Source organism: Pseudomonas sp. MPDS (genome assembly GCF_013283895.1).
Classification (GTDB): domain Bacteria; phylum Pseudomonadota; class Gammaproteobacteria; order Pseudomonadales; family Pseudomonadaceae; genus Aquipseudomonas; species Aquipseudomonas rhizophila.
The window spans coordinates 3,470,652-3,585,994 of record NZ_CP054128.1; the positions used below are offsets into that span (position 1 = coordinate 3,470,652).

General features: G+C 61.0%; 98 protein-coding genes and 1 pseudogene (2 of these 99 cut by a window edge). 56 read left to right on the top strand and 43 right to left on the bottom strand.

The window, feature by feature from the left end; all coding sequences use genetic code 11:
- Positions 1-1,308, top strand: the 3' portion of a protein-coding gene (locus tag HQ912_RS15260) for a heavy metal sensor histidine kinase (RefSeq protein ID WP_016487036.1). Its footprint begins 69 nt before the window's first position; the window shows 1,308 of its 1,377 coding nt (coding positions 70-1,377); its start codon lies beyond the left edge, outside the window; the stop codon is at positions 1,306-1,308.
- A gap of 35 nt (positions 1,309-1,343) precedes the next feature.
- On the opposite strand, the gene HQ912_RS27670 is transcribed toward HQ912_RS15260, so the two are convergent.
- Positions 1,344-1,958 (bottom strand): DUF6088 family protein, encoded by a 615-nt coding sequence (locus tag HQ912_RS27670; RefSeq protein WP_222129867.1) that lies wholly within the window; start codon positions 1,956-1,958, stop codon positions 1,344-1,346.
- Positions 1,959-2,273: 315 nt separating this feature from the next.
- Between HQ912_RS27670 and HQ912_RS15265 the strand changes: the two genes are divergently transcribed.
- Positions 2,274-2,561, top strand: coding sequence for a hypothetical protein (locus HQ912_RS15265; protein WP_016487034.1), 288 nt, complete (start codon positions 2,274-2,276; stop codon positions 2,559-2,561).
- A 28-nt stretch (positions 2,562-2,589) separates the two neighbouring features.
- Here HQ912_RS15265 and HQ912_RS15270 read toward each other — a convergent pair whose 3' ends face one another.
- Complete coding sequence (locus tag HQ912_RS15270; protein ID WP_039588648.1) at positions 2,590-3,549, bottom strand: site-specific integrase; 960 nt, start codon at positions 3,547-3,549, stop codon at positions 2,590-2,592.
- 182 nt (positions 3,550-3,731) lie between these two features.
- On the opposite strand from HQ912_RS15270, the gene HQ912_RS15275 reads away from it, so the two are divergent.
- The 7 genes and pseudogenes from HQ912_RS15275 to HQ912_RS15305 all read left to right on the top strand — a co-directional run bounded on the left by HQ912_RS15275 (position 3,732) and on the right by HQ912_RS15305 (position 10,438).
- Positions 3,732-4,730, top strand: a complete 999-nt coding sequence (locus HQ912_RS15275; protein ID WP_039588649.1) for a DNA-binding protein — start codon at positions 3,732-3,734, stop codon at positions 4,728-4,730.
- Positions 4,731-4,768: 38 nt separating this feature from the next.
- On the top strand, positions 4,769-5,413 hold the full coding sequence (locus HQ912_RS15280) for a DUF6036 family nucleotidyltransferase (RefSeq protein ID WP_039588650.1): 645 nt from the start codon (positions 4,769-4,771) through the stop codon (positions 5,411-5,413).
- Positions 5,394-5,873, top strand: coding sequence for a hypothetical protein (locus HQ912_RS15285; RefSeq protein ID WP_004374702.1), 480 nt, complete (start codon positions 5,394-5,396; stop codon positions 5,871-5,873). Before HQ912_RS15280 ends, HQ912_RS15285 begins: the two co-directional genes overlap by 20 nt.
- A gap of 571 nt (positions 5,874-6,444) precedes the next feature.
- A pseudogene (locus tag HQ912_RS15290) lies at positions 6,445-7,161 on the top strand (UDP-glucose dehydrogenase family protein); the annotation flags it as partial.
- Between the two features lie 173 nt (positions 7,162-7,334).
- Positions 7,335-8,042, top strand: coding sequence for an HPP family protein (locus HQ912_RS15295; RefSeq protein WP_076384904.1), 708 nt, complete (start codon positions 7,335-7,337; stop codon positions 8,040-8,042).
- 134 nt (positions 8,043-8,176) lie between these two features.
- Positions 8,177-9,283: an enoyl-CoA hydratase/isomerase family protein gene (locus HQ912_RS15300; RefSeq protein ID WP_173406982.1), complete on the top strand. Its 1,107-nt coding sequence runs from the start codon at positions 8,177-8,179 to the stop codon at positions 9,281-9,283.
- 3 nt (positions 9,284-9,286) lie between these two features.
- Positions 9,287-10,438 carry an acyl-CoA dehydrogenase family protein gene (locus tag HQ912_RS15305; RefSeq protein WP_160892689.1) on the top strand — a complete coding sequence of 384 codons (1,152 nt, stop codon included), beginning with the start codon at positions 9,287-9,289 and terminating at the stop codon, positions 10,436-10,438.
- A gap of 126 nt (positions 10,439-10,564) precedes the next feature.
- Here the strand turns inward: HQ912_RS15305 and HQ912_RS15310 are convergent, their stop codons facing one another.
- From HQ912_RS15310 to pssA, 7 genes are all read right to left on the bottom strand, one after another.
- Complete coding sequence (locus HQ912_RS15310) at positions 10,565-11,338, bottom strand: enoyl-CoA hydratase (protein ID WP_047226494.1); 774 nt, start codon at positions 11,336-11,338, stop codon at positions 10,565-10,567.
- 13 nt (positions 11,339-11,351) lie between these two features.
- Positions 11,352-12,479: an acyl-CoA dehydrogenase gene (locus tag HQ912_RS15315; RefSeq protein WP_047226495.1), complete on the bottom strand. Its 1,128-nt coding sequence runs from the start codon at positions 12,477-12,479 to the stop codon at positions 11,352-11,354.
- 9 nt (positions 12,480-12,488) lie between these two features.
- Positions 12,489-13,676, bottom strand: coding sequence for an acetyl-CoA C-acyltransferase (locus tag HQ912_RS15320; RefSeq protein WP_160892687.1), 1,188 nt, complete (start codon positions 13,674-13,676; stop codon positions 12,489-12,491).
- 11 nt (positions 13,677-13,687) lie between these two features.
- A complete protein-coding gene (locus HQ912_RS15325; protein ID WP_173406983.1) occupies positions 13,688-14,449 on the bottom strand; it encodes an SDR family NAD(P)-dependent oxidoreductase in 762 nt (253 codons plus the stop codon).
- Positions 14,450-14,465: 16 nt separating this feature from the next.
- A complete protein-coding gene (locus HQ912_RS15330; RefSeq protein WP_173406984.1) occupies positions 14,466-16,130 on the bottom strand; it encodes an AMP-binding protein in 1,665 nt (554 codons plus the stop codon).
- A 250-nt stretch (positions 16,131-16,380) separates the two neighbouring features.
- Positions 16,381-17,397, bottom strand: a complete 1,017-nt coding sequence (locus HQ912_RS15335) for an AraC family transcriptional regulator (RefSeq protein WP_076384912.1) — start codon at positions 17,395-17,397, stop codon at positions 16,381-16,383.
- Positions 17,398-17,408: 11 nt separating this feature from the next.
- The gene (gene pssA / locus HQ912_RS15340; protein WP_107322495.1) at positions 17,409-18,752 is read right to left on the bottom strand and encodes a CDP-diacylglycerol--serine O-phosphatidyltransferase; all 1,344 of its coding nucleotides are present in this window, start codon (positions 18,750-18,752) and stop codon (positions 17,409-17,411) included.
- A 122-nt stretch (positions 18,753-18,874) separates the two neighbouring features.
- Here pssA and HQ912_RS15345 point away from each other — a divergent pair, with 122 nt between their 5' ends.
- The 3 genes from HQ912_RS15345 (at position 18,875) to HQ912_RS15355 (ending at position 20,653) form a co-directional block, all read left to right on the top strand.
- Entirely contained in the window at positions 18,875-19,444 is a 570-nt protein-coding gene (locus HQ912_RS15345) for a TetR/AcrR family transcriptional regulator (RefSeq protein ID WP_160892677.1), read from the top strand.
- A 54-nt stretch (positions 19,445-19,498) separates the two neighbouring features.
- Complete coding sequence (locus tag HQ912_RS15350; RefSeq protein WP_047226502.1) at positions 19,499-19,978, top strand: DUF1348 family protein; 480 nt, start codon at positions 19,499-19,501, stop codon at positions 19,976-19,978.
- Positions 19,979-20,251: 273 nt separating this feature from the next.
- On the top strand, positions 20,252-20,653 hold the full coding sequence (locus tag HQ912_RS15355; protein ID WP_047226503.1) for a hypothetical protein: 402 nt from the start codon (positions 20,252-20,254) through the stop codon (positions 20,651-20,653).
- Between the two features lie 33 nt (positions 20,654-20,686).
- Here HQ912_RS15355 and HQ912_RS15360 read toward each other — a convergent pair whose 3' ends face one another.
- The 4 genes from HQ912_RS15360 to HQ912_RS15375 all read right to left on the bottom strand — a co-directional run bounded on the left by HQ912_RS15360 (position 20,687) and on the right by HQ912_RS15375 (position 25,338).
- Complete coding sequence (locus HQ912_RS15360) at positions 20,687-23,110, bottom strand: TonB-dependent receptor (RefSeq protein ID WP_173406985.1); 2,424 nt, start codon at positions 23,108-23,110, stop codon at positions 20,687-20,689.
- Between the two features lie 67 nt (positions 23,111-23,177).
- Complete coding sequence (locus HQ912_RS15365) at positions 23,178-24,122, bottom strand: FecR domain-containing protein (RefSeq protein ID WP_173406986.1); 945 nt, start codon at positions 24,120-24,122, stop codon at positions 23,178-23,180.
- The gene (locus tag HQ912_RS15370) at positions 24,122-24,631 is read right to left on the bottom strand and encodes a sigma-70 family RNA polymerase sigma factor (protein ID WP_076384924.1); all 510 of its coding nucleotides are present in this window, start codon (positions 24,629-24,631) and stop codon (positions 24,122-24,124) included. The genes HQ912_RS15365 and HQ912_RS15370 overlap by 1 nt, the downstream gene beginning before the upstream one ends.
- A gap of 185 nt (positions 24,632-24,816) precedes the next feature.
- Positions 24,817-25,338: an SgcJ/EcaC family oxidoreductase gene (locus tag HQ912_RS15375; RefSeq protein ID WP_047226507.1), complete on the bottom strand. Its 522-nt coding sequence runs from the start codon at positions 25,336-25,338 to the stop codon at positions 24,817-24,819.
- 167 nt (positions 25,339-25,505) lie between these two features.
- Here HQ912_RS15375 and HQ912_RS15380 point away from each other — a divergent pair, with 167 nt between their 5' ends.
- Genes HQ912_RS15380 through HQ912_RS15395 form a run of 4 tightly spaced genes read left to right on the top strand, consistent with a single transcriptional unit; the run spans position 25,506 to position 30,128 of the window.
- On the top strand, positions 25,506-26,690 hold the full coding sequence (locus HQ912_RS15380) for a sensor histidine kinase (RefSeq protein WP_173406987.1): 1,185 nt from the start codon (positions 25,506-25,508) through the stop codon (positions 26,688-26,690).
- Positions 26,687-27,355, top strand: a complete 669-nt coding sequence (locus HQ912_RS15385) for a response regulator (RefSeq protein ID WP_047226509.1) — start codon at positions 26,687-26,689, stop codon at positions 27,353-27,355. The genes HQ912_RS15380 and HQ912_RS15385 overlap by 4 nt, the downstream gene beginning before the upstream one ends.
- Positions 27,352-29,664, top strand: coding sequence for an ATP-binding protein (locus HQ912_RS15390; protein ID WP_047226510.1), 2,313 nt, complete (start codon positions 27,352-27,354; stop codon positions 29,662-29,664). The genes HQ912_RS15385 and HQ912_RS15390 overlap by 4 nt, the downstream gene beginning before the upstream one ends.
- Positions 29,661-30,128: a response regulator gene (locus HQ912_RS15395; protein WP_160892673.1), complete on the top strand. Its 468-nt coding sequence runs from the start codon at positions 29,661-29,663 to the stop codon at positions 30,126-30,128. Before HQ912_RS15390 ends, HQ912_RS15395 begins: the two co-directional genes overlap by 4 nt.
- Positions 30,129-30,160: 32 nt before the next feature.
- Here the strand turns inward: HQ912_RS15395 and HQ912_RS15400 are convergent, their stop codons facing one another.
- From HQ912_RS15400 to HQ912_RS15420, 5 genes are all read right to left on the bottom strand, one after another.
- The gene (locus HQ912_RS15400) at positions 30,161-30,994 is read right to left on the bottom strand and encodes an energy transducer TonB (RefSeq protein ID WP_047226512.1); all 834 of its coding nucleotides are present in this window, start codon (positions 30,992-30,994) and stop codon (positions 30,161-30,163) included.
- Positions 30,991-31,437 carry a protein TolR gene (gene tolR / locus HQ912_RS15405; protein WP_047226513.1) on the bottom strand — a complete coding sequence of 149 codons (447 nt, stop codon included), beginning with the start codon at positions 31,435-31,437 and terminating at the stop codon, positions 30,991-30,993. Before tolR ends, HQ912_RS15400 begins: the two co-directional genes overlap by 4 nt.
- A 13-nt stretch (positions 31,438-31,450) precedes the next feature.
- Entirely contained in the window at positions 31,451-32,158 is a 708-nt protein-coding gene (tolQ, locus tag HQ912_RS15410; RefSeq protein ID WP_047226514.1) for a protein TolQ, read from the bottom strand.
- A gap of 64 nt (positions 32,159-32,222) precedes the next feature.
- Positions 32,223-34,100, bottom strand: coding sequence for a phytase (locus HQ912_RS15415; RefSeq protein ID WP_260990090.1), 1,878 nt, complete (start codon positions 34,098-34,100; stop codon positions 32,223-32,225).
- A gap of 142 nt (positions 34,101-34,242) precedes the next feature.
- Complete coding sequence (locus HQ912_RS15420; protein WP_047226516.1) at positions 34,243-36,765, bottom strand: TonB-dependent receptor; 2,523 nt, start codon at positions 36,763-36,765, stop codon at positions 34,243-34,245.
- A gap of 476 nt (positions 36,766-37,241) precedes the next feature.
- Between HQ912_RS15420 and HQ912_RS15425 the strand changes: the two genes are divergently transcribed.
- Positions 37,242-38,153 (top strand): GGDEF domain-containing protein, encoded by a 912-nt coding sequence (locus HQ912_RS15425; protein ID WP_173406989.1) that lies wholly within the window; start codon positions 37,242-37,244, stop codon positions 38,151-38,153.
- A 9-nt stretch (positions 38,154-38,162) separates the two neighbouring features.
- Positions 38,163-39,200: an AraC family transcriptional regulator gene (locus HQ912_RS15430; RefSeq protein WP_047226519.1), complete on the top strand. Its 1,038-nt coding sequence runs from the start codon at positions 38,163-38,165 to the stop codon at positions 39,198-39,200.
- A 69-nt stretch (positions 39,201-39,269) separates the two neighbouring features.
- On the opposite strand, the gene HQ912_RS15435 is transcribed toward HQ912_RS15430, so the two are convergent.
- The 4 genes from HQ912_RS15435 to HQ912_RS15450 all read right to left on the bottom strand — a co-directional run bounded on the left by HQ912_RS15435 (position 39,270) and on the right by HQ912_RS15450 (position 43,865).
- The gene (locus HQ912_RS15435; RefSeq protein ID WP_047226520.1) at positions 39,270-39,710 is read right to left on the bottom strand and encodes a CBS domain-containing protein; all 441 of its coding nucleotides are present in this window, start codon (positions 39,708-39,710) and stop codon (positions 39,270-39,272) included.
- Positions 39,711-39,791: 81 nt separating this feature from the next.
- Positions 39,792-40,178: a nitrite reductase small subunit NirD gene (nirD, locus tag HQ912_RS15440; protein WP_047226521.1), complete on the bottom strand. Its 387-nt coding sequence runs from the start codon at positions 40,176-40,178 to the stop codon at positions 39,792-39,794.
- Positions 40,178-42,739 carry a nitrite reductase large subunit NirB gene (gene nirB, locus HQ912_RS15445; RefSeq protein ID WP_047226522.1) on the bottom strand — a complete coding sequence of 854 codons (2,562 nt, stop codon included), beginning with the start codon at positions 42,737-42,739 and terminating at the stop codon, positions 40,178-40,180. Before nirB ends, nirD begins: the two co-directional genes overlap by 1 nt.
- A gap of 496 nt (positions 42,740-43,235) precedes the next feature.
- The gene (locus HQ912_RS15450; protein WP_173406990.1) at positions 43,236-43,865 is read right to left on the bottom strand and encodes a TetR/AcrR family transcriptional regulator; all 630 of its coding nucleotides are present in this window, start codon (positions 43,863-43,865) and stop codon (positions 43,236-43,238) included.
- Positions 43,866-43,951: 86 nt separating this feature from the next.
- Here HQ912_RS15450 and HQ912_RS15455 point away from each other — a divergent pair, with 86 nt between their 5' ends.
- Positions 43,952-44,584 carry an NAD(P)H-dependent oxidoreductase gene (locus HQ912_RS15455; RefSeq protein WP_173406991.1) on the top strand — a complete coding sequence of 211 codons (633 nt, stop codon included), beginning with the start codon at positions 43,952-43,954 and terminating at the stop codon, positions 44,582-44,584.
- Between the two features lie 6 nt (positions 44,585-44,590).
- Here HQ912_RS15455 and HQ912_RS15460 read toward each other — a convergent pair whose 3' ends face one another.
- Entirely contained in the window at positions 44,591-46,153 is a 1,563-nt protein-coding gene (locus tag HQ912_RS15460; protein WP_173406992.1) for a murein L,D-transpeptidase, read from the bottom strand.
- A 180-nt stretch (positions 46,154-46,333) separates the two neighbouring features.
- Between HQ912_RS15460 and HQ912_RS15465 the strand changes: the two genes are divergently transcribed.
- Positions 46,334-46,996 carry a murein L,D-transpeptidase catalytic domain family protein gene (locus HQ912_RS15465; protein WP_047226636.1) on the top strand — a complete coding sequence of 221 codons (663 nt, stop codon included), beginning with the start codon at positions 46,334-46,336 and terminating at the stop codon, positions 46,994-46,996.
- 196 nt (positions 46,997-47,192) lie between these two features.
- Positions 47,193-48,146: a class I SAM-dependent methyltransferase gene (locus tag HQ912_RS15470; RefSeq protein ID WP_173406993.1), complete on the top strand. Its 954-nt coding sequence runs from the start codon at positions 47,193-47,195 to the stop codon at positions 48,144-48,146.
- 88 nt (positions 48,147-48,234) lie between these two features.
- Here the strand turns inward: HQ912_RS15470 and HQ912_RS15475 are convergent, their stop codons facing one another.
- From HQ912_RS15475 to HQ912_RS15485, 3 genes are all read right to left on the bottom strand, one after another.
- A complete protein-coding gene (locus tag HQ912_RS15475) occupies positions 48,235-53,337 on the bottom strand; it encodes a dermonecrotic toxin domain-containing protein (RefSeq protein ID WP_173406994.1) in 5,103 nt (1,700 codons plus the stop codon).
- Positions 53,338-53,517: 180 nt separating this feature from the next.
- Positions 53,518-54,120: a LysE family translocator gene (locus HQ912_RS15480; RefSeq protein ID WP_139050347.1), complete on the bottom strand. Its 603-nt coding sequence runs from the start codon at positions 54,118-54,120 to the stop codon at positions 53,518-53,520.
- A gap of 53 nt (positions 54,121-54,173) precedes the next feature.
- Positions 54,174-55,010 (bottom strand): AraC family transcriptional regulator, encoded by an 837-nt coding sequence (locus HQ912_RS15485; RefSeq protein ID WP_076384954.1) that lies wholly within the window; start codon positions 55,008-55,010, stop codon positions 54,174-54,176.
- A 216-nt stretch (positions 55,011-55,226) separates the two neighbouring features.
- Here HQ912_RS15485 and HQ912_RS15490 point away from each other — a divergent pair, with 216 nt between their 5' ends.
- Both HQ912_RS15490 and HQ912_RS15495 read left to right on the top strand, forming a co-directional pair.
- Positions 55,227-56,303, top strand: a complete 1,077-nt coding sequence (locus tag HQ912_RS15490) for an aromatic ring-hydroxylating oxygenase subunit alpha (protein ID WP_047226530.1) — start codon at positions 55,227-55,229, stop codon at positions 56,301-56,303.
- A complete protein-coding gene (locus HQ912_RS15495; protein ID WP_076384957.1) occupies positions 56,300-57,250 on the top strand; it encodes a PDR/VanB family oxidoreductase in 951 nt (316 codons plus the stop codon). The genes HQ912_RS15490 and HQ912_RS15495 overlap by 4 nt, the downstream gene beginning before the upstream one ends.
- 127 nt (positions 57,251-57,377) lie before the next feature.
- On the opposite strand, the gene HQ912_RS15500 is transcribed toward HQ912_RS15495, so the two are convergent.
- From HQ912_RS15500 to HQ912_RS15515, 4 genes are all read right to left on the bottom strand, one after another.
- Positions 57,378-58,091, bottom strand: coding sequence for a GntR family transcriptional regulator (locus HQ912_RS15500; RefSeq protein WP_160892651.1), 714 nt, complete (start codon positions 58,089-58,091; stop codon positions 57,378-57,380).
- Between the two features lie 256 nt (positions 58,092-58,347).
- Positions 58,348-60,216 carry a feruloyl-CoA synthase gene (locus tag HQ912_RS15505; protein WP_047226637.1) on the bottom strand — a complete coding sequence of 623 codons (1,869 nt, stop codon included), beginning with the start codon at positions 60,214-60,216 and terminating at the stop codon, positions 58,348-58,350.
- Positions 60,217-60,359: 143 nt separating this feature from the next.
- Positions 60,360-61,808, bottom strand: coding sequence for an aldehyde dehydrogenase (locus HQ912_RS15510; protein WP_173406995.1), 1,449 nt, complete (start codon positions 61,806-61,808; stop codon positions 60,360-60,362).
- A gap of 106 nt (positions 61,809-61,914) precedes the next feature.
- Positions 61,915-62,745, bottom strand: a complete 831-nt coding sequence (locus HQ912_RS15515; protein WP_003202420.1) for a p-hydroxycinnamoyl CoA hydratase/lyase — start codon at positions 62,743-62,745, stop codon at positions 61,915-61,917.
- 216 nt (positions 62,746-62,961) lie between these two features.
- Between HQ912_RS15515 and HQ912_RS15520 the strand changes: the two genes are divergently transcribed.
- The 9 genes from HQ912_RS15520 (at position 62,962) to HQ912_RS15560 (ending at position 69,837) form a co-directional block, all read left to right on the top strand.
- A complete protein-coding gene (locus tag HQ912_RS15520; RefSeq protein WP_047226534.1) occupies positions 62,962-63,450 on the top strand; it encodes a MarR family winged helix-turn-helix transcriptional regulator in 489 nt (162 codons plus the stop codon).
- Between the two features lie 57 nt (positions 63,451-63,507).
- A complete protein-coding gene (gene pnuC, locus HQ912_RS15525; RefSeq protein WP_047226535.1) occupies positions 63,508-64,071 on the top strand; it encodes a nicotinamide riboside transporter PnuC in 564 nt (187 codons plus the stop codon).
- Positions 64,068-64,592 carry an AAA family ATPase gene (locus HQ912_RS15530; protein WP_047226536.1) on the top strand — a complete coding sequence of 175 codons (525 nt, stop codon included), beginning with the start codon at positions 64,068-64,070 and terminating at the stop codon, positions 64,590-64,592. Before pnuC ends, HQ912_RS15530 begins: the two co-directional genes overlap by 4 nt.
- A gap of 320 nt (positions 64,593-64,912) precedes the next feature.
- Positions 64,913-65,362, top strand: a complete 450-nt coding sequence (locus HQ912_RS15535) for a hypothetical protein (RefSeq protein WP_047226537.1) — start codon at positions 64,913-64,915, stop codon at positions 65,360-65,362.
- A gap of 1 nt (position 65,363) precedes the next feature.
- On the top strand, positions 65,364-65,942 hold the full coding sequence (locus tag HQ912_RS15540) for an adhesin (protein WP_173406996.1): 579 nt from the start codon (positions 65,364-65,366) through the stop codon (positions 65,940-65,942).
- 63 nt (positions 65,943-66,005) lie between these two features.
- Positions 66,006-66,977, top strand: coding sequence for a hypothetical protein (locus HQ912_RS15545; RefSeq protein WP_047226539.1), 972 nt, complete (start codon positions 66,006-66,008; stop codon positions 66,975-66,977).
- Positions 66,978-67,042: 65 nt separating this feature from the next.
- Complete coding sequence (locus HQ912_RS15550) at positions 67,043-67,723, top strand: C39 family peptidase (protein ID WP_092397940.1); 681 nt, start codon at positions 67,043-67,045, stop codon at positions 67,721-67,723.
- A 58-nt stretch (positions 67,724-67,781) separates the two neighbouring features.
- Positions 67,782-68,528 carry a hypothetical protein gene (locus HQ912_RS15555; protein WP_076384967.1) on the top strand — a complete coding sequence of 249 codons (747 nt, stop codon included), beginning with the start codon at positions 67,782-67,784 and terminating at the stop codon, positions 68,526-68,528.
- A 46-nt stretch (positions 68,529-68,574) separates the two neighbouring features.
- Positions 68,575-69,837, top strand: coding sequence for a transporter (locus tag HQ912_RS15560; RefSeq protein WP_076384969.1), 1,263 nt, complete (start codon positions 68,575-68,577; stop codon positions 69,835-69,837).
- Positions 69,838-69,956: 119 nt separating this feature from the next.
- On the opposite strand, the gene HQ912_RS15565 is transcribed toward HQ912_RS15560, so the two are convergent.
- The gene (locus tag HQ912_RS15565; protein ID WP_047226543.1) at positions 69,957-71,282 is read right to left on the bottom strand and encodes a sigma-54 dependent transcriptional regulator; all 1,326 of its coding nucleotides are present in this window, start codon (positions 71,280-71,282) and stop codon (positions 69,957-69,959) included.
- Positions 71,283-71,622: 340 nt separating this feature from the next.
- Between HQ912_RS15565 and HQ912_RS15570 the strand changes: the two genes are divergently transcribed.
- Together HQ912_RS15570 and HQ912_RS15575 are read left to right on the top strand one after the other, a co-directional pair.
- The gene (locus HQ912_RS15570; protein WP_047226544.1) at positions 71,623-71,889 is read left to right on the top strand and encodes a hypothetical protein; all 267 of its coding nucleotides are present in this window, start codon (positions 71,623-71,625) and stop codon (positions 71,887-71,889) included.
- A 187-nt stretch (positions 71,890-72,076) separates the two neighbouring features.
- On the top strand, positions 72,077-73,366 hold the full coding sequence (locus HQ912_RS15575) for a hypothetical protein (RefSeq protein WP_173406997.1): 1,290 nt from the start codon (positions 72,077-72,079) through the stop codon (positions 73,364-73,366).
- A 13-nt stretch (positions 73,367-73,379) separates the two neighbouring features.
- On the opposite strand, the gene HQ912_RS15580 is transcribed toward HQ912_RS15575, so the two are convergent.
- From HQ912_RS15580 to gnd, 3 genes are read right to left on the bottom strand one after another with little or no spacing between them, the layout of a single operon-like run.
- Positions 73,380-74,201 (bottom strand): HAD family hydrolase, encoded by an 822-nt coding sequence (locus HQ912_RS15580; protein WP_047226638.1) that lies wholly within the window; start codon positions 74,199-74,201, stop codon positions 73,380-73,382.
- Complete coding sequence (zwf, locus tag HQ912_RS15585; RefSeq protein WP_173406998.1) at positions 74,194-75,717, bottom strand: glucose-6-phosphate dehydrogenase; 1,524 nt, start codon at positions 75,715-75,717, stop codon at positions 74,194-74,196. Before zwf ends, HQ912_RS15580 begins: the two co-directional genes overlap by 8 nt.
- Entirely contained in the window at positions 75,714-76,718 is a 1,005-nt protein-coding gene (gene gnd / locus HQ912_RS15590; RefSeq protein WP_260990091.1) for a phosphogluconate dehydrogenase (NAD(+)-dependent, decarboxylating), read from the bottom strand. The genes zwf and gnd overlap by 4 nt, the downstream gene beginning before the upstream one ends.
- Positions 76,719-76,968: 250 nt before the next feature.
- Here gnd and HQ912_RS15595 point away from each other — a divergent pair, with 250 nt between their 5' ends.
- Together HQ912_RS15595 and HQ912_RS15600 are read left to right on the top strand one after the other, a co-directional pair.
- On the top strand, positions 76,969-77,142 hold the full coding sequence (locus tag HQ912_RS15595) for a DUF6026 family protein (RefSeq protein ID WP_171061379.1): 174 nt from the start codon (positions 76,969-76,971) through the stop codon (positions 77,140-77,142).
- Between the two features lie 348 nt (positions 77,143-77,490).
- Complete coding sequence (locus HQ912_RS15600; protein ID WP_107322513.1) at positions 77,491-79,230, top strand: phosphoethanolamine transferase CptA; 1,740 nt, start codon at positions 77,491-77,493, stop codon at positions 79,228-79,230.
- Between the two features lie 36 nt (positions 79,231-79,266).
- Here the strand turns inward: HQ912_RS15600 and HQ912_RS15605 are convergent, their stop codons facing one another.
- The 4 genes from HQ912_RS15605 to HQ912_RS15620 all read right to left on the bottom strand — a co-directional run bounded on the left by HQ912_RS15605 (position 79,267) and on the right by HQ912_RS15620 (position 82,201).
- Positions 79,267-79,761: a GNAT family N-acetyltransferase gene (locus tag HQ912_RS15605; RefSeq protein ID WP_047226549.1), complete on the bottom strand. Its 495-nt coding sequence runs from the start codon at positions 79,759-79,761 to the stop codon at positions 79,267-79,269.
- 57 nt (positions 79,762-79,818) lie between these two features.
- Positions 79,819-80,940, bottom strand: a complete 1,122-nt coding sequence (gene zapE, locus HQ912_RS15610) for a cell division protein ZapE (protein ID WP_107322514.1) — start codon at positions 80,938-80,940, stop codon at positions 79,819-79,821.
- A 151-nt stretch (positions 80,941-81,091) separates the two neighbouring features.
- Positions 81,092-81,433 carry a nuclear transport factor 2 family protein gene (locus tag HQ912_RS15615; RefSeq protein WP_047226551.1) on the bottom strand — a complete coding sequence of 114 codons (342 nt, stop codon included), beginning with the start codon at positions 81,431-81,433 and terminating at the stop codon, positions 81,092-81,094.
- A gap of 51 nt (positions 81,434-81,484) precedes the next feature.
- The gene (locus HQ912_RS15620) at positions 81,485-82,201 is read right to left on the bottom strand and encodes a helix-turn-helix transcriptional regulator (RefSeq protein ID WP_047226552.1); all 717 of its coding nucleotides are present in this window, start codon (positions 82,199-82,201) and stop codon (positions 81,485-81,487) included.
- A 191-nt stretch (positions 82,202-82,392) separates the two neighbouring features.
- Here HQ912_RS15620 and HQ912_RS15625 point away from each other — a divergent pair, with 191 nt between their 5' ends.
- Complete coding sequence (locus HQ912_RS15625; protein WP_047226553.1) at positions 82,393-82,863, top strand: LEA type 2 family protein; 471 nt, start codon at positions 82,393-82,395, stop codon at positions 82,861-82,863.
- Between the two features lies 1 nt (position 82,864).
- Here HQ912_RS15625 and HQ912_RS15630 read toward each other — a convergent pair whose 3' ends face one another.
- Positions 82,865-83,788, bottom strand: a complete 924-nt coding sequence (locus HQ912_RS15630; RefSeq protein WP_107323276.1) for a carbon-nitrogen hydrolase family protein — start codon at positions 83,786-83,788, stop codon at positions 82,865-82,867.
- Between the two features lie 94 nt (positions 83,789-83,882).
- On the opposite strand from HQ912_RS15630, the gene HQ912_RS15635 reads away from it, so the two are divergent.
- The gene (locus HQ912_RS15635) at positions 83,883-84,782 is read left to right on the top strand and encodes a LysR family transcriptional regulator (RefSeq protein WP_173406999.1); all 900 of its coding nucleotides are present in this window, start codon (positions 83,883-83,885) and stop codon (positions 84,780-84,782) included.
- Between the two features lie 3 nt (positions 84,783-84,785).
- Here HQ912_RS15635 and HQ912_RS15640 read toward each other — a convergent pair whose 3' ends face one another.
- The gene (locus tag HQ912_RS15640) at positions 84,786-85,040 is read right to left on the bottom strand and encodes a hypothetical protein (RefSeq protein ID WP_076384979.1); all 255 of its coding nucleotides are present in this window, start codon (positions 85,038-85,040) and stop codon (positions 84,786-84,788) included.
- 160 nt (positions 85,041-85,200) lie between these two features.
- Between HQ912_RS15640 and HQ912_RS15645 the strand changes: the two genes are divergently transcribed.
- Positions 85,201-85,518 carry a YqjD family protein gene (locus HQ912_RS15645; protein ID WP_047226556.1) on the top strand — a complete coding sequence of 106 codons (318 nt, stop codon included), beginning with the start codon at positions 85,201-85,203 and terminating at the stop codon, positions 85,516-85,518.
- Between the two features lie 104 nt (positions 85,519-85,622).
- On the opposite strand, the gene HQ912_RS15650 is transcribed toward HQ912_RS15645, so the two are convergent.
- Positions 85,623-86,654, bottom strand: a complete 1,032-nt coding sequence (locus HQ912_RS15650) for an Ldh family oxidoreductase (RefSeq protein ID WP_076384981.1) — start codon at positions 86,652-86,654, stop codon at positions 85,623-85,625.
- Between the two features lie 385 nt (positions 86,655-87,039).
- On the opposite strand from HQ912_RS15650, the gene HQ912_RS15655 reads away from it, so the two are divergent.
- Together HQ912_RS15655 and HQ912_RS15660 are read left to right on the top strand one after the other, a co-directional pair.
- Positions 87,040-91,719, top strand: a complete 4,680-nt coding sequence (locus tag HQ912_RS15655) for a dermonecrotic toxin domain-containing protein (RefSeq protein ID WP_260990033.1) — start codon at positions 87,040-87,042, stop codon at positions 91,717-91,719.
- 196 nt (positions 91,720-91,915) lie between these two features.
- On the top strand, positions 91,916-92,917 hold the full coding sequence (locus HQ912_RS15660) for a FecR family protein (RefSeq protein ID WP_173407001.1): 1,002 nt from the start codon (positions 91,916-91,918) through the stop codon (positions 92,915-92,917).
- A 49-nt stretch (positions 92,918-92,966) separates the two neighbouring features.
- On the opposite strand, the gene HQ912_RS15665 is transcribed toward HQ912_RS15660, so the two are convergent.
- The gene (locus HQ912_RS15665; protein WP_160892640.1) at positions 92,967-95,315 is read right to left on the bottom strand and encodes an acylase; all 2,349 of its coding nucleotides are present in this window, start codon (positions 95,313-95,315) and stop codon (positions 92,967-92,969) included.
- Between the two features lie 267 nt (positions 95,316-95,582).
- On the opposite strand from HQ912_RS15665, the gene HQ912_RS15670 reads away from it, so the two are divergent.
- Positions 95,583-95,963 carry a fe2+ zn2+ uptake regulation protein gene (locus HQ912_RS15670; protein WP_047226560.1) on the top strand — a complete coding sequence of 127 codons (381 nt, stop codon included), beginning with the start codon at positions 95,583-95,585 and terminating at the stop codon, positions 95,961-95,963.
- Between the two features lie 9 nt (positions 95,964-95,972).
- Here the strand turns inward: HQ912_RS15670 and HQ912_RS15675 are convergent, their stop codons facing one another.
- On the bottom strand, positions 95,973-96,161 hold the full coding sequence (locus HQ912_RS15675) for a hypothetical protein (RefSeq protein WP_047226561.1): 189 nt from the start codon (positions 96,159-96,161) through the stop codon (positions 95,973-95,975).
- A gap of 308 nt (positions 96,162-96,469) precedes the next feature.
- On the opposite strand from HQ912_RS15675, the gene HQ912_RS15680 reads away from it, so the two are divergent.
- The 14 genes from HQ912_RS15680 to HQ912_RS15745 form a co-directional block, all read left to right on the top strand.
- On the top strand, positions 96,470-97,705 hold the full coding sequence (locus HQ912_RS15680) for an MFS transporter (RefSeq protein ID WP_160892638.1): 1,236 nt from the start codon (positions 96,470-96,472) through the stop codon (positions 97,703-97,705).
- Between the two features lie 27 nt (positions 97,706-97,732).
- On the top strand, positions 97,733-98,860 hold the full coding sequence (locus HQ912_RS15685) for an acyl-protein synthase (protein WP_107322519.1): 1,128 nt from the start codon (positions 97,733-97,735) through the stop codon (positions 98,858-98,860).
- A 1-nt stretch (position 98,861) separates the two neighbouring features.
- The gene (locus HQ912_RS15690) at positions 98,862-101,273 is read left to right on the top strand and encodes an acyl-CoA reductase (RefSeq protein ID WP_047226564.1); all 2,412 of its coding nucleotides are present in this window, start codon (positions 98,862-98,864) and stop codon (positions 101,271-101,273) included.
- A 52-nt stretch (positions 101,274-101,325) separates the two neighbouring features.
- Complete coding sequence (locus HQ912_RS15695) at positions 101,326-102,600, top strand: phenylacetate--CoA ligase family protein (RefSeq protein ID WP_047226565.1); 1,275 nt, start codon at positions 101,326-101,328, stop codon at positions 102,598-102,600.
- Complete coding sequence (locus HQ912_RS15700) at positions 102,597-103,541, top strand: GNAT family N-acetyltransferase (RefSeq protein WP_047226566.1); 945 nt, start codon at positions 102,597-102,599, stop codon at positions 103,539-103,541. Before HQ912_RS15695 ends, HQ912_RS15700 begins: the two co-directional genes overlap by 4 nt.
- A 202-nt stretch (positions 103,542-103,743) precedes the next feature.
- Positions 103,744-105,738 carry a methyl-accepting chemotaxis protein gene (locus tag HQ912_RS15705; protein ID WP_047226567.1) on the top strand — a complete coding sequence of 665 codons (1,995 nt, stop codon included), beginning with the start codon at positions 103,744-103,746 and terminating at the stop codon, positions 105,736-105,738.
- A 269-nt stretch (positions 105,739-106,007) separates the two neighbouring features.
- Positions 106,008-106,454, top strand: coding sequence for a DUF411 domain-containing protein (locus tag HQ912_RS15710; protein ID WP_047226568.1), 447 nt, complete (start codon positions 106,008-106,010; stop codon positions 106,452-106,454).
- Positions 106,454-106,888, top strand: a complete 435-nt coding sequence (locus HQ912_RS15715) for a YqaA family protein (protein ID WP_047226569.1) — start codon at positions 106,454-106,456, stop codon at positions 106,886-106,888. The genes HQ912_RS15710 and HQ912_RS15715 overlap by 1 nt, the downstream gene beginning before the upstream one ends.
- 86 nt (positions 106,889-106,974) lie before the next feature.
- The gene (locus HQ912_RS15720; protein WP_047226570.1) at positions 106,975-108,006 is read left to right on the top strand and encodes an alpha/beta fold hydrolase; all 1,032 of its coding nucleotides are present in this window, start codon (positions 106,975-106,977) and stop codon (positions 108,004-108,006) included.
- Positions 108,007-108,017: 11 nt separating this feature from the next.
- On the top strand, positions 108,018-108,983 hold the full coding sequence (locus HQ912_RS15725; protein WP_107322524.1) for a D-2-hydroxyacid dehydrogenase family protein: 966 nt from the start codon (positions 108,018-108,020) through the stop codon (positions 108,981-108,983).
- Positions 108,984-109,542: 559 nt separating this feature from the next.
- Complete coding sequence (gene glgA, locus HQ912_RS15730; protein ID WP_047226572.1) at positions 109,543-111,114, top strand: glycogen synthase GlgA; 1,572 nt, start codon at positions 109,543-109,545, stop codon at positions 111,112-111,114.
- A 7-nt stretch (positions 111,115-111,121) separates the two neighbouring features.
- Positions 111,122-112,924: a malto-oligosyltrehalose trehalohydrolase gene (gene treZ, locus HQ912_RS15735; protein WP_173407002.1), complete on the top strand. Its 1,803-nt coding sequence runs from the start codon at positions 111,122-111,124 to the stop codon at positions 112,922-112,924.
- Positions 112,921-114,999: a 4-alpha-glucanotransferase gene (gene malQ, locus HQ912_RS15740; protein WP_173407003.1), complete on the top strand. Its 2,079-nt coding sequence runs from the start codon at positions 112,921-112,923 to the stop codon at positions 114,997-114,999. Before treZ ends, malQ begins: the two co-directional genes overlap by 4 nt.
- Positions 114,996-115,343, top strand: partial view of a malto-oligosyltrehalose synthase gene (locus tag HQ912_RS15745; protein WP_173407004.1) — the 5' end (the start) only. 2,439 nt of this gene lie beyond the right edge of the window; 348 of the gene's 2,787 nt are visible here — the first part of the coding sequence; it begins with the start codon at positions 114,996-114,998; the stop codon falls past the right edge of the window. Before malQ ends, HQ912_RS15745 begins: the two co-directional genes overlap by 4 nt.

The following is a 115,343-nucleotide window of genomic DNA, read 5'->3' on the forward strand; positions in this document are numbered from 1 at the left end:
GTAGCAGGGCTGAGTTTCAATATGCTCAGCCAGCACCACTTCAAGATGCTGGATCGGCAGGCCCTGGTGGAGAAACTCGAATCCGCCAAACATATCCTCAACAATGCTCGCGGTGAAGCGAGCCTTTCGGAAGAATTACCGCAGTTGCGAGCCTTGCTGGGAGCCCATCAGGATCTGGCGGCCACTATCCTGGCCAGTGACGGTTCTGTACTGTTCTCCGACCCCAGAGCAGTCGAAGTACCAGAGCGTTTCAGACGTGAAAATGAGCAGAGCATGTGGGAGTGGCAGAACGGCCAACACATGTACCGCGGCATGACGGCGCAAATCTCGGTAGCCGATCAGGCTGAGCCGCTCACAGCTTTGCTGATTCTTGACGTCACCAATCACACACACTTTTTCGACACGCTGCAACGATGGTTCTGGATTGGATTGGTCATCAGTGCCCTGTTCAGTGCCGCGCTCGGCTGGGTGGTTGCTCGCAGCGGCCTTAGGCCTCTGCGGCAAGTCACTCATGTGGCCTCCGGGATGTCCGCTCGCTCGTTACAGGAACGAATCCCTCTCGAACCAGTGCCGCGGGAACTTCAGCAACTGGTTCTATCCTTCAATGCGATGTTGGCTCGGCTAGAGGATGCCTTCGTTAGGCTCTCCAATTTTTCGGCCGACATTGCCCACGAGCTACGCACGCCCGTTAGCAACCTGATGACCCACACCGAGGTCGTGCTGAGCAAGAAACGCGATATCAATGCCTATGAAGAGAATCTCTACTCCAACCTGGAGGACTTGAAGCGCATGTCTCGGATGATTGATGACATGCTTTTCTTGGCCAAGGCTGATAATGGCCTGATCATCCCCGAGCAGGCCAGGATCGAACTGGCTGACGTAGTCTTCAAGCTGTTTGACTACTACCACCTTCTGGCCGAAGAGCATGGCATTGAACTATCGCTCACAGGCACAGGCCAAGTGCTGGGAGATCGGCTGATGCTTGATCGTGCACTTTCCAACTTGCTGTCCAATGCACTGCGCTACACGCCGGTGGGACATACAATTTCGGTTTTGATCCGCGAGACAGCGGACTCCACAACCTTCAGCATCGAGAACCCAGGGGACACAATTAGCTCAGAGCATTTAGAGAAGCTCTTCGACCGCTTTTACCGGGTCGACCCCGCTCGGCGGGAGGGAAGCCCGAGCAACGCCGGGCTCGGACTTGCCATCACCCGATCCATCATTGAGGCTCACAAAGGCCGCATCTGGTGCACCTCAGCCGCCGGCCTCACGGGCTTTCACATCGAATTGCCCCATTCCAGATGATGCCGATCTGGCGGTAAGTAGGCTACAGCTAACCGCTAGCCCAACTTGACAGGGTGGGTGCAACTCGACTGAGCGCAGATTGCATTCGCCATCCAGATAGGTAACGAGCGGTGAGCTGACACCAGATCACCCCATTCGCTCTCGGGTAGTAGTTTATGAAGTTTGAAAACGGCATACCCCACGCTTGCCTCGCCAATCCAATCCAATGCTCGAATGGCTTCCCCCGCTCCAGTAGCGCCTAGAGCCATCAACCATCGAGGCGCATACCGAATCGACACGGTGGTCTTGCCTACCTGAAGCTCCCTAGAGCGTCCGTCGGTTAGAAAGACATACCGAACTGGAACCTGCGTTGTCAGCCCCCATTTGTTTGCGACGCTAGCCCCAGTGGCGACTATCAGCTCACGCTGCACGTTTGCCAATGAGCGGGCGACCTTCTCAGGTGCCGGTGCGCGCAAGCCGAACCGAGTTTCGACTGCTGCAACATAAAGACCCCGAGCAACGCGAAACAGCTTTCCACCCTCGACCAGTCGAGAGAGCCCTCGCTGCACAGCATGGCGAGAACCATGATGCAGGAATCTGCTAGGTGTCAGAACCTCACCTTCTGGAAGCTGTTGAATGATGTCCAGGATTTTCTCGGGAAGAGCCTTCATTGTCCTGTCAAACCTCGTGAGTGGCCCTGCCAAGAACCACCAGAGGTGGCGACCATCTCATGCGGGACACATCATCGAACAATAGACCTGGTGCTTGGCTCCGTCCTGTGAGTACAGGCAATCTCTGTGCGAGTAGGTCTGGCCTGATGCCGTTTTGAAGTCGTAGCCCAAGACTCGTTCGTCCCGGTCATAGACCCTTATCAGCTCGGTCAGCTTCTCCATCGTCCAGTCATTGGATCCATTCAGCCTCGCAGGCAGTACAACCTGGACTGCCTCGACCAGCGTTCCCTCAGCGCGTCTTTGTAGCATGAACACTTGACCATTTCACTCAACGCGGGCGAATGGGAAGAGAAAAAACTAACGCCTTACCAGGTGGTCGTCCTTTGGAGCGAGTGGTCAGCAGCTGCCCGCGGGCGACTGAAAAATGAGCTGGAAATAGCCCGGCAAGAGAACATAAAAGCCAAAAAAGACAAGCAGGCATCCCGCAGTTACCTCTTCTTTGTGGGTGCCCAGGATGCCAAGAACCCTGCAATTTTCCATGTGCTGGATCATCGACTCATTTGCACCGCACATGACGAGCTGGTGTTCCCAGTGCGCAGCTAGGTGCAGATCGGGGCAGCGGAGGGCGGTCTTATGGCAATCCCTCGGGCCAGTTTGAGATGTGTTGTAGCGCACTCAGCTGCCCAGGGAACACTCCTGTGCTCTCGACATAACGCAATGCAGATTGACCATCGCTCCAGCCTACGTACTGCATCAGCGCTTTGAGATCCCAGCCGCTGCGGGTGGCCCAGGTGGCAAAACCGCGGCGCAGCGAGTGGCTACTGTACAGCTCAGCAGGCAGCCCTGCCGCCTGCAGGACAGCGCGCATGAGTGGGACAACGCTATTTGGGTGCAAACCCTGCTCACTTAAGTGCCCCCAGCGATCAACTCCACGGAAGACCGGACCACGCGCAATGCTCGCCAGGCTAATCCAGTCGACGTAGGCCTGTACCGGGCACAGCCTGGCCAACGCCGGTGCGCTAAAGGTCTGGCCTTGGTTGTCCCGGTCACCTTTGCTCCAGGGTAGGAACAGTTGCATGCCCTCCCCGGGCCTTACCTGGATGTGCTCGACCTGCAGGCGGCACAACTCATCACTGCGGAACGCCCGCCAGAAGCCAATCAGGACCAGTGCACGGTCGCGGCAACAGCGCAGCAACCGCGGCCAGTCGTCCTCCGCTCGTGCTCTCCCCTCGGCCTGCTCCAACCACAGCACGCACTGCTCGAGCTGGCGCAGCTGCAAGGGTTCGGCCTGCTTCTCCTGACGCGGATGCAGCGTACGGATGCCTTTGAGGACCTGACGGACCAGTGGGGTCTTGGTTGGATCCGGAAAACCCTGGCTGACATGCCACTGCGCCAGGGCTGCCAGGCGCAGCTTGAGCGTGTTGCTGGACAGCGTGGCGGCGTGGTCGACCAGGTAGCGCACGATGGCATCACTGGTCGCCGGCAAGAAGCCACCCCAAGTCACCTCGAAGTGCTCGAGCGCCTGCTGGTAGCTGCGCCGCGTGTTGGCGCGGGTGCCGGCCTGCAGGTACCGCTCGATGTCCTGGCTCATCTGGGCCTATCCCCCTGGTGTACCGGTGAGCGACTGGCAAACGACGAAAAAGCCGCTTCACCTTGGATAATTCGTGATTACCCAATTCTAGAATACGAAGAGAATAGATAGGAAATTTTTGATAAAGTGCTATGTATTTACATGGTACGTACCACAGAACGAAATCGTCAGGAGTCCCACTTATGGCCCGCGGTGGCATCAACAAAGCTGTCGTGCAGAAAGCCAGGAATGCCCTCCTCGCCCGCGGCATTCACCCCAGTATTGATGCGGTGCGCATCGAGCTGGGCAATACCGGTTCAAAGACCACCATTCACCGCTACCTGAAAGAGCTTGAAGACGCCGAGCGCGGCCGGGATGCGGCCGTGATCCCGCTCAGCGAACAGTTGGCCAATCTGGTCAGCCAACTGGCAGATCAGCTTGAGGAGGAGACGCAGGCCGCCGTGGCCCAGGAGCGCGAACAACTGGCCCGCGAACGGCTCGATTTCCAGCATCGGTTTCGACAGGCCGAAAGCCGCATCCAACAACTGGAAGGCCAGACCGCGCTCGACGCGGAACGACTTCAGGCCACTCATCACGAGTTGCAGCAGGCACGCGAGCAACGGCAACAGGCCGAGATCGAGAACGCCCGCCTACAGCAGGCTAATCGTGACCTCGAGGAGCGGCACAAGGATCGCGACGCACAGATCCACTCGCTGGAGGAAAAACACCGACATGCGCGCGACACCCTGGAGCACTACCGACAGGCCAGCAAGGAACAGCGTGAGCAGGAACAACGCCGACACGAGTCGCAGGTACAACAACTGCAACTAGAACTGCGGCAACTGCAGCAGACCTTGATAATCAAGCAGGACGAACTGACGCAACTGAACCGCGACAATGCACGCTTGCTCACCGAGGCGCGGCAGTTGCAAAAAGAGCGACATGCACAGCAACAGCTAGTGGCGCAGAAAACTCAGACCCTGGAGGCCCTGCAGAGCACGCTGGCCGGCTCCGAACGCACGAATAAAGCCCTTGATCAGCGTTGTCGCACATTGCAGGAGGAGGTGTCCCGGCTGAGCGAAGCCTCCGCGCTTCAGGCGCAGCAGGCGCAGGGCCTGCAGGAGCGCTTGGTCGAAGCCACTACACAGCTGAAGCTACTCGGGGCGCCGCTTGCGAACAGCGATGGCGCATGTAACACATGAACCGGCACACTGAGCCTAAGCGCTGAGCGGAGGTGAAGATGACACTACTTGAGACTGCCAATGAGGGGGCTGCTGAACCTGTCCGGCTGACTACGCCACTGGGCCAGGCCATTGGTAATCTGTTCGCCCGGGCCTTGCCGCTACTGGATGGCAATCCGCCAGGCTCGCTCAAAGTCTTAATCTTCGGCGGCTGCGCGGTGCACCTGCTCACCCATGCGCGTGGTAGTGCGGACGTCGATGCGGAGATCGAGGCGGCCCGTGTGCTGCGTAAGGACGAGATCATGGCCGTCTACACACCGCCAGAGGGTTATGAGGACAGCGACGGCCGCGACTTGCAGGTGTACCTGGACCAGAACTACACCAATGCCCTCGGGCCACTGCACGAGGACTACCGCGAGCGCGCCATCCCCATGGAGGGTTTCGAGGGTGAGCAGCCGCTGCATATCTTCGTTGCCGCCGGCGTGGATCTGGCCATCTCCAAGCTTGGCCGCTTTACGCAAAACGATCAATCTGATATCGAACAGCTCATCGAATGTGGCCGTGTCGATGTCGGCCAGTTTGTTACACTGGCAACAGAGGCAATCGATTATGCCGTGGGCAACCGAAGCGCAATGCTAAGCTGCCTGAAACTGGTCACAGCGAAGTACCTGGAGGATGGGCGAGATGCCACGTCTGGATCGTAAACAAAGCTTTGGCACGCTTCTGGAGACTGTCACCCAGCAGCGTCTTAGCCAAGTTGCGTCCGATGCTCTTGTGGAGCTCGCCAAGCAGTTGTGGTACGAAGAGCGCGACCTCGTGCCAGTACTGCAGCGTGAAGTGGCAGGCAAGCTGCGCGAGCCTGAACAGAAGCTGCGTGCCCTCTATCTCGTCGACCTGCTGCGTCGCTTTCCCTGTGTATCAACGGACAAAGCCGCGCGCCTAAAAGGCTTTGTCAGCAGTTGGTCAAACCTGAAACCAGCAGAGCGCTCACCGCGTGCGACCCAGCTTGTCTCTCGCTACCAACTCGACAAGCTGGCCTATGAATGGGGGCTTGAAGAGGACGTCAGCAAGCAGATGCAGGATGTCCTGGCTTTCCAAACCCGCCATTACGCGGCCACCCAGGGCGTGAAGACGGGCTATTCAGAGCCAACGCCCGTCAGCTAGCAGCAGAGCACGGCAAAATGGACGGGGAATGGCCAATTCAATAAATCACGACCAACGACTCGCTGATCTAACACGCGAGGCATTGGCCGACGTGAGCGAGGGTTTGGTGATCGATCACGCATTGGTCGAGACTTGGGCTCAGAGCCTTGATACCGACACCCCAGTACCTTTGCCAACTCCAGATCGGCCTACTTAATTCGCAGCAGGCCGAACTGATCCTCAGCGGTATCTGGCTGAAGCCATTACGCTAAGCGCGCCTTCGCTTGAGCAGGATTTCCAATCTGTTCGTTTAAGTGCGGCAAGTTACAGAGCGAATGCCCTAATTTTTGCCTTATCTCGGCACGCCCTCTTGTCGAAATAAACTCATTAATAACAATGAGTTACAGGACAAATGAGTGAATTTCCCCCTTGCCTCGGCATAACCTCAATCAGGCGTTCAGAGCCGTTTCTATAATTGACTATAAAAGCCTATAAAGCCCACCCTGAGCAGCTCAGCGACGCTAGAAAAATATTTAAATACAATCAGTTGCAGCGCGTATGTCCTAATTTTCCTTTATCTCGGCATGACCCCAGCTTCATCAACCAGATCGCGGAGCTGGCGGAACACCTGGGCGCTGACATCGAAGCCGTGCGCCTGGGCATCGGCGCGGACTCGCGCATCGGTTATCACTTCATTTACCCGGGCTGCGGCTACGGTGGCTCGTGTTTTCCCAAAGACATGCGCGCGCTGATCCACACGGCCGAGCAAGCCCACTGCTCCAGCGATCTGTTGCAAGCGGTGGAAACCATCAACCAGCGGCAGAAACACAAGCTGTTCGAACGCATCCAGGCGTTCTACAAAGGCGATTTGCGCGGTAGAACCTTCGCGGTGTGGGGCTTGGCCTTCAAGCCCAACACTGACGACATGCGCGACGCACCGAGTCGTACCCTGCTGGAGGCGTTGTGGGGTGCCGGTGCCAGTGTCCGCGCCTTTGACCCCGAGGCCATGCAGCAGACCCAGCAGCTGTATCCCGACGAATCGAAGCTGATGTTGATGGGCACGCCGGAATCGGTTTTGCCGGGGGCCGATGCACTGGTGATCTGCACTGAATGGCAACCGTTCAAGGCGCCGGATTTCGACCTGATCCAGCAACGGCTCAAGGCTGCGGTGATTTTCGATGGCCGCAACCTGTATGACCCGGACCGCATGGCAGACAAGGGCTTTACCTATTTCCCCATAGGGCGCGGGCAATCGTGCAACCTGCCTATCGCTCAGCAAACCTGGTTTCAAGCGTCCAGAAGCGCATGATCTTCTTTACCTCAAAATAAGTGCACTCAAACAGCATTAATATGAATTTGTAAGCAAGGGCCGCGAACGGCACACTGTGCATCGTTCCTCCCCCAACTGTTGGAACACTTAAAGGGCTTTCAGGGATTCTCCCGTAAGCCCCTTTTTTTGTTCGTTTTTTGGATTTTCGCTTAATGCTTTCTCGCTGGTTCCCCGCTGCTATCAATACCCGCCCCACCGAATGGAGCCGGGCCGCCATCGGTATGGCCCTGGGTACGATGTTCAGTGTCTGGCTGTGTGGCCAGGTTTTTGGCCTTGAGGTAGCGCAACACCTGATTGGCCCGCTCGGCGCCTCGGCCGTGCTGTTGTTTGCCGTCTCTTCGGGTGCCCTCGCCCAGCCCTGGTCGATCTTCGGCGGTTACTTGTGCGCCTCGGTCGTGGCATTGCTGGTGGCCCATGTCCTGGGCCGTACCCTGGGAAGCGCCTGTCTGGCGGCCGGCATGGCGCTGGTGTTGATGTGCTGGCTGCGTTGCCTGCACCCTCCGGCGGGCGCCCTGGCGGCGACGATGGTATTGGCCGATCCGTCGATCATCGCCCTGGACTGGCAGGCCGTCGGTGCCGCGATGCTGGCCGGTTCCACCCTGCTCTTGAGTGCATTGGCCTATAACAACCTGACGCGCGTGCGCTACCCCAAACGCGCCAGCGAGCCGACGCCGGTCATTCCCGCCGACCATTCGCCCATCGACCGTCAGGCCATTACGGCTGAGGACTTGAAGCTCGCTCTTGAGCAAATGGAAGCATTCTTTGACGTAACCCCCGAAGATCTCGAGCAATTGATCCACGCCAGCGAACGCAATGCCAGGCGTCGCAGCATCACGGAAGTCCTCTCGGGTCGCGGCTGAGCCTGAGGCTGCTATAAATATGCAGACAGGACCTGCACGTATCCCGGTTGTGCAAGGCAAATTTGCACTGGTACGATCCTGACCGGGTACGCGCGACACAATTCATAAAGAACAATAAAAGCAGGGAGTTAGCGATGACAGCTCAGGTTTCATCACAAGCCTCGGGACCCATCGGAGCCGTGGCTCATGAAGTGCTGGTCGAAGTACGCAACCATATCGGCCACTTGACCCTGAACCGCCCCGCCGGCCTCAATGCCCTGACGCTGGACATGGTGCGCAGCTTGCAACAACAGCTCGATACCTGGGCTATGGACCCACAGATCCGCGCCGTGGTACTGCGTGGTGCCGGCGAGAAAGCGTTTTGCGCCGGCGGCGATATCCGCTCGCTGTACGACAGCCACAAGCAGGGCGACAACCTGCACCAATACTTTTTCGTCGAGGAATACGCCCTCGACCTGACGATTCATCACTACCGCAAACCCATCCTCGCCTTGATGGACGGTTTCGTCCTGGGCGGCGGCATGGGCTTGGCGCAAGGTGCCGACCTGCGGGTGGTGACCGAACGCAGCCGCCTGGGCATGCCGGAAGTCGCCATCGGTTATTTCCCCGACGTCGGGGGCAGCTATTTCCTGCCGCGCATTTCTGGCGAACTGGGCATCTACCTGGGAGTCAGTGGCGTACAGATCCGTGCTGCCGACGCGCTGTATTGCGGGCTGGCCGACTGGTATCTGGACAGCGACAAGCTCGATCGGCTCGATGAACGTCTCGACCGCCTGGAATGGCACGACACGCCCCTCAAGGACCTGCAAGGCCTGCTGGCGAAACTCGGCATGCAGCAGTTGCCTGCCCCGCCTCTGGCCGACCTGCGCCCGGCCATCGATCACTTCTTTGCCCTTGCGGACGTGCCCAGCATGGTCGAGCAGTTGCGTCAGGTCACCGTCGCCAACAGCCATGAGTGGGCGCTGAAAACCGCCGACCTGCTGGAGACCCGCTCGCCCCTGGCCATGGCCGTAACCCTGGAAATGCTGCGTCGCGGCCGGCATTTGAGCCTGGAAGACTGTTTTGCCCTGGAACTGCACCTGGACCGTCAATGGTTCGAGCGCGGCGACCTGATCGAAGGCGTGCGCGCCTTGCTCATCGACAAAGACAAGAACCCGCAGTGGAACCCGCCGACCCTGGAGGCGCTGGACAAGCGCCACGTGGCGAGTTTCTTCGACGGCTTCGACGACCACGGGAACTGAACCATGCACGACCTTGAGCTGACCGAAGAGCAAGTAATGATCCGCGACATGGCCCGGGATTTTGCCCGCGGCGAGATCGCCCCTCATGCCCAGGCCTGGGAAAAAGCCGGCTGGATCGACGACGCCCTGGTGGCGAAGATGGGTGAGTTGGGCCTGCTGGGCATGGTGGTGCCCGAGGAATGGGGCGGTACCTACGTCGATTACGTGGCCTATGCCCTCGCGGTGGAAGAAATCTCCGCGGGCGATGGCGCCACCGGGGCGCTGATGAGCATTCACAACTCGGTGGGTTGCGGGCCGGTCCTCAATTTCGGCACCGACGAACAGAAACAGACCTGGCTGGCCGATCTGGCCAGCGGCCAGGCCATTGGCTGCTTCTGCCTCACCGAACCCCAAGCCGGGTCCGAAGCCCACAACCTGCGCACCCGCGCCGAACTGCGGGACGGCCATTGGGTGATCAATGGCGCCAAGCAATTCGTCAGCAACGGTAAGCGGGCGAAACTGGCGATTGTTTTTGCGGTGACGGATCCTGAGCTGGGCAAGAAAGGCATTTCGGCGTTTCTGGTGCCGACCGACACGCCGGGCTTCATCGTCGATCGCACGGAACACAAGATGGGTATCCGCGCTTCGGATACCTGCGCCGTGACCTTGAACAACTGCACCATCCCCGAAGCCAACCTGTTGGGGGCTCGCGGCAAAGGCCTGGCGATTGCCCTCTCCAACCTGGAAGGCGGCCGCATCGGCATCGCGGCGCAGGCCTTGGGCATCGCCCGTGCAGCGTTTGAAGCGGCCTTGGCTTACGCGCGGGACCGGGTGCAGTTCGACAAGCCGATCATCGAGCACCAGAGCATCGCCAACCTGCTGGCCGACATGCACACCCGCCTGAACGCCGCCCGCCTGCTGATCCTCCACGCCGCCCGCCTGCGCAGCGCCGGCAAGCCATGCCTGTCGGAAGCCTCCCAGGCCAAGCTGTTCGCCTCGGAAATAGCCGAAAAAGTCTGCTCCTCGGCCATGCAGATTCATGGCGGGTATGGGTATCTCGAGGATTATCCGGTGGAGCGCTACTACCGCGATGCGCGGATTACCCAGATCTATGAAGGGTCGAGCGAGATACAGCGGATGGTGATTGCCCGGGAGTTAAAGAACTACCTGGTGTGATGGCTGAAAAAGCATCGCGAGCAGGCTCGCTCCCACATGGGATCTTTGGTGTACGCAATCTCTGTGTACACCTCCGAACCCTGTGGGAGCGAGCCTGCTCGCGATGGCGTCAGTCAGGACGCCGCATTACTTGTCCTGAAACTCCGCCGCCCGCTTGGCCACGAACGCCGCCATGCCTTCCTTCTGATCCTGCGTGGCAAATGCCGCATGGAAGACCCGGCGCTCGAAACGCACACCTTCGGACAGGCTGACTTCAAAGGCGCGGTTGACGCTTTCCTTGACCATCATGCTGATAGGCACTGACTTGGAGGCGATCAGAGCGGCGGTTTTCAGCGCGTCGTCGAGCAATTCATCAGCCGGCACGATGCGCGCAACGATGCCGCAACGCTCCGCTTCCACTGCATCGATGAAACGGCCGGTCAGGCACATTTCCATGGCCTTGGCCTTGCCCACTGCGCGAGTCAGCCGCTGGGTGCCGCCCATGCCCGGCAGTACGCCCAGGTTGATCTCCGGCTGACCGAACTTGGCATTGTCACCGGCCAGGATAAAGTCGCACATCAACGCCAGCTCGCAACCACCGCCCAAGGCAAACCCGTTCACCGCCGCGATGATCGGCTTGCGCCGGTTGGCCACGCGGTCGCTGTCGCTGAACAAGTCATCGAGGTAAATCTGCGGGTAGGTCAGCTCGGCCATTTCCTTGATGTCGGCACCGGCGGCAAAGGCTTTTTTCGAGCCGGTCAGCACGATGCAGCCAATCTTTGGATCAGCCTCCAATGCATCCAGCGCCTGGTTCAGCTCGCTGACGATCTGCGCGTTCAAGGCGTTCAACGCCTGGGGACGGTTGAGGGTGATCAGGCCAACGCGGTCCTTGATCTCCAATAAAATCGTTTCGTAGCTCATGCAGGACTCCTGTTCAAAGATTGCGCGAAATGACCATGCGCTGAATGTCGCTGGTGCCTTCGTAGATCTGGCAGACGCGCACGTCGCGGTAGATGCGCTCCAGCGGAAAATCGTTGAGGTAACCGTAACCGCCCAGGGTTTGCAACGCCATGGAGCAGACTTTTTCGGCCATTTCCGAGGCGAACAGCTTGGCCATGGACGCTTGCACCAACGCCGGCTGGCCGTTGTCGCGCAAAGCAGCGGCGTAATGGACCATTTGCCGCGCCACGGCGATCTGGGTGGCCATGTCAGCCAGACGGAACGCCACGGCTTGGTGTTCGATAATCGGCTTGCCGAAACTTTGCCGCTCGCGAGCATAGTCGCGGGCCGCTTCGAACGCCGCGCGGGCCATGCCCACGGACTGCGCCGCGATACCGACCCGTCCGCCTTCCAGGTTCGCCAGGGCGATCTTGTAGCCCTCGCCCTCCTCCCCCAAACGGTTGCCCACCGGAACACGGACATCCTCGAACAGGATCTGGCAGGTGTCGGAGGCGTGCTGGCCCAGTTTGTCTTCGACCCGCGCCACGCTGTAGCCCGGCGAATCGGTGGGCACGATGAACGCACTGATGCCACGCTTGCCGGCGCTCGGATCGGTCACCGCAAACACAATCACCACCCCGGCGTTCTGCCCGGAGGTGATGAACTGCTTGCAACCATTGAGCACGTAGTGATCGCCCTCCAACCGTGCCCGGGTCTTGAGGCTACTGGCGTCCGAACCGGCCTGGGGCTCGGTCAATGCAAAGGCACCGAGCATCGCACCGCTGGCCAGGGGGGTGAGGAATTTGGCCTTCTGTTCATCGCTGCCGAACTTGAGGATCGGCACGCAGCCCACCGAGTTGTGCACGCTCATGATGGTCGAGCACGCCCCATCGCCGGCGGCGATCTCTTCCAGGGCCATGGCATAAGTCAGGTAACCGGTGTCGCAACCGCCCCACTGCTCCGGCACGAGCATGCCGAAGAAACCCAGTTCGGCCATTGCAGCAATGGCTTCCTTAGGGAAGCGGTGCTCGCGGTCCCACTCAGCGGCGAACGGTTTCAAGCGCTCCTGAGCGAACTGCCGGGCCACGTCGCTGATTTGAGTCTGTTCTTCAGTCGGGAGCATGGTGATTCCTTAATACAGGCATTCAACGGCCATGGCCGTGGCTTCGCCGCCACCGATGCAGATGGCCGCGACGCCACGCTTGAGGCCTTTCTGGCGCAGGGCCGAAAGCAGCGTCACCAGGATCCGCGCGCCCGACGCACCGATGGGGTGGCCCAGCGCGCAGGCGCCGCCATGGACGTTGACCTTGTCGTGGGGGATCTCCAGCGCGCCCATGGTCGCCAACGCCACCACTGCGAAAGCCTCGTTGATTTCAAACAGCTCCACGTCGTCGAGCGACCAACCGGTTTTGTCCATCAGTTTCTTCACCGCGCCGATGGGGGCGGTGGGGAACAGGCTCGGCGTGTCGGCAAAAGCGGCGTGGCCGTGAATCACCGCCAACGGCTTCAGGCCTCGCTCCCGGGCCTGGCTCTGGCGCATCAACACCAGCGCTGCGGCACCGTCAGAGATGGAGCTGGCATTGGCTGCAGTGACCGTTCCGCCCTCACGGAACGCCGGTTTGAGCGAGGCGATCTTGTCCAGACGAGCCTTGGGCGGCTGCTCATCGTGGCGCACGGTGACCTGTTCCTTGCCGACCATGACCTGCAACGGCACGATCTCGGCGTCGAAGCTGCCGTCCTTGATCGCCTGTTGGGCTCGGGTGGTGGAAGCGATGGCGAAAGCATCCTGGGCTTCGCGGCTGAAACCATTGGCTTCAGCGCAATCTTCGGCAAAGGTGCCCATCAGGCGGCCCTTGTCGTAGGCATCTTCCAGGCCATCGAGGAACATATGGTCGAGCACCTTGCCGTGGCCCATGCGCAAACCGCTGCGGGCGCGGTCGAGCAGATACGGGGCGTTGGACATGCTTTCCATGCCGCCAGCCACCACCACCTCGGCGCTGCCGGCGATCAGCATGTCATGGGCAAGAATTGCCGCCTCCATGCCCGAACCACACATCTTGTTGAGCGTGGTGCAGCGGGTCGATTTATCGAGCCCGGCCCCCAGTGCGGCCTGGCGCGCCGGAGCCTGGCCCTGGCCTGCCGCGAGCACACAGCCAAACAGCACTTCTTCAACCGCATCAGGGGCAATGCCGGCCCGCTCCACGGCAGCTTTAATGGCGGCGGCTCCCAGTTGCGGAGCGCTGAGGCTTTTCAGTTCACCTTGAAAGCCGCCCATGGGGGTGCGGACGGCGCTGACGATAACAATCGGATCGTTGGACATGACAATTGCTCCTACTTGGCAGCCATACGCAAGGCGCCGTCGAGACGGATCACCTCACCGTTGAGCATGGTGTTTTCAATGATATGCCTGACCAGCGCCGCGTACTCGGCCGGTTTGCCCAGGCGCGGTGGAAAAGGCACGCCAGCGGCCAGGGAGTCGCGTACTTCGGGTGTCATGCCGGCCATCATCGGCGTTTCGAAAATGCCCGGGGCGATGGTCATCACACGGATGCCGAAGCGCGCCAGTTCCCGGGCGGCCGGCAGGGTCAGGCTGACGATGGCGCCTTTGGAGGCCGCGTAGGCTGCCTGGCCGATCTGGCCGTCGAAAGCCGCCACCGAAGCGGTATTGATGATCACGCCACGCTCACCCTCGGCATCGGCCTCGGTTTCACTGATGGCGGCGGCGGCCAGACGCAACAGATTGAAGCTACCGATCAAGTTGACGTTGATCACCTGGCTGAAGCTGGCCAGCGCGTGCGGGCCGTTCTTGCCGAGGATCTTCTCGCCGCGCACGATGCCGGCGCAGTTCACCAGGCCATTGAGGCCACCGAACGCCGCCAAGGTGGCCTTGACCGCCGCGTCTGCCGCCGCTTCGTTGCTGATGTCCGCCACCACGCTCTGGCAGCCCAGCATCTGCGCCTGGGCAGCCACGGCTTCGGCGTTGAGGTCCACCAGCATCACCTTGGCACCGGCCTTGACCAGCATCTCGCCGGTGGCCGCGCCGAGGCCGGACGCGCCGCCGCTGACGAGGAAAATCTTGTTGTCGATCTGCATCATGGTTTCCTTGGATTCAAGCTGAAACGTTAGGCGCCGCGGCCTCTTGAGCCTTGGCGATCTCCTGGTTGCGCAAGATAAAGCGCTGCAACTTGCCGCTTGGGGTTTTCGGCAAATCACTGACAAATTCGATTTCACGGGGATAGGCGTGAGCGGCCAAGCGCTTACGCACGTGCTGGCGCAACTCTTCGGCCAGCTCTGGCGCGGCGCGGTATTGGGCGCTGAGCACCACGAAGGCTTTCACCAGTTCGGTGCGTTCGGGATCGGGCTTGCCGACCACCGCAGCCTCGACGACGGCGGGGTGTTCGATCAGTGCGCTTTCCACGTCGAACGGGCCGACGCGATAGCCGGAGGTGGTAATCACGTCGTCGCTGCGGCCGACGAAGCTGATGCTGCCATCGGGGTTGAACTCAACGGTGTCGCCGCTCAGGTAATAATCGCCGACGAAAGCCTTGGTTGGCCCGCCCTCGTAACCGGCGAACCAGCACATCGGTGACTGGCTGCGGTCGACAGCGAGAATGCCCGGCTGGCCCACGCCCAATTCACGGTTATTTTCATCCAGCACCACGATCCGGTGGCCCGGCGAGGCGAAACCAGCCGCGCCCATGTGCACCGGATGCTCCAGCCCGTGGTGATTGCACAGCACCATGCCCAGTTCGGTCTGGCCGTAGTGATCGTGGATCACCACATTCAGGTTGTCGGCAAACCAGCGGATGACCTCCGGGTTCAGCGGCTCTCCGGCGCTGCTGACCGCGCGCAGCGTGCCCTTGATCGAGCGGGCGAACTGATCGCCCCCGGCGATCAACAAACGATAGGCAGTGGGTGAACCGGCGAGGTTGGTGATGCCGTACTTGTTGATGACTCGGCAAGTGCTTTCCAGGGTGAACGGCCCATCGTAGAACGTGATGGGATGCCCCATGGCCAGAGGGCCGGTCACACCGAAGTAGATGCCGTAGGCCCAGCCCGGGTCAGCGACGTTCCAGAAGGCGTCTTCGGGACGCAGGTCCACGGCGTCACGCATGTAGCTCTGGAATGCGACGATGGCCTTGAGCGGCACCGACAGCGCCTTGGCCGGCCCAGTGGTGCCGGAGGTAAACATCAACAGGAACGGGTCTTCGCCACTGAGCATCACCGGTTCGCACTGGTTTGCATGGTTCGCCACTTCTGCCCAGAAACTGTAATCGCCGCGAACGATGCCCTGGCCTTTTGCGCCGCCGACCGTGACCACTGTGGGGCAACCGGCTACATCGTTGAGTTTGGGGCGATTGACCGCGTCGGTGACCACAACACGCGCACCGGAGCTGCCCAGACGGTGTTCGATGGCCTTGGGGCCGAACGCGGTGAACAACGGCTGATACACCGCGCCGATGCGCCACGTGGCGAGTACCACGATCAGCAATTCAGCGGTACGTGGCAGCAGGCCGGCCACCTTGTCACCCTTGCCCACGCCTTGGGCCAGGAGGAAATTGGCAAAACGTGCGGCGTTGTCCTGCAGGTCACGGTAAGTCCAGGTCGCGTCGCTGCCGTCGCGACCCTCCCAGAACAAGGCAATACGCCCCGGCAACGCATGCCGGTCGCAACACTCGACACAGGCGTTCAATGCCTTGAGCGAGCCGTGCAGTGCGGTGTTGACGGTGTGCAGGTAATCGAACTGTGACGTGGCGGACGAGTAATCGCGCATGACCAGAATCCCTCTGTACTTTTTATTGGTTGGGGGAACCGTAAACAGCAGGGAAATACTCGCGCCGAAGGGCTTGGGCGGCAATGGTCAAAGCCATCAAGTTGCTTGACTGGTTTGGCCATGGTTGGGTGATGTGGCGTCTGGGAGGCCGTTATCGCGAGCAGGCTCGCTCCCACCGGGGCAATGCGAACCTTATGTGGGAGCAAGGCTTGCCCGCGATAGCGCAAGCCCACTCAACCCACATCCCGGATCAGCCAGGATCGTTGAGAATCAGGCTGCGATAATGTCCCGGATTGGACCCGGACCACTTGCGAAACGCCTTGTAGAAGGAGCTGGCATCGGCAAACCCCAGGCGTGCGGCGATTTCCACGAAACTGATGGAAGGTTCGGCCAGCCAGTTGATGGCCAACTCTTTGCGCACACTGTCCTTGAGCCCTTGATACGTCTGGCCCTCCTCCGCCAAGCGGCGGCGCAGGGTCGACGCCGAAACGCACAACTGCTGGGCCAGAGCCTCGGTCTCCGGCCACTGCTCGGGTGGCAATTGGCGCAGGTCGTGTCTGATGCGGCTGGCGAGGCTTTGCGGGTCGCGATATTTGACCAGGATGTTGGCCGGTGCCTGGGCCAGAAAGCGGTTGAGTTCCTCGGTGCTGCGTCGGATGGGCAGGTCCAGGCATTCGGCGGAGAAGATCATCCGGGTGCGGGGCCGGTCAAAGCGTAGGTTCCGGGAGAACATCACACGATAGTCGTCGCAGAAATCCGGTTCCGGGCAACGCAACTCAATGGAAAGAATCGGAATACGCCGCCCGGCCAGCCAACAGGCCACGCCATGAACAATCATCCAGTAGGTGAAATAGGTGAAGGCCCGGCGCGGCTCCTGATCGTCCTCCAGCAGGACGATTTCCGCCAGGCTCTGCTGGCGGACCCATTGGGCCGGCAACTGTTCGAACATCAGCGAGAGGAACCCCAGCCCCGCCGTCAGGCCGCTCGCCAGCGTGGGTTGGGCCATGGCGCACTGGCAGAGAAACGCCAGGCTACCCGACTTGAGCTTGCGCGGGTCCATGCCAAAAAACTCGTCATCCAGGCGTCGGGCGAGCAAACGCCAGAGCCGCGCATAAGCATGGGCCGGGACCCGCGCCTGGGAGTCGTCGAGCAACGCAGGGTCTATGCCGACCTTGCTCAGAACCTCATCGGTGGCCGCTCCGGGAGCGCAGCTTTGCAGCAGCGCCTCACGTACCAACTGGATGGAGATGGTGTCTTTTTCCGACATGGCACGAGCTTTCACAGGATCCGGTAAAGCAGCCGCTCGATCCGCACCCGGCTGACCCGTTTCAGAAACCTGGCGACTGCGGCGGGATAGTCCGGCAGGGTTTCCAGGTCCAGATATCGATTGATGCGCCGGGTGTGCTGGTAAATCTGCTCAAGCTCGGCCTGACGCGGCCCCAGCAGTTCGCCCTTGGGGTCATCCAGCAACAAAGCGTTTTCCAGGTCCAGGCGAAACGCCCGTGGATTGAGGTTATTGCCGGTCAGCAAGGTGTAGCGCTCGTCGATCCACATGCCCTTGAGGTGATAGGTATTGTCACCGTCACGCCACAGGTGCAGGTTCAGTTGGCCGCTGTCGATGTAACGCTGATGCCGCTTGGCGAAGCGGCGCAGGCTGATTTCGTAGAGATAGGGCAGCGCGGCGATGATCTTGAACGGCTCGCTGGGCGGCATGTAGAAGTCGTTGGCGGTTTTGTCGCCGACGATAATGTCGATCCTGACCCCGCGAGCCAGCGCGCGATTGATTTCCCGGGTCACCCCCAGGGGCAGATTGAAATACGGCGTGCAGATGGTCAGTTGCCGGCGACTGCTGGCAATCAATTCTCCGATCACCCGGCTCAACGGATTGTTCTTGCCCACGCCCAGCAACGGGCTCACCGACAGGCCGCTCTTGTCGAGGTTGCCGGCCTGCGTGTCATACGCGGCGTACTTGAGCCGGCTGCGCAGATCGCCGATGTCCTTGCGCAGGCTGCGAGTGCTGGGCAGGTTCGGCAAATCCAGGCGATGCACGGCGCTGGAGGCAATCAAGCCATGCTGTACCAGGTGCTGCATCGAGTCGGCCAGAGCCTCGTTGCGCAACAGGTGGTAGCGGTCGTAGCGGTATTTGTCGAATTTGTGCAGGTAGACGTTATTGAGGCTGGCACCGCTGTAAAGCACGCAGTCGTCGATCACGAAGCCTTTGAGGTGCAGCACGCCGAACAACTCGCGGGTCTGCACCGGCACGCCGTAGATCGGCACTTCGCTGGCGTGAGTGCGGGTCTGCTCCTGATACCACGCCGAATTGCCCGGCTGCTTCTTGGCGCCGATCAGCCCGCGCTGGGCCCGCAGCCAATCCACCACCACGACCACGTCCAGTTCCGGACGCTTGGCCTTGGCGGCGTGCAAGGCATCGAGGATTTCCTGCCCGGCCTCGTCCTCTTGCAGGTACAGGGCGACGATGTAGATGCGCTGGGTGGCCTGGGCGATTTGCTCCAGCAGGCAACGGCGGAACTCGGCGGCGCCATCGAGGATGGTCACGGCATCGGCGGTCAGTGCAAAGCTGCGCAGCTTAGGCAGCAAGGGGCGTTTGAAAAGCGACGGCATAGGGCTCGCAAAAGGTCGAATCCGAAGAGTGGTTGAGCTTACACCATCGATGGGTTCGGGTCTTCAGGGCGTCATGAAAAAACAATTTGACCAAGGAGAACGATCGTTCTACTGTTAGTGACATGAACGAAATCAATAGCAATGAGACCCGAGACATTATTCTCGATGTCGCCGAAAAGTTGATCTATAAAAGTGGCATCGCGGCCACCGGCATGGATCGGCTGGTGAAAACCGCCGGCGTCTCCAGAAAGAGCATTTATCGCTACTTTGCCAACAAGGACGATCTGATCGTGGCCGCACTCCAGCGGCGCGACGAACGCTGGATGCACTGGTTCAGCAGTGAGGTCGACAAGGCCCCTACTCCGCGCGCCCGGCTGCTCAACCTGTTTACCGTGCTCAAAACCTGGTTCGACAGCGAAGGTTTCCGTGGCTGTGCGTTCATCAACACCAGTGGCGAAACCGGCGACCCACAGAACCCGGTCCGCCAAGTCGCCAAACTGCATAAACAGAAGTTGCTCGACTATGTAACCCGGCTGTGCACAGAACAAGGCGTCGAGAGCCCGGATGCCTTGGCCCGGCAGTTACTGATCCTGATCGATGGCGCCATTACCGTCGCACTGGTCATGGGCGATCACAGCGCCGCCGACCAGGCCCAAAACATACTGAAGTCCTTATTGGCTGAAACTGAATAACCCGTTCCCGTAAACCGCTGTGCCACTTGCTCGATCACTCACTGGAGATCTGCCATGTCATCCACTGCTGAAGTTCGTCCGCCGCTGCCGCCTTTCACCCGTGAATCGGCCATTGAAAAAGTCCGCCTGGCCGAAGACGGCTGGAACTCCCGCGACCCACAACGGGTGTCCCTGGCCTATACGCTGGACACTCAATGGCGCAACCGTGCCGAATTCGCCCATAACCGCGAAGAGGCCAAGGCCTTCCTGACCCGTAAATGGGCCAAGGAACTGGACTACCGGCTGATCAAAGAACTGTGGGCCTTCACCGGTAACCGTATCGCCGTGCGCTACGCCTACGAATGGCACGACGATTCGGGCAACTGGTTCCGTTCCTACGGCAATGAAAACTGGGAGTTTGACGAGCAAGGGTTGATGTCCAACCGCTACGCCTGCATCAACGACATGCCGATCCAGGAAAGCGAACGTAAATTCCATTGGCCGCTGGGTCGCCGGCCGGATGATCATCCGGGGCTGTCTGACTTGGGGCTGTAGGCGCACGGCATTTGTATAAGCAACAGAAACCTTGTGGGATCAAGCTTGCTCGCGAAGGCGGTGCGTCAGCAGGTAGCAATGCTGGACGAACAACCGTCTTCGCGAGCAAGCCCGCTCCCACATTGCTACTGCGGGCTCGGCCCAGCGCCCGCTCACAACGGCGCTAGACAAGCGGCCACTCGCCAGGGTTGACCGGCATGCCGCCAGGCATCACATTGCCTGGACCGCCGATACACTCAGAGGCGATTTGCTCGTTGCTGACCTGTGGAGCCCATGACCGCGTCGATTCCGATCCGTCCCCCCTGCCCGCCTGGTGTCTGTGACTGCGGGCGTGATGCGTTGCTGCAAACCCCGGGCAGTGACCTGCGCATTCTTTGCTTGAACCGTCAGGAAGAAAAACGCCTGCTCGAACGGCTGGAAAATATCCAGAGCCTGGACGAACTCCAACGGTTGCAGCAGCGTATGTACGAGAACCTCGGAATCCGCCTGAGCGTCGAACCCGGCTACAACGAAGTACGCACCATGCGCGGCATCGCCATTGAGTTCCAGGAGCAGCCCGGCCTGTGCCGCAAGATTCGCCAGTCGATCCCCACCGCCATTCGACGCGGGTTGGAAAAACGTCCCGAAATCGCCTGGCGCTTGCTGGATGCCCACGACCTGTTCCGTGACGCCTGAGAAACAGCTTCATCCCTGAAGCTGCACATCGGTCTAGAAGTCCACGGTGGCCGAAAGCAGGTAAGTGCGCGGCGTTGCCAGGGTCAAGCCTGCCTCACTGTCATCCGAGGCGCCGGCTGAACTCCAGTAGCGCTTGTCCGCGACGTTCTCGACATTGGCACGCAGGGTGATGTTCTTCTGGTCCACCTTGAACGCGTAGCGCGCGCCCACATCCACACGCTCCCAGGAATCGATTTCCTTGGTGTTGGACTGGTCCAGGTACTGCGAACTGGAGTGGATGGCGCGGCTGGTCAGGGTCAGGCCCTGCACGGTCGGCACATCCCACTCGGCGCCCAGGTTGACATTGTATTTGGGCGTGGCCGGCGCCCGATTACCATCAAAGGCGCCATCGGTGGTATCGGTCAACTCGCTGTCGATATACATGACCCCGCCGAGCAAACGCAAACCCTTGAGCGGCTCACCGAACACGCTCAACTCAACCCCGGTGTTCTCGCGTTTGCCGTTCGGGCCGAAGACACGGGTCGTGGCATCGGTGGCGTAGGCAGGCTGCTTGATCCGGAAGACGGCGGCGGTGACGGCGAGCGCACCCGCGTCATATTTGGCTCCCACCTCGACCTGACGACTGATGAACGGCGGGAATATTTCGTCCTCGTTGATCGAGGTCGATGGCGCGATCTTGCCCTGGCTCAAACCTTCCATGTAGTTGGCATACAACGACAGCTTATCGGTTGCCTTGAACAGGATTCCGCCCGACGGCGACATCTTTTCCTCGTCGTACGCGGTGGCGCCTTTGACGTTATCCGTCCAGTCGTCAACCTTGATCCGCTGCCAGCGGGTGCCGAGGGTCAGCAGCAGTCGATCATCGAAGAAACCCAGGGTGTCGGACAACGCCACGCCGGTGGAGCGGTTTTCGGTATAGACCTTGCTGTCCTGGCGCGTGGGGTCGCTCGGAGTCGGCGTTTGCACCGGGTCATACAGGTTGCTCGGGGACGAAGCATAACGAGCGCCGCCGTTGGTGAAATCCATGTAGAAGTAGCTGGCGGCCAGGTTGATCTCATGGCTCACCGGGCCGGTATGGAACCAGTTGCGCACCCCGGCCGTGGCCGTGCGGACATTTTCATCGCGGGTAAAGTCGCGGGGTTGAACGCTGAAATCGCCAGCGTCGTTGCTAACCGAAACGTTGTGCCGCAGGAAGTCATGATCACTTTTGCGCGCCCCTGCACTGCCGTACAGCATCACGGAATCGTTGACATCGTATTGCGCGTTCACCGCGCCGAAAGTGTCCTTGGTGCGCGCCTTGCTCCAGCGCTGAGCGTAGTTGCGGCGCACATCGCTGGCGTGCGGGACCTGTGCGTTGGCCCCTACCAGCACGCGCTCCTGCGGCGCGTCGGTATCGCGCTCGGTGCGCCCGATATCCGTCGAGAGGCGTAGACGCTCGCCACGAAAATCCAGGCCCAGCACGGCCATGTCACGGTCGACACTCTGGTGATCCCATTCGGTGTCGCCGGACTGCTTCACGCCGTTGAAACGAACGCCGAACTGGTTATCTTCACCAAAACGCCGGGCGACATCCACGGCGCCGCCGAGCTGGTTGTTGGAGGCGTAGCTGCCCGTGAACGAAGTGATGGGTTTGTCGGTGGCCCGCTTGGGCACCACATTGATCCCGCCACCCACGCTACCACGTGGCGAGACGCCGTTGATAAGCTGGGTCGGGCCCTTGATGATGTCGACGCGGTCGGCCATCTCCATGTCGATCGAATAGGTCGGCAGGATGCCGTAGAGACCGTTGTAGGCGACATCACTGTTGAACAGACTGAAACCGCGAATGGTGAACTGCTCGAAACGCCCGCCTGCCGGATTGGTGGCGCGAACCGAAGGGTCGCTGGCAATCAAGTCGCCCAGGGTCCGAGCCTGCTGGTTCTTGACCACTTCGCTGGTATAGGTGGTCATGCTGAACGGGGTTTCCATGAAGTCCCGCGACCCGAGCAAGCCTTGCGAGCCGCGGCGCGCGACCTGGCCACCGGCATAGGGCTCGCCCTGCGCCAGGCTCGTGGCCCCCATGATCGAGGTGGGAGCCAGTTGCAAGCTGCTGCCTTCCGGCGCCGGGGTCAGGATGTAAGCCTGCTCGCCCACCGGCTGCAGTTGCAGACCCGAGCCCTGTAACAGTCGGGCAAAGCCCTCCTCCACGGCATACTCCCCCGACAGACCGGGGCTGTTATGCCCGCTCACCAGGGCCGGGTCGACCGACAGGTTGACCCCCGCCAGGCCGGCGAACCGGGTCAGCGCGGCGCCGAGGCTGCCAGCCGGCACCTGATAGCTGCGTCGGGCAGCTTCTTCGGCCTGGCTGGAGGACATGAACAATGGACTGGCGCTCAGACTTAGCACGAGACTCAGGTTCAACAGCGGACGCCAGCCGGCAAGGGCTGGGCGAAAACGCAAAGGTACTACTGCGGACATTGGTGGGAGCTCTCGTTTTTGTTCAGTTGCCTTGAATGACAAGCGAGACAAAAAAAGGGGACAGGCGTCAGACAGTATTTTTGCGCAGCGTCAATGTGACCCAGTATCGGGTGCGCGTTTGCACGTGCACCGGCAGGCTGGCCGAGAGCAACGCGAGGATTCGATCGGTGTTTTCCAGACGGAAGCTGCCGGTCACCCGCAGCGACTCCAGGGCGGGGTCCCAACGCAATAAACCTGGGCGATATCGGCCCAGCTCACGGAGAAAATCCCCCAGCGGCTGGTTCTGCGCCACAAGTACACCGTCACGCCAACCCAACTGCGCTACGTCGAACGCCCCCACCGGTCCAGCGCCCGAGGCCAAGAGGTTGACCTGCTCGCCTTCCTTCAGTGTCAGCATTGGCCCGCGCAACGGTTGCAGTTGCACCGAACCACTGAGGACCGACACCCGGCAACTGCGCTCATTCAGGCGTACGCAGACCTCGCTACGGCTGACGGAGATCAGGCCGAACGGTGCCTGAATGGCCAATGGCGCAGGCCCCTGGACATTGAGGGCCATCTCCCCTTGCACCAGCACCAGGCGTCGAGCCTTGAGGTCCAGGTCCAGGGCGCTGTCGGTATTCAACTGCAAGGCGCTGCCGTCGGCCAGCGACCAGCGCCGCTGTTCGCCCGTGGCCGTGTGCAGGTCGGCGCGCCAGACCTCCAGCGGCAGCTCTCGCCCCAGCCACCAGGCCGTGGGCACCAACGCGGCGACGCCGAGCGCACGCTTGAGCACCGCCCGACGGGGCAATGCCGGGCGATCCAGGGTCGCCATACCCAATGAAGGCGGCACCCCGGCGAAACGCTGGCGCAATCGCTGGGCTTTTTGCCAGGCGGCCTCGTGGTGGGCGCTGCTGTCGCGCCAACGTTGCAGCGCGGCGCAATCGAAGTCATCCCCGCCAGACTCCATCATGGCCAGCCAGCGAGCCGCCGCCCGGGCGACTTCGCGAGCTTCCGGCGAAGGGGCCTGGCGCATCAAAACTCCACCAACAGGCAATGCTCATAAGCCTGGGCCATATAGCGCTTGATGGTGCGCTCCGACACCTGCATGCGCTCGGCGATTTCACGGTAGCCCAGGCCTTCGAGCTGGCTCCACAAAAAAGCCCGCCGCACCAGAGCCGGCAGGCCATCGAGCAATTCATCCAGGGCTTGCAACGTTTCCAGCAACAGCCAACGCTGCTCCGGGGACGGTACGCACGCTGGGGGCAAGCTCGCCAAGGCGTCGAGGTAAGCCTGCTCCAGGTTGCGGCGCGCGTAAAAGTTGCTCAACAGACGCTTGCCGACTGTCAGCAGATAAGCGCGGGGTTCGTGCAGATCGGCCAATGGCTGAGCGCTGGACAGGACCCGCAGGAACGTGTCCTGGCGCAGGTCCGCGGCATCCCAGGCATTGCCCATGCGTCGTCTCAACCAGCCTTCCAGCCAGCCACCGTGGTCTCGGTACAGCGCGTGCAAGGAACGCTCCGTTGGCGTAGCTGCATCAGACATGTCAAGAAGCCTTGTGCAAGGAATACATTAAATGAGAGTGATTCTAATTAATGTTCCCGCACGAATCCAACTTCTTTATCGAACCGCTCTGTTAATGACACTGGCCTATCGTTTTTTGCCAGCCTGCCAAACGGGTGGTTCGCCCCCCAACGCAGCCAGGGACGAACTCATTTGTTCAAACGGCCTCAGTGGCTGGCATGCAGTTGCTTCTGGACTTGCGGCATGGCCGAGGAGTGGTGGTTAAGGATCTTCCACTGACCGTCAATGCGTTCATAGATAAAGGTGTAGCGCGCCTGAACCTCGCGCTTGGAGCCGTCGGCGTTGGTCAGGGCAAAGGTATAGACACCACTGTCCATCGCCGCGTCAGGTCCCAGGTGACGGATTTCCCGGTAGTTGATCTGCCCCACCGGCTTGCCGGCCAGGAAGTGTTCAAAGTAATCCTGAATCAGTGCCGCCGTGTTGCGCACCTGGTTGGATACGGTGGGCTGCAATATCGCATCCGGCGCATACAGGCTGGTTACTGCAGCAGCGTTGCCGGTTTTGAGGGCCGCGTTCCAGCGGTCGAACAATGCGGCGATTTCACGGTCATTCTGATTCTGTGGCTGCTCGGCTACGGTGCGATAAACGTATGGCGTTGTTTCAAGTGCCAGGGCCAAGGGTGTGGTCAGCATGAAAAAAGCGGCAGCGGCGAAGGTTTTCAGTTTCATCGTAACGTTCCTGTGGGTTTCAATGAGCCGACTTTGCAGGGCCTGACGGCCTTCGCCATCGGCCAACCGGTGCCGATTGCCTATGCCGTTCGGCAGATAGGCCCGGTGCTGATGACACGCTCTAATACCGCCACGCCGACCGGTCCCATCCACGCTGGAGCCCTATCATGCAAAGCCCACCCCATGACCCCGGCAGTGCCCTGGCCATCCGAACCCAATATCGCCAGTCGCAAAGTCGTGCCGCACGCCTGCGCCTGCTGTTGGGCACCGGCCATGAACTGACGCAATTGCCCCTGTCGGCGATGCGCCAGCGCGCAGTGCAACGAGCGTGCGCATTCATGGCCATGGATCATGGCCTGCTGCTGGAGTGGGCAGCGGACACCACGTTTCGCACCATCGCCAGCCATGGCAGCCAAGAACGGCTCGATCTGCTTGCCAACCTGGCTCAGCCGCCGTCAGCCGAGCCACAATGGCTGGAGTACCCTGGCAGCGCCCTGCCCCAGGTCTTGCGCGTTCCGTTGCGTGGCTCCGACGGTGTGGTGTTCGGGGCTTTATTGCTGGGCAACGGCGTAGCCCTGGGCACGCCGGACAACGAGGATATTGAGTCACTGCAATTGCTGGCGACCCTGCTGGCTGCCCATCTGGAAAACAGTCGTCTGCTCGAAGCGTTGCAGGCCCGCGAACGCACCATGTCCGAGCTGGTCCATCGACTGTTCAGCGTCCAGGAAGACGAACGCAAGCGTGTGGCCTACGACCTGCATGATGGCCTGGCACAGAACCTGGCCGGCTTGCATCAGCGCCTGCAGGGGTTCGCCGGTCGCTGCCCGCCTCTGCCGCCGGCCCTGGCGAACGACTTGCAGGCCATCCTCGATCTCGCCCGGGGTTGTGTCGGCGAAGGCCGGCAGTTGATCGGCGGTCTGCGTCCCCATGCGCTGGATGACTTCGGTCTGTACAAAGCCGTCGACAAGGAAGCCGACCGCCTGCGGGATGCAGGCCTGTCGGTGGACTGGGCCGAGCACAGCGCCGCTCGCCTGCCGGGGAACACCGAAATCGCCTTGTTCCGCATTGCCCAGGAAGGCATCAACAACATTCTCAAGCACGCCCGGGCCAGCCATGTACGCCTGGGATTGATGGTGAGCGACGACCGGGCCTCGCTGCGGGTCGAAGACAATGGCCGTGGTTTTGCTCTGGAACAACCCATCGAGACCAATGGCACCTGCCATCTGGGCCTGGCGGCCATGCAGGAACGAGCCAGCCTGCTGGGCGGCCACCTGAGCTGTTTCAGCCAGCCCGATGGTGGCACCCGTTTGCTGGCCAGCGTCCCCCTACCCACCCACGGAACACACTCATGACGTCCCCTTTACGCCTGCTTTTGGCCGATGATCACGAAGTGACCCGCACCGGTTTTATCAGCATGCTGGCCGGCAGCCCGGGGTTCGAAGTCGTCGGCCAGGCCAGCGACGGCCAGGAAGCCCTCGATCTGTGCGAGCGGCTGCAACCGGACATCGCCATTCTCGACATTCGCATGCCGGTGCTCAATGGTCTGGGGGCGGCGCGTATCCTGCAGCAGCGCCAGCCGGGGATCAAAGTGGTGATCTTCACCATGGACGACAGCCCTGATCACCTTGAAGCCGCCATCGGCGCGGGCGCGGTCGGTTATCTGCTCAAGGATGCCAGCCGCGATGAAGTGCTGGACGCCCTCAAACGGGTCGCCCAGGGCGAAGAGGCCCTGAACAGTTCGGTCAGTGCGCGCCTGCTGCGGCGCATGGCCGAGCGCGGTGCCAGTGGCGCTACCCCGGTCCAGGCCCTGACAGCCCGCGAGCGCCAGGTGTTGGGGCTGGTGGCCGGCGGCTTCAGCAACCGTGAAATCGGCGAAAAACTCGGCATCGCCCCCGGCACCGCCAAGGCCCACGTGGAGCGCGTCATCGGCAAGTTGGGAGCCGCCGATCGAACCCAGGCCGCCGTGCGCGGTGTTGCCCTGGGGTTGGTGGCACAACCCAGCGGGCAATGGCCATGAGATTCCTCGCCGCCCGCCGCTGGGCCAACCTGCCATTGCGGGGCAAGGCATTGGTGGTCATTTCCCTGCCCCTGGTGGTGCTGTTGCTGTCGCTGGTGCTGATCTACATCACCGAACGCCAGACCGCCCGGGCCGAAGAAGACGTGCGCCGGGTGCTGCTGGTCCAGGGCGATATCCAGACGGTGCATACCCTGCTGGCCGAAGCCGCAGCCAGCGTGCGCGGTTACCTGCTGACCCGGCGCGAAGACTTCCTGCCCAGCTACGAACAGGCCACGCCGCTGATCAAGGCCGCGTTGCAACGGTTGGACCACAACATCCGCGACGCCCGGATGCGCGAGCGCCTCAAGACCATCACCCCACTGATCGCAGAAAAACTCGATGGGCTGGATGCCTTGCGCAACGGCAAGGCCGATGACACAGCGGCCATCACGACGATTCTGATCGAAAACAAACACGTCCTGGACGTGCTGCGCGAGCAGATCAACGCCATGCGTATACGTGAGGACGCCCTGCTCGCCGACCGCAGTGCCGCCGCCTCGGCCACGCGCATGCGCCTGTTGTTCGCCACGCTACTGGCGGCGCTGTGCGGGCTGCTTGGCGCCATCGTGGCGGTGCTGTTCCTGTCCAAGGGCATTGTCGCCCGCGTGCAACAGGTCCAAGGCAACGCTCAGCGCCTGGCCTTGGGTCAACCGTTGTTGCCGCAACCGCCGGAGCAGGACGAAATCGGCCAGTTGGGCACCCGTCTGGTAGAGGCCGGGCAGTTGCTTGCCGAACGCGAGCGGGCTCTGCGGGATAACGAAGAACGCTTGCGACTGATCATCGATGGGGTGAAGGACTACGGCATCTTTGCGCTGGACGCCCAAGGCCATGTCATTACCTGGAACGCCGGCGCCGAACGGATCAAGGGTTACACCGAACAGGAAATCCTCGGCCGGCATTTTTCGTTGTTCTATCTGAGCGAAGAATGCCCGGCGCACCCGGACATGGCGCTGCACGAAGCGGCCCGTGACGGTCATTACATGGAAGAAGGCTGGCGCTGTCGCAAGGACGGCAGCCGCTTCTGGGCCAGTGTGGTCATCACTGCCCAGTACGACAGTACCGGCACCCTGCGCGGGTTTTCCAAGATCACCCGCGACATCACTGACCGCCGCGCCGCCGAGATCGCCCTGCGCACCGCCCGTGAAGAAGCCGAAAGCGCCAGCCGCGCCAAGAGCGAATTTCTTTCGCGCATGAGCCACGAACTGCGCACACCCCTGAACGCCATACTCGGCTTCGCGCAACTGCTGGACATGGACTCCAGCGCCGGCCAGCGCCCACAGGTCAGTCACATCCTGCGCGCCGGTCAGCATCTGCTGGCGTTGATCAACGAGGTGCTGGACATTGCCCGGATCGAGGCCGGTCGTCTGCCGCTGAACATTGAGCCGATTGCCTTGACGACGGTGTTGCATGAAGCCCTGACGCTGGTTTCCCCCATGGCGGCCGACGCCGGGATTCAGTTGGCCGAGCTGGCGCCGCTACCCGACAGCAGCGGTGTGCTGGCCGACCGTCAACGCCTGGTGCAGGTGCTGCTCAATCTATTGTCCAACGCCATCAAGTACAACCGGCCCGGCGGTGAAGTGCGCATTGAGGTGACCACCCAGGGGCCGCGAGTCAGCATTGCTGTCAGCGACACCGGGCATGGCATTGCCCCTGAGCAGCTTGACCGGTTGTTCAAGCCGTTCGAGCGCCTGGGTGCCGATCCACAGGTCGAGGGCACCGGTCTTGGGCTGTCCTTGAGCAAGAGCCTGCTGGAAATGATGCAAGGCAGCCTGCAGGTCCACAGCGAGCCGGGGCAAGGTTGTTGTTTTACCCTGCAATTGCCCGGTGCCCGGGTGGAACACGCCCGCTTGCCCCCCATCGTCGCGCTTAAGGCACCGCGTCCGTCAGTCGAATATCACGGCAAGATACTGTGCATCGAAGACAACCTGTCGAGCCTGGCGCTGATCGAGACCCTGATGCAGCGACGTCCGGGTATTCAACTGCTGTCGAGCATGCAAGGCCAGTTGGGCCTGGACCTGGCTCGCCAGCACGCCCCGCAGTTGATCCTGCTGGACGTGACCCTGCCGGACCTGACAGGCCTGGAGGTGCTGCGCCGCTTGCGGCAATCGGCGGCTACGGCGTCCACACCGGTACTGATGATCACCGCCGATGCCAGCGACCTGACCCACCGTGCCCTGCACGAAGCCGGGGCCACAGCGATCCTGACCAAACCCATTCATATCCAGGCCTTTCTCGGCCACCTTGAACGTTATTTACCGGAGCCCGCATGAATCGCGATTTGCGCATCCTGATCGTTGACGATCAGCGCCCCAACCTGGACCTGATGGAGCAGTTGCTGGCTCGCGAAGGGCTGCACAACGTACTGAGCAGCACCGAGCCTTTGCGCACCCTCGACCTGTTCAACAGTTTTGAGCCTGACCTGGTGATCCTGGACCTGCACATGCCGGCATTCGATGGCTTCGCCGTGCTGGAGCAGCTCAACCGGCGCATCCCGGCAAACGACTACCTGCCGATCCTGGTGCTGACCGCCGACGCCACCCGCGACACCCGCCTGCGCGCCCTGGCGCTGGGCGCCCGGGACTTCATCAGCAAACCCCTGGATGCGCTGGAAACCATGCTGCGCATCTGGAATCTGCTGGAAACACGGGCGCTCTATAAGGCGTTGCGCGAGCTGGTTCCATCGCAGCAGATCGAACTGTTGCGCCAGCACCGGCAGGCCGCCGGCGCGGTTTAGTCCGATTAAGCCGGCCGCAACAGGCTCGGGTTCTATTCGATGCGGTAGTGAAAGGTATTGCGCACCGCCGGCACTGTCACGGCCTGGCCGTCGACGATCCGCGGCTGATAACGGAAGGTCTGGGCCGCAGTCAGCGAGGGTCGGATGAACAACGGGTGGCAGCCGTCCAACACCTTGGGGTTGTCGATTCGCCCGTCCGGCTTGACGCTGTACTCCACCGTGCAATCGCCTTCCAACCCTTTGTCCAAAGCCCGTTGCGGATAATCCGGAGCCTCTTTGCTCAGGGGTTGATAGTGGCGACTGTCGGCGGCGGCCAGGCGCGCCTGTTCGGCTTGGCGTTGCCGGGCGAGCGCCTGGGCCTGTTGAGCCGCTTGGCGCTGTCGTTCGGCGGCCTGTTGCTCGGCTTCCTGCTGACGTCGCTGGTTCTCCTGACGCTCGCGCTGCTGCTGGGCCTGTTGCTCGGCCTGCTGCTCGCGCTTTTGCTCCTCGACCCGTTTGCGCGCCAGGGTTGCCTGCTCCAGTTTCTGCGCTTGGAGCCTTGGATCAACCGCAGGTTTGCTCGGCGCCGGGCGTGGCGCTTGCACTGGAGCCGGCGTGGCTTCGACCGGTTCTGGGGCGACCTCTGCCACGGCGGTCGGCGCAGGCGCTTCAGGCACCGGCAGCGGTGGCAACATCACCAATTGCGTGCGCAGCACCCGGGGCGCTTCGACGGTCGGTTTCTCTACGGTCCAGCCCAGCACCAGCAATGCCGCGACAACCGCGTGCAAGGCCACGGCGAGTCCCGCTGCCAGGCTGTTCCTCCAGAAACCACTGCCGGACACCGTGGGTAAACCCAAGGATGGACTGTGCATGATCATCGCCGTCATCGGGGTGCCTCGGTCACCAGGCCAAGGTTGCTCACTCCGCCCTGCTGCAAGGCGGCCATGGCGGCCACGACACGACCGTAGTCGGCGTGGTCGTCGGCACGGATATACACCTGGGTATCGCTGCGCTCGGCGACAACCTGGGCCACTTTGGCGCGCATCTGATCCAGGTCCACGGCGCTGTCGGTCTGGCTTTGGGTGTCCAGTTCAGCACCCAGGTTCCAGTAGTAACCGCCCTCGGCCTTAACAGACAGGGTCAGGATCTGTTGGCGGCTATCGTTGGCCAATGCCTGGCTGGCGACCTTGGGCAGCTCGATTTTCACGCCTTGGGTCAGCATGGGTGCCGTGACCATGAAGATCACCAGCAGCACCAGCATCACATCGATGTAAGGCACCACGTTCATTTCGGCCTTGGGCCCGTGCTTGCGTTGCGGCTTGACTAGCATCTGCCCTCTCCTCTCAAGCGGCCGCGGCCAGGTTCACCGGGGCGCCGTGCAGCTTGCGATGCAGGCGTGCCTGCAACTCGTTGCCAAACGCGTAGTAGCGTGTCAGCAAGGTCTGGCCGCGGGCGGAGAAGCGGTTGTAGGCGATCACCGCGGGAATCGCCGCGAACAAGCCGATGGCGGTGGCGATCAACGCCTCGGCGATGCCCGGCGCCACGGTGGAGAGGCTGGCCTGTTGCACCTGGGACAACCCCAGGAAGGCATTCATGATCCCCCAGACCGTGCCGAACAAACCGATGTAAGGGCTGACCGAACCGACCGTGGCGAGAAACTGCAAGCCTTTCTCCAACTGCACCTCCTGCTCGCTGATTGCCACTTGCAGCGAACGCTCCACCCCTTCAAGCACCACCTGTGGGCTGCCGGAGGGTACGTTGAGCTGGGTGAAAGCCTGGAAGCCGGCGTGAAAGATCGGCTCCACGCCGCCCTCTTCCTCGCGCACCTGGGCGGTCTCGCGCAACAGCGCTGGCAAATCGCTGGTGCTGCGAAAACGCTGCATGAAACCCTTGAACTGGCGCTCGGTGCGGCGCAGCACGGCGCTGCGCTGGATGATCAGGTACCAGCTCAGCAGCGAGGCCAGCAGCAGTGTGAGCATAACGGCCTTGACCAGAAGACTCGCATCGCTGATCAGGCCCCAGATTGTCATATGTTCCAGCGTGGCTTGCATGGGTAGAGCTCCTGTCTGGCTGCTATTCGATGAAATGTTCATGACCGGTTGATGACAGCGCCGCTCAAGGCAGGCGCAAGGCTTTCGCGACTTCGTTCCAGGGCACGAACTTGAAGTTCTGGGTCTGCTCGGGCATCCGTTTGCGGCCGTCCTGGACCACCAGCATGCCGTCGCTCCAGGGACCGCCAAGGTTGGCCGAAGTGACTTCCAGGCCATCGGTTTCCGAGGCGCCGTCGATGCCCGCGGCGCCGTTCAGGCCGACACGGAACGAACCGCCCACGGCATATGGCGGTTCGGCATCAAGTAGCACATAGCTGTCGTTGCCCTGGCTTGAGATCACCAGGTAATCGTGGCCGGCGCCTTGGTACAGGGCGATGCCCTCGACGTCGGCATGCAACTGAGGTCCGACCTTGATCACGTTGTCCAATGTCGCCGGTCGGTCGGCCCGGGCATCCACCGCCCAGACTCCGACGTCTTCTTCACCGAGAAACAGCCGCTGGCGCCGGTCATCGGCGACGCAACCTTCAGGCTGGCTGTCGACGCTGAACTGGCGCACCAACTCACCTTTCACCACACCGTCCGGAGCGCTGAGGCGGTACTGCAAATAGCGCCCGTCCTTGCCATTGGCGAAGGCATACAGTTCGCCCTCAACCGGCTGGAACAGGCAGATGCCGTAGATTTCCTTGAGTGGCGTGGGGATCTCGCCGGCCTCGCGCAGTTCGCCGCTGACCCGGTCGATGCTGAACAGGCTGAGACTGTTGCGGTCGCGGTTGCTGGCGACTGCCAGATCGACGGTTTGCGTGCCCAGCTTGAAGTTGCCGCGCACATCGACGTTGTTGAGGCGGCCCACCGCCAGCTCCTGCAGCAGCTTGCCGTGCAGGTCATACGTCAGCAGGCCTTGCTTCTTGTTGGTGCCCAGCACCCGGCTCAAGGCAGGTGTGGTGGGATGAACCCAGATCGCCGGATCATCCGCCGCGTCGCCCTGGCGCGCCACCGGCTCGCTCTGGCCAATGGCAGCCACTGTAGGCAGCACCGGCGGCAGGGACACAGGGGTGGGTTGCCAATTGATTTGGCCCTGATACAGGCGTGCGCTGTCATCGTCGCGCAACAACAGTTCAAGGCCGTTTTTCGTCGCCCGTACCGCCAGATTTTCCGGCTCGTTCAGGCCGGGCAGCGCCAGACGGGCTATTGAGGTCCAGCCCTGGCCGTCTTGCTGATACAGATGCAGCTGTCGCGCTTGTGGGTCCAGGCCCAGCAACCCGCCTGGTAATGCCGCCAGGTCTCCAGCGGCCTGCTGGATGTCACCGAACGGTGTGCGCATCGCCACGGGTACACGCACGGCATCGGCCTCGGAGGATGCCGGGTAGGCCCACCAGCCGACTTGTTCCTCGTTGACGAACAGTTGATTGGCGCTGTCTTGCACCTGACAGGTCTGGGCATCGGGCGGCAGTGGCAAGCCGCGTACGCGCTGTGCACTGGCGCTCAGGTGCTCGCCGTTGCCCACCAGCCATTGCTCCCCCTTGCCTTCTTCACCCACCAGAAACACAAACAGGTTGCTCGCTTCATCGCGGTACAGGCACAGCCCGTTCACCGGGAAATCTCGCGCAGGAAGGTACAGCGGCGTCCCCCACTGACGTTTATCCGGATCGAGGCTGACCAACAGTGCTTGCTGACGAGTGCTGTCGAGGCTGGCCACCAGAACGTTCGCCCCGAGGGCCCGGCTGTCGAGACCTTCGAAGGAGCCCTCCAGGCGTGACAGTTCGCGGCCTTGGGCGTCCAGCAACAGCAAGCCTTCACGGGCGCTGGCCAGTCGTTCGGTCGTCGAATGGCCGGGCACGAATCCCAGGGCATTGATCGAGCGTTCCTGTGCCTGAGGCCAGGGTTGCAGCTTCAGGGTTGGGGAAGCCGCCAACGCTGGAACGCTTGCCAGGCTGATGAGCATTGCCAACAGGTACTGCTTGGGTAAAAACAAAGCTGTGTTCAACGGAAAAATCCTTGTCATTGAGCCGGGTTCAAACGGGTCTTTTGTCCACCTGCAGGGCGATGGGATTTTTCCCCTCGCCCTGACGGATCGGCGTCGCGATCTAGAAATGGGTGAAGGTCAGCCCCAGCTTGTAGGTCGGGCCGTATTCTTCGTACTGACCGTTGTAGGCGCGGTGGCCGGTGTAGACGAAATACGACTCGTCGGTGAGGTTCTGGGCTTCCAGGCTCACTTGCAGGTTTTTGGTCAGGGAGTAGCGGGCGCTGAAGTCGACAAAGGTCTGGGCGTCAACGTGCAGGTCATGGTCGCGGTCGCTGATGGACGCCAGCTCATACAGGTAGGCCGACTTGTAATTGGCCGACAGACGCAGGCTCAGCTTGTCGTTTTCCCAACCCAGCATCAGGTTACCCACGGTGTCCGACTGGTTCGGCAGGTCGATGCTGCGCTTGCGTTGTGTTCCGCTGGCCTGATCGAACCCTTCGATCTCGGCGTCCGAGCGACTGAAGGTGGTGTTGGCCCCCAGAAGCAATCCATTCCAGGGGGCTGGCAGCCAGTCGAATTTTTGTGAGTAGGCCAGTTCCAGGCCATAGAGCTTGGCGCTGTCACCATTGGCAAAGCTATGGGCTTCGGAGAAGTCGGCCCAGGCGCCCGTGCCCGCCAGGTCGGTGTTGTAGACGAAGTTCTTGATGTCTTTGTAGAACACGAAAGCCGACACAGTGCCGGCCCGGCCCATGAAATGTTCAATGCCCAGGTCCAGGTTGCTCGACTCCAGGGGTTTGAGGTCCGGGTTGCCGAAGGTCGCCTCGTCATCGTCAATGACAAAACCCGGGGCCAGTTGCCCGAAGGTCGGACGCACCACGGACTTGGTCCAGGCCGCACGCACCTGGGTGTTCTTGTCCAACTGGTAACGCGCGTGCAGGCCCGGCAGCCAGTGGTGATATTTGCGCCGGGTTTGGGTGTCGGTGAACACGCCGTCGGTAACGCCGCTGCCTTTGGCTTCGAACTCCGTGCCTTCATAACGCATGCCGGCGATCAAGCGCCAATCATCGATGTCCACCGTGTTCATCAGGTAGGCGGCGTTGATGTCTTCGCTCATCTGGAAGTCATTGACCCGCGACTCTTGCGCATCAAAGAAGGCGTCGCGGTCCAGACCACCCAACAATTGTTCGATGGCTCCGGCACTGATGCCTGGACCGTAACGGCCGAGACTGTAATCCACGTTGCCCTTCTGGAATTGTCCGAGGTTCAACTGCTCGTCGGTGAACCCCAGATCGTCGAAATCCTCATAGACCCAGGCGTCGAGATCGTTGTCCTTGTCGCGGCGGCTGACTTTGCCGCCGAATTTGACCTGGGAGGCGTAGCCACTGACGTCATAGTCTCTGGCCAGGTCCAGGCGCAGGTTTTTCTCGGTGTCGGTGGTGTTCTGCTGTTCCCAGTCCACCTTGTCCAGGCTGAAGTTGGCCGGATCATAGAACCCCGAACCAATGATCGGCCGCGGTTTGTCGTTGCCGTAGAAGCCCCCCTCGAAACTGTCGATGCCTTCGAATGTGGCACCGGCGATATGACCGGGGCTGTCTTCGCTGGACTTGCTGTAGCCGCCCTGGCCGCTGAGGGTCCAGAGACCGAACATGCGCTCCCCGCCCAGTACATAGGATTGGATCTCCTGGGTTTCTTCGCGCTGCTTGATCTTGCGCTCGCCTTCTGCGGCACCCAGCTCGCCGGCCGCTTGTGGATCCTCGAAAGCCAGGCTGGCGGCATTGCGGGTTTCACTGTCTTTGTAACGACTGTAAAGCGTGCGTAGGTAGTAGCTGCTCAGATCATCAGGCTTGTAGTCGAAGTTCAGCCCGCCGCCGGCGCGCTCCCGACGGATGTCATAGTCGCGTTGTTCGAACTCTTCCAGTCGTGAGCCTTGCTCGAAATCCCAGGCGCCGCCGGTTTCAACGTTGTCCGAGCCAAAATCGCGCTTCTGCCAGCTCAGCGCTGCTGCAACGCCGAAGTTATCGATGCCGTCGCCCAGGCTGAAACGGTCGCTGATAGCGCCAGAGAATTTCGGACTCGTCTGGCCGGTATTCTTGTCGTAGCTGGCTTCGCTGCTGCCGGTGTAGAACAAGCCCTTGTGGTCGAACGCCGAGAGGCTTTTCACGTCGACCGTGCCGCCCAGTGAGTTGGCGTCCATATCCGGCGTCAGGGTCTTGATCACCGACAGCGACTGCACCAGCTCCGCGGGTAGCACGTCCAGGGCAACGGCCCGGCGCTCGCTTTCCGGTGCCGGCACCAGCGTGCCGTTGATGGTCACGCTGTTGAGGTCTGGCCCCAGGCCCCGCACGCTGACAAAACGACCTTCGCCCTGGTCACGTTCGACGCTGATGCCCGGCAGGCGCTGCACGGCTTCGGCGACGTTTTCATCCGGCAACTGCGCCACGCCGTCGGCATGCACCACGCTCTTGATGCTGTCGGCGCTGCGCTGCTCCTTCAGGGCCTGATCGATGCTGGCCGCCTGACCGACCACTTGGACGTGTTCAGTGGTCGTCTGCTCGGCAGCGCTCAGCCGTTCACTGGCAATGGCCATCGCCAACGCGGTGAACGTAAAACCGACGAGCCCGGCAGTGCTTGTGCGGTGATGCATGGTGATCTCCCCCAGGAATCCGAAAATCCGCCAGGCAACGGCCCGGCAACTGGGAGGGCACGCTAGGGGTGGGGGGTGACGGTTCTGTGACAGCGTTTGCCCGCAGGGCCTAAAACACACTGATGTGAGGGGGTTGGCGGACCAGAATGAGCTGAAATGACCTGTTTCCGAGCCGCATAGGCCTTCAGCAGCCGATCACTTTTAGCGAAACGTCGCTCCACACCGCTGTGGGAGCAAAGCTTGCTCGCGATGCAGGCGCCTCGATCCCCTGAAAAACCGCGTCGTCTTCGTCGCGAGCAAGCTTTGCTCCCACAAAATCCCCTCGCCACAATGAGATAAGGGCGATCTCATGCATAAAAATCCGGACAACCAATGAGCTGATTCGACCTCCCCCACCCATTCACCCACCGTCACCGCACTGTCACATCCATCTGCTGTGCTGAGCCGCATTCCGCTTCTGGCAAAGGATTTCGGCCATGTTCTCCGTGCTGCGCCCGCACCGCCTCAAACTCGCCCTGCTTCTGCTGGCGGCCAACCTCGGGCTGATGCTCCACCTGGCCAACGGTGAGCTCAAACCGCTGAGTGAGTGGGTCTGGCTGGATATCCTTGGCGAAGGCGGCTCGGCCTTGCTGGCGCTGGTCTGGCTCGGCCTGGTGCTCAAGAGTCGCCCGGCCGGTCGGGTCACCAACTACCTCGTATGGGGCTTGGGTTGCATCTTTTTTTCCTGGTGGATCGACAGCCTCGACGAGTTCATCCGTTTGCCCGACAGCATCACCTGGGACCACTGGCTGGAGTCCGGGCCGATGCCGGTGGGCATGATTCTGCTGACCCTCGGCATCTATCACTGGCACCGGGAACAACTGGCGATCAACGGACAAATGGAAAAGCGTGAACGGTTGTTCCGCGAGCACCGCCTGTTCGACAAACTCACGCCGCTGGGAGGCGCGGACTTTTTCAGACATGAACTGACGAGCAGCCTGGAGGACAGCCGACGCCGCCAGCAGCCCTTGTCATTGCTGGCCCTGGACCTGGACAACTTCACCGCCATCAATCAGCGCTTCGGTCACGGCGAGGGCGATGCGGTGCTGCAAGCCGTCAGCCAGTTGCTGGTGCTGAACCTGCGCCGTCAGGATCTGCTTTGTCGCCTGGCCGGTGATCGCTTTGTGATCCTGCTGCCCGACACTGGCGAGAGCCAGGCCCGATATCTGGCCGCAGAACTGGCCCACGCGGTTGGCAGCCTGGCCCACAAGACCCGGCAACACGGCGAGCGCTTGCAACTGGCCGCCAGCACCGCCGTGGTGATGGCATTTGACGAGTCGCCGGAGGCCTTGCTCAAACGCCTCAACCTGACGCTGGCCCGATCCCGTTCCACGTTGAAAAGCGCCTGAGGCCGGCCCATGACCCTCAAGACCTGCTGGTATGAAACCGACAGCCGCTTCATTCCGGGGCACTATCAGCCTGCCGCGCTGATCGATCTGGCACTGTCGCGTGACATCGATAGCCACCGCCTGCTGCGTGGCACAGGGCTGTTCCACGACGATATCCTCGCTGGCCAGAGCCGCATCAGCCCGCAACAGTTTCTTGGCCTGATCGACAACAGCCGACGCCTGCTCGATGCCAGTGACAGCAGTTTCCTGTTTGGCCAGCGGCTGCTGCCGGGACATTACGGGCCAGCCAGTCATGCGCTACGCCACGCGCAGAATCTGCATCAGGCCCTGGAAACCCTGATTGACCAGCAAGCACTGCTCAGCCCCCTGGCCGCGCCGCGCCTGTTGTTGGACGAGCACTATGCCTACATCCATTGGCTGGACAGTTGCGGTGCGGATGAACAATGGCGCTTCATACTGGAAGCCAGCATGACTTCGATGGTTGCCATGAGTGCATGGCTGAGCGGCGAACGCCTGCCTTGGCAATGCAGCTTCCGCCATGAGGAGCCGCGTTACGTCGAACAGTACTGGGTGCACCTGGGTGAGCAGACGCAATTCAATCGGCCGCTGGACCTGATGCGCCTGCCCCGCCACTGCCTGGCCCAGCCCTGGCCCAACGTGTCGGCCACCGCCGGCCAGGTGGCGCGGATCGAAGCCCGAGACCAACTCGATCAACTGGGTTTCGCGGCAAGCTTTCTGGACTGCGTCTACGACTACCTGCACAGCCATGTGCAGCAGACGCCCAGCCTGGAACAGATCGCCCAGGCTTTCGCCATGAGCCCGGCGACGCTCAAGCGCAAGCTGCACAAGCACCATACCGGGTTCCAGCAACAGGTGGACCGGGTGCACACCCATGTGGCGTTGTACTTGTACCAGGTCAAGGGGTTCAGCAACGAGGAAGTGGCGCAGTACCTGAACTTCAACGACACGGCGAATTTTCGCCGCTCGTTCAAGCGCTGGACCGGCAGTACGCCGAATCTGATCCGGCAGTTGCTGATGTTGGGGTGAGGAAATTTAGCGAAACTTCGCACCATTGTGGGAGCAAGGTTTGCTCCCACAGATAAATTCCCTGTGGGTTCAGTGCCCGCGAATGTAATGCTCCAGCTGCCGGATCAAATCCGCCTGCTCGACAATCGCCTCCTTCACCAGATCGCCAATGGACAACAACCCCATCAACTGGCCGTTATCCAGCACCGGCAAGTGCCGCAGGTGGCTGTCGGTCATGACTTCCATGCAGCGGTCGATGCTCTGCTGGCTATCGGCGGTGACCACGGGAGCACTCATGACGGTGCGTACCGAAGTGCCCACCGAGGAGCGTCCTTGCAACACCAGCTTGCGCGCATAGTCGCGCTCGCTGAACACGCCAACCACCTGACCGTGTTCGATCACCGGCAACGCGCCGACGTTTTTCTCGGCCATGATCTGCAGCGCTTCGAGCACGGTCTGCTCCGGCGCGATGCTGTGAACCTGCTGGTTCTGCACACTCTTGAGTCTTACCAGTTGAGCGGCTGTTTTCATTGTTGATTCCCAACTTCAGTTAAAGGCAAGCCAATGCACTTAAATTGCCTGATTCATTGTGGCGCCCCGGTCAGAGGCGGATCAGTCTTCGCCAATCTCCACCACATCACCATTCAGGCGCACCGGCCACACCCGCAGACGCTGCTCCGGGTATTCCAGGCAATGGCCGTCTTCCAGGCGGAAATGCTGTTTGTAGAGGGGCGATGCGATCACCAGTTCACCCTTGATGCTGCCCAACAGCCCCCGACCGATCACGTTCGCCCCGGACTTGGGGTCGCGATTGTCGATGGCGTACAACGGTTTGTCCTGCTGTTCGGGCAGGTACAACAGCGCCACCTGGCGGCCGTCATGCCAGGCGACCACGCCGGAGTTGGGCACCAGATCCTCGCGGCTGCACAGGGTACGCCATTGCACGGGACTTTGGGCCGCGTTGCGGGTGGGGATACGAACGACGTTTGACTGGCTCATCAGAGCACCTCCTCGGTGACGGGAATCAGGTGAAGCTCGTGGGCGTGAACCGGCCGGCGCTGGCCGCGTTCCCTGACGAAATGAACATCCGGATCACCGCGACCGTCGTTGACGAAGGTGCGGAAGCGCTTGAGCTTGTCCGGGTCTTTGAGGGCGTTGGCCCACTCGCATTCATAACGATCGACCACCAGTTGCATCTGGGCTTCGAGTTCGGCCCCCAGGCCCAGGCTGTCGTCGATGATGACGTCCTTGAGATAGTCCAGGCCGCCTTCCAGGCTTTCGCGCCAGACCGACGTGCGCTGCAACTTGTCGGCGGTGCGGATGTAGAACATCAGGAAGCGGTCGATGTAGCGGATCAGGGTCGCGTCATCCAGGTCGGTGGCGAACAGCTCGGCGTGACGCGGGCGCATGCCACCGTTACCGGCCACGTAGAGGTTCCAGCCCTTCTCGGTGGCGATCACGCCGACGTCCTTGCTCTGGGCCTCGGCGCACTCGCGGGTGCAACCGGACACCGCGAACTTGAGCTTATGGGGCGAACGCAAACCCTTGTAGCGATCCTCAATGGTCAGGGCCATTTGCACACTGTCCTGCACGCCGTAGCGGCACCAGGTGCTGCCCACGCAGGACTTCACCGTGCGGGTCGACTTGCCGTAGGCGTGCCCGGTTTCGAAACCCGCTTCGATCAGTTCGGCCCAGATATCCGGCAACTGGTGTAACTGGGCGCCGAACAGGTCGATACGCTGGCCGCCGGTGATCTTGGTGTAGAGGTCGTATTTCTTGGCGACCACGCCGATGGCAATCAGCTTGTCGGCGGTGATTTCGCCCCCGGCGATGCGTGGCACCACCGAATAGGTGCCGTTTTTCTGCATGTTGGCCATGAAGGTGTCGTTGGTGTCCTGCAACGGCACCAGGGACGGGTCCATGATCGGCTGGTTCCAGCACGACGCCAGGATCGAGCCCACCGCCGGTTTGCACAAGTCGCAACCGGTGTGCCCGCGGCCGTGCTTGGCCAGTAGCTCGTCGAAGCTGATGATGCCTTCAACCCGCACCAAGGCATAAAGCTCCTGGCGGGTATAGGCGAAGTGTTCGCACAGGCTCTTGTCGACACTGACGCCGCGAGCAATCAGTTCGTGCTCGAACACCTGCTTGACCAGGGCGGCGCAACCCCCGCAACCGGTGCCGGCCTTGGTATCGCATTTCAGTTGCCCAAGGTCGGTGCAGCCGCTGTCGATGGCCGCACAGATCGAGCCTTTGGTGACGTTGTGACACGAGCAGATGGTCGCCGCCGCAGGCAGTGCTGCCGGGCCCAACGTGGGTGCACCTTCGGAACTCGGCAGGATCAGGCCGGCAGCCTCCTTGGGCAACGCGATGCCGTTCTGCATGTATTGCAGCAGGGTGTCGTAGTAGCTGTTGTCGCCCACCAGGACCGCGCCGATCACTCGTTTGCCATCGGCGTCCACCACCAGTCTCCGGTAGCTGGCGCTGGTTTGATCGATGAACTGGAAGCTGCGCGAACCCGGTGTATTGCCGTGGGCATCGCCGATGGAACCTACGTCCACCCCCAGCAACTTGAGCTTGGTGGACATGTCCGCGCCAGTGAACGGCTCGGCGCTTTCACCGCACAAGCGAGCCGCGACGTTGCGGGCCATCTGGTAACCCGGAGCGACCAGGCCGAAGATGCTGCCGTTCCAGGCTGCGCATTCGCCGATGGCGTAGATGTCCGGGTCACTGCTCAGGCAATGGTCATCGATCACCACGCCACCGCGCGGACCGATCTGCAGAGCGCACTGGCGAGCGAGGGCATCCTGGGCGCGAATGCCGGCAGAAAATACGATCAGGTCGGTTTCCAGGAAATCGTCATCGCCGAAATTCATCCGATAACGGTACTGCTCACCGGCGCTGATGGACTGAGTGCCCTTGGACAGATGCACGCCGACGCCCAGTTTTTCGATGCGCGCCTTGAGGGCCAGACCGCCCTGCTCATCCAGTTGTACCGGCATCAATCGTGGGGCGAATTCCACCACATGGGCTTCCAGGCCGAGGGTCTTGAGGGCATTGGCCGCTTCCAGGCCCAGCAGACCACCACCGACCACCACACCCCGGCGGGCGTTGCTTGCAGCGGCACGAATGGCGTCCAGGTCTTGCAGGGTGCGATAGACCAGGCAGGAATCGCCTTCGGCGCCCTGGATCGGTGGCACGAACGGGTAAGAGCCGGTAGCGAGCACCAGTTTGTCGTAGCTGATGCGAGCCTGGGCAGTGACCACCTGGCGCGCCTCGCGATCAATTTCCAGCACCGGCACGCCCAGGTGCAGCGTGACGCCAGGGGTCTGGTACAACGAGGCTTGCCCAAGCGCCAGGGACTCGGCGTCACGGCCAGAGAAATACTCCGACAGATGCACGCGATCATAGGCGCGCATCGGTTCTTCGCTGAACACATGCAGGTGGTAATGATTGAGGGCACCGCGCTCGATCAGTTGCTCGACGCAGTGATGGCCGACCATGCCATTGCCGATCACGATCAGTGTTTGCAGCTTGTTCAGGGAAGCAACGTTGGAATTCATAAAAGCACCCGACAAAAGCCCATCACGGTTTTGAAAGCAAAAAAAAAGACGCCTGAAACCTTGCGGTTCCAGGCGTCTTTGCCTGTTCTGTGCGGTATCGATCCGGCGACTGCGCCCCGATCTACCGTTACCCCCGGCCTGCTGGCTCTCGATCTTCGTTGACCGACAGGGTTGCCCACTTGAATGTATTTACAGTGGGCCTGAACAGCCTCTTGCAGCGAGCGTGCCAAGCCTTTGTCTGCCTCCCTGAAGTCATAGACCCAACGCTGCTTGCAACCCTCGAAAATCCCTGTGGGCGCGGGCTTGCCCGTGAAAAAGGCCGTCCAGTCACCTCATGCTTATAAGCGCTCGCCTGACGCCTCCATGCGCGGACGATTGCCTTGCCATGGTGCGACCCATCGCCTGCGGCTTCATAAAAGTGCAGTGACTGGGCTGACGCTATCGCGAGCAGGCTCGCTCCCACAGGGGGGCTCGGGCCATTCGCGATGGGGAAGGTTCAGGTTGCGCCGATGCGGGTGGCTCTATCCACCATCGCCACGATGGTCACAAAGAGCTCTTGCTTGGCCTCGGCGGCGCTGACTTCCCCGGTGGCAGCGGCATTGGACAGGGCCTCTGCCGCACCCAGCATCGCCCGCAGACTCGCCTGGGTGATGGCCCGTGTACCGGCGAACGGTTCCAGGACGGTTCGGCACTTGTCCAGGAAAATCGCCTCATATTCGCGCTTGATGCGCTCCAGTTCTGGCGAACTGGTCAGCGCCGCAATCACCCCCGGGATCTCCCGGCCTTGCAGCAGGACGCATTCGACAAACGAAGCAGCAATCACCTCCGCGCGGCTTTGCAGTGTCGGTTCGCTCGCTTCCAGGGCGGCGTCCATGAGCGCCGTCTGACGGGCATCGAAATCCTGATAGAGCGCCGCCAGCAGCCCGGACCGAGTGGTGAAGTGGTCATACACGATGGGTTTGGTTACCCCCGCCTGTTCGGCGAGGCGGGCCAGGGTCAGCGCTTCGCTGCCCTCCTCTCGCACCAGCCGCCAGGCGACATCCAACAGCTGCCGTTGCCGATCCTCGCGAGACAAGCGTCGACGGGGAGCAGCTGTAGATCGCGAATTTTCATCAAGGCTTGACATGCTAACTTTACCAACCGTAACTTACTAAAGGTAACTTAACCAAGCATACCTGCTTGATACCGGTCATTGCCATGAGGAGTTTTGCCATGCACGCACTCATCGTTGTCGCTCATCACGATCCCCACTCCCTTACCCACGGCCTCGCGAAAAAAATCGCCCAAGGCCTGACCCAGGCCAATCCCGCCGATACGTTCGAGATCGCCGACCTGGCCGCCGAAGGCTTCGATCCGCGGTTCAGTTTCGCCGATCACGCGGTACACCACCGCGAGGCCTCACCGCCCATGGACGTTTTGGCCGAACAAGCCAGAATCGACCGCGCAGATGCGCTGGTGCTGGTGTATCCCATTTACTGGTGGTCGATGCCAGCATTGCTCAAAGGGTGGATCGACCGGGTGTTTTCCAACGGCTGGGCGTTCGATTTCAGCCTCGATAAACCCTTTATCAAAAAACTGCAGCGTTTGCAGGTGCATCTGGTGGCCCTGGGCGGGGCTGATGAGGGTACGTTCCTGCGCCACGGTTATGGCCAGGCGATGACCGCGCAAATCGACCACGGCATCTTTGATTACTGCGGCGCCCGGGTGGTCAGTTCCCAACGTTTGCTCGACTCGGAAACCCTCGAACCGGCGCTTCACCTGGCCACTGCCTATGACCTTGGCCGGCGGCTGTTCCCGCAGTGCGAGAAGACTGCACAGGTTCAAGCCAGCAGCGAGTGCGCCTGACCGCCATCAGAGCACGCTGCCCTTGGCGGCAGCGAGGACCTGATCACGCTTGTAGATATCCGGGATGTACACCGCCTGCCCCTGGCTGTCGGCTTGCACTGTCCAGTAGCCCAACAGAATCGGCACCGGCCTGGCCAGCCTGAACTCATGAGTCAGCCCGCTGGCCAGCAGCGTGTCGGTGCGCAGACGTTCAGCCGGGCTCACCAACCAGTCGCGCAACTGCATGGCCTGTTCGACTCGCACACACCCCGAACTGAACGCCCGCGGTTCCTTGCTGAACAGTGACTGGCTGGGCGTGTCATGCAGGTACACGGAAAACGGATTGGGGAAGCGGATCGCCATTTTACCCAGTGGGTTTTGCGGACCGGGGTCCTGGCGCAGCATGAGGCCGCCGGGATGCTCCCAATCGATGTCCTGGGCCAGTAACGGCAAGCCATCGCGATCGATCACCCTCAGGTTGTGTCGACTCAAGAACTCTGGGTCGCGACGAATCTCAGGCAGTTTGTCTTCACGCATGATAGTCGGGGGGATGGTCCAGGTCGGGTTAAGTGTCAGTCGTGTCACTCGGGACTTGAGCAATGGGGTTTCCCGGTCCGCGCGGCCCACTTGGGTGCGGGTTTGCCAGACCGCTGCGCCGTCCTGGTAGACCGTCAACCGGGCCGCCGCCACATTGACCAGTACGCTGTCCGGCTCCAGGTCCCGGGCCAGCCAGCGCATGCGCTCCAGATTGACGCGCAACTGCTCGCGCCGCATGAACGGGCTGATGTTCAGCTCCGTCACCGTCCATGGCCCCACTACCCCATCGGCTTGCAGCGAATGGTGAAGCTGGAAGCTTTTCATCGCCGCCACCAAGTCGGGGTTGTAGTGATCGTCGACGATCACGGGGGGTGCGCTGAAATAGCCTTCGCTGAACAATCGCTGGGCCAGGGCCGGTACGCGGGCGTCCCGCTTGTCCGGGTGCAACAACGGGCCGCCGGGCACCGGTTGCCATTCGGGCAAGGGCTGTTGCCGTTGCCGGGCGTAAAGTTCACGCAAGTTGCGATACAGCGCCAGGCTCGGCCGGGCCTGCTCAAAGGCCTCGTCCAAGTCGTGCAGGCCCGACCCGGCAATGGCCAACACCTCGACCTGACGATCCTGCGGCAGCGGGTCGGCCTTCCACACCGGCTCCAGGCGGTCCTGAGGCAGGTATCCGAAACGCAGCTCATACAGCGCTTGCAAGTAGCGCTGACTGATGGCGATGTCTACACAATGGGGGTTTTGGGCGGTTCCTTCTGCGGGCAAGCTGTAGCGTGCCGGGTCCAGTCCGTCGTCGGCCAGTTGCTGCAACTGTGCCTGCAACGCCATCCGTCGCTCATCGTCCGACCAGACGTCCTGGCCTGCGTTTTGCTCGTAGAACGCCTGCAAACTCATCATCGTCGGAAAGTCGACGCCTGCGGCCAGCTCGGGACAGTTGACCGACAGCTGGGCCAAGGTGGTTTGCACCAATGCCGGATCGCTTTGCTCGGCTGTTGCGACCCATGGCGCAGTGAGCAATAAAACGCTCAGGTAACATGCGGACTTTTTGAACAACTGCTTTACTCCAATCCATGGCCGTCCCGTTGACGGTCAACTTTGCGACAGGTACGACCCGCCATCATGCAAACAAACCAAATCGGACGGGATGCCGCAAACAAACACCACCGTGGGAATTTTCCATCTTCAGCAAGCCTCTTGCGCCGACTCTGCCTGGTCATCACCGGCCTTGGCGTGATGTGCAGCCCGGCGCTGGCCGACAAAGGAAATTCTCAGCCGCTTTACAACAGCCTCACCCACGCGGCGCCGGAACTCAATCCCCAAGCGCTCAAAAGTGCCTTGAGCGCCATGCAATGCGCTGTCGCCAACGGCGCTCGCCCAGCCCGCCACCTGGCGGTCATCGACTACTCGCAACCTTCCACGGCCCGTCGCCTGTGGATCTTCGACCTGCGCCAGAAGAAGCTGGTATTGCGCGATCTGGTGGCCCACGGGCAAAAATCCGGGGAAAACTTCGCCACGCAGTTCTCCAATCGCCTGGGCAGTTTCCAGTCGAGCCTGGGACTGTTTCGCACTCAGGAAAGTTATCAGGGCGCCCATGGATACTCGTTGCGCATGGACGGTCTGGAGCCGGGCTTCAATGACCTGGCCCGCGACCGCGCGATCGTGATCCACGCCGCCGATTATGTGAACCCGTTGTGGAGCGTGCGTCAGGGGCGCATCGGCCGCAGCCTGGGCTGCCCTGCCGTCCGCCCGCAGGTGGCGCGCAAGGTGATCGACAAACTTAAAGACGGGCAATTCATGTTTTCCTGGTACCCGGACCCGAGCTGGCTCAAGCGTTCGGCCTACCTCAACTGCCAGCCGCAACAGGTTGCGAGCATTTTGGCTACTAGCGGCAGTTAGGTAGCACCTTTGTGGCGAGGGGATTTAGCGAAACGTCGCACCGCCCCGCTGGGCTGCGAAACAGCCCCAATGCAGCAGACTCCATCTTCCTGGCACACCGAGTTGGCAGCCAGCGGGGATAAATCCCCTCGCCACAGATTGCACCTGCTGAAAGGCTGGTTAAAATGCCGGCCTTTCGCATTGCTGGCCTTGTCCGATGAACCCTGAAGCTCTTCAAACCCTGCAGACCCATTTACTGACGGCCCTGACCTCGGTGCCGGAAGAAACCCGGCGCCTGTTCCATGGCCGCGGTCGCTGCTGGCCGGGGTTGGAGCAGATCACCGTCGACTGGCTACAAGGGGTGATGCTGGTTTCGTTGTTCAAACAGCCTGAGCCGACGCAGTTGGACAATCTGATGTCCATGCTGCTCGCCCTCACCGTTACCCCGGCCTGGCAACAGAGCAAGGCCCATACGCTGGCCGTGCAACACCGTTACCTTCCCGACAGCCTTACCCAGTGGCTGGTGGGTGAGGCTCTGGACGAATGGACCTTGGTCGAAGGCGGCTTGCGCTATCGGATCGACCTGGGCAAGAAGCAGAACAACGGTCTTTTCCTCGACATGCGCTACGGCCGCGACTGGGTTCGCGCCAACGCCAGCGGCAAGCGAGTGTTGAATCTGTTTGCCTACACCTGCGGTTTTTCCGTGGCAGCCATCGCCGGCGGTGCACAGCATGTGGTCAACCTGGACATGTCGCGCGCGGCCTTGAGTCGTGGCCGCGACAACCATCGCCTGAACGGCCATGACCTGAGCCAGGTGAGTTTTCTTGGCCACGACTTGTTCAAGTCATGGGGCAAGGTGATCAACAGCGGCCCTTATGACCTGGTCATCATCGATCCCCCCACCTTTCAGAAAGGCAGCTTCCTGCTGACCAAGGACTATCAGCGAGTCCTGCGGCGCTTGCCGGAACTGTTGTGCGCCACTGGCACGGTCCTGGCCTGCAGCAACGACCCGGCCACCGGCCCGGACTTCCTCATCGACGGCGTCACCCGCGAAGCGCCTGGCCTGAAGTTCGTGGAACGCCTGGCCAATCCCCCGGAGTTTCCCGACGCGGATATGGAGTGCGGCTTGAAGGCATTGGTGTTCACCCGCGACGATGGCTGCGCCGTGTAACGATGCCTGATGCGCCCCTTTGCAAGGGCGCTGTGGCGAGGGGATTTACGCCCTCGCCACAGCTTCGCGGCAGGTGTGCCGGCACAGGTTATTGCGGTCGCAGCGACCACCAAGGGGTGACCAGGCCAGTGGTTATCCGATGCACCATGGCCTCGACTTCCCGGCTCTTGACCGAACGGTAGATCGCCATGGTGCGCCGAAACTGGTCTTCGGTGAGCATCACCGGCTCGCCTGCGGCCCAGTTCACATCCGCTACGGCCTCGAGCCTCACCCGATACCACATCGTCCCTGTGGGCTGGGTGATTGACTCCAGGGCGCTGGGCAGGTCGGCGTCCGGTTGCGCCAGGTTATCCAGCAATACCTGCGGCCAATGGGAGGGATCCACCGGCTCGCTGAAGGCATCCACCAGGTTTTCCTCCACCGTGTCCCAGATGGCCAGGCCGTCGAGCCAATCGCGAGACATCAACCCCAGATACGGGCGCCAGGCCAGTTCCCCTACGCGGGGCGTTTGATCATTGCTGTTGAATGTGTCCTGTGCGTCACTGAGCCAGTTGATGAAACCCTCACGGGTCATCGCGGCCCGGTGTTGCACAAGCTCGGGATATCGGCCGCTTAACACCTGGCCCCAATAGTCATAATGGTTGGTCAGGAACCTCGCAAAGTGTATGCCCTGGGGTTCGAGGCGGGCACGCTGAACCGAACCGAACATGAGGAAATGCAGCTCCAGCTCGGCAACGTCTGGTGTTTGCCTGTCCAGAACCCGTGCTTGCAAGCGGGTACGCAGTTGGGCCAATTGCTGGTCGAAATCTGCGATACGCCCCGACAGCTCGGTATAAAGGTCGGGGTAGCCAGTGTAGTACTGCAGGATACCGGCAGCCCTCTGACGCTCTCCCAGGGCCAGGCCGCCTGGTTGATCGGCGTCTGCGTCACGGATGGCGCCGCAGAACCAATCGATGAAGCGTCGCCCTCCGGCATCGTCGCGAGCCACTTCCAATGCACTCTTGAGGTCGGGGAAGTCACGGAGCCAGTCATCGACGGTGTAGCGAAAGGCCTCGGGGTCCAATGCGCGAAGGGCGCGGATCTGGGCGCTGGGCAGTGGATTATCTTCGAGCCAGAGCCCAAGGGTGTTCGTCTTCGGCATGTTGCCAAGGGCAGGAATCAGATCATCCTGGATGTTGCTGATGCGATTGCCCTTGAGGTCGAGGAAGATCGGATCGGATGAAGGCCTGGCCAACAGCGCCAGGGCCAATGCCGGTACCCGATCGAGCCCCGCGTTGGCCAGTTCCAGCTCCTTGAGGTGCGCAAGCTCCGGCAGATCGGGTAATTCCCGACAGTTGTTACCGCTCAAGCGCAGGTCCTCCAGGGCCGTGGCGGCACGCAAGAATGCACTGCCCTGTTCATCCAGGCGAAGGCCACAACGAACCAGGTCCAGCGCTTGCAATCCTGGTAAAGCGGTGATGGCCTCCAGCTCCTGGGGGGTGAAATGCAAGTTGTCGGACCAGACCAGTTCACGCAGGGACGGCAACTCAGCCAGGCGGCCGATGGCCGCGACCATATTGGCACTGGCCACGGGGTCCGAGCCACTGCTCACCTCGGACAGCTGCAGCTCTCGCAAACCAGTAGCACGGTCGGCGCCGATCAAGGGGGCAAAGGTGTCCGCATTCATATTGAGCGGATTTCTGCCCAATGACAGCTCCTCCAGAGAGCGAAACTCACCCGCCGCTACCGGCACGGCGGTGAGCTCATTGCCATGCAGGCGCAGCGTGTCGATATTGGGAAACAACCTCAGGAAATTCGAAGGGTCTTCGCTCAGCCCCAGATGAGCCAACGTCAGCTCTTCAATATGCTCGAAACGTGCGCTGATGGGAGGAAGCCGGCCGATGTTCAACCCCGACAGACGTAGAGTCAGCTCGCTATCCTCCCTGAGCGGATCCGGCTCACGGCGCCAGGCGCGACGGATCTCCTGCGCCACCTCCCTGCGCATGGCGATGGTATCTGCACGGGTATATTCGCTCTCGACGGGGTGATGAACCCCCTCATGGACCTCCCACTGACGCAGGCCTTCGTCCAGCGTTGCCCAATCGTTGCTCAACCGGGTCACCAGGGTGTCCAGGCTGATGCCTTCGCGCCTGGCCTGATCGGCCAGGCTACGCTGAAGCCTGGCCAGCGATTCCCCGGCATAGTAGGGAAACAGGCGTTCAAGACGCCCTTCCACACGGTGGCGCCAGCCCTGCAAAGGAAGTTTCCCGCGCCCACTGAGCGGATAACCCAGGCGTCCGTTCTGCCATTGCAGGGCAGCTGCGTCGTTGCCCGTGCGTTTGAGCGACAGGTACGTACGCAGCCTCTGGCGATCGCCAAGGGCTTGCTCCACCAGCACCTTGCGAAGGTTGGTCGACGCCCAGATGTTCAAGCCGAGCGCATTGCGGGCCTCATCCGGCATGGCTCTGAGCAGCGCCTCTTCGAGGCTCGAATCCCCAGCCAGCTCATTTCCCCTTTCGTCGAAGGGATGGTATTTCCCGCCGTCCTGGCGGATGACTTTCAAGGGGCCGTTCTCTCCCACCTCGAGCGGAGCCAACAACTTGTCCGACAACAGCCGCAGGTGCAACCGGCCTTGCAGTTGCGGCGCATTGCCAAGCAGGCCTATGACAATGCGGTCCCGGTCCGCGCTGCTTTCACCCCGCTCAAGATCGCGCAAGGCTCGAGTCAGGCGCAGCTCAGTCAGGGCTTCTACGCATTGTTTACCCAGGCGTCCCGTCACCCGGCCTGCTTGCAGCCGCACCCGGTCCTGGCCCTGAGACTGCCGGGCAAGCTCGTTGGCGATGGATTCAGGCAGCCCGGAAAAAGCCCGAACTATCGGAGCGGCCAACGGATCGAGCCGGGTGGACGAGGCCATGCCAGCAGTCACCTGCGTAACATTGCGCTCAAGATAATCGGCCCAGCGGCTGGCCAACAACCGACTGCTTTCCACCGGGCGCAGGCCGATAGAACTCTGCCCCAGCAGCACGCGCTGTTCGTCCGCGCGAAGGCCGGCCAGGATACGCTCCGCCCAGGCATGATGCTCCAGGTCCGCTTTGTCCAGATCGAGAAAACGCGTGGTGGCCCTGTCGCCCACGGAGTGAACCTGCTCGCCATCGTGCAAGCGCAGCGTCATGTCCGCAGGCCAACCGGGCAAATCCACAAGGGTTTGCGTGACTTGAATGTGCGCGCTCCCGGGTGCTTCACCCGCGCGCAAGCGTCCAACGGTCTGCTGCACCCATTGCCAGTTGCGTGCCTCAGCGAGGGCATCGGCGAATATGGCCGGCATTGGCTGCCCGCCTACTTGCAGGTAGCGCAGATGCGCCTCGCTGATACCGACCTGCTGCTGTACGGCCAGGAGCATAGCGTCGTCCAGCTCGGCGGGCGTCTCGGCAAAGTTGCGCAGCAACTCCAGATTGCTTCGCTGCAAGGGATTGCGGTGTGCCCATTGCCAGCCGCGCGCGCGGCTCCACTCCAGAGGCGGGGTCACGCCTCGGTGACCGGCAGGCAGGCGCAGCCCCAGGGCCTCGCCGGTGCCTTGCACCTCGAAATAACGACCATCGATCCGCACCCATGCCTCGTCTGGCGTACGCCAGACACCCCAGGCGTCCTGCTCGGCCTCCACAGGCGGCAAGCGCCGCGCCTGGAAGGGCGTGACATCGCCATTCCACAGCCGCGTCGTGCCGTCATGCACGGGCATGGGTTCAACAGCTCCGCCGATGAAACCCAGATAGGCACCTTGGGCGACCCCGAACAGCACGTTGAAGATGTGATTGATGCCTTCTTGCGCGTGGCCTTCGTTGAGCGCCTGGATACCTTCAAAGAACTCATACACCAGGCGCACCCCGCCCACCGCCGCCGCAGCCATCCCCATGGGAGCGCAGAACGGAATGAAGCTGACAGCCAGCATCAATGAACGCTCGGCAAGGCCTTCCCAATACTCCAGGCGTGCCAGCAATGCCTGCCAGTCCTGGTCCCGGGTCGAGATCATCAGCGCCGAGGCATTGCTCAGGGTGTGGGTGCGCCATTCGTGATAGCGATCATTCCAGTGATCCTCGCGAACATCGCTAAGGGTCCAGGGGACGTGGGGAACAGGCACGCGAATGCGCCGGGGATTACCCTCCTCGCCAAGCTCGCCTTCACGCCAACCCACAATACGCGCGTGGATTTCCTGGAAAAGGTTGAGGTTGTCTTTTATCTCCCACTCCACTTGGTCATGCAGGGCCTCACCTAAGCGGGCCTGCAAGCGTACCGGCAGGTAACGCATCAGGCTCTGGCGGTAACTGCGTTTGCGCACCAGTTCGGTCAGCTTTGCGGCCATGGCCTGCAGGCTGGGAAATTGCCTGATCGGGGCCACTACGTCATAGGGCAGGTGCAAGACGACCGGGCGAACGCCTTTTGCGTCCCCTTTCAGCCCCCAATACACCCGTGCGCCGAACAACGGCGCAGACAGCACCTCCAGGCCCTTGACCTCACACGCCAGGGAAGCCACCGGACGATCTTCGAGGCGCACCCCGACATAGGCCAACAGTCGCTCGCCAGTCTCGTCCAGGCGTCCATCCAGCTTCGCCTCGTACGCGTCATAGGCGAGCAGACTGCGCGCGTAGGCCATATAGGCGTCAGCCACGACAGGAACCTCGTCGCCGATAGGCGGCAGGCGTTGCTTGAGCAGACGCTGGTAGGCACCGCCCACATCCACCTGCCGACAGACTCGGGCAAAACTGGCAGGGGTCGTGGGCAATGCCGTGGTGTCTGACGGCGCGCCCCAACGGTAAAACTCTCCAGGCTTGCCCTTGATGAAAAGCTCGCCGGTTTTATCGAAAGAACTGCCGGTGGCCGCATCAGCAGGAGGAAAGTTGCGCATGGCGGCCTCCACCACCGACAGAGAGGGGCCGAAGTGCTCGCGCCTGACCCTTGCCCGCCGGACTGCGTCGCAAACACTGCCGCGGCCATTGATCGGGCGCCAGGCCTGCATGGGTGGCTGAGCCTGTAGCAAATCGAGTGTGAAGGGTTCCGGCGCTGGCAGGTCGATAAGCAGTGCGTTCAGCGCATCGCTGTCGCGCTGCAATTGCTGGGCAAGGACCTTGAAACGCTCTTGGCGGTGGCGCGAAGCTTGTTTCAACCAGGCCGGTAGCCTGGCCTGGATGAAATCGATATGGGAATCGACAGTGGACATGATGGACCTCCTTCCTTGGGGTCGATTAAGCATCTGAAATTTTGAAATACGCTAAGCCGGGGCGTGGGCGATCCTCTCCAAAATGAGCTTGTTTTTAAACCGCCCAACCGTTGCAAGGGTTTGCAGGTTCCATGGCCAGTCGCTGACAGGTCTGCATCAGATGCTTGCGTCTGATCAGGATCACACCACCAACGTCAACCACGCCGACATCAGCAACAACACCGCCATGATCCGATTGAACCGCCCCATGGCCACGGTGGATCGGCAGAATCTGGCGGCGCCGAGGCCCAGATACGCCCAGGCGGTCATGCATGGGATCGAAATCGCGAAGAACGCCAGGGACAGCCAGAGCACCCGCACGGTGCGGTCGGCCTCGGTGCCGGCGAAGACGCTGACCACCGCCAATGCCATCATCCAGGTCTTGGGATTGACCAACTGCAAACCGGCCGCCCCCGCCAACCCAAGACGCGGACCCTCAATGGGTCGTTCAGGGTCGATGGCCTGGACTGGCGTGCTGAATATTTGCCAGGCCATCCAGCTCAACCAGGCAATTCCGGCCCATGACAGCAAAGTCTGGAGCGTTGCATGACGGGCCAGCACATCGCCCAATCCGGTGCCCACCAACAACACCAACAAGGCTGCGGCGGCGCAGGCGCCGAGGATGATTGGCAAGGTGGTCGCCAGGCCAAAGCGCGAGCTGTGGCTCAGCACCAGGATATTGGTCGGGCCCGGGGTGATGGAGGCAACAAAGGCGAACAAGGCGAACGGCAGCAACTGGTCCATGGAGCAACATCTCGGTGAATGATCGTAGCCTGATCATCCCCACCCAACCGCGCTCAGTCTGGAACGTTTGAGCAACGCTTGCGGTAGTCCGCCGGGCTCAGGCGATAGGCGCGCTGGAACCAGCGACCCAAATGACTCTGGTCGGCAAAACCGAGTATCGCCGCCACCGCCACCGCGCTTTCGCCACGGGCCAGCAAGCGCCGGGCCCGGGCCAGGCGTAACTGGATCAGATAGGCATGGGGGGCGAGACCGAACGCGGCCTTGAAGGCCCGGGTCAGGCGAAAACGGTCCACCCCGGTGACCCGTGCCAGGTCATCCAGCCCGATGTCTTCACTCAGATGACTGTGCAGATAATCACGGGCCTGCTGCGCCACCAATGGCAGGCGCGGATCGGGATTGATCCGCGCACGCCAGTGCAGGTGCTGGGTCAGGTTGGCCAGCAAGGTGTCGAGGGCCGTCTGGCGCACGATGCGCATCTCCTGCTGATGCAAACTCTGGAACGCCATGGCCGTGGCGCTCGCCAGCCGCGCATCGTCGGCCAGGGTGGCGGCAAATCCCAGCTGTGCATTATCCGGAGCCACGTCGAACAACGACCGCAGTTCGCGCTCCAGCCACTGTGGCTCGAGGTACAACGTGCGATAGGTGAAACCGCTGGCGTGGGGCGCGTTGCCGTCATGCAACTCCCCAGGCTCGAGCAGAAACACCTTGCCCGGCGTGCTGTTGTGCTGCTGGCGGCGACAATGGAACTGCTGCACGCCCTGTTCGGTCACGCCCACCAGATAGGCGTCGTGCCAATGGGGATCGTAGGCATGTCCCTCGAAATGCGCGCGCACGGTCTCGATGCCGGACGTGGGGTCCTGCTTGAGATCGATCCAGTTGCGCGTTGTCATGGGCAGTCTCGTTTTTGTGTATCAGCACGAGCAGGTTAACCGCTGGCGGCGAGGGTGTCTGGAAGATTTGTGCAGTTTTGTTTTCGCCGAAACGAAGCAAATGGATCCATTAAAGACTGCCAACCGTCTACCAGGACACCAAAAATATTGACAACCGAATTAGTTAAGAGAGTTAATGGATCCATAAGCACAACAACATCCGCCCGGAGATCCGTCATGTATCCCAAGAACACCTGGTACGTTGCCTGCACCCCCGATGAAATCGCTGACAAACCTCTGGGCCGCCAGATCTGCGGCGAGAAGATGGTTTTCTACCGTGGGCATGAAGGCAAGGTCGCGGCTGTCGAGGACTTCTGCCCCCATCGCGGCGCCCCGCTCTCTTTGGGTTATGTCGAAAACGGTAACCTGGTGTGCGGCTATCACGGGCTGGTGATGGGGTGCGACGGCAAGACCGTCGAAATGCCCGGGCAACGGGTCCGGGGGTTCCCTTGCAACAAGACGTTTGCGGTGCAGGAGCGTCATGGGTTTATCTGGGTCTGGCCCGGTGACCAGGCCTTGGCTGACCCGACGCTGATCCATCATCTTGAATGGGCCGAAAGTGACGAGTGGGCTTACGGCGGCGGTCTGTTCCATATCCAGTGCGATTACCGCCTGATGATCGACAACCTGATGGACCTGACCCACGAAACCTACGTGCACGCCTCCAGCATCGGCCAGAAGGAAATCGACGAGGCGCCGCCGGTGACCACGGTCGAAGGTGACGAAGTGGTCACCGCCCGGCACATGGAAAACATCATGGCCCCGCCCTTCTGGCGCATGGCCTTGCGCGGCAACAACCTGGCCGACGACGTGCCGGTGGACCGCTGGCAGATCTGCCGTTTCACCCCGCCCAGCCACGTCCTGATCGAAGTCGGCGTGGCCCATGCCGGCAACGGCGGGTATCACGCCGCGCCGCAGTTCAAGGCGTCCAGCATCGTGGTGGACTTCATCACCCCGGAAACCGAGACATCCATCTGGTACTTCTGGGGCATGGCCCGGCACTTCCAGCCCCAGGACGAAGCGCTGACCGCCAGCATTCGCGAAGGCCAGGGCAAGATTTTCAGCGAAGACCTGGAAATGCTCGAACGCCAGCAGCGCAACCTGCTGGATCACCCGCAACGCAGCCTGCTCAAGCTCAATATCGATGCCGGCGGCGTGCAGTCGCGTCGAGTGCTGGATCGTTGGATTGCCCGTGAGCGCGAGCCACAAGCGGGATTGATTGCCAGCACCCATCAGGGAGAGCAGCGAGCATGATTGAAGTCCAGGTCACGGCGCGACACAACGAAGCCCAGGACATTTGCAGCTACGAGCTGACGAGTGTCGACGGCCAGCCTTTACCGGCGTTCACCGCCGGTGCCCATATCGACGTACACCTGCCCAACGGCATGATTCGTCAGTATTCGCTGTGCAATCATCCCGAGGAACGGCATCGCTACCTCATCGGGGTGCTCAAGGATGCCGCGTCCCGAGGCGGTTCGCGCAATTTGCATGAACAGATTCTGCCAGGCGCGCGCTTGCTGATCAGCGAACCGCGCAACCTGTTCCCCCTCGCCCCCGAGGCTCGACGTAGCCTGCTGTTTGCCGGCGGTATCGGTATTACGCCGATCCTGTGCATGGCCGAACACCTGGCCCAGAGCGGTGCGGCGTTCGAACTGCATTACTGTGCCAGGTCCAGGGAGCGTGCAGCCTTTATCGAACGCTTGCGCCAATCGCCTTATGCCGACCGGGTGTTTCTGCACTTCGATGAAGAGCCTGCAACCATGCTGGACGCTGCCAGGGTCCTGGCCGCCCCCAGTGAGGATCTGCACCTCTATGTGTGCGGTCCCGGTGGCTTCATGCAGCATGTCCTCGACACCGCCAAGGTTCAGGGCTGGCGGGAAAGCTGTGTGCACCGCGAGTACTTTGCCGCTGCGCCCACCGACACCCGCGCGGACGGCAGCTTCTCGGTGAAAGTCGCCAGCAGCGGTCAGGTCTTCGAAGTACCCGCCGACCGAAGCGTGGTCCAGGTGCTGGAAAGCCATGGCATCGAGATTCCGATCTCCTGCGAACAGGGCGTGTGCGGCACCTGCCTGACGCGTGTGCTGGAAGGTGTGCCGGAGCACCGGGACATGTTTTTGACCGAGGCCGAACAGGCTTGCAACGACCAGTTCACGCCGTGCTGCTCCCGCTCGAAGACGCCACTTTTGGTGTTGGATATCTGACCAATACCCTGTGGGAGAGCTTTGTGGGAGCAAAGCTTGCTCGCGATGGCGGCGACTCAGTCAGCATTGCTATCGGCTGACAGACGGCTATCGCAAGCAAGCTTAGCTCCCCCAGCCGTATGCGCGCTCACTGCGACCGAACAATCACCTTCACCCGCTCATCAGCCAACGTCGAGCCGAACACCTCGGCATAACGCAAAGTCGCATTGGCATGTTCGCGCATGATTGCCTCGGCGCGGGCTCCCTGGCGATGGATCAGCGCATCGAACACCGAGTGGTGCTGCATGTGGGCGTAGTTGAAGCGGCGAAATTCGCCGGCCATGTTCTGACGATCCACCGCCAGGGCGGTGACTGAGGCAAATGGCAGGTGATCGTTGCGAGCCAGGGCATCGGCAATCGCCGGGTTATGGCTGCCCTCGACGATCACCTGATGAAAGCGCATGTTCAAGTCGTGATAGACCTCAAGGTCATCCTCGGTCACATAGCCCTTGGCAAACAGTTCGTCGCCCTGCACCAGGCATTGTTCAAGTGCCGCTCGCCCCTCTTCGGATAAGCCACGCTCGGCCGTTTGCCGCGCGGCCAGGCCTTCGAGCACACCACGCACCTCCACGGCCCCGGCGATTTCCTCGGCACTGACCGAGCGCACCTGGAATCCGCGACCACCGAAGCGCACCAGCAGCCCTTCCTGCTCCAGGGTACGAAACGCCATGCGCACCGGCATTCGCGAAACACCGAACAACTCAGCCGTGGGAATTTCCATCAAGCGCTCACCGCCCGCCAGCTCGCCTGAGGCGATCATCCTGCGCAATGCGACCAGCACCGTTTGGCCGGGCTTACTCATCCAGGTTCTTCCAGAGAAAACAGAGTCGCCATAGTAGAAGGCTTGGGACGGTGTGTCACGGCGGGGGTATGGAGCGAACGCAAGAGCAATCGAACGCAGGAAAATCAGCGGGGCAGGCAGACCGCCATCGCGAGCAGGCTCGCTCCCACAATGGGTCCGCCATAGATCCTTGTGGGAGCGAGCCTGCTCGCGATGGCGGCAGACCAGACAACATTGATGGCAAGCCTTGCTGTCACGGATTTTGGGTCTGGACCGACTAGTTCGCCCGCAGGATCGACAGATCTTCGCCGCAATACAGCGCCTCGACTTTCGCCGCGCGCCATTGCAACACCGCCCGTTGGTTGATCGAGCCCTTGTCGGTGATTTCACCACGATCGATGGAGGGCGGCTCATCGAGCAAGGCAATCCACTCTACGCGGCTGGCGTTGCCGCTCGCCTCGCGGTTAAGACGTTGCAGCCAATCGGCAAACCACTGGCGTACCGGTGGGCTGGCCAAGACCTCGGCATCGCTGGCGCTCGGGGACAGGCCTGACAAGCGTCGGCATTCAGCCAGCCGTGGGAACACCAGCGCGCCCAGGCACTCGCGATCCGGCGCGGTCACCACCAGGTCCTGGACATACGGGGTCCCCTCCAGCACCGCTCGGTTGCGCAGCGGCCCGACACTGACGAACACCCCGGAGGACAGCTTGAAGTCCTCGGCTATCCGTCCGTCAAACATCAGGCCCAATTGCGGGTCATGGGGATCGGCCAACTTGATCGCATCGCCCGAACAGTAAAAACCGTCTTCGTCGAACACCTCAGCGGTCTGCTGCGGCGAGCGCCAGTAGCCGGGCATGATGTGCGGTCCGCGGAAGCGCCCTTCGAACTTGCCGTCCACCGGCACCAGCCGTACCTCGCAGCCGGGTGCCGGCAAGCCGATGTAACCGGCCATGGACAACGGCCCGGTGGTAAAAGTGCAGGACGGCGACGCCTCCGTCATGCCCAGCCCGGCCATCATGCGAATGCGTTCGCCGCAATGCTGTTCGGCGACCTTGTCGAGCCGATCCCAAGTACTTTGGGACAGACCCGCTGCCGCAAAAAAGAACAGACTGATGCGCTCGAAGAACCGCTCGCGCAACTCGCCGTCCTGCTCCAGGGCACTGACCAACTCTTCCCAACCTTTGGGCACGGTCAGGTACGCAGTGGGAGAAATCTCCTTGAGGTTGCGCAAAGTTTCGGCGAAGCCCTGGGCGGTGGGCTTGCCGTCGTCCAGGTAAAACGTGCCGCCGTTGTACAACACGATGCCGACGTTGTGACTGCCACCGAATGTGTGGTTCCACGGCAACCAATCCACCAATACCGGCGGCGCTTCACCGAACACCGGAAAGGTCTGCAACAGCATTTGCTGATTGGCGCAGAGCATGCGTTGGGTAGTGATCACAGCCTTGGGCAGCTTGGTGGAGCCCGAGGTGAAGAGAAACTTGGCAATGCTGTCCGGTCCGGTGGCGGCAAAGGCCCGCTCGGCCTCAATACCACCGGGTTGCGCCAGCAGGCTGGCAAAGCTTGCCCTGGACCTTGCGGCCATTTCCCCGCGCACTGTGATCAAGGGGATGTCCGCCGGCAGCACCGCATTGATCGCCCGCTCAAACGGCGCGGCCTCGCTGACAAACACCAGCCCCGGCTGCAACAAATCGCAAACGTGCCGCAGCTTGGCGAAATCCTGGGACAGCAACGAATAGGCCGGCGACACCGGGCAATAGGGAATCCCAGCGTACATCGCGCCAAGGGCCATTTGCAGGTGCTCGATGTCATTACCCGATAGCAGCGCCAGGGGCTTTTCGGCTGACAGGCCATAGCTCAACAAACCTTGAGCGATGGCCCGCACGCTGTCGAGCATCTGGGCATAGCTGACTCGACGCCAGTCCCCGCCCGCCTGGCGGGCTGCAATAAAGGTCTGTTGCGGGCGCACCTCGGCCCAATGCACCAGGCGATCAAGCAAGCGCGTCGGCAACGCAGCCAACGGCTCCAGGGAGCGCATGTGCAGGATGCCCTGCTCTTCTCTGACTTCAACGGCTGGATGACCAATCGACACCTGGCGATAGCGCCCGGGGCCGGCTCGGGAGGACGATCTGAACTCAACACTCACGTACATTTCCTCCATCAAGGCACGCCGAACCCGCGCGAAGCGAGCGGAGCGTGGCAGCATCTGGCTACGGCCTTGTTATTGTTATGTCTGGCCTGCATCGGGCCGGCGATGTCCACGCGCCGCCGCCCGCAATGCGACGGATATCAGATCGGGTAATGCCGGGCGCCGTTCTGCATCGTCACCCAGCGCAACTGGGTGAAATGCTCGATGGACGCCTTGCCGCCAAAACTGCCGTAACCGCTGGACTTGACTCCACCGAAGGGCATCTGCGCCTCGTCGTGCACGGTCGGACCATTGATGTGGCAGATGCCCGACTCGACCCGTTGGGCCAAAGCCAACGCCCGAGTGGTATCGCGGCTGAAAATGGCTGCCGAAAGGCCGAACTCGGAGTCGTTGGCCAGGCGCAACAAGGCTTCGTCGCCTTCACCACGCAGCAACACGGCCACCGGACCGAAAGACTCTTCGCGGTACAGGCGCATGTCTGGAGTGACGCCGTCGAGCAAGGTCGGCTGCAGAATGCTGCCGTCCAGTTGCCCTCCCGCCACCAGCGTCGCGCCTTTGGCCAAGGCATCGTCGATCAACCCCTTGATACGCTGGCCGGCACTGACGTCTACCAGCGAACCCAATACCGAATCACCGGCCGCAGGATCACCGGCACGCAAGGTGGCGATCTTGGCGCTCAGCCGGGAAACAAAGGCATCGGCCACGCTGGCATCGACGATCAGCCGCTCGGTGGACATGCAAATCTGCCCCTGATTGAAGTACGCCCCGAAGGCGGCTGCTTCTACCGCTGCATCCAAGTCAGCGTCATCCAGCACCAGCAACGGCGCCTTGCCGCCCAGTTCCAGTAATGCCGGCTTGAGGTGGCGCGCCGATAGTTCGCCAACGATGCGCCCGACATGGGTCGAGCCGGTGAAATTGACCCGGCGTACCGCCGGGTTGGCGATCAGCCGCGCGACAATGGCCGGCGCATCTGCCGGGGCATTGCAGATGACATTGACCACGCCATCGCCCAGTCCGGCGTCCTGCAATACCTGGCCAATCAAGCGGTGCACCGCCGGGCTGATTTCAGAAGCCTTGAGCACCACGGTGTTGCCGCAGGCCAGCGGCATGGCGATGGCGCGGGTGGCGAGAATCACCGGGGCATTCCACGGCGCGATACCCAGCACCACGCCGCAAGGCTGACGCAGGGCCATGGCAAAACTGCCGGGCACATCCGAAGGAATGATTTCGCCGTTGATCTGGGTGGTCATGGACGCGGCTTCGCGCAGCATATTCGCCGCCAGATGCACGTTGAAACCGTACCAGTTGGCCATGGCGCCCGTCTCGCCGGCAGCGGCGATGAACTCGCCAGTGCGCGCCTGCAATTGCTCGGCGGCACGTAGCAGACGCGTGCGTCGCTCATTGGGCGCCAGCGCTGCCCAGGCGGGAAACGTAGCTTGCGCGGCGGCCACGGCGGCGTCGGCATCCTCCAGCGTGGCAGCCGCCACACGGGAGACCACTTCACCGGTTACCGGATTGCAACGCTCGAAAGTCCGACCGTCACGGGCGGGGCACGACTGGCCGCCGATCAACAGGGGCACGTCCAGCATGGTGATTCCTCTTTATTGTCTTTATGGGGAACACATTCACAGTAGCGCCAAGGGCTTTTGAACAACAGCCTGCGGGCGCAGGATAGGCACCCGCCGCGCCGTCGTCTCAGCGCTTGTAGGTCTGCAACCCCGGCTTGATGCTCTTGTCGTCGAGGAACTGCTTCATCCCCTGCTCGCGACCACCCTCGGTGTCGAGCAGGCGCGACTGATCAAGCTTGGCGTACAGGTAATCCTCATTCTGCTCCCAGGTCAGTTCGCGGCAGCGTTTGAACCCGTGCTTGGCTGCTCGCAACACCACCGGGTTTTTCTCCAGCAGGTTACGCGCCAGCTCAACGGTGACTTCGCGCAGTTGCGCCAGGGGCACGCTTTCGTTGACCAGTCCCATCTCGGCGGCTTTCTGCCCGCCAAAGGTCTTGCCGGTCATGATGTAGTACAGCGACTGGCGATGGCCCACGGTATCAGCCATGGCCTTGCTGACCAGATTACCGGGCGGGATGCCCCAGTTGATTTCCGAAAGGCCGAAGGTCGCCTCGTCAGCGCAGATCGCCAGGTCACACGCCACCAGCGGGCTGAAGCCGCCACCGAAGCACCAGCCATTGACCATCGCAATGGTCGGCTTGGCGTACATGCGGAGCAGTTTCCATTGCCACTGGGAGGCTTCGCGACGGATTTTTTCTTGCAGGATTTCAGGCCCGGCATCCACTTCGCGGAAATACTCCTTGAGGTCCATGCCGGCCGTCCAGGCATCACCGGCCCCGGTCAGCACCAGTACACCGGCGGCCGGGTCCTGCTCCAGGGTTTCCAGCACGTCGATCATCTCGCGATTGAGCGTCGGACTCATGGCGTTGCGTTTTTCCGGACGATTGAGGGTGACCCAGGCAATGCCTTCCTCGATATCGACCTTGACCGTTTTCCAGCGACCTTCGTAATTGCTCATGGCGGGCGTGCTCTCTTGTTCTTGGCTGAAGATGAGCAAAAATTAAACTCGAAAACTAGTTATGTCAATTAACTATTAATCCATTTATCTGTATTTTTCCCAACGGACAGGACAAAGCGACAAATCACGATTTCGATATCCACCATAGCCATCGCGCTTCAACCTCGGCAAAATGGATAGCCTTGTTAATCACTCACCTTGAGGATGCTCCCTCCGATGGCCAAGTCTTCCAAGCTTGCCGAACCCGCCGAGCCCCAGGCCAGCGGTACCGACGCACAGGCCCCGCTGGACTCCGCGCTGGATGATCTGATCGGTTACGCCCTGCGTCGCGCCCAGTTGAAACTGTTCCAGAACCTGATCGGTCGACTCGCCATCCACGATCTGCGGCCCGCCCAATTTTCGGCCCTGGCGATCATCGACCAGAACCCCGGCCTGATGCAGACCGATCTGGCCAAGGCCCTGTCGATCGAACCGCCGCAAGTCGTGCCCCTGTTGAACAAGCTGGAAAGCCGGGCACTGGCCGTGCGGGTGCGATGCAAGCCCGACAAACGCTCCTACGGGATATTCCTGAGCAAAACCGGCGAAACCCTGCTCAAGGAACTCAAGCAAATCGCCGCACAGAGCGACCTGGACTCCACCTCAACGCTTGACGGTGCCGAGCGCGAAGAATTGCTGCGCCTGCTCAAGAAGGTTTACCAGGCATAGAAAAACGGGCGCCAGCGTTTACAATCGCCGCCTTCTCCTACTACCCAAGGAATCGCCATGTCCGGGCTTGAACTGTTTGCCGCAGCCCTCGGCGTGATTGCTGTCTGGTTGACCGTCAAGCAGAACCCCTGGTGCTGGCCGATCGGCCTGGTCATGGTGCTGCTCTATAGCTGGATCTTCTTCGAAGTGAAGCTGTACTCGGACATGTTGCTGCAGTGTGTCTACGCCGTACTGCAACTCTATGGCTGGTACCAATGGACTCGTGCGGGGCAGCATCATGAGGGGCGACAAATCACCCGTCTGGGCGCGCCTTCAGTATTGCGTGGCCTGGCGGTCGGCGCGGCAGGCAGCCTGATGCTGGGTGCTGCCATGGCGCACTGGACCGACGCCGCCCAGCCCTGGCTCGACGCTGCACTCACCGGTTTCAGTCTCGTGGCGCAGTGGTGGATGGCGCAAAAACGCGTGCAATGCTGGCCGTTGTGGATCGCCCTGGACATCATCTTCGTGGGCTTGTTCATCTACAAGGACCTGTACCTGACCGCTGCGCTCTACGCTTTGTTCACGCTGTTGGCCGTACAAGGCTGGCGCGAATGGCGCGCCGACCCGGTCCTGCGCACATGAAGGTGATGGTGCTCACCGGCCCGGAGTCCAGCGGCAAGAGCTGGCTGGCGGCGCAGTTGCAGGAGCACTTCGGCGGCTTGCGGGTGGACGAATACGTTCGCCACTTCATGGAGCAGAATCCGCGTGAGACCCGCCTGTCGGACATCACCGATATCGCCGCAGGACAGTTGGCCTGGGAAGACGCGGCCCGCGCCGGTAAACCACCGTTGTTGATCCTCGACACCCACCTGTTGAGCAACATCCTCTGGAGCCAAACCCTGTTCGGCGACTGCCCAAGCTGGCTGGAGCCGGCCTTGCTGGCACGCCATTACGACTTGCACCTGCTGCTGAGCCCGCAACAGGTCGAATGGACGGGCGACGGCCTGCGCTGCCAACCCGAACTGGAAGACCGAATGAGGTTTTTCGAGGCTATCGAGCAATGGCTGGTTCGGCATCAGCAACCCTTCCAGGTTATTGAAGGCGATTGGGCGCAACGTCGGGAACGGGTGTTTGCAACCGTGACTCGACTGCTCCAAGCCTGATTTACCCCTCTGTTTGTACCACTCTTGAAACACCCCAGTCTTGGCAAACCCGGCTCCAGAGCACTTCGATGGTTTTTCCAGTGCCTTTGTCAGGTTCTTGAAACACCTGCTGCGAAGCCTTGAACCAGAGCCAAGCGATAGCGCCCGGCCATTAGCCTTCTATCGGCCTGTCTCACGGATGAAACAGGTGCTGGGCGAAATTCCTCTGAAATATACCAACCCATTGAATTTGATAGATTTTTTATAACCGGCACAACACCTGCTCTTCCTCCTTCGCAACGCTGGACCAAGGCCAGCCCACCGAAGAAGGAATCGATGCCGTGGGGACTTTCAATAGAAGCTTGACCTGCATGCTGTTGATCGGCTGCGCCGCTGGCGCGACGTTCAGCCTCCCTGTGCAGGCCGAGGGCAACGGCGTCATTGTGCTCACCCGTGACGTACAGCCCGTTCATATCGGTCGCAACGGTGGCAAAGACCCCTACCCGAGCACCGTCAACGCCAACCCATCTGATCGAGTCAATCAAGCGACCGCCAGCATTGAGCTGAGCGACGGCGAATTCGCCAGCGTCGCCAGCGGCTCGTCGATCCGCAACGCCGTGAACCCGAACAACACCGGCGTACAAGGTCTGAACATCGTGACCAACCCCAACGGCTTGCCGGGCATGCGCGCCGGTCACGGTGGCGGCAACGGTGGTGCCATCTCCGGCACGATCAACCGCTCGCTGAGTTCAGGGCTGGCCCCGCTGGGCCGGCTGGCCGGAGGTCAGTGACATGAAGCCAACCCTATTTCTGCTTGCCCTGCTCGGCTCGTCCACCGCGTTCGCCGATCCGGGCGCGGCGGTGATCAGCACTGCCAATCTGCAGGATTCCGGCAGCCGCTATACCGGCAACTTCAACGTCAACCAGGCCGCTGGCGATCAGACCCAGCAGACCAACACCCGGGCCATCGCCATCGGCACTCACGCCCAGGCCACCACTGTCGTGCGTCAACGGCTGGATACAGCAGCCAACCCATCGGTGAACGCAACAGCCCGCATCGGCGGCAGTTCATTCAGCAACGGCAACGGAGTGCTGGGCGTGAACCAGTCCGCCGGTGCCAACAACCAGATGGCCAATGTCATGCGGGTGGGTATCAGTGCCCGGCCGCAGAGCATCGACGATAGCGCCCTTTCTCAGCAGAACGTGGCGTTGTTACCAAACTCAGGAGCAACTGGCACCCCAACCGGCAGTCGCCAGGTCGTCACCAGCGACCAGGCCTTCACCGGCAGCCGAGGGGTTATCCAGGTGAACCAGAGTGCCGGGGTGGGGAACCGCATGGCTAACACCCTGAGCATCCGGGTCGCTGACTGACCCGAAAACCGTGGGCATAAGAAAGTACTGACACTTAACCAACGACACGCAAGGAGAAACACCATGAAACCAACAATGGCACTTAAACCATTGGTTTTCGCTCTCGCCGCTGTCATGGCAATGGCTGCACAGGCTGATGGAAACGGACGTGGCAACGGGCATGGCAATCACGGTCCGCAAGGTCCGTCGTTTGAACAACTGCTTTCGATCACCGCCGGGGCTAGCGCGACCGTGATGGATGAGCAGAACAGCGACGGCAACGTGGTGACCAACCAGGCCACCCGCAACACGGCTGAAGCCGCTGACTCGCTCAATGGCAGCAACGGCAATATGGGCGCCAACATCGCCGCCGGCGATGGCAACCAGCAGGACAACGCCGCGGCCATCGCCACTGCAGACGAAGCCTTCATCTTCGGCTCGGCGGTTGCGACCTCCAGCGCCATGCAGGTCAATAACAATAACTACGTCAAAAACAACTCGACCCGAAACAACGCCTCGCTCACCAATGCGGGCAACAATGGCTCCGGCAACATCGGCATCAACGTGACCGCCGGCAACTTCAACCAACAGAAAAACAACCTGGCCATCGCTGTATCGGGCGGACGTGTCGCAGAGGCCGCAGCCTCGGCTGATCAGTCTTCCACCGGCCTTGTGGTCGACAACAAGGGCGTACGGACCTACAAGACCGACACCCTCACCAGCACCTATGCTGCTTCCGGCACATTCAAGGCCAAAGGCACCGGCACCGTCGAAGACGACGACCATGGCGGCTGGGGCAACAGAGGCGGCTACGGCGGCGGTCACGATGACGACAAGTTCAAGTTCTCCGCCGTGGGCACTTTCGAACTGGCCGGCAGCAACACTCAACAAGTGCTGACCCGCGATGGCTGGAAAAACCCTGTCATCAACAACGCGACCATGACCAACTCCATGAACGGCTTCTCCGGTAACGGCGGCGCCAACGTGTCGGCGGGCGTGGGCAACCAGCAAAGCAACTCGCTGTCCATTTCGGCCGGTTGCAGGGCTTGCATGTAAGCGCGATCGAAACGAAGCCCCGGAAACGGGGCTTCTTTCCCAGGTGTGCATAAGGCGTATCGATCATGCGAGCGGCAGCCCTTTCTCTGCTCCTTTGTCTGGCCGGCGTGGCTGAAGCTGCGCAGATGCCGGTCGCCGCCCTGCCCGGCGGCATGCTGGTCTACAAGCCAGTACAGAGTGTGCGCGAGCGCAAGTTCAGTGACATCGTCGAACAGAAAACCGATTTCAGTTGCGGCGCCGCCGCGCTGGCCACGGTACTGCGCCAGGCCTATTGGCTTGACGTGGATGAAGAGCACGTCATCAAGGGCATGCTGGTCAAAGCCGACCATGACCTGGTCCGCACCCAGGGATTTTCCATGCTCGATATGAAGCGCTACGTGGAAAGCATCGGCATGCGCGCCAGGGGCTACCGGATACCGCCGGAAAAGCTCGAGGCAGTGACAATTCCGGTGGTGGTCCTGATGGACATCCGTGGCTACAAGCACTTCGTGGTATTGCAGCGAGCCGACCAGCAATGGGTTTATATCGCCGACCCCGTACTGGGGCACAAGCGCTACGCCCATGACGATTTCGTCAAAGGCTGGAACGGCATCGTGTTTGCCATCGTCGGCCCGGGTTACGACAAGACCAACGCACTGCGCACCCCTCCGCAACCGCTAACGGCGCGTAACAAACTGGACGGGTTCAACCCGGTCAAAGATGCAGAGCTGATGGATTTTGGTTTCATACAGAGCGACTTTTTCTAATCGCCGACCAATCGCCAACCATAAGTACAAAAGGAGCAGGAAGCTCCGGGAGCAGCACATGAAAACTTCACGCTGGCTGGCGTTTGCCAGCCTTGCCGCGGCTGTGTCGGGCCATGCCCACGCCGGATTCAAACCCATCGAAGTCAAGGATCAGGAGCTTGCCGAACTGCGTGGACGCTATGTCATGCCCGGTCGGGTCATCAGCTTCGGCATCGTCATGAGCAGCACCTGGCGCAACGCCAGTGGCGACCTGATTGGTGCGAGCAGTTCCATGCAAATCCAGGCGGCCACCGTCAAACCCCAGTTCTATGTCTCAACGATCAAGCAGACCGGCAATGGCCAGGCCCCGCAACAGGGCAGCGGCAACATTGTCGGTGGCGCGGGCCTGGCCGGTGGCCAGGGCGTGACCCAGAGCGTGCGCGCCGCGGGCGATGGCAATTCCGCCTACAACAACGTCAGCATCAACGTCAGGGAAAGCAACCAGGCACCCGCACTGGTGCCTGCTCAAGGCCAGCTGCTGAGCAAAGGCCAAACCATCAGCGGCAGCAACGCCGCCGGCAGTGTCGCGGTTACCGCCACCGGCAGCGGCGTGCAGATGGCGATCCAGGCCAACCACAACCAGGGTAGTTCTCTGCAACAAGTCGCCCAGGGCGGCTTGCTGCAAAACACTCGCTTGCTGGGTAACAGCAACCTGGTCAACAACATGACGCAACTCAACGTGGTGTTGAACAACAACGGCCTCAGCGCCGGAGCTTTGGACTGCAACCTGACCCAGCTGCGCGGACTGCGCAATCTCGGATATTGAACTACGCTGCCTTGCGACCACTGGGCAAATAGGGACGGCATATTTCATGTATCGATCCGTATCGTTGCGCGCTGTGATGTGCGTAAGCACCCTTTTACCGGCGCCCCTGCTGCAAGCAGCACCTGACGCCGACATTCAAGCACTGAAGCAGGAGCTTCTCGAGCTCAGACAACGATACGAGGTCCAGCAAAGAGCCCTGGCGGTACTCGAGCAGCGAGTCCGCCAGGTCGAAGATCAACCCGCTGCTCCCGCGCCCAAGCGCCTGGCCAAATCCCCAGCCGACATGAAAGGCAACCAGACTGCGGCTGGCGGCAGCGGTTACGGGCAGTCCCTGGCCGATGATTCACAGCCCGCCCAGAGTGTCTCCAACCTCTATGACGAGGCCAGCGGCTTTTTTGGCGGTGGTAAGTTCAGCTTCGAAACCGGCGTGACTTATTCGCGCTACGACACACGACAATTGATTCTGAACGGCTTCCTGGCCCTGGACTCGATTTTCCTGGGCAACATCAACCTGGACAGGATCAAGGCCGACACCTGGACCCTGGACCTCACTGGCCGTTACAACTTCGACAATCGCTGGCAGTTCGACCTCAACGTACCGGTGGTCTACCGCGAATCCACCTATCAGTCCGGCGGTGCCAACCAAGGGGCAGCTGGGGTGACCAGCGAAGAAACCGTTACCCGCGATCCCACCATCGGTGACGTCAACTTCGGCATCGCCTACAAATTCATGGACGAATCGATCAACAGCCCGGACGCGGTGCTCACTCTGCGCGTCAAGGCGCCAACCGGCGAAGAGCCGTTCGGCATCAAGCTGCGCCAGTCCCAGGCCAACACCAACCTGTTCGTGCCTGAAGAGCTGCCCACCGGCAACGGCGTATGGTCGATCACACCCGGGATCTCGCTGGTCAAGACCTTCGATCCGGCTGTGCTGTTCGGTAGCCTTTCCTACACCCATAACTTCGAAGAGTCCTTCGACGACATAAGCTCCACCGTCAACCAGAGGATTCCGGGCAAGGTGCGGATCGGCGACAGCTTCCAGATCGGCGCGGGCATTGCCTTCGCGCTGAACGAGAAGATGAGTATGTCGTTCTCGGTTTCCGACCTCATACAAAAGAAAAGCAAGCTCAAACAGGACGGCGGGGATTGGGAATCGGTGGTTTCCAGCGACGCCAATGCCGGCTACTTCAACATCGGCATGACCGTAGCCGCCAGCGACAACCTGACCATCGTCCCCAACCTGTCCATCGGTCTGACCGACGATGCACCGGACTTCACCTTTAGCCTGAAATTCCCGTATTACTTCTAACGCAGTGCCCTGTGGGAGCGAGCCTGCTCGCGGTAGTGGTAGATCAGTGACCTGTTGGTGACTGACACACCGCTACCGCGAGCAGGCTCGCCCCCACATCGAATAGGGCAAGGCTTGATTCAGCGGATTTGATGCTTGTGCAGAAGCCGGTAGAACGTCGGTCGGGATATGCCCAGCACGCGGGCAGCAACACTCAGGTTGTCACTGTGCCGGTTAAGCACATCGCTCAACGCCTGGCGCTCAGCACGGGTCTTGTAGTCTTCAAGGGTGCCCATCGGCGCCACCGGCCCTTGATGACCTGTCAGGCCAAGGTCCATCGCTTCGATCTGCCGCCCCTCGGCCAACACCAGGCCGCGACGTACTCGGTTGGCCAGCTCACGCACATTGCCCGGCCAGTCATGCTTGCCCATGGCCACCAACGCGTCTTCACTGAAACTGCGAGGCCGGCGACCGGTTTCCTGACTGTAGAAATGCGAGAAGTGGCTGGCCAGCATCGACAAATCGCCATGGCGTTCACGCAACGGCGCCATCAGCACCTGCAGCACGTTCAAGCGATAATACAGGTCTTCACGAAACAGCTTGTGCTCGATGGCTGCTTCCAGATCCACATGGGTGGCGGCCAAAATCCGCACATCCACGGCGATCGGCTGGCTGCCTCCGACCCGCTCGATGTGTTTCTCCTGCAGGAAACGCAACAGATTGGCCTGTAGCTCCAACGGCAGGTCGCCAATTTCATCCAGAAACAGGGTGCCGCCGTGAGCTGCTTCGATCCGCCCGATCTTGCGCTGATGGGCACCCGTGAAAGCGCCTTTCTCGTGCCCGAACAATTCCGACTGGATCAAGTGCTCCGGTATCGCGCCACAATTGATGGCAATGAACGGTTTGTTGCGCCGATGGGATTGGCGATGCAGCGTGCGCGCCACCAACTCCTTGCCGGTGCCGCTTTCACCGCGAATCAACACGGGCGATTCGGCAGGTGCCAGTTTGCTCAACAATTTGCGCAGCTCCCGAATGGGTTTGCTGTCGCCCAGTAATTCATGTTCGGGCTCATTGATGTGAATCGAGCCCTGTCCGCGCAAACGCGCCATGCCAAAGGCGCGGCCCAGAGTCACCTGAACCCGGGACACGTCGAATGGCAAGGTATGAAAATCAAAAAACCACTCGCAGACAAAGTCCCCCACATTCTTCAGACGCAACACTTCCTGATTCAGCACGGCGATCCACTCGGTGCCGCTGCGGCTGATCAACTCCTTGACCGCCTCCGGCCGTTCCAGATGAAAAGGTTGAAGTCGCAACAGGCCCACATCGCACGTTCGATCGCCCGCATGTTCAAGGGAACAGCTCTCCACGTCCCAGCCAATGGTGCGTAATCCGGGCAACAGGCGATGGCAATCATCGCAGGGATCAACCACGAGCAGACGACGCGACGTACTGGCTTCGATCATGACTGATCCTTGGCGCCAAAATAAGGAATATGAGGAAAAACAGTCGTTTGGCGAACCTGCATGTAACAGTAGCAAGAAGTTGACACCTGCTTGTATCAATTGATTATCGAGTTCGCTTTAAAGTGGTTATAAGCGCGCGTTTCGTTAGTTGTCGCCCGCTTGAATCTTTCATCAAGCTTTCAAACAAAAGTCCAAAAGCCGGGTCTGAAAGAAAATCGAAATTTATTTAAGGAATGTGTGACCTGCCCCCCCTTACAAGACATCAGTACAAGTAACCAGCCGCCCGGTACGCCCAACCGACGGCACATCATTTGATTGGGCATACTTAAGAGATAACGCCATGAACGCCCCGCTCCGTATCAACGAAGCTCTTTTGATTGCCGACCGCGCCTTTCGTCCTTTTCAATGCGTGGCCTGGGCTCCACAAGACGGTAATGGTGAACTGAGCCTGACCGTCATTGACCGCACCAATACTCATATTGGCCGCACTCAGATTCCAAGCAGTGCCTACACCGACCCGGCCCAACTGGCTGACTGCTTGAAACAGGCCCGTGCCGAGTTGAGCCAGGAAGGCTACACCCTGCAATCCTGGTCCATGCCTGAGTAAATCCTTAGCGGTAAACCTGATGATGGATTGCAGGCTTTGCACTGGATCGAAAAGCCAGTGTTCTGGCACGATTCGCTGCTGTTTCTGCAGCGTCTGATAGTTGTGCATTGTCACATTCAGGGATTGAATGTTGCCCTCATGCAGTCGTCGCCCCTCCGGGCTTATCGACACGCAAGGAGAGGCATGCATGCTCGATCAAACCGCGTTTGCAATGCCGACGGCCGCAGCCTGTGCCGGCCAACTCGACCCAGGCTTTGCCGATAACGGTAAAGCCTGGGTGCATTTTACCGGTAGCTTCGGGAGCCGGACCACGGGCCTGACGGTCGATCATGCCGGAAGGATCCTGGTGGCAGCCCGGATCGAAACGACCGAAGGCAGCCGGTTCGGGCTTGCACGGCTCAACCACGACGGTTCGGCTGACGCGAGCTTCGGACACCATGGCTATGTGATCGGCTCTTTTGAGCGCGGCTTCGAAGCCACGGCAGGCAAGGTGATGGAATTACCCGACGGCCGTATCCTGCTGTCCGGTCTGCACTACGAAAACACCGACCGCACCCTGCCCGCCATCGCGCTGTTCGATCAGCAGGGCCGCGCCGTTCAAAGCTTCGGCAGCGCCGGGCGGCAGGTCATACGGCTGTGCGGCAATCTTTCCCAAGGTCTGCGCGACACCTGGCTCCCACCCGGCGTACCGGGTCTTGAAGCCTGCGACATGCGGGTGCAGGCCGATGGCCGGATCCTCATCCTCGCCAATCATCATTACCAATTATCTGACCATGTCGGCATCCTGATCCGGCTCCTGCCCGACGGCGCATTGGACACTTCGTTCAACAACCGCGGCTTTGTGATGGTCCGGCATCTGTTGAAAAACACTTGGCTGGGTTGTGTGGCGCTTCAGGCCGACGGCAGCATCGTGGTCGGCGGAGTGATTGACTTGCCCCAACAAGGTTTGATGGCCCGCTATGATCCCAGCGGCACACTTGATGACAGCTTTGGCGAGGACGGTTTCCTGTCCATCACGACCCAACAGCACAGCGTGATGGTCAGCCAGATCGTCCAACTTCCAGACGGTGATCTGCAAGCACTGGGCAGCAGCCGCGACCCGATGCATTGCCTGTCGCTAAGAGTGGGCAGGGACGGCAAACCGGACCCTCGCTGCAATCAAGTACAGTGTCAGTTCCTGAAATTTGGCAACAGCGCCAGTCAGTGGACGGCGGCCCAGCTTCAAGCAGACGCAAAGCTGGTGACCGCTGGGGCCACCATCGGCGGTATCGAAACTGACTTCGTTCTGGCCCGGCACTTGCCGGACGCCAGCCTCGATCCGGATTTCGGTGAGGGCAGAGGTTGGGTCCGCACTCGACTGGGCTACAGCCTCGACACCGCCACATCCCTGGCGCTGCAGGCAGACGGGAAGATCCTGGTGGGCGGCTATTCTCTGCATGGCAAGTATCGAGCAGTGGTGGTGCGGTACCGGCCCTGAGGATTTGCTTGGTTCATCGAGCCAGAATGAATCGCTCGATTGCCAGCGCCGCGCCGTCTTCGGTGTTGGCTGCGGTGATGACATCGGCCTGACGCTGAATCGCCTCCTCCGCCTGCCCCATGGCAATCGACAACCCCGCACGGTGAAACATCGCCGGATCGTTGCCACCGTCGCCCATGGCGGCAGTCTGTTCCAACGGCACCCCCAGGAACGCTGCCAGGGTCGCCAGCGCTTCACCCTTGTTTGCCCGCATCGCCGTCACATCCAGATAGATCGGTTGCGAACGCGAGACCTGAGCCTGGCCCTTGAGCAGCGGATGCAAACGCGCCTCCAGCTCAACCAGTAGCTGCGTATTGGCGCTGGTGGCGACGATCTTGTCGATACGTTCCAGGTAAGGCTCGAAACTCTCGACTTGCACCGGCGGATAGCCAAGCCCACGCGTCTCCACCGGCACCATCGGACCGTTGGCGTCGCGCACCAGCCAGTCGCCGTCGGCAAACACCCAGACCTCGATATCAGGCTGGTCGGCGTACAAGGCCAGCGTCGCCAAAGCCGCCTCAGGTGGCAGGTAGTGCACGGCGAGGAAACTGCCGTCCGGGTGGACCAGCGTACCGCCATTGAACGCGGCGGTAGGCAGGTCCACGCCCAAGGCTTCGATCTGCTGCAACATCGCCCGGGGCGGCCGCCCGGTGGCGAGGCTGAACATCACGCCCGCCTCGCGCAGCGAGCGAACGGCCTCGATAGTGCGCTGGTTGAGACTGTGGTCGGGCAGCAGCAGCGTGCCGTCCATGTCACTGAGTAAAAACCGGATGGGGTGTTTCACCTGATCACTCATCGAGCGCATGCCAAACGCGGCCATCGCGTGTCAGCAGGTCATCTGCGGCCGACGGACCATCTTCACCGGCCTTGTAGAACTGGACCGTCGCGTCCTGTTGCCAGGCATCGAGGAACGGCTGGACCACACGCCAGCCGTTTTCAATGTTGTCGGCACGCTGGAACAAGGTCTGATCGCCGGTCAGGCAGTCGTAGATCAAGGTTTCGTAGCCCGTGGACGGTTGCATTTCGAAGAAGTCCTTGTAGGCAAATCCCAGCTCAATATTCGCCATGTCGAGGGTTGGCCCCGGCCGCTTGGCCAGCAGGTCGAACCACATGCCTTCATTGGGCTGGATCTGGATTCTCAAGTACGTAGGTTGCAGTTCATCGACTTCGGTATCGCGAAACTGCGCGTAAGGCGCCGGTTTGAAGCAGATGACAATTTCCGTGTCCCGCACACTCATGCGTTTGCCTGTGCGCAGGTAAAACGGCACCCCGACCCAACGCCAGTTATCGATCATCACCTTGAGGGCGACGTAGGTTTCGGTATTGCTGTCGGGCGCGACATTCGCTTCCTCGCGGTAACCATTGACCGGTCTGTCGCCGACGTGGCCTGCGGTGTACTGGCCACGCACCGAATTGGCGCGGGCCTGCTCCACCGACCAGGGGCGAATGGCCCCGACCACCTTGGCCTTCTCACCACGCACCGCATCGGCGCCAAAGGCGGCCGGCGGTTCCATGGCCACCATCGCCAGCAACTGGAACAAGTGGTTGGGTACCATATCCCGCAGGGCGCCGGTGTGTTCGTAGAAACTGCCACGGGTTTCCACGCCAACGGTTTCCGCGGCGGTGATTTGTACGTGGTCGATGTAGTGATTGTTCCAGAAGGCCTCGAACAGGCTGTTGGAAAAACGGCTGACCAGAATGTTCTGCACCGTTTCCTTGCCCAGATAATGGTCGATCCGGTAGATCTGTTTTTCGCTCATGACTTTGAGCAGGCAGGCATTGAGCGCTTCGGCGGTTTGCAGGTCGGAACCGAACGGTTTCTCGATCACCACACGCCGGAAGGCATCATCCTGTTCCTGAAGCAGCCCAGCCGCGCCAAGGCGGCGGACCACTTCACTGAAAAAGCGCGGCGCGGTCGCCAGATAGAAAACCGCGTTGCCGGTGCCCCTGGCGGCGATTTTCGCCGCCAGTGCTTGGTAGGTGCTGTCGTCGAGGAAGTCACCCTGAACATAACTGATGCCCCGAGCCAGGCTGGCCCACAGCACCGGGTCGAGCGCCCGGTCGGCATCACCGCCCTTGCTCGCCGCCTGGTGACGGATGAAATCCTCGAGTTTCCGGGCGAAGTCCACATCACTGATAGCATTATGGTCAACGCCAATGATCTGCAGGCCATCCCCCAGCAGCCCGTCGCGACTGAGGTGGTACAGCGCCGGCATCAGCAGACGCTTGACCAGATCACCATGGGCGCCGAACAGAAACAGCGTGGTCGGCGGCGCGGGTTCTGCCTTGGATTTCCTGCCGATCGAGGTCATTTTTTCGGCGTCTCCACGTGACCACCGAAGCCAAAGCGCATGGCCGAGAGCATCTTGTCACCGTAGGTGCTCTGCTGGCGCGAGCGGAAACGGGCGAACAATGAACTGGAGAGCACCGGCACCGGCACCGCTTGCTCAATGGCCGCTTCGATGGTCCAGCGCCCTTCACCACTGTCGGCAACCTCACCAGAGAAGCCGTCCAGCTTCGGATCGCTGGCCAAGGCGTCGGCGGTCAAATCCAGCAGCCAGGACGACACCACACTGCCGCGACGCCAGACTTCGGCGATATCGGCCACGTTCAAGTCAAATCGCTGCTCAGGTGGCAGGCTTTCGCTGGATTTGGTCTTGAGGATGTCAAAGCCCTCGGCGAAGGCCTGCATCATTCCGTATTCAATGCCGTTGTGGATCATCTTCACGAAATGCCCCGAACCGGCTGGGCCCGCGTGGATGTAGCCGCGTTCAGCGCGATCATCGTCGGACTTGCGGTCCCGGGTGCGCGGGATATCGCCCATCCCTGGTGCCAGGCTGTCAAACAAGGGGTCCAGGCGCTTCACCACTTCGGCGTCACCCCCAATCATCATGCAATAACCGCGTTCCAGGCCCCAGACGCCGCCGGAAGTGCCGACGTCGATATAATTCAGGCCCTTGACCGACAACGCCTGCGCGCGACGGATGTCATCCTTGTAGTACGTGTTACCGCCATCAATGATGACGTCGCCCGGCTCCAGCAACTCGCTGAGAGCGTTAATCGTGTCTTCGGTGGGTGCGCCGGCAGGCAACATGACCCAGACAGCCCGTGGTTTTTCCAGACCGGCCACCAGTTGCGGCAGATCCGCGACGCCCGTTGCGCCCTCCTGGCTCAGGTTTTCAACAAAGGCGGCATTGCGATCGTAGACGACGGTGGTATGCCCATTGAGCATCAGGCGCCGCGCAATATTGCCGCCCATGCGGCCCAGTCCAATGATCCCGAGTTGCATGTGCTGATGCTCCCTACTACAAATAAAGGTGTGTCAAAGGTTTAGCTCAATCGACGAGTGGAGGTTAGTCCAGAGCATTGCTGCATAGTTTCCGGGTAATTCGAGCGATCACAAGGGATAACGCTCCAGATCCGGCCAAAGACACAGCGACCATGAAAAATAAAAAAGTTCCAATCACAAGCAAAAGAAATCAGAATCGGCGCCGATAGTAGAGGTGTCGACCAAATACTGGCGACATCTCTATAGTTGATGTACGCCATTTGCGAGGTGAGCAATGGACTCCGTAGTTACCGCACGTCCTCCCCAAACCCTTTACGTGACCATTCGTCGCGACGAATTACGCCTGCTCAAAGAAGAGCGTGATCTGCTGCTTGATGAGGTGACGCAATTGCGCATGCAGTTGCAACACTCCCAGCTGTCCCATCAGAGCCAGGCCCTGGCTCGGTAACCCCCGAGCAGAGGCGCGGCGCCGGAAGTGGCACTGGACAAACCGGTGTCATTTCCATGTGTACCCATTCGTGCCAAGGGCATGTGTTCTTGCCGCAGCACGTAGCGGCCAGCCCCTGAGTGCGCGGGTTTCAGTGCGTGAGGTTGCAACGCGACCACCGGAAATAAACCTCCTCGCCACAAAAAACGCCTTCGCCACAGCCCCCCGACATTCGTTTTGTAACCAAATATCTAACAAACTTTTCACACCCCCATCGCGATACTCCCGGCCTTTTAGGTAGTTCGGCGCATGTCTGTGGGCATCCATTGGGTGCCAGCGGCTTTGTCGACAGGAAGGCTGGAGCGCTTGATGAGTTTGTTCAAACGCAGCACAACGACTGCGAAAAGTTTCGACTGGGCCGGGTTTGGCTGGTTATTTCTGTTTTTCTGGTATTTCTCGGGCATTACCCAACTGCTCATACTGGTGACCGACACCTCTGGGTTCACCGGGTTTCGCCAGGCATTCGTGATGAGCGCGCTGTGGCTTGCGCCCATGCTGCTCTTTCCTGCCCGGACCCGTTTACTTGCTGCGCTGATCGGCGTGGTCCTGTGGGCTTGCTCCATGGCCAGCCTGGGCTACTTCTTCATCTATCAGCAGGAGTTTTCCCAGAGCGTCATCTTCATCATGTTCGAATCGAACGTGTCCGAAGCCGGCGAGTACATGACGCAGTATTTTGCCTGGTGGATGGTGGCGGCCTTCCTGGCCCATACCGCCGTCGGATATTGGCTCTGGACACGTCTGCGCCCGGTGTACCTGCCCCGCGGCCAAGCCATGGTCGCGGCGACTGCGATTGTGGTGGCAGTTGCCGGCTATCCGCTGGTCAAGCACACCCTGCGTGCAGGTACATTTGCCGGTGGCCTGGAGAAATTCGAAAGTCGCATCGAGCCGGCCGTGCCGTGGCAGATGCTGGTTGCTTACCGGCGCTATGGCGAACAACTGGAAAACATGCAGGGCATGCTTCACAGCGCCAGCAAGATCGCCCCCCTGGGCCACCTGAAGGACGCCATGGCCGACCAGCCCGCCACTCTGGTGCTGGTCATCGGCGAGTCCACCAACCGCCAGCGCATGAGCCTGTACGGTTACCCAAGGAAAACCACGCCGGAACTGGACAAGCTCAAGGACCAGCTCTCGGTTTTCGACAATGTCATCACCCCGCGCCCCTACACCATCGAAGCGCTGCAGCAGGTGCTGACGTTCGCCGATGAACAGAACCCAGACCTTTACCTGAGCACACCGTCCCTGGTGAGCATGATGAAGCAGGCCGGTTACAAGACCTTCTGGATCACTAACCAGCAGACCATGACCAAGCGCAACACCATGCTCACGACCTTCTCTCAACAAGCCGATGCGCAGGTATACCTGAACAACAACCGCAACCAGAACGCGGCGCAATACGACGGCGATGTGATCGCCCCGTTCAACCAGGCCCTGGCAGACAGCGCTGCGCGCAAACTGATCGTGGTGCACCTGCTCGGCACCCACATGAGCTATCAATACCGGTATCCGCCCAGCTTCAAGACGTTCACCGACCGCCAGGGCGTACCGGCGGGGGTGCGTGACGACCAGGTCCCGACCTACAACAGTTACGACAACGCGGTGCTGTACAACGACTTCGTAGTGTCCAGCCTGATCAAGGACTACGCCAAAACCGACCCCAACGGCTTTTTGCTGTACCTGTCGGACCATGGCGAAGACGTGTTCGATTCGCCGGGCCACAGCACGCTTGGCCGCAACGAAGGCAAGCCGACCGCGCCGATGTACACCGTTCCGTTCATCGCCTGGGCCTCGCCCAAGTGGCGTGAAACTCATGACTGGAACTTCAGCGCTGACCTGTCACGCCCCTACAGCAGCGCTCACTTGATCCACACCTGGGCAGACCTGGCCGGTTTGAGTTTTGATGAGCTGGACCGCAGTAAAAGCCTGGTGAGCGATGACTTCAAGGCCCGCCCGCTGTTGATCGGCAACCCTTATGAACACCAGCGCAAAGCCTTGATCGACTTCAGCCTGATGCAGCCCAAGGCGCCTGCGGTGCGGGTCGTGCAAAAATAACCGCACTGCCCTCGCCCGCTACCACAGGGGCGGCCTCTACAGGGGCTTTGTCCAGAACAGCATACGGCCATGGGCCGGGTCGAACATGCCAGGGGCAAAGCCAAACCTGGTATAGCTGGCCTGGGCGATGGCATTGCCTTCAAGCACTTCCAGGGTGATTTTGCAGCAACCACGCTGGCGGGCGATATCCTCGACCTTCTGCAGCATCTTCTGGCTCAACCCCAACCCGCGGAACGGCTTCATCACCACAACATCGTGGACATTGACCAGCGGTCTGCAGGCGAAGGTCGAAAAACCTTCGAAGCAATTGACCAGGCCCGCTGGTTCGCCGTTGACGAAAGCCAGTACGCTGAAGGCATGCGGGCGCTTGGCCAGTTCCTCGGGTAGATGCAGCAGCACTTCCGGCGGCAGCGACTGACCACCGCCCATTGGATCTTCGGCATAGCCGTTCAGCACATAACAGATTGCTTCGGCGTGGACTGCATTGGTGTAGCTGGCTTGCAATACAAGAATGTCCCTGGTTTCTTCCACGGCGTTCCATCTCACTTCGGTAGTACCGACGGCTCCGGTGCCGTCGGCGGGATACGGTCAGGCGGACTGACCAAAACGCTGCATTTGCATTTCCTGCAGGCGGCTGAGCGTACGACGAAACGGGAATTGCAGATAGCCCTCGGTGTACAACCGGTCCATCGGTACCTGTGCCGAAAGGTACAACGGCACCTTGCGGTCGTAGCATTCATCGACCAGGGCAATGAACCGTCGCACACCGTCATCATGAATGGACAACTGCGGCAACTCACGATCACCGGCCTCGACCCTTTCAACCCCGTCTTCGGTTCCACGGGCAATGCGCCCCTCGCGCTGCTCGGCGCTCAGATTGGGTACGTCGCTGATCAGAATGGCCTTGAAACGGTCGCACAGTGCCATGAAATCCATGGCTGAGAACGGCTGTTCGCACATATCCGCGTAACGACTCCAGAGCACCGTATCGCTGGCCCGCACGGGCTGAAGCAGACGATGGCCAACTTCAATCGGCAAACTGTTGGACGCCTGTCCTGCGGTCAACTGGGCAAAAACAGCCTCCAACGGATCGGGTTGTCCGCCGTCGCGTAGCCAGTAGCGCTGCTGCAATGCTCCCGGATGCTGGCGATGATCTTGCCATCCGTTCACCGGCACGACCCGCATGTGCTGCTTGATCGCCGTGATGGTGGGCAGGAATCGCTCGCGGTTGTGGCCGTTGGCATAAAGCTCCTCGGGCGGCAGGTTGGAGGTGCTGACCACCACCATGCCCCGCTCGAACATGACCTGAAACAGACGACCCAGAATAATGGCATCGCCAATGTCGGTGACGAACAACTCGTCGAAACACAACACCCTGACCTCTTGGCTCAGTTCTGCAGCCAATGCCTGCAAAGGGTCCGGCGTGCCCGTAAGCTGGAACGAGCGCTGATGCACCCAGGCCATGAAATGATGGAAATGCTGACGACGGGCCGGCACCCTCAGGCTTTCGTAGAAACGGTCCATCAACCAGGTCTTGCCGCGGCCGACCGGCCCCCAGAGATAAACGCCCTGGATCGACTTGCGCCCCTCGTGCAGTGCCTGGTGGCACTCTTGCAGAGCCATGATGGCCAGTTCCTGGGCTTCATCCTGGACAAAGCCATGGTGTTCGATGGCATGCTGCCAGGCGCTCAAGGGGGAGTCGAAAGTCATACGGCCCGGATCCGGAAAACGAGGTCGGGGAGTATGCCATGTCGGCGGCTTTGAGTGAGTGATCTCACCTGTCTGTGAACCCAAACAAAACCCTGTGGCGAGGGCGATTTATCCCCTCCCCACAGGTGTTGACGATCCAACGTGCAAACATCTAGATCGAGATATCCAGCCGACTGATCTTCCCCTGCTCGTCGAGCCGGAAGGTGTAGCGCAACTCCAGCGGGCTGCCGGGGAAAGTTCCGGAGATCAGGTTATGCACCAGCACCTTGCCGGTGCGTTGCTGCACATTGAGCACCTCGACCCGAGGCTGTAAACGCCGGGCGGTGTCTTCCATCCATTGAGCGATGGCCTGGGTGCCGGCGCGGTGCTGGCCTTCATCGAACACGTTGGCATCCTCGGCGAAAAAACGCGTCACCGCCGAACTGTCACGAGCATTGGCGGCTGCAATGTAGCCGGCAATGGCCGGGGCCAGGGAAGAGACGGGATTGGACATGGTAGGGCTCCTTGTTTTATCGATCTGACACCATGCTAGAACAGCCTTGTGTCAGTTTTTGTCAGGAGTGAAACGCCCCATTTCGTCCAGTTCCATCAGCTTGAACCAGGCGCGCAACAAGTCGCTGCGCCGGCCAGGATAGCGCTCGCCCTGCTCGGTGGCAGAAGCAATCCGGTCAGTGCGAAAGGTCCGATAGGCGCCGCGTAGTTCACACCAGGCAACCACTACCCGCGCCTCATTGAAAAAACCCAGGGCCAACGGCCAGATCAGGCGCTGGCTGGGGGTTTTGTTCACGTCGGCGTAATCGATATGCAGCTTGGCTTGGGCGCGAATGGCCTGGCGGTACACATTCAGCTCCACCGTATTCTGTGGATAGCCATAGCCAGGAGGCCCGGGCAATACCGTGGGGTTGCGCAGGGCATCCCGGACGTCAGGCGCCAGCACTGCGGCCACCTTGGCCAAAGCGTCGGCAGCAGCCTTGCCCAGCACCTCGTCGCCACGCTGATCAACGTAGCGCAGCCCCAGCACAATGGCTTCGATTTCATCAGCCGTGAACATCAATGGCGGCAGGAACAGGCCGCTGCGCAACACATAGCCAATGCCCGCCTCGCCCTGGATCGGCGCCCCCAGGGCCGAGAGTTCGGCGATATCGCGGTAGAGCGTGCGCTCGGACACTTTCAACTCGGCCGCCAATGTCGCAGCGGTAACCGGGCAGCGCTTGCCTCGCAAGACTTGCAATAATGTGAGCAGTCGAGTGGTACGCGACACGATGGACGATCCGGAAAAAAGATTGACGCAGATTAGCAGAGCCTGGTGTCAGAAACTGTCAGGAGCCATGAGCCCTGCCTGGATTGAACTGGACGGGAAACCGCGTGATGTGCGGTGGTTTGAGAGAAATGTGGGTTATCGTGCTCAACAGCTCGCCCGTTTGCCCTACCTATTATCGTGAGAGTTTATCCATGCGCAGAGCCCTCGGTGTGTCCCTTTTCCTGATGTTGCTCAGCCTGAGCGCCTGCGCCCTCTTCCCGCACCGCGATCCGCTGAACATCACCGTGGTGGGCATCGAACCGTTGCCCAGCCAGGAGCTGGAGATGCGCTTTGCCGTGAAACTGCGATTGCAGAACCCTAACGAAACCGCCATCGATTACAACGGTGTCGCGCTCGACCTCGAGGTTAATGGCCGGACACTGGCATCGGGGGTCAGCGATCAGACCGGATCCATCCCACGGTTCTCCGAGGCGGTACTGAGCGTGCCAGTGAGCATCTCGGCTTTCTCCGTGCTGCGCCAGACGCTGGGCCTGAGCCAGACCCAAAGCCTGGACAACCTGCCTTACGTACTCAAAGGCAAACTGGCCGGTGGACTGTTCGGCACCCTGCGCTTCGTGGATCGCGGCACCCTGGACTTGCCGGGTACCGCGGCCACTTGGTAAATCAGCGAGTGAAACGCACGCCGGGTTTGGCCCGCTCGTCCACCACCAGTTCGAACACATCTGGCCTGGCGTAATGGCCGACCACGTCATAGTCGTAGCGCGCCGGTACCAGTTCATCGGTATCGATTTCGGCGGTCAACAACCCGCTTGTGCCTTTAAGCGGACCGGCCAGGACGTCCCCCATGGGGCCGACAATTACACTGCCGCCGGCAATCAAGGGACGCTCGGCGGGCCAGTTCGCCACTTCAATGCCCAGCGCCTGAGGCGAGGCCTGAACCTGACAGGCGCTGACCACGAAACAACGACCTTCGTGGGCGATATGACGCATGGTCACCTGCCACATCTCCCGCTCATCCACCGTCGGCGCACACCAGACCTGCACCCCTTTGGCGTACATCGCGGTGCGCAACAGCGGCATCATGTTCTCCCAACACACCGCCGCGCCTACACGACCGACCTGGCTGTCGATCACCGGTAAAGTCGAGCCGTCGCCCTTACCCCAAATCAGACGCTCAGTGCCAGTGGGCATCAGCTTGCGATGCTTGGCCACCAGGCCGGCATCGGGCTCGAAATACAGGGCGGTGCAGTACAAGGTACTGCCGTCACGCTCAATGACACCCACTACCAGACTTGCTCCCGTGCGCGCCGAAAACCCGGCCAAGGCCTCGGTTTCACTGCCCGGCACGTCGATGGCGTTGGCAAAATAACGAGCAAAGGCCTCGCGCCCCTCGGGCAACCGGTACCCCAACTGTGTACCGAAGCGTTCTCCCTTCGGATACCCACCCAGCAGCGCTTCGGGCATCACCACCAAGCGTGCTCCGGCCTGGCGTACGGCATCTTCATAGGAAAGGATCTGCGCCAGGGTGTCAGCTTTGCCTCCGGGCAACGAGCCGATCTGCAGGGCAGCCACAATGGATTTGGGCATGGTTTTCAACTCCTCGATCATCTGGGGTTGCTGATTTTCAGGTGCCAGACGATCATGAATAAAGCCCCGTACGCTGCTAAATGATATGAGTGTTATGAATATCGTGGATGTCGACCTTAATCTGCTCAAGACCTTCGAAGCCCTGCACGATGAATCCAGCGCCAGCCGCGCCGCGCTTCGCCTGGGCGTGACCCAGTCGGCCATCAGCGCGGCGCTGCGCAGGCTTCGAAACCTGTATGACGATCAATTGTTTGTGCGCACTGGCCGCGGCCTGGCGCCGACCTTACGGGCCAATCAGCTCAAACCGGTGATCAGCGACGCACTGAATAAATGTCGCCAGAGCCTGGCGATGGTTGACCCCGGTGCCAGTCATTACGAAGGTCGTTCGGTCATCGTCGGGTTGTCCGATGATTTCGAAATTGCCCATGGCCGGCGCTTGATCGAGGACGTGGCACGACGGGCGCCGGGGCTGCGATTGATTTTTCGCCAGACCCATAGCCAGATCGTCGGCCGGGCGCTGATGGAGCGCAGTTTCGATCTGGCGATCACGGCGGGAGGGTTTACCGAACGCTTGCTCAGCCGTCAGGTACTGGGCGAAGGCGACTACGCCTGTCTCGTCGACCCGGCCAGCCTGACGCAGGACCAGCAGACGCTGACCCTGGAGGCGTTCGTGGCCCGTGAGCATCTGCTCGTGTCTTCCGGTGGGTTCATCGGCATCACCGACGAAGGGTTGGCCGGCCTTGGCCTGAGCCGGCGGGTGTGTGCCTCGACCACCCACTTTGCCGCCCTGCCGTTCCTGCTCAAGGGCAGCCAGGCCGTGGCGACCATTCCGCTGCATGCCGCCGCGGCGATCGCCTCCCTCAGTGGCCTGGCGTTGCTGCCCTGCCCGCTGGACCTGCCCCGCTACCCGATCGAACTGGGCTGGCGAACCCATACGCAGATGGACCCGGCCGTGGTCAAGGTGCGTGAGGCTATCATCGCGACCTTTGCCTGAGGTTTATTTGTTGGCTGCCATCAGACGATTGACTTCACTGCGCACCATGTTGGCGTACTCAGGCGGCGACATGCCGTCCAGTTCGGCACGTACCCATTCGGACCACTTGCCCTTGCGCTTGGAACGCTCGCCGAACAACCGGGCCGCGTCACCCTTGGCCTTGCCCAGATTGTTTTGCCACAGTTCAAAAAGTCGGGACTTTTCGTCTTCCAGTGCCGCGCGCTCGGCCAGGGGCTTGTCAGCCAGATTGAAACTCATGGGAATTACCTGTTGCGTAAATATGCGCCATCTTACACCTTGAAGAGGCGCGTCTTAACCACGTTTTATGATCCACAGTGCTGCCGCTGCCAGACGCTGCAACTTTTGCTCAAGGGCAGCACTCCATTGTTCACTGCCATCATCAGCAAGGAGTACCTCAATGGCTCGCAAAAGCACGCTGCAAGGGAATGGAGAGCAAATCAAGGATCAAGCCTTCAGTGAACTGAAGGCTTTGATTGAGGAATCGGAAAAGCTGCTCAAAAGCAGCGCCTCACTGGTCGGCGAAGACGCTGAAAACCTGCGCGACCAGATCTCGCAGAAGCTGCAACAAGCCCTGGATTCGGTTGCCAGCGCACGGGAGCGGACCCGGCCGATGGTCGATGCCACCGAAGTCTATATCGGCGGACATCCATGGCAGACCGTGGCCATTTCCGCAGGCTTCGGCCTGGTGGTGGGGTTGTTGCTCGGACGCCGTTAAGCCCTTGGCAAAAACCTGTTTGAATGATCACTGATAGTGTGGCGAGGAGATTTATTTCCTCGCCACAGATGCGTGAACCGCCAGAGCCTCATCCGAAGCCGGCTTTACAAACCCGCCAACTCCCGCAACTGCGCCAATGTCTGCCCGTCCAGTGCGATCCCCCGCTCATTGGATTTGCTGCGCTCGTTGTGTCGACGATCACCCGGCAGCCGTCGCAACCCGACACCATGCATCTGCCTGACCAGCTCCTGGCTGCGCTCGGCGAAGTTCTGCCCGGCGGCCTTGCTCGGGTCAATCACGATCAACAACTGACCGGTCCAGGGTGTCTTGGCCCCAGGATGGTTGTGCCAATCGAACTCGAAGGAAAAGTTGCCACCGGTCAGGGCGGCCGCCAGCAGCTCGACCATCATCGACAACGCCGAGCCCTTGTGTCCGCCAAAAGGCAGGAGCGCCCCGCCTTCGAGAATCGCCTTCGGATCGCAGGTCGGCTGACCGAGGCTGTCCACCCCCATTCCTGGCGGTAGTGACTCGCCCTTGCGTGCAGCAATCTGCACATCTCCGTGGGCAATCGCGCTGGTGGCCAGGTCGAAGACAATCGGCTCACCATCGGCCCGTGGCGCAGCGAAGGCAATGGGATTGGTACCAAAGAGTGGACGGTCAGCACCGTGAGGCACCACGCACGTCATGCTGTTGACCACGCTCAATGCCACGAGACCTTCATAGGCAAACGGCTCGACATCCGGCCACAGGGCAGCGAAGTGATGGGAGTTGCGGATCGCCAACACTGCAATCCCGGCGCTGCGGGCCTTGGCCACCAGCAACGGACGTGCGGCGGCCAGGGCCGGCTGGGCGAAGCCGTTACCAGCGTCCACCCGTACAAACCCTGATGCCACATCTTCGACCGTGGGTACTGCCTGACCATTGACCCAACCACTTTTCAGCGTCGAGACATAACCGGGAATGCGAAACACCCCATGACTGTGGGCGCCATCACGTTCGGCTCCGGCGCAGTTTTCGGCCAGGGCCCGGGCGACCTCGGCCGACGTGCCGTGTCGCAGGAATATTTTCTCCAGCAAGCTCACCAAAGCGGAAAAAGACAGGGTGCTTGAACCGGCATGATCGGATAGCGCAGACATCTGAAGCTCCAGAGTGATTGTTGGAGGTAGCAACAGCGTAAGGGGAACCAGCCGGCTGATTAAACACCGCTTCACTGTCGGAGCAAAGCTTGCTCGTGCCGGATTACGCTGATCACCGCGCTTGGGTGCGGTAACTATGTACCACCTTGGCTCATTGATCGTTGCCTAGTCTGGCCGCTCATCCACCAAACGTGCCGCCTCGCGGCGCCTTGAGCGAGAAGCAACGATGACCACTGCAACTACGCCGTTATTATTTCCCGAGGTATTGGCCGCCAATAACCTGGAGGACTTGAACGCCCCCCACGGATTGACCCAGGCCGACCTCGACTGGCTGCACCACGTGTCCCTGTCCAACCACACGCTGCGCGCCGCACAGACGCCCCCCATGTCTGCCGAAACGATTCGCTTGCAGGTCGACGCAAACGCGCCGATCCCGCTGGCCGGCTGCCTTGTGCTCAAAGCGCTGACAGACGCAGACGCAGCGCAGACCCAGCCTGCGTTCCTCTACACGCCCTACGGCGGAATCAGAAAATTCGACAGCCCCGAAGCTCTCGAAGAGAAGATGGAAGCGATGCTGGACAGTCCAGCCGAGCGTGACGATCTTTTTCGGCTGTTATCGATTTCCCAGCGCGCCGAACTCAACAGCACCTCCGCGATCAGGACTACCCGGCAACGTATCGACGGTGACGTCTTCAACACCCTGGTCGAGTCCATCGAGTTCGCTCAAAGCCTCAACGCCCGAACAATGGTGGATGAACTGATCAAGTTACCCTCCCTCAGTACGATGCTTGACGCGATCTTGAATGAGGTGCTGTCCAACTTTGATCATCGACAGACCCGCGTAACCATGAGCACGTGGAGTAGCGCGGGGAATCAGAAGACAAGCCAGTTGACCAGAAGCATGACACTCAGCGAGGCGGTCCTGGCCTACTTCCACAGCCAGGGTCGGCCCGCCGGGCAAGACGTTGACTTCATTCATCCAGGCATCACCGTATCACCGCAAAACAAGCGTCAATGGGAGAGCGTGTTGAAGGTGACCGCCAGCAACCTGATCCCCAGCCTTGCCCACTGTATCGACGCTTATTGGGACGCCACCGGCCCGTTCAATACCTCGCGCCGGCGCTTTCTTTCCCAAGTTCTCAGCGATGCGCTACAAGCCACGATTCTGATCAAGCGGGAGAAAAGACAACTCACCGAGGCCCACGCCCAGGAACTGCTGCGGCTGTACAGGCCATCTCGCCCGGACGAACCGCTGCTGTTTATCGAAACCCTGCGTCTTTGGGAATATGAGCCGCTCTACGTAGAGCTGGCGGGTTCTTTGATGATCAGCGCCAAGGGACACTATCTCTATACCCCCAGTCACGGCCTTGAGAAAGTCGACAACTACCTGGGTTTCAAGGATGCACTGCTCAATACCCCCACCGGCGCAGGGCGAAAGGAAGAACTCTACAGTCTGCTCAGCCTGGAGGAGCGCAACCGCTTCCTGCGCTTTGACGATCCCCAGGTGTCAGGTAAGGCGGTGACGTGGCCGGTATTCGAGTCTCTGGCTGATGCGATCATCGGCAAACAGTCGAAAAACCTTCATTTCGCAATGGAGATGTCCCGCCAGGGGGACGTGGACGTCCACGCGCTCGTTGACAAGGCCCTGGACATACGCAGCCTGATCGGCAAAAACCTGCTGACGCAAAAAACCGCTGGACACTGGGGCACGCAGCCGGTTTTTTACGGGGACCTGCGCCCGTCCAATTTCATGGCTGATCAACTGGAGAGGAAGATCAAGAGCTACGCCAGTGTCGAAGAGGCCTTGAATGCCGAACTGAGCCGATTGTCACTCTCCAGCGACACCTCGCTGCGTCACGCATTGAAAGGCCTTCTTCCTAAACTGACCAACGTCTTTTCCCTGGGAATACGTGCAGAAGCCGAACTCAGAGAACTCAACGCAACCCTGTCTCCCGCCGCGCGCGACCTTATCGCCGCGGTCTTTGCCTTTGATGCCGAATATCCGGACCGCACTCAACGCATCGGGGTAAAGGGCTTCCGGCCCGATGTCTATTCGCTGAGGCTGGCATGTACCGAGGACGGCAAAACCGTCTCCTTGCCGCTGGCCAATTGTTTCCTGCTGACCGAACGCGGCGGGCTGGATACGCCTCATTCCGGCCTGGCAATTCTCTGGACACCGGCCGATGGTTTACAAGTGTTTGCCTCAGTCGAACTTGCCACCCAGCAATTGAATCGCCACCTGCTCGACTCACGAAAGCGCTCTGGTCTGCTCGCCAACCTCTGGCCCGCCCAACGCAAGCCCCATGGACGCTATCAGCTTGATGGGTTTGAGCTGATCGAAGACAACGTGCTGCTCAATCGGATGAAGTCGTTCAACGCACTGTTCGAGGCCCAATACAGGTATCTGAGCACGCTAAAGAGCGGGGACTGGCAACTGACAGGGCCTGAACGGGTAAAAAGCCTGGGCACATTGCTTGAAAAGGCCGCGCCTACCAATCTGACACACGCCACACGTATCGCCCAGGCGATCCGCTTGCAACAGAAACTCCCCGCCTGGCTTGGCGCCGCACCACTTGAAGAACAGCGCCTACAGATTGACCTGCTTGAGCAATACAGAAGCAGTGTCGACGATGACGAGGATTATCTGGACGGTATCGAGCCCCTGCACACCTATGTGAGCAAAAAGCTCAAAGCGCTCCTGGATGCGCGTTTCGCCATAAAAGACCTGGATCCCGCCACCCTGTTGATCACCCCGAACCATGCGTTGGCGGGGCCCGCCAGCAGCTTGACCGAGTTCGCCCTCAATCATGCCGACTTCACTCAAAAGACAGGCTTCAGGGTGTCCTCGACCTCCGGGCGCGCGTTGCCCGACAGCCTGAACGAGACGGCTGTCAGGCAAATGCTGCTGTCGTTGGACATCCCCACCGCCTATAAAAAGATCGTACTGGACGAACTCTCCACTACCTCGACCGATGGCCAGAAAAGAAAGCAGCGATTTCGCCGGCAGTTGCCCTGGCAACTGTTGCAACATGCCCACGCACTGCATCTACAACAGCACCTATCGCCCACAGGGTTTGACTTGATTCGCCAGGTACTGGACATGCCGGATGCCATCGCACGCCAGGCAGTGGACGGCGCCAGCGCGTTGATTCGTCCACTGGAGCTGATCAAAACCCGGGGAGCTGCGGCGATCAAGGCACTGGGGCTCTACCTGATCGGATCAAGCACCGATGATACTGCCCCCCATGTGCTGTATTCCCCCTACCATGCGGGCCACAACTTCACCGAGTTCAAGGACCAGGCCAGCCTCATTGCCGCCTTCAACACGCCGGGCGCGTTGCAAGACCTGCTGATTCGTCGACTTCCCGAAAGCCAGCAAGCCACGTTCAAGAACCTGTTCGCCGCCACGGTCGGTTCTCTATCGGAAATCACCCTGGCTTCCAATCCGATCAAGACCAACCTGTTCGATGTATTGTTCAACGACAATACAACCCTGTTATCGGACATGCTGAGCGCACAAACAGAAAAAAACCGCCAGTTTGACTGGGAAACGGCCCTGCATTTGTTCAGCGCCGGCGTCAAACTGGTGGGGCGGCAGTTGCAAGGCAAACTGACGTTTATCGAAACGCTTTGGGAAAGTTACCAAGACTTCAAGGCCTCTTCTGAATCCCTGCAGCAGCATGACTGGAAAGCGGGCTTGCACGACTTCATCGCCGGCGCGGCAGAGATGGTCTCACTTGGCTTCCTGAATCGCGACGACACCTTCGGCCTGCTCGACCCGATAAGCCCCGGCACGCAGAACGCCTCCATGGCGACCCCGCCCCGCTGGAAAGACATCGCCTCCACCGCCCCGACGCGCACCAACCTGCGGGCCTTCGAAGCCACGGAGGTGAGCCTGCACAACCTGCAGAAGAACCGGATCGACGGAACCTACAGGGCCCCAGGGTCCGACAAGCTTTACGCACCTGTTGCCGGCATGGTTTTTCAGGTGGCCAAAGCCAATCAGGTCTGGCGCGTGGTCCATGAACAGGGAGAGGGCCCAATACTGAGGCAGTCGCCTGATAACCAGCAATGGACCGTAGACCCACAACGGCAGACCATTCGCTACGGCAAAGTGATGTCAACGCTGGCCAATTCCTACAGCGACTACAAGGCTTCAACGTCGCTCAACATTGAGGCTCGGGGCATGGCGCAAATACGCCGCAAATACCCGGCTTACGCAAACATGATCGAGCAGGCCCTGGAGGTGGCCAGGTATTACTCATTCAACGCCCTGCATAATCTGGATCAGATCAAACATCAGGTCCCGCCGGGCTCTCGGCTGGATACCTTCCTGAAGACGTTTTTTGGGGTGAGGACAGTCGACGCCAGCCTGATCAAGAAAATACACACCGCCGTCTCGCCGCTGTGCCGGGCATTGGCTGATCCGTCCTGGGAAACCCGCAACGCCAAGCGCCTTGTAATCGGCCGTTTGAAATACATGGACGATAGAGCCACTGCATTCGTGCTCGAACCGGAAACGGCAGGAAGAATCTATCTGACCCAGTATTTCTTCGAGGTCGGATTGGATTGGTACAAGGACGCGGTCCCGGATTCCTTCAATGTCGATGCCCACGCCCAGGCCGCGGTGCTTATCCACGAAGTTTCTCATCAGCTTTTCGACACGCTCGATATTGTCTATCTGGACGCGGCACTGCCGTTTCTGGACCTGATTTCCAATGCCACTCAGTTCGGACATTCAAAATACAATTATCAAAAGGACCAGCAACGCAACGGGCTGTCGTTGACCACGCCACGATCCAAACTGTTCATGGGCTGGGACAGTGCAGCCGGCGGGCTCAAGAGCCTGGAGCTTTTCCCCGAGCATCGGGATATGGCCCGGGAAATCCTGAAGATGACCGGCGCCAGGAGCATGAGCGAGGCGCGCAGTATCTTTCTGGATCCAGGTTCACCGACAGCACGCATCGACGTGATCTTGCGAAACGCCGACTCCATGACGCTACTCATCTGTGAGCTGGGTCGACAGCTGGACTCCCCACCCTTGAGTCCCGCTGCCACGTTTTAAACGGCCTCTGCGAACGCTGCGCGCGGACGGGTCTTGATCTTTTTTTCACGAGATGTATGCCACGCTATAACCACGACATACCGGTGTTCGAGCCTTTGACCGGAAAAAACAGGCTCATTTTGATGTGCAAACGCCATGATGGCGGTTCTCGACAGGTCATGCCGAAGGTTAGAATGCGGCAAACCAGGAAGAGTCAATGACCGAACATACACTCTCGGAAGCCGAATACGACGCCATTACCGATGCGGCCGCGCATTGGTGCATGCGTTTGCACGCCGTCGACTGCACCGACGCCGAACGGCTGGCATTCAAACAATGGCACGATGCCGATCCCCTGCACGCTTTCGAATACCAAGCCATGCTGGAGATCTGGGCCGTGGCCGATCATCTTCCGCGTGTCGAAGCGGCACCATCTCCCGCGCCAATACCGCGACCTCGGTCCCGCTGGAGTCGGATGGCTGTCGCAGCCGCGGTGCTTGTGCTGGGCGTGCCCCTGGCCGCCTACACAGGCTGGAACCTGGGCTGGGTTGCCAACTCCTACGAACGATTCGAAGCGGATACAAGCGTGCGTCACATCACCCTGGGTGACGGCAGCCAGGTAGAACTGAACCTGGGCAGTGAACTGGTATTTGCCAATTACAAGAATGAGCGTCGGGTGACGCTGAAAAAGGGCGAGGCGTTTTTCGACGTCAGCCATGACACACAACACCCATTCGTTGTACGGGCCGGCCAGGGCCAGGTGCGCGTGACCGGCACTCGCTTCAATGTATGGATGTATCAGGATCAGGTCCGGGTGACGCTGGTGGAGGGCTCGGTATGGGTGACCAGCAACCAGGCACTTGCCGGTAACGGCTCGCAACTGTCGCCGGGCATGCAGGCCAGCTACAAAGCTGGCGACTACCAACCGCAAATCCGTGAAGTCGATGCCAACGACAGCTCGCTGGCGTGGCGCAACGGCAAGCTGGTGCTGGACAACCTTGCCCTCAGCGATGCACTCCCGCTGATCAATCGTTATCTCGAGCATCCCGTCATGCTGGCCGACAACAGCACGGGCGCCCTGCGTATCGGTGGTATCTACAACCTCAACGAAGTGAAGAACCTGGTGCCTTCGTTGCCCAAAGTCCTGCCGGTTTACCTGACGCAGAACCAGGACGGCAATCCAGTCCTCAACTCCATCGGTCAACGGCCGTCCAACTGAAAAAGCCGCGACCTGATCAGGTCGCGGCTTTTGTGTAACACAACAGCGATCAGTGCGCGGCCACCCTGCCCGCCTCATCACGCTCACGGATAATCACCGCCTGATAGTGCGGATCGGCTTTGATCTGCTGTTCGGTGAATGGTAGCGCACTCCATTGCTTCTTCGAGAATGCCTGGGTCTGGTCGGCCGAATACGGCGATGCCGGGTCGCTGGAAATGGAAAATGCCAACAGACCTTCAGCCCGAGGTCCTTTGCCATCAAAACTCACCACTTGCAGATAGCTGGTGCCGCTGACCACTTCCCGTTTGCCGTTGGCCCCTGGCACGCTCTGAATCGCGTTATAGATCCCCAGCTCACCGGGGCCGCCGTGGATTGGCGTCTGCCGGCTGCCACTGCTGGCAACCTGGATGTCCTGCCAGCGGCTATCCTTCGGCAATCCGGCGGCCTTCACAGAGGCCTGCGAGGCCAGCATGGCTTGACGCACAGCCTTGTGCACCGGGGCACGCTCAATCGCCAGGCCGTTTGGAGTATGTCGCGGATCTTGCGGATCGAACGGGACACGCCATGAATCAGGCACCCCCTGCAACTGCGCCATGATGCGCTGGAAATGAATGAAGCCCAATCCGCTGTCCAGGCCAGCGGTTCGATCCCAGACCCTGAGATCGTTGCACACCTGGGTCAACGTCACGGCATCGGCCCCCAGGTCACCGGCACAAAAGCCCAGCAGGTCGGGCATCACCTGATCAGCAAGGTAGACCTGGTCGTCCATGACCATACGCTGCAAGTCATCGACCTTCACCGGCCCGTCCTTGGCCAGTTGACCCAGCCGCTGCAGAGCAAAACGCGCACGCAGGCCCAGCGGTTGGTCTTGCTGGCTGATCAAGGGCGAATAACCGGACAAGGGTTGTGAAGGGTTGACCATCCAGGCCGAATCGTTGGAATTTTGCACATAATCGCGGCGCAACAACTGCGGTAGCTTGTCGGCGGCGTAAATGCCTTTTTGCACGGCCTCGGGATCGATATCCCAGGCGCATTCGCCGCGTGAGCCGTCCAGTACGATGAGTTGCAGCCCTGCCCGCGGGTCGCTGCAGCGGGCCAACTTGTCGGCATCGACGTTCGGTACCACCGACACGTTCATGTAGAGACTTTGCCCCTGATCGTCCACCGCCAGGGTGTTGACCCATGGAATACCGTGGATCTCATGGACCGCACTCTGCAAGTCCTTGAGCGTGACGGCCTTGTTCATGGCGTACCACTGGGCGAGCACCCGATCATTTTCCCGGTTCGCATCGCGCAGGCTGTAGGCGAACTTGTCATCCCAGTCCAGCCGGCCGGGCCATTGCACGATCGGACCGAACTGCGAGCCGTAGACCACCCGCGAAACGCTCTGCACCTGGCCATCGGGTTGTTTGATGTCCACCGTCACCGTCTGTTGGCTCATCGGTACGGATTGACCATCGAGCAGGTAGCGGGTCGGGTCTTTCGGGTCGAGTTGCAGACGGTACAGCGTGAAATGTTTAGAGGTGTCGACGGTGTGGGTCCAGGCCAGGTGCTGGCTGAAACCGATGTTGATCACCGGCAAGCCTGGCAGGGCCGCGCCCATGACGTCCAGTTTGCCGGGAATGGTCAGGTGCATCTGGTAAAAACGCATGCCCCCCAGCCATGGGAAGTGCGGGTTCGCCAGCAACATCCCACGCCCGTTGAAGGAGCGCTCACTGCCGATGGCGACCGCGTTACTACCACGCTCCAGGGCGAAACGCTGCTGCCGGGTCGCAGCGCCTGCGAAACCTGTCCTCGGCTCGCCAACGTCCGCCGTCGCTTGTGGCGGCTGAGCGCCCGCCAGGGCTTCGGCGAACTGGCCGACGCCACCTTCCACCAACAGGCGCCGGGTCAGTTTGACCAGGTCCAGCGCGGTGATCGGCCGCACCCACTCACTGGCACATTGCTCGGGCAGGCCGATGGCCTTGCGTTCGGCCAGCGCGCGGTTGAAACCCGCCACATAGCCTTCGACCAGTTGCTGTACTTGAGGCGTCTGGGCTTGCCAGAAACCGGAAACGGCTTGCGGCGTGTTGAGCCAGTTGAAAAATACATCGCTGACGCGGTTCTCCCGCTGTTCGAGCGTGACCTGCTCCGGGCCGAAGTAGCGCGAGCGTTGACCATTGACCGTGACGATCTCATTGGCCAGCAGGCATAAATTATCCTCAGCGTACGCATACCCGATGCCGTAGCCCAACCCGCGCTCATCCTGAGCCCGGATATGTGGCACGCCAAAACTGGTGCGGCGGATCTCGGCACTGGCCTGTTCTTTATCACTTTGAGCGCTGGCGACGCAGCTGAACCCCAGGCTCACTGCGAAAAACACACCTGCGAGGCCAAACCTCGATAACTGCCCGGACATTCTCACGTTCACTCCTGATCCAATACTTTCTAAAACCAGGACGGCTGCCTGGGAATTCACATACCGCGTGCCTGGCCGGAATGTGCCTCCCTTGAAAACGAATGGGATGAAAAAAAATTAATGGCCTGGCACCGCCTGACTACGGGCGTTTGATCGCCTCCAGACAAATTTTTCAGCTTTTTGCCTTCATGATTGGCCGCGTTCGTTCGTCCTATTACAGGAGAGTATCCGTGACCTTTTCTGAACAGGCTGGTAAGGAGTTTTTGCATGCATGACGCGCGTCAGCCCATGGAGGGCAAGCCCAGGTCGACCGGCGTTCCGGCGACAGCCACTCACAACCTGTTCGACAGGCCGGCAGAACGAGGTAGCAATGAACACATCAGGCTTTTGCTCAAGAGCTTCGGCCTCAGAACCAGCCTGATTCGCCTCAAGGTCATCGATGCATTACTCAAGGCCGCCGATGAAAACCGCAGCCTGGGTGTGCGGGGCGTACACAGTCAACTGCTGGGGCTGGACATTCCATTGTCCTTCCTCAGCGTGCGCGAGGTGTTGAAGCGCCTGTGCAGCGAGGGTGTCGTCACCCTTAACCCCGATAAGACCTACAGTTTGCACCGCAAGGCCATGCACGTGCTCCAGGGCGGGGAGTGACGCCTGCGCTCAGGGCTTGACCTTGCGTCGCATCACGCCGTTGATCACGACCACGATGACCGCGACGGCAATCGCGATGTATTGAAACAGCTGCTCGCTGATCATGCCGTTGTTCTGCATCCAGGTCAGTCCCAGCATGATCGCCAGAACCACGAGGACCACCAGAATCGAGTATTTCAAACGTTGCGATTGAGTCATTGCCAATTTCCTGAATGTATCCGCTCTGTATCCCCGTGCTTGCCAGCCCCATACCGTGTTTTGGAAATAGCGGGCAGCAGACGGGGTCTCATGGTACAGCCGAACGGGCGTACTCACGCAACCGAAGCCCATCAGATTAATTACCTGCATCACCACAGAAGTCCGCCCCTGGCGGACTTTTGTCTTACAGAATTAACTCATATTTCTGCCACAAACAAAGGGGAAGACTTCTTTCGGCCCTGAATTCCCCCAACGTATTCTCGAATAAGAGGCGCTTACCTCCTTACCGAAAATCGACGTTGGAAATCATGCAAACCTTGCTGGCAACTCTTTCGCCAATACGATTGACAGGTTTTTGCCTGGCTATCGCTCTTTTCGAACTATTGACTTATCTGGCCAGCGACCTGGTCATGCCGGCCATGCTCGCGGTGACCCGGGAACTGGATGCGCCCGCGGATAAAATCCCCTACGCCTTCAATCTGTATCTATTGGGCGGTGTTCTGCTGCCGTGGCTGATCGGTCCGTTATCCGATCGCTATGGGCGTCGTGCATTCATGCTCGCCGGTTGTGCCGGTTTTGTCCTAGCTTGCGCGGCGATCACCCTGGTCACCCACATGCAGGGATTCAACGGGCTTCGTTTGATCCAGGGTATGGGGCTGGGTTTCGTGATCGCGGTCAGCTACCCGGCCATCCAGGAAGTATTCAACGAGTCGGACGCTGTGAAGGTCATGGCGTTGCTGGGCAATCTCGCCCTCCTCTCGCCCTTGCTGGGGCCGCTGCTGGGTGGCTTGCTGCTGCAATGGCTGTCCTGGCGCGAGCTGTTCATGTTGCTGGCAGGTCTGGGGGCAGTGAGCTGGCTGGCCTTATGGACATTCATGCCCCGAAGCCCCGGTCTGGCGCACTCCTGCCCCCGGCAACCGGCCCTGGAGCCGTTCGAACTGCGCACACTCATCAGGCGCTATGGCGCGCTGCTGGGTCACTCCGGCTTCATGGCCGCGTGCGTGGCGCTGGGGTTGATGAGCCTGCCGCTGATTGCCTGGATCGGTCTGTCCCCCCTGCTGCTGATCCAGGACCAGGGCCTGTCGCCCCTGGTCTATGGCCTGTGGCAAATCCCGGTGTTCTCGGGCGTGATCCTTGGCAATCTCCTGCTCAATCACCTGGTGGAGCGGGTGGGCGTGCGCGGGGTATTGCGCTACAGCCTGTGGCCCTTTTCTACCGGCCTCATCGCACTGGTGATCGCCAGCCTGTTCAACCTTGGCGTACCCGCGCTGGTCAGCGGCCTGGCGCTCTACGCCCTGGGGCTGGGCATGGGCAACGCGGCCTTGTATCGATTGGCGCTGTTCGCCAGCGACGACAGTAAAGGGCTGGTCTCGGCCATGGTCGGGATGATTTCCATCGCAGTGATGAGCACCGCCGGCTCACTGCTCGCGCTGCTGGGCGCCGGAACAAGCCTGAACGCCTTTGCCTTGATGGTCGGCATTGCCGGGCTCAGCTGCCTTGTGGCGCTGCGTCTGTTCCTGTCGCAACCGGCCGCTCACGTCTGAAAATCCCCTCCCTGAGGAACGTTACCCATGATTCATTTTCCCCACGCCGATGCGCTGTGTGCATTGGCGCAGCCTTACGATCCCGATTCGGTACCTGCTGGTCTGTTTGATCGGGCCATGGCCCAGATCAGCCTGTTCCATTGCCACCACACCCCCGGCTACGAACACTGGCTCAACGCCAACGGCCTGGCGGTAGAGGACCTGGAGCATTTGACTGACTGGTCGCGCTTGCCGCCCATCTACGCCAATTACTTCAAACAGCGCTTGTTGCTCAGCCCCACCGGCGAGAACGCACTGGAGCTGACATCCTCCGGCACCAGCGGCCAGAAAAGCCGCATGCGCTACGACGAGCGCAGCATGGCCGCGGCCCAGGGCATGGTGGCGCGTATCTTTGAACATTACGGCTGGTTCACGCCGGATTCGCCTTGCAACTACCTGTTGTTCAGTCACGAACCGGAGAAGGTCAATCACGTCGGCACCGCTCATACAGACCAGTTCTTGCGCAGCTTCGCGCCGGCCAATCGGATTTTTCATGCGCTGCGGCGCACCGGAAAAGGTCATGAGTTCGATGTCTTTGGTGCGATCCGGGCCCTTCAGGAGTTCGCCGAAGAGGGCCTGCCGGTGCGGATCTTTGGCTTCCCGGCGCTGCTGTGTCATGCGCTTGAGCGCATGCGTGAAACCGCGACGCCGAACCTCAAACTTGCCCCCGACTCCCTGGTATTTCTGGGAGGCGGCTGGAAAAAACAGGCCGCCCAGGAGATCCCCCGCCACGAGGTCTATGAACACATCACCCGGCAACTGGGCATTGAGGCGCACCGCTGCCGCGACGGTTACGGTGCCGTCGAGCACGCCGTGCCGTACATCGAATGTGCGCACCACAGGTTTCATGTGCCGGTCTATTCGAAAGCTTTCATACGTCACCCCTCGAACTTCAGCGTCCAGCCCTTCGGCGAGGCGGGATTGTTGTCGTTCGTCTCGCCTTACATCTCTTCCAGTCCCGCCCATGCCGTGGTGATGAGCGACCTGGCGACCCTGCATCCGGCCAATTGTGAGTGCGGCCTGAACACCCAATGGTTCGAGCTGCACGGCCGGGCCGGCACCAGTGCCAGCCGAAGCTGCGCCATGGCCGCTTCCGAATTGATCAAGGAAAATTGATATGTATCTCATCAATGGCCAACTGCACGCTGATCTGCCCCTCGATACAGCCCTTGAACGCCTGCAGACGCAACTGCCTGCTCTTCTGGACGCACCGCCCCCCAGTGATAGCGTGCTCGATTGTGCGCAGGCGTTCGCACAAATGCTGCGGGCCCCAGAACAAACTCCGTTCCTGGACGACGACCAGCGCCAGGCACTGATCGCCTTCTGCGAACGCAAGCATTTGAGCCGCAAACTCGAACGGGAGCTGGGGGCGGACGCGCGCTCGCTGCGCCGAATCGACTATAGCGATGGCCCTTTCGAAAGCTGGCAACCCCTGGGGCTGGTGGTGCATGTCACCCCCGGCAATGCTCCGCTGCTGGGGTTCTTCGCGGCACTGGAAAGCCTGCTGGCGGGCAACGTCAACTGGCTGCGGCCCAGCACGCGCGATGCAGACCTGACGGCGCGGGTGCTGGCGACGTTCCTCGATTGCGACCCAAGCGGCCAGTTGCGCGATTACGTTGCGGTGCTGCCAGTGCCCTACCACGAGTGCCGGCGTCTCTTCGCGCTGGCCCAGGGCGTCAGCGCCTGGGGTGGCGAGACCGCACTCAAAGCCATGCGTGACCAGCTTCCAAGCGGCTGCCGCTGGATCGATTGGGGACATCGCATCAGCTTCGCCTATGTCACGCCGCAAGCCGCCAACGAGCAGGCGTTGGACAGTCTGGTGGATGAGGTCTGCCGCCTCGATCAGCAAGCCTGTTCCAGCCCCCAGTGGCTGTTGGTGGACAGCGACGAGCCGGCTCAGATGCTGGCACTGGGTGACGCCCTGGCTGACGCATTTGAACGACGCGCCGGACAATGGCCAGCGTTGGAAACCAGTGCAGCCGAAGCGTGCGAGATCACCACCCGCACGGCACTTGCCCGACTCGACCACAGCTTTGCAGGACAAACCGGCCAGATTTGGGAAGGCCACGGCTGGCGCATTATTTGGGAGCATCACCGCGACCTGTTGCCATCGCCACTGTTTCGCACGCTTTTGTTACGACCGGTGCCCCACGGGCTGATCACCGAAACCCTACTGCCCTGGCGAAACGTGTTGCAGAGCTGCGCGCTGATCAGTGAACCGCAACGGGCGCCTGAACTGGCACGTCGCGTCTTAGCCGCCGGCGTGACCCGCATCTCGGCAACCGCAGACATCCAGCAAGGCTACGAGGGCGAGCCTCACGACGGCGTCTACGCGCTGCAACGATTGAGTCGTCGGGTATCGGTCGGTCTTGAACCTGAGGTCGCCAGTCATCGTGTGACACTGGACGCCCCGCCGACCACAACACCCATTTCACCCTCGACGCCGATCATGGACAAAGCGGCATTCCTGGCGCTGCCTGCCGCCCCCCAGGCCCAGCTGTTTTTCCGTTCAGGTGGTAGCAGCGGCGCACCGGTGCTGTCGCCCTACAGCTACCGCGATTTTGATCGTCACATGCGGGCCGCCGCCGACGGACTGCGCGCGGCCGGCCTGGATCCGGCGAAGGATCGGGTGATGAATCTGTTTTATGGCGGCAACCTCTACGGCGGCTTCTTCAGCTTCTCGAAAATACTGGAGCACATGAACGCCGTGCATTACCCCATGGGTGCGACGTCAGATGCGGACTTTGAAGAGATCGCACGGATGATCGTCGCTCACAAGGTCAATACCCTGGTCGGCATGCCAAGTACCTTGCAGCGCCTGTTTTCCAGCCAGCGAGAAACCCTTCAAGGCTACGGCGGCGTGCGCAAAGTCATGCTGGGCGGCGAGCATCTGGGGCCAGGCTGCCGTCAGTTGCTTGAGGACTGCGGCGTGACAAGTATTCGCTCAGCCATCTATGGCAGCGTCGACGCGGGTCCCCTTGGCCATGCCTGCACTGCCAGCGGCGAGGGTGTATTCCACCTCATGGAGGACATTCAATACCTGGAGATCGTCCAGCTGGAACTGGACGCTCCGGTCGCGTCGGGGGAAACCGGACGGCTGCTGTTCACTTCGCGCAGACGCCAAGCGCAGCCCCTTCACCGCTACGAAGTTGGTGATTGCGGGCGCTGGCTCACCGCTCCCTGCCCGTGTGGCCTGGAGTCACCCCGGTTCGAGTTGCGCCAGCGCCACGGCGCCCTGATACGCATCGTGACGTACCTGATCAATACCCACGAGCTGGCTGAGCAGGCACAAACGGCCATTCAGATCGTACTCGATTACCACAGCAGCGGCTGCGAACGCCTGTTGATTCGCGCCGATGGCAATGCACAAACGGTCCGGAGCCAGGTCATGGGCCTCGAACTGCTGTCCACGCTGGTGGAGTCCGAAATGCTCGTACTGGACGTGCAATCCTGTCCGGCGACAAGTTTCGAACATAACAAACACAGCGGCAAAGTACCGCTGGTGATTGATCGCAGACTCACCGCTTGATTGTTTTCCCGTGTAATTGAATAAGCGGACGTTAGAGTCCGAGAGAACCCTGATGAGCACCTCTTTACCATTCGAACAATGGCTCGCCCATATTCGTACGCATTCAACGTTCTACCGCAAGTCTTTACGGCATTTACCCGCGCAGAATTGCGCTCTGGAGGATGTCCCCATTGTCGACGTCGCCGACTATTGGGCCGGCAGTCATGACCTGGACAATTGGGACGTGCTGACCGACAAAATAGAAGACGCGCTGATCTACAAAACCGGCGGCACGACCAGTCAGGGGAAACTGTCGGTGTACACCCGCGCTGAATGGCAGCGGATGCTCAACTGCTTCGGTCAGAGCCTGTCAGCGCAATTGAGGGCTGGTGATCGAATCGCCAACCTGTTCTTTTCCGGAGACCTGTACGCCAGTTTCCTGTTCATTCATGGCGCCCTTGGCAAAGTCGATGTAGCCATCACCGAATTCCCGTTCACCGGGGCGGTGGATCTCGAGGTGCTGACCGAGGCGGTGACCGGCCACCGCATCAATGTGCTGGCCGGTGTGCCTGCGCACCTGCTGGCGTTTGCCGACCATTTGGATCAACAGGGACGAACGCTGCCCGGCATCACCACCGTGCTGTTCGGCGGAGAAAACCTGTTCGACAGCCAGTTGCCCGCGTTGCAGCGCGCCTTCCCACAGGCACGCTTCGCCTCCATCGGCTATGCCAGCGTCGACGCCGGGCTGGTGGGCGCCAGCGCACCGGACTGCAACCTGGGCGAGCACCGCGTGTTCGGCGAACAGATACGGGTAGAGATCATCGATGAACTGAGCGGTGAGGTCATCCAGGCGTGCGATCGGCCCGGCAATCTGGTGGTGACCAACCTCACCCGGACCCTGATGCCCATCGTGCGGTATCCGGTGGGCGACCGAGCGTGCTGGCGCGAGCCGGTTGGCACCCCGCGACGCAAGTTCGCGCTTCAGGGCCGCAGCGCGAAAAGCCAGCGAGTGCGGGTAGGCGTTTTCTCGCTGTTTTCGCAGGAAATCAGCGACATCATCCGCAGCATTGGCGGTGACCTTCAGTGGCAATTGATCATCGAGCACGCACAGAACAACGACCGCGTGTTGCTCAAGTGGGTGCCTGGCGGGCAAACCCAGGCTTGCCAGTCACTCTCCAACACATTGAAAGCTGCCTTGACCAAACAGTATCCGGGTATCGACCAACTCGACCTGCACGTCCAGGCCTGCGGCCTGCAAGCGTTGGAACGCCATCCACGCTCTGGCAAGCACCTGTCGATCATCGACCGCCGCACCTATGCGCCGTTGACAGCGAGGCACGCCGGATGAGCAGCGTGGTCATCCGACCGTTCAGGCCCACGGATGGCGTCGGAACCAGCGAATTGTTCCGCCGGGTTTACGGCGATCACTACGTCTCACCAGACGTCTACCTGCCACACATGATTGGCCTGCACAACCTGCTGAACCGTTGGCACTCCATGGTCGCCGTGGAGGATGAGCGCGTGGTCGGTCATGCCGCATTGTGTCGGCAGACGGCCGATGGTGAAGACGCGGAACTGGCCCTGATCGCGGTGGACCCCGCGGTGCAGGGCGGCCAGATTGCGACGCGCCTGGGGCAGCAATTACTCGACAGCTGCCAGGACCTCGGACTTGCCAGGCTGTCGATCAAGCAAGTCACCAGCCATTGCTACAGCCAGCGTCTGGCACAACGCCTGGGGTTCCATGACACCGGGCTGCTGCCTGACCATGTGCCCTCACCTTTCGCCACGGTCCACGCCGAAACCATCGTGGTCGGCAGCCAAGTGGTCAGCGGCCATCGCCGCCCGCTGCCCCACCTCAAATGGCCCGCGGCATGCCAATGGCTGACGCAACCCTTGGCATCGCTGTTTGGTACCTCGCTCGAGGCGCCCTTGCCTTCGGTACAGCCTTTTCAAATCCGACAGCTGCCCGGAAGAATCGACATTGTGGCCGGGTACATAGGCCTTCGCCTGGCCGGGCAACTGCTGCGCTTGCCGGCCCATTGGTCACTTTCAGTGCGACTCGGACTGCGTCAGCAATTTGCCGACGATTACCAACGATTGATGGACGCCGGATTCATCTTCACCGGGATCATGCCTGCTGAAGGCGACCCCGGCTGGCAGGCGCTGTTTCACCGTGGCGCCCTGGATCGCCCGCTCACCTTGCATTCGGAGCCGATGCAACGGCTCCACGAACAAGTGCAAGCCCAAGGGCACATCTGGAGGAGCGCCCAGGCAGGTTCGGCGGCGTAAAACGGAGTATTCGGCGCTGTGGCCACGCAAAAAAGTCGCGCTGAAATGCTGGAAGATCGCGGCGTTCACGCTGCGATCTTTCCCGATCAGCGGTAATGTTTGCTATGTGGGCACCCCTCAAGCTGTCCAGCGACGGGCCGATAAAAATAAGTCAGGCCATTGCGCCAGCTCCCGAAAAACGCCTTCGAGCAAGGATTCCCACATGCCCGCATTTCGCACCATTCAGGCGCGCTACACGCTGTTCCTGATTTCATTCATCCTGTTGTTGTCCATCCTGACCGTCGTGGGTATCAGCTATCTCGTCGCGCCCAAACTGCGCCACACCGAAGAGCAAGTGGCGCTTAATCGCATCAGCGAAGTGGCCGAGCAGATCCAGGGGGAATTGAACAAGGTCCAGGCGCAGCAACGCAGCATCACCCAGACCATCCCGCTGCTCGACAGCGATGCCATAGACAGGGTCCTGCCTGGCTTGGTGGATCAGTACGGCGAGCTGAAAGTCTTTGGTGGCGGGATCTGGCCGCTGCCTAATCAGCGGGCCGAAGGGCGTAGCAAATTCAGCACGTTCTGGCACCGCGACGCCTCGGGCAAACTGGTGGTCAATACCTTCTGGAACAGCGACGCGGCGCCAAATTATTACGATCAACCCTGGCACAAGGGCGGCATGGCCACACCCGCCGGCAAGTGCGCCTGGGCCGCCGCCTATAAAGACGACGCCAGCGCTGAGCCGCGGACCAACTGCGCCATGTCCATCCAGAAGAACGGCGCGCCTTATGGCGTTTCCACCATCGACGTGACCCTGGGCTTCTTCAATGAGCTGGTGGCACGCAAGGAAGCCGAGCTGAGCGCCGAGATGCTGATCGTGGAAGGCGATGGCAAGATCATCAGCAACAGTTCGCGCATCAGCGGCCCCATCGTGCTGAAGAACATCAGCGAACTGGCGGCAACCTCGCCCTTCGCCGCACAGGTCAAGGCCGGCCTGGCCCAGCGAGACCAACCGCTGCAGCGGGTCGAATTTGATAACAAGGGTGAGGCCAGTACCTTTTTCATGCGGCCTATCGAAGGTTCGCCGTGGTTCCTGGCTACCGCCTTGCCAACCCGCCTGATCACCGCCCAGCGCGACGATGTACTGAGCACGTTAAGCCTGCTGCAGATCCCGATGGTGATCCTGCTGGTGTTGATGCAGTTGTACGCGATCCGTCAGTTGACCAACCGCATGAAGACACTCAAGAGCAACATCGATGCGCTGTCCACCGGCGATGCCGACCTGACCCGGCGCATCACCATCCGCGCCGAGGATGAACTGGGGGCGATCGGTCATTCGGTCAACGGCTTCATCGTTTACCTGCAAAACATGATCGGCGAAGTCACCCAGGCGACCGGCGCCATGGCGACAAGCCTGGACAACCTGCAACGGACCTCAGCCCACACCAGCGAAATCCTGATGCGCCACGCCTCGGAAACCGATCAGACCGTCACGGCCATCACCGAGATGAGTTCCACCGCCGAAAGCGTCGCGCAGAACGCCGCCGAAACCGCTGCGTTCACCCAACGCGCCAATGAACATGCCGACCATTCTCGGGTGGTTGTCGCAGAGGCGTCCAACAGTGTGGTGGCCTTGATCGATGAAGTCGCCAGTGCTACCCGCAAAGTCGAAAGCATGCAGCAGGACGCTCAACGCATCACCGAGATTCTCGGCGTAATCGGCGCCATTGCCGGGCAGACCAACTTGCTGGCCCTTAACGCCGCCATCGAAGCCGCCCGGGCCGGTGAGCAGGGTCGAGGCTTCGCAGTGGTGGCCGACGAGGTACGCGCCCTCGCCGCCCGCACCCAGGCCAGCACCTCGGAAATCAACGAAATGCTGACGCGCTTGACCCAGGGCGTGAGTTCATCGGTTTCGGCCATGGAAAACACCCAGGCCAGCTGCCAGTCGGCCGCCGACGCCACGTCCAGGGTCAATTCAGGACTGGATGAAATGGCCGGTTCCGTCAGCCAGATCAACAGCCTGAGCACTCAGATCGCCACCGCTGCCGAACAGCAGAGCGCCGTGACCGAGGAAATCAATCGCAGCATGGTGCAGATCCGCCATATGGTGGAAGAGCTGGTGGAAAGTGGCCTGGCCAGCGAGAACAACACCCGCCAGTTGCTGGAAGCCAACAGCCGGGTGAATGCGATCATGGGGCGGTTCAAAGTGCGCTGAAACGCCCCAGGCTGTTTGCATATGAACCTGAGGGAGCGAGCCTGCATGCGATGACGGCGGCAAGGTCGACACTGGCCAAGCTGACCCACCGCGATCGCGGGCAGGCTAGCTCCCGCAGGGTTCTGCGGTGGCGGGTGAATTTGCGCCGAACTTCGAATCAGTACCGCTTCCAACCTGACAACTCTGTAATCCGCCCCTCAGCCCACTGTCAGCTCACGCTCGCTACTCTGTTATCCTCCTCCCAAACTGTTCGACACGAGACTGTCCCCATGGCCAATCCCCTGCACCTGCTCGCCCTGAGCGCGTTTTTTGTCACCACCCTGGCCCAGGCCGCCGAACCGATCACCATTGAGGTACACCGCGATGCCAATTGCGGTTGCTGTAAAAAATGGATTTCACATCTGCAAGAAAACGGCTTCAAGGTCAACGACCATGTTGAAACCGACATGAGTTCAGTCAAACAACGCCTGGGTGTTGCGCCCAACCTGCGCTCCTGCCACACCGCCCAGATCAATGGCAAATTCGTTGAGGGGCATGTCCCGGCCGACCAGGTCCTGGCGTTGAGCAAACGGGACGACCTGCTGGGTGTGGCCGCGCCTGGCATGCCCATGGGTTCGCCCGGTATGGAAACGGACGGCATGAGTGATGCGTATCAGGTGATCGGCCTGAAAAACGACGGGACTCAAACCGTGGTGGCGGATTACCCGGCCCATTGATGGGCGAGGCTTACATCGGCTTGTTCCTGGCGGCATTCGGTGCCGCCACCTTGTTACCGCTGCAATCCGAAGCGCTGTTGGTTGGGCTGTTGCTCAGCGAACGCTATGAAACCTGGCTGTTGCTGGGAGTCGCCACCCTGGGCAACGTACTGGGCTCGCTGGTGAACTGGTGGCTGGGCACACGCCTGGAGCAGTTCAAGGATCGGCGCTGGTTTCCGGTCAGTCCGGCCCATCTGGACAAGGCCCGCGTGCATTATCAGCGTTATGGGCGTTGGTCGCTGCTGCTCAGTTGGATGCCCATCATCGGCGATCCACTGACCTTGGTGGCGGGCGTGATGGGCGAGCCGTGGCGGCGCTTTGTGTTGATCGTGACCCTGGCCAAAGGGTTGCGTTATGGCGCACTCGCCCTCGCGACCCTGGGCTGGATGGGTTGAACGTTCGCGACTTTGGGTTGCCTGTGGTTAATGTCGCCATAATCGGGCCACGCCAGGATCGGCCGGATGCCCAAAGGAGATTGCCCATGTCGCGTTCCACTGCTCGCTGGTTACCCAGCCTGTTTCTGACGGCCGCCCTGCCGCTGTTCGCCCAGGCCGAAAACCCGCCTGAAGGCCCGGCCTATGGCCCGGAACTCCAAGGCTTCGAATACCCCTACACACTCAAGCACTTCCCCCTTCAGTCCCAGGGGCAATCGTTGCAAATGGGCTACATGGACGTGCCGGCCCAGGGCGAGGTCAATGGCCGCACCGTGGTGCTGATGCACGGCAAGAATTTTTGCGCCGCCACCTGGGGCGACTCGATCAAGACCCTCAGCGAGGCTGGTTACCGGGTCATCGCCCCGGATCAGATCGGTTTCTGTACGTCCAGCAAGCCCGCTCATTACCAGTACAGCTTCCACCAACTGGCAACCAACACCCAGGCCCTGCTCAAGGCTCTCGGGGTGCAGAAAAGCATTGTGCTCGGCCACTCCACCGGTGGCATGCTCGCCACCCGTTATGCCTTGCAGTTTCCCGATCAGGTCGAGCGGCTGGCGATGGTCAACCCCATCGGCCTGGAGGACTGGAAAGCCCTCGGCGTGCCCTACCGTACCGTGGACCAGTGGTACGAGCGCGAACTGAAACTCAGTGCCGACGGTATCCGCAACTACGAGCGCAAGACCTACTACGGTGGCCGCTGGAAACCGGAGTTCGAACGCTGGGTGGACATGCTGGCCGGGCTGAACAAGGGGCCGGGGCACACGCAAGTCGCGTGGAATTCGGCGCTGATCTACGACATGATCTTCACCCAGCCGGTCTACTACGAGTTCAAGGACCTGAAAGTACCGACGCTGCTGCTGATCGGCACCTCCGACACCACCGCCATCGGCAGCGACATCGCGCCGCCGGCCGTGAAAGCCAAACTGGGCCGGTATGAAGTGCTGGGCAAGCAGGTGGCTCAATTGATTCCCCAGTCGACCCTGGTGGAGTTCGCCCATCTGGGGCATGCCCCACAGATGGAAGAGCCGGACCGGTTCCACCAGGCCTTGCTGGGCTGGCTGAACAAACCCATTCCCTGACGAGGTGTTCCATGGCGGTGCAAATAGCAGTCATCGATGATTGGCAGGACGTAGCGCGGGACGTGGTGGACTGGTCGGTGCTCGATAGCATCGGCCAGGTGACATTTATTCATGAGTACCCTGCCGAGCGCGACACCCTCGCCGCGCGCCTGCACCGCTTCGAAGTGATCTGCGTGATGCGTGAACGCACGCCATTCGACGAAGGCCTGCTGCGCCGCCTGCCCAACCTCAAGCTGTTGCTCACTGGCGGCATGCGCAATGCCGCCCTGGACCTCAAGGCAGCCGCCGAACTGGGTATCCAGGTATGCGGCACCGAAAGCTACAAGCACGCAGCCCCCGAGCTGACCTGGGCGCTGATCATGGCCCTGACCCGCAACCTGGTGCAGGAGGCCAATGCCTTGCGCGCCGGGCTATGGCAGCAAGGCTTGGGCGGCGACCTGCATGGCAAGACCCTGGCAATCCTCGGCCTGGGCAGCATCGGCACACGGGTAGCTCAGTTCGGCCAGGTCTTCGGCATGCGGGTGATCGCCTGGAGCCAGAACCTCACCGCTGAACGGGCCGCAGAAGTGGGTGTGACCTACGTGAGTAAACAGCAACTGTTCGAACAGGCTGACATTCTCTCGGTGCATCTGGTACTCAGCGAGCGCTCCCGCGGTTTGGTGGACGCCCAGGCGCTGGGCTGGATGAAACCCCAGGCGCTATTGGTCAATACCGCACGCGGTCCAATCGTCGATGAAGCCGCCCTGATCGACGCCCTGCGCGACAAACGCCTGGCCGGTGCCGCCCTGGACGTCTTCGCCGAGGAACCCCTGCCATCCGACCACCCGTTCCGATCCCTGGAAAATCTACTGGCCACACCGCACGTGGGTTACGTCACCCGGAACAATTATCAGAAGTTCTATTCCTTGATGATCGAAGACCTGCAAGCCTGGGCGGCCGGCAAACCGATCCGCCTGTTGACCCCCACTGGCGACTGAACACGTTTTAAGTGGGAGCAAGCCTGCTCCCACAGAAACAGCGTATTTCCGGGCCAACAATGGCCACTAAAATGCCTCTATTTCACCCGCCCCCTGATGGTGCATCGCGCCATTGCATCGCGCACGCCGATGAAACACCCCCCTTCCCCATACACCCATTACGTTTCCAGAAACTGCACTTCGTCGGTGCGTATCCCGCTTTGTCGTGTAAGACATTGCCGCCAACAAAGCTGATTGTCGGACAATTCGACGAAGCGCGCCGCACCGCTCTAGGTTCTGACCTAGACTGCCAAACCGGGGAGAAAACCGACCGGTCGTCCAGACGAAAAAAAGTGGAAACTTTTCGCAACGGCGACGGGTCAGGTTAGAGGTAGGGCAACGACGGCTGGTGCAGTCCTTGCAAGTCCTTGAAGCAGCCCCTTCACCTGATTCGCTTAACCGCATTGGGCAGCGCTTTGCTTACCTTGCGTAGCGCTTGTGCGCCTGGCCGCAGGATTCGGCCAATGAAACAACAGCTCTGGCGCTTGCCGGAAACAGATCGAGAAAATGGGAGAAAGTTATGATCAGTGCTGCCTTGGAACCACAGCAAGTCCGTTCTCAACTTCCGCTGGCGACTGACTCGCCGACGGCACCGGTGCTGGCCACCGGCGGCAAGGCACTGCTCCCGGTCGTCAGGCAGAATCCCAATCGCAAGAAGGTATTGTTCGTAACCTCGGAAATTGCCGACCTGGTCAAAACCGGCGGCCTGGGCGATGTTTCTTCCGCCCTGCCCCGGGCCATGGCCGGCCTGCATGACGTGCGAGTGCTGATCCCCGGTTACCCGCAGGTGATGAACAGCGGCAACCCGATCCACATCATCGGTGAACTGGGCGGCCACGCCGCGCTGCCGCCCTGCAAGATCGGGCGGATGGACATGGCCGACGGCCTGGTGATCTACGTACTGATCTGTCCGGAACTCTTTGCCCGTGAAGGCTCACCCTACGGGGCCAACAACGGTCGCGACTGGCCCGACAACCACATTCGCTTCGCCCGGCTGGGCCTGGCCGCAGCTGATATCGCCGCCAACCTCGCCCAAATCCACTGGTGCCCCGATCTGGTCCACGCCCATGACTGGCCGGCCGGTCTGGCGCCGGCCTATATGCACTGGCGTGGGCAACGCACGCCTACCCTGTTCACCATTCACAACCTGGCATACCAGGGCGTAGTGAGCCTGGCCTCATGCCCGGAGCTGGGTATCCCGGAGCACGCGCTGCAGCAGGAAGGCATGGAGTTCTACGGCAAGTTGTCGTTTCTCAAGGCTGGCATGGCCTACTCCAGTCATATCACCACGGTCAGCGCCACCTACGCCCAGGAAATCACTACCCCGGCATTCGGTTGCGGGCTCGACGGTTTTCTTGCGGCTAAAACACAACAAGGCCTGCTCAGCGGCATTCCCAATGGCATCGACGAGAGTTGGGACGCGGCCACCGATACGCACTTGTTCCGCCAGTTCGCCATGGGTGACTGGGAAGGCAAAGCCGTGAACGCGGCTCATGTACGCGATCTGTTTGGTCTAGACGACTCCAGCGGCCCGCTGTTCGCCGTGGTTTCGCGCCTGGTGTACCAGAAAGGCCTGGACCTGACCGAAGCCGTCGCCGAGTTCATCGTCGAATCCGGGGGCCAGATCGCGATCATCGGTCGCGGCGAACCGGAGGAAGAGCAAGCCATGCGTGAACTGGCGCTGCGTTTTCCCGGACGGATCGGTGTACGCATCGGCTTCAACGAAACCGACGCGCGGCGGATGTTCGCCGGCAGCGACTTTCTGCTGATGCCTTCACGCTACGAGCCCTGCGGCTTGAGCCAGATGTACGCCCAGCGCTTCGGCTCGCTGCCGGTGGCACGCAATACCGGCGGGCTGGCGGACACCATCGAAGACGGCATCACCGGCTTCCTGTTCGATGAGTCCACCGCCGAAAGTTACAAACAGGCATTGAGCCGGGCCTTCAAGGTCTTCGAGTTCCCTGACCTGCTCAACGCGATGCGCTGCCGGGCTATGTCAGCGCCATTCAACTGGTGCAAGGCCGTGGAACCCTACGCCGAACTCTATGAACAGCTAGTGGCCAAGTCACTGGGTAAATCGGCCAGACAATGAGGTAACAATGCCGTCAAGGACGCCTGAAACCTGGACCCATGGCGCGGTCATGCTCGATGCCGAGCACACCCGCTTCGCCCTCTGGGCCCCGGATGCTTTTTTTGTGAGTGTCGAGCTCGACACTGGAGATTCAATACCGCTACTGCCCCAGGCCGATGGCTGGTTCATGATCCAGACCCGTTGCCCCGCCGGCACTCGTTATCGCTACAACATCGACGGCGAACTGGAGGTTCCCGACCCGGCGTCCCGCGCCCAGGCCGGTGACATTGACCGCCACAGCGTGGTGGTCGACCCTCATGCTTACCGATGGCGCCATACCCAATGGTCCGGGCGCCCCTGGCATGAAGCTGTGATCTATGAGTTGCACGTCGGCGCCCTCGGTGGTTTCCAAGGCGTCGAACAGCACCTGGCGCGCCTGGCTGGATTAGGGGTAACCGCCATCGAACTGATGCCGCTGTCGCAGTTTCCCGGTGACCGTAACTGGGGCTACGACGGCGTCCTGCCCTACGCTCCCCAGGCCTCCTACGGCACGCCGGAACAGCTCAAGCACTTGATCGACAGCGCCCACGGCCACGGGCTGGCGGTGATTGTGGACGTGGTCTACAACCATTTCGGCCCCGACGGCAATTATCTGCACCGTTACGCAAAAGGTTTTTTCCGCGAAGACAAGCACACCCCCTGGGGCGCGGCAATTGACTTCCGGCGCCGCGAGGTGCGGGACTTCTTTATCGACAATGCGCTGATGTGGTTGCTGGAATACCGTTTCGACGGCCTGCGCCTGGACGCCGTACATGCGATCGAAGATCCGGATTTTCTCCAGGAACTGGCCGCCAGGGTGCGCGAACAGGTAGATCCGGTTCGGCATGTCTGGTTGACCGTGGAGAACGAACACAACCAGGCCGGCCTGCTGGAGCACGGCTATGACGCCCAGTGGAACGATGACGGGCACAACGCCCTGCACGTGCTGCTGACCGGCGAAACCGACGCCTATTATGCTGACTATGCCCAAGAGCCGACGGAACAATTGGCACGCTGCCTCAGCCAGGGCTTTGTCTTCCAGGGCCATATCAACCGCCACGGCGAGCCCCGGGGCGAACCCAGCGGACACCTGCCCCCCAGCGCCTTCGTGCTGTTTCTGCAGAATCACGACCAGATCGGCAACCGGGCTCTGGGTGAACGCCTGCACCAACTGGCCCCGCCTCAGGCCCTGCAAGCGGCGACGGTCTTGTTGCTGTTGTCGCCGATGATTCCGCTTCTGTTCATGGGCGATGAAGTAGCCGCCCGGCAACCCTTCCTGTTTTTCACCAGCCATCACGGCGAGCTGGCGGAGCTGGTTCGTGAAGGTCGGCGCAACGAGTTCAAGGCGTTCAGTGCCTTTGCCGATCCCGAAAAGCGTGAACGCATCCCGGACCCTAACGCGGCTGATACCTTCGAGGTGTCGAGGCCTGAGCTGGAGGCGCAGCACGCTGAGCAACTAGCCAGTGAAACACTCTATCGACAACTGCTGAAAATCCGCCGTGAAGCGATCGTCCCGCGCTTGCCCGGAGCCCAGGCCTTGGACGCCGAAGTGCTGGGCCATGGCGCAGTCAGCGCACGCTGGCGCATGGGCGACGGCAGCGTGTTGCGCATTGACCTGAACCTCAGCGATCAGCCGGTCAAGCATACCGCTCAAGAAGAGGCCGAGATTCTTTTCGAACATCCGCAGCACGCCATGGGTCTGTTGCAGCAAGGGGCCCTGGCGCCCTACAGCGCGCTGGTCAGTCTGACGCACGCGGCAAACTTGCCCAACATCACTGGAGAGCGCCTATGAGCGATGCGCAACTGGAAATTCTCGCCGGCCGAGCGGGCCTGGCGGTGGACTGGATCGACGCCAACGGCCGGGCGCAGAAAGTCTCGCCCGCCGTCTTGCGTTCAGTCCTCATCGGTCTGGGCCATCCAGCCGGGACCGCCCAGGAAATCGACGCCAGTCTGCTGCAATTGCAGCAGGACCAACAGAATCATCAATTGCCACCGCTGATCACCGCCGATGTCGGCGCCAGCGTGGATCTGAGCCGCTACTTCGAAGCCGCCACGCCCTGCGAAATCCAGCTCGAGGATGGTGCCACACTGAACCTGAAACTCGACGCCGACGCCAGGTTGCCGGGGATGGTCCCGGTGGGTTACCAGCACGTCAGCATCCAGGACCAGCATTTCACCCTGGCGGTCGCGCCAGCACATTGCTATAGCGTGGCCGATGCGGTGGATAATCCGACGCCCCGCGCCTGGGGCCTGAGCGCGCAGTTATATGCGCTGCGCCGCCCCGGCGACGGAGGTTTCGGTGACACCCAGGCCCTGGAGGAGTTGGTACGGGTCGCCGGCGAGCGCGGTGCCGACGCCCTGGCGATCAGCCCGATGCACGCGATGTTCAGCAGCGACACCGGCCGTTACAGCCCCTATTCACCGTCCAGCCGGCTCTTCCTCAACAGTCTCTATGCCGCGCCGGGCACCGTTCTCGGCGAACGCGCGCTGCGCGCGGCCATTGACGCCACTGGTTTGACCAACCAACTGCGCAATCTGGAAGAACAACCGCTGGTGGATTGGCCCGTGGCGGCCCAGGCCAAGCAGAAAGTCCTGCGCGCCCTGTACGACGGCTTCAGCCAGGGCGAGCATCCATTGCATGAGGATTTCAGCAGTTTCCGCCACAGCAGCGGCGAACCCCTGGAGAATCATTGCCGCTTCGAAGCCCTGCAGGCCGAACGTGCGGCTCGGGGAGAGAGCCTGGACTGGCGCCATTGGCCCGAAGAATGGCGCAACCCGCGTAGTTCGACGCTGGCGCATTTTGCCGAGGAGAACGCCGACGAAATCGGCTTCTACGCGTTTTGCCAGTGGCTGATTACCCGGTGCCTGGAGCGCGTCCAGAGCGCGGCTAAATCCAGCGGCATGGGCATTGGCCTGATCGCTGACCTGGCAGTAGGCGCCGATGGTGGAGGCAGCCAGGCCTGGAGTCGGCAGGATGAACTGCTCGCCTCGTTGACCGTGGGCGCACCGCCGGACATCCTCAACCGCTCCGGCCAAGGCTGGGGCATCTCGGCATTCTCGCCAGAGGGGTTGGTACGCAATGGTTTTCGCGCGTTCATTGAGATGCTACGGGCCAACTTCGCCCACGCCGGCGGCTTGCGCATCGATCATGTGATGGGCTTGCAGCGCCTGTGGGTGATCCCCAACGACGCCCCGCCCAGCGATGGCGCCTACCTTTATTATCCGGTGGACGACCTGCTGCGTCTGCTGGCCCTTGAATCCCATCGCCATCAAGCCATCGTCCTGGGCGAAGACCTCGGCACCGTGCCCGAGGGGCTTCGCGAGAAGCTCAGCGCCCGGTCGATCCTGGGCATGCGCGTGCTGTTGTTCGAACAGGACAACACCCACTTCAAACCCATCCTCGACTGGCCGGACAATGCCCTGGCCACGACCAGTACCCATGACTTGCCGACCCTCAATGGCTGGTGGCACGGTCATGATATCGACTGGAACGCCCGGTTGGACCTGATCGACTCCCACACCGAGATGGACTGGCGCAAACACCGCGAGCGTGAACGCGAAGGCCTGAGCAATGTGTTGAATCAGGACCCGCAGAACTTTCGTGAAGAACACCTGGATACCGACGAGATCCTCGACGCCAGTGTGCGTTTTCTCGGCCATACCCGTGCGCCGCTGGTGTTGCTGCCGCTCGAAGACGCCCTGGGCATCGACGAGCAGGCCAATCTGCCTGGCACCACCGATACCCACCCCAACTGGCGGCGTCGCCTGGCGTGTGACAGCCAGGTGCTGCTGGATGACCCGGGCGCCGCCCGGCGTCTGGAAATCCTCGCCTGTGCAAGGCTTCAGGCGAACGAGCGTGACCGATGAATCAGACGTTGATCCAACCATTGCGGGCGACCCTTCGCCTGCAATTTCATAAAGGCTTCACCTTGGACGATGCCATCCCCCAGGTGCCGTACTTCGCATCGTTGGGCATCAGCCATATTTACGCCTCGCCACTGCTCAAAGCCCGCGCCGGCTCCATGCATGGCTACGATGTGGTCGATCCGACCCAGGTGAACCCGGAACTGGGCGGCGAAGCGGCGCTTCGACGCCTGGTCGCCAGCCTGCGTGAGCACCGGATGGGGTTGATTCTCGATGTCGTGTCCAACCACATGGCCGTCGGCGGCAATGACAATCCCTGGTGGCAGGACCTGCTGGAATGGGGACGT

Excerpts from the sequence above, each read along its gene's own strand:
- HQ912_RS27670 (WP_222129867.1), bottom strand. The coding sequence starts at position 1,958 with ATGAAGGCTCTTCCCGAGAAAATCCTGGACATCATTCAACAGCTTCCA.
- HQ912_RS15270 (WP_039588648.1), bottom strand. The coding sequence starts at position 3,549 with ATGAGCCAGGACATCGAGCGGTACCTGCAGGCCGGCACCCGCGCCAAC.
- HQ912_RS15275 (WP_039588649.1), top strand. The coding sequence starts at position 3,732 with ATGGCCCGCGGTGGCATCAACAAAGCTGTCGTGCAGAAAGCCAGGAAT.
- HQ912_RS15280 (WP_039588650.1), top strand. The coding sequence starts at position 4,769 with ATGACACTACTTGAGACTGCCAATGAGGGGGCTGCTGAACCTGTCCGG.
- HQ912_RS15285 (WP_004374702.1), top strand. The coding sequence starts at position 5,394 with ATGCCACGTCTGGATCGTAAACAAAGCTTTGGCACGCTTCTGGAGACT.
- HQ912_RS15295 (WP_076384904.1), top strand. The coding sequence starts at position 7,335 with ATGCTTTCTCGCTGGTTCCCCGCTGCTATCAATACCCGCCCCACCGAA.
- HQ912_RS15300 (WP_173406982.1), top strand. The coding sequence starts at position 8,177 with ATGACAGCTCAGGTTTCATCACAAGCCTCGGGACCCATCGGAGCCGTG.
- HQ912_RS15305 (WP_160892689.1), top strand. The coding sequence starts at position 9,287 with ATGCACGACCTTGAGCTGACCGAAGAGCAAGTAATGATCCGCGACATG.
- HQ912_RS15310 (WP_047226494.1), bottom strand. The coding sequence starts at position 11,338 with ATGAGCTACGAAACGATTTTATTGGAGATCAAGGACCGCGTTGGCCTG.
- HQ912_RS15315 (WP_047226495.1), bottom strand. The coding sequence starts at position 12,479 with ATGCTCCCGACTGAAGAACAGACTCAAATCAGCGACGTGGCCCGGCAG.
- HQ912_RS15320 (WP_160892687.1), bottom strand. The coding sequence starts at position 13,676 with ATGTCCAACGATCCGATTGTTATCGTCAGCGCCGTCCGCACCCCCATG.
- HQ912_RS15325 (WP_173406983.1), bottom strand. The coding sequence starts at position 14,449 with ATGCAGATCGACAACAAGATTTTCCTCGTCAGCGGCGGCGCGTCCGGC.
- HQ912_RS15330 (WP_173406984.1), bottom strand. The coding sequence starts at position 16,130 with ATGCGCGATTACTCGTCCGCCACGTCACAGTTCGATTACCTGCACACC.
- HQ912_RS15335 (WP_076384912.1), bottom strand. The coding sequence starts at position 17,397 with ATGTCGGAAAAAGACACCATCTCCATCCAGTTGGTACGTGAGGCGCTG.
- pssA (WP_107322495.1), bottom strand. The coding sequence starts at position 18,752 with ATGCCGTCGCTTTTCAAACGCCCCTTGCTGCCTAAGCTGCGCAGCTTT.
- HQ912_RS15345 (WP_160892677.1), top strand. The coding sequence starts at position 18,875 with ATGAACGAAATCAATAGCAATGAGACCCGAGACATTATTCTCGATGTC.
- HQ912_RS15350 (WP_047226502.1), top strand. The coding sequence starts at position 19,499 with ATGTCATCCACTGCTGAAGTTCGTCCGCCGCTGCCGCCTTTCACCCGT.
- HQ912_RS15355 (WP_047226503.1), top strand. The coding sequence starts at position 20,252 with ATGACCGCGTCGATTCCGATCCGTCCCCCCTGCCCGCCTGGTGTCTGT.
- HQ912_RS15360 (WP_173406985.1), bottom strand. The coding sequence starts at position 23,110 with ATGTCCGCAGTAGTACCTTTGCGTTTTCGCCCAGCCCTTGCCGGCTGG.
- HQ912_RS15365 (WP_173406986.1), bottom strand. The coding sequence starts at position 24,122 with ATGCGCCAGGCCCCTTCGCCGGAAGCTCGCGAAGTCGCCCGGGCGGCG.
- HQ912_RS15370 (WP_076384924.1), bottom strand. The coding sequence starts at position 24,631 with ATGTCTGATGCAGCTACGCCAACGGAGCGTTCCTTGCACGCGCTGTAC.
- HQ912_RS15375 (WP_047226507.1), bottom strand. The coding sequence starts at position 25,338 with ATGAAACTGAAAACCTTCGCCGCTGCCGCTTTTTTCATGCTGACCACA.
- HQ912_RS15380 (WP_173406987.1), top strand. The coding sequence starts at position 25,506 with ATGCAAAGCCCACCCCATGACCCCGGCAGTGCCCTGGCCATCCGAACC.
- HQ912_RS15385 (WP_047226509.1), top strand. The coding sequence starts at position 26,687 with ATGACGTCCCCTTTACGCCTGCTTTTGGCCGATGATCACGAAGTGACC.
- HQ912_RS15390 (WP_047226510.1), top strand. The coding sequence starts at position 27,352 with ATGAGATTCCTCGCCGCCCGCCGCTGGGCCAACCTGCCATTGCGGGGC.
- HQ912_RS15395 (WP_160892673.1), top strand. The coding sequence starts at position 29,661 with ATGAATCGCGATTTGCGCATCCTGATCGTTGACGATCAGCGCCCCAAC.
- HQ912_RS15400 (WP_047226512.1), bottom strand. The coding sequence starts at position 30,994 with ATGACGGCGATGATCATGCACAGTCCATCCTTGGGTTTACCCACGGTG.
- tolR (WP_047226513.1), bottom strand. The coding sequence starts at position 31,437 with ATGCTAGTCAAGCCGCAACGCAAGCACGGGCCCAAGGCCGAAATGAAC.
- tolQ (WP_047226514.1), bottom strand. The coding sequence starts at position 32,158 with ATGCAAGCCACGCTGGAACATATGACAATCTGGGGCCTGATCAGCGAT.
- HQ912_RS15415 (WP_260990090.1), bottom strand. The coding sequence starts at position 34,100 with ATGCTCATCAGCCTGGCAAGCGTTCCAGCGTTGGCGGCTTCCCCAACC.
- HQ912_RS15420 (WP_047226516.1), bottom strand. The coding sequence starts at position 36,765 with ATGCATCACCGCACAAGCACTGCCGGGCTCGTCGGTTTTACGTTCACC.
- HQ912_RS15425 (WP_173406989.1), top strand. The coding sequence starts at position 37,242 with ATGTTCTCCGTGCTGCGCCCGCACCGCCTCAAACTCGCCCTGCTTCTG.
- HQ912_RS15430 (WP_047226519.1), top strand. The coding sequence starts at position 38,163 with ATGACCCTCAAGACCTGCTGGTATGAAACCGACAGCCGCTTCATTCCG.
- HQ912_RS15435 (WP_047226520.1), bottom strand. The coding sequence starts at position 39,710 with ATGAAAACAGCCGCTCAACTGGTAAGACTCAAGAGTGTGCAGAACCAG.
- nirD (WP_047226521.1), bottom strand. The coding sequence starts at position 40,178 with ATGAGCCAGTCAAACGTCGTTCGTATCCCCACCCGCAACGCGGCCCAA.
- nirB (WP_047226522.1), bottom strand. The coding sequence starts at position 42,739 with ATGAATTCCAACGTTGCTTCCCTGAACAAGCTGCAAACACTGATCGTG.
- HQ912_RS15450 (WP_173406990.1), bottom strand. The coding sequence starts at position 43,865 with ATGTCAAGCCTTGATGAAAATTCGCGATCTACAGCTGCTCCCCGTCGA.
- HQ912_RS15455 (WP_173406991.1), top strand. The coding sequence starts at position 43,952 with ATGCACGCACTCATCGTTGTCGCTCATCACGATCCCCACTCCCTTACC.
- HQ912_RS15465 (WP_047226636.1), top strand. The coding sequence starts at position 46,334 with ATGTGCAGCCCGGCGCTGGCCGACAAAGGAAATTCTCAGCCGCTTTAC.
- HQ912_RS15470 (WP_173406993.1), top strand. The coding sequence starts at position 47,193 with ATGAACCCTGAAGCTCTTCAAACCCTGCAGACCCATTTACTGACGGCC.
- HQ912_RS15475 (WP_173406994.1), bottom strand. The coding sequence starts at position 53,337 with ATGTCCACTGTCGATTCCCATATCGATTTCATCCAGGCCAGGCTACCG.
- HQ912_RS15480 (WP_139050347.1), bottom strand. The coding sequence starts at position 54,120 with ATGGACCAGTTGCTGCCGTTCGCCTTGTTCGCCTTTGTTGCCTCCATC.
- HQ912_RS15485 (WP_076384954.1), bottom strand. The coding sequence starts at position 55,010 with ATGACAACGCGCAACTGGATCGATCTCAAGCAGGACCCCACGTCCGGC.
- HQ912_RS15490 (WP_047226530.1), top strand. The coding sequence starts at position 55,227 with ATGTATCCCAAGAACACCTGGTACGTTGCCTGCACCCCCGATGAAATC.
- HQ912_RS15495 (WP_076384957.1), top strand. The coding sequence starts at position 56,300 with ATGATTGAAGTCCAGGTCACGGCGCGACACAACGAAGCCCAGGACATT.
- HQ912_RS15500 (WP_160892651.1), bottom strand. The coding sequence starts at position 58,091 with ATGAGTAAGCCCGGCCAAACGGTGCTGGTCGCATTGCGCAGGATGATC.
- HQ912_RS15510 (WP_173406995.1), bottom strand. The coding sequence starts at position 61,808 with ATGCTGGACGTGCCCCTGTTGATCGGCGGCCAGTCGTGCCCCGCCCGT.
- HQ912_RS15515 (WP_003202420.1), bottom strand. The coding sequence starts at position 62,745 with ATGAGCAATTACGAAGGTCGCTGGAAAACGGTCAAGGTCGATATCGAG.
- HQ912_RS15520 (WP_047226534.1), top strand. The coding sequence starts at position 62,962 with ATGGCCAAGTCTTCCAAGCTTGCCGAACCCGCCGAGCCCCAGGCCAGC.
- pnuC (WP_047226535.1), top strand. The coding sequence starts at position 63,508 with ATGTCCGGGCTTGAACTGTTTGCCGCAGCCCTCGGCGTGATTGCTGTC.
- HQ912_RS15530 (WP_047226536.1), top strand. The coding sequence starts at position 64,068 with ATGAAGGTGATGGTGCTCACCGGCCCGGAGTCCAGCGGCAAGAGCTGG.
- HQ912_RS15540 (WP_173406996.1), top strand. The coding sequence starts at position 65,364 with ATGAAGCCAACCCTATTTCTGCTTGCCCTGCTCGGCTCGTCCACCGCG.
- HQ912_RS15545 (WP_047226539.1), top strand. The coding sequence starts at position 66,006 with ATGAAACCAACAATGGCACTTAAACCATTGGTTTTCGCTCTCGCCGCT.
- HQ912_RS15550 (WP_092397940.1), top strand. The coding sequence starts at position 67,043 with ATGCGAGCGGCAGCCCTTTCTCTGCTCCTTTGTCTGGCCGGCGTGGCT.
- HQ912_RS15555 (WP_076384967.1), top strand. The coding sequence starts at position 67,782 with ATGAAAACTTCACGCTGGCTGGCGTTTGCCAGCCTTGCCGCGGCTGTG.
- HQ912_RS15560 (WP_076384969.1), top strand. The coding sequence starts at position 68,575 with ATGTATCGATCCGTATCGTTGCGCGCTGTGATGTGCGTAAGCACCCTT.
- HQ912_RS15565 (WP_047226543.1), bottom strand. The coding sequence starts at position 71,282 with ATGATCGAAGCCAGTACGTCGCGTCGTCTGCTCGTGGTTGATCCCTGC.
- HQ912_RS15570 (WP_047226544.1), top strand. The coding sequence starts at position 71,623 with ATGAACGCCCCGCTCCGTATCAACGAAGCTCTTTTGATTGCCGACCGC.
- HQ912_RS15575 (WP_173406997.1), top strand. The coding sequence starts at position 72,077 with ATGCTCGATCAAACCGCGTTTGCAATGCCGACGGCCGCAGCCTGTGCC.
- HQ912_RS15580 (WP_047226638.1), bottom strand. The coding sequence starts at position 74,201 with ATGAGTGATCAGGTGAAACACCCCATCCGGTTTTTACTCAGTGACATG.
- zwf (WP_173406998.1), bottom strand. The coding sequence starts at position 75,717 with ATGACCTCGATCGGCAGGAAATCCAAGGCAGAACCCGCGCCGCCGACC.
- HQ912_RS15595 (WP_171061379.1), top strand. The coding sequence starts at position 76,969 with ATGGACTCCGTAGTTACCGCACGTCCTCCCCAAACCCTTTACGTGACC.
- HQ912_RS15600 (WP_107322513.1), top strand. The coding sequence starts at position 77,491 with ATGAGTTTGTTCAAACGCAGCACAACGACTGCGAAAAGTTTCGACTGG.
- zapE (WP_107322514.1), bottom strand. The coding sequence starts at position 80,940 with ATGACTTTCGACTCCCCCTTGAGCGCCTGGCAGCATGCCATCGAACAC.
- HQ912_RS15615 (WP_047226551.1), bottom strand. The coding sequence starts at position 81,433 with ATGTCCAATCCCGTCTCTTCCCTGGCCCCGGCCATTGCCGGCTACATT.
- HQ912_RS15625 (WP_047226553.1), top strand. The coding sequence starts at position 82,393 with ATGCGCAGAGCCCTCGGTGTGTCCCTTTTCCTGATGTTGCTCAGCCTG.
- HQ912_RS15630 (WP_107323276.1), bottom strand. The coding sequence starts at position 83,788 with ATGCCCAAATCCATTGTGGCTGCCCTGCAGATCGGCTCGTTGCCCGGA.
- HQ912_RS15635 (WP_173406999.1), top strand. The coding sequence starts at position 83,883 with ATGAATATCGTGGATGTCGACCTTAATCTGCTCAAGACCTTCGAAGCC.
- HQ912_RS15640 (WP_076384979.1), bottom strand. The coding sequence starts at position 85,040 with ATGAGTTTCAATCTGGCTGACAAGCCCCTGGCCGAGCGCGCGGCACTG.
- HQ912_RS15645 (WP_047226556.1), top strand. The coding sequence starts at position 85,201 with ATGGCTCGCAAAAGCACGCTGCAAGGGAATGGAGAGCAAATCAAGGAT.
- HQ912_RS15650 (WP_076384981.1), bottom strand. The coding sequence starts at position 86,654 with ATGTCTGCGCTATCCGATCATGCCGGTTCAAGCACCCTGTCTTTTTCC.
- HQ912_RS15655 (WP_260990033.1), top strand. The coding sequence starts at position 87,040 with ATGTCTGCCGAAACGATTCGCTTGCAGGTCGACGCAAACGCGCCGATC.
- HQ912_RS15660 (WP_173407001.1), top strand. The coding sequence starts at position 91,916 with ATGACCGAACATACACTCTCGGAAGCCGAATACGACGCCATTACCGAT.
- HQ912_RS15665 (WP_160892640.1), bottom strand. The coding sequence starts at position 95,315 with ATGTCCGGGCAGTTATCGAGGTTTGGCCTCGCAGGTGTGTTTTTCGCA.
- HQ912_RS15670 (WP_047226560.1), top strand. The coding sequence starts at position 95,583 with ATGCATGACGCGCGTCAGCCCATGGAGGGCAAGCCCAGGTCGACCGGC.
- HQ912_RS15675 (WP_047226561.1), bottom strand. The coding sequence starts at position 96,161 with ATGACTCAATCGCAACGTTTGAAATACTCGATTCTGGTGGTCCTCGTG.
- HQ912_RS15680 (WP_160892638.1), top strand. The coding sequence starts at position 96,470 with ATGCAAACCTTGCTGGCAACTCTTTCGCCAATACGATTGACAGGTTTT.
- HQ912_RS15685 (WP_107322519.1), top strand. The coding sequence starts at position 97,733 with ATGATTCATTTTCCCCACGCCGATGCGCTGTGTGCATTGGCGCAGCCT.
- HQ912_RS15690 (WP_047226564.1), top strand. The coding sequence starts at position 98,862 with ATGTATCTCATCAATGGCCAACTGCACGCTGATCTGCCCCTCGATACA.
- HQ912_RS15695 (WP_047226565.1), top strand. The coding sequence starts at position 101,326 with ATGAGCACCTCTTTACCATTCGAACAATGGCTCGCCCATATTCGTACG.
- HQ912_RS15700 (WP_047226566.1), top strand. The coding sequence starts at position 102,597 with ATGAGCAGCGTGGTCATCCGACCGTTCAGGCCCACGGATGGCGTCGGA.
- HQ912_RS15705 (WP_047226567.1), top strand. The coding sequence starts at position 103,744 with ATGCCCGCATTTCGCACCATTCAGGCGCGCTACACGCTGTTCCTGATT.
- HQ912_RS15710 (WP_047226568.1), top strand. The coding sequence starts at position 106,008 with ATGGCCAATCCCCTGCACCTGCTCGCCCTGAGCGCGTTTTTTGTCACC.
- HQ912_RS15715 (WP_047226569.1), top strand. The coding sequence starts at position 106,454 with ATGGGCGAGGCTTACATCGGCTTGTTCCTGGCGGCATTCGGTGCCGCC.
- HQ912_RS15720 (WP_047226570.1), top strand. The coding sequence starts at position 106,975 with ATGTCGCGTTCCACTGCTCGCTGGTTACCCAGCCTGTTTCTGACGGCC.
- HQ912_RS15725 (WP_107322524.1), top strand. The coding sequence starts at position 108,018 with ATGGCGGTGCAAATAGCAGTCATCGATGATTGGCAGGACGTAGCGCGG.
- glgA (WP_047226572.1), top strand. The coding sequence starts at position 109,543 with ATGATCAGTGCTGCCTTGGAACCACAGCAAGTCCGTTCTCAACTTCCG.
- treZ (WP_173407002.1), top strand. The coding sequence starts at position 111,122 with ATGCCGTCAAGGACGCCTGAAACCTGGACCCATGGCGCGGTCATGCTC.
- malQ (WP_173407003.1), top strand. The coding sequence starts at position 112,921 with ATGAGCGATGCGCAACTGGAAATTCTCGCCGGCCGAGCGGGCCTGGCG.